Annotated in this window: 94 protein-coding genes and 5 pseudogenes (2 of these 99 only partly in view); 60 read left to right on the forward strand and 39 right to left on the reverse strand. The window is 64.9% G+C overall.

Translation table 11 applies throughout. The features are described from left to right. From GPL20_RS02980 to GPL20_RS02990, 3 genes are all read left to right on the forward strand, one after another. A protein-coding gene (locus GPL20_RS02980; protein WP_157327598.1) for a flavin-containing monooxygenase crosses the window boundary here: on the forward strand, positions 1–639 show its 3' end. 855 nt of this gene lie to the left of the window's left edge; only the last 639 of its 1,494 coding nucleotides appear in the window; its start codon lies off the left edge, out of view; the stop codon is at positions 637–639. A 103-nt stretch (positions 640–742) separates the two neighbouring features. Then, positions 743–1,813 carry a hypothetical protein gene (locus GPL20_RS02985; RefSeq protein WP_157327600.1) on the forward strand — a complete coding sequence of 357 codons (1,071 nt, stop codon included), beginning with the start codon at positions 743–745 and terminating at the stop codon, positions 1,811–1,813. Positions 1,814–1,908: 95 nt separating this feature from the next. After that, positions 1,909–2,892, forward strand: coding sequence for an NAD-dependent epimerase/dehydratase family protein (locus GPL20_RS02990; RefSeq protein WP_157327601.1), 984 nt, complete (start codon positions 1,909–1,911; stop codon positions 2,890–2,892). On the opposite strand, the gene GPL20_RS02995 is transcribed toward GPL20_RS02990, so the two are convergent. The 3 genes and pseudogenes from GPL20_RS02995 to GPL20_RS03005 all read right to left on the reverse strand — a co-directional run. Continuing rightward, on the reverse strand, positions 2,889–4,232 hold the full coding sequence (locus GPL20_RS02995) for a cytochrome-c peroxidase (protein ID WP_157327603.1): 1,344 nt from the start codon (positions 4,230–4,232) through the stop codon (positions 2,889–2,891). The genes GPL20_RS02990 and GPL20_RS02995 overlap by 4 nt on opposite strands. Positions 4,233–4,244: 12 nt before the next feature. Further along, complete coding sequence (locus tag GPL20_RS03000) at positions 4,245–5,981, reverse strand: phospholipase C (RefSeq protein ID WP_157327605.1); 1,737 nt, start codon at positions 5,979–5,981, stop codon at positions 4,245–4,247. Positions 5,982–6,162: 181 nt separating this feature from the next. Beyond that, a pseudogene (locus GPL20_RS03005) lies at positions 6,163–6,396 on the reverse strand (amino acid ABC transporter substrate-binding protein); the annotation flags it as partial. Between the two features lie 212 nt (positions 6,397–6,608). Here GPL20_RS03005 and GPL20_RS03010 point away from each other — a divergent pair. The 8 genes from GPL20_RS03010 to GPL20_RS03045 all read left to right on the forward strand — a co-directional run bounded on the left by GPL20_RS03010 (position 6,609) and on the right by GPL20_RS03045 (position 21,301). Beyond that, positions 6,609–7,802 carry an efflux RND transporter periplasmic adaptor subunit gene (locus tag GPL20_RS03010; protein ID WP_167532866.1) on the forward strand — a complete coding sequence of 398 codons (1,194 nt, stop codon included), beginning with the start codon at positions 6,609–6,611 and terminating at the stop codon, positions 7,800–7,802. Between the two features lie 11 nt (positions 7,803–7,813). Beyond that, complete coding sequence (locus tag GPL20_RS03015; protein WP_157327607.1) at positions 7,814–10,972, forward strand: efflux RND transporter permease subunit; 3,159 nt, start codon at positions 7,814–7,816, stop codon at positions 10,970–10,972. A gap of 197 nt (positions 10,973–11,169) precedes the next feature. After that, complete coding sequence (locus tag GPL20_RS03020) at positions 11,170–13,353, forward strand: type I secretion system permease/ATPase (RefSeq protein ID WP_157327609.1); 2,184 nt, start codon at positions 11,170–11,172, stop codon at positions 13,351–13,353. Then, positions 13,350–14,708 carry an HlyD family type I secretion periplasmic adaptor subunit gene (locus GPL20_RS03025; protein ID WP_157327611.1) on the forward strand — a complete coding sequence of 453 codons (1,359 nt, stop codon included), beginning with the start codon at positions 13,350–13,352 and terminating at the stop codon, positions 14,706–14,708. The genes GPL20_RS03020 and GPL20_RS03025 overlap by 4 nt, the downstream gene beginning before the upstream one ends. 159 nt (positions 14,709–14,867) lie before the next feature. Continuing rightward, the gene (locus GPL20_RS03030; RefSeq protein ID WP_157327612.1) at positions 14,868–16,016 is read left to right on the forward strand and encodes a hypothetical protein; all 1,149 of its coding nucleotides are present in this window, start codon (positions 14,868–14,870) and stop codon (positions 16,014–16,016) included. Positions 16,017–16,240: 224 nt separating this feature from the next. Continuing rightward, the gene (locus tag GPL20_RS03035) at positions 16,241–17,020 is read left to right on the forward strand and encodes a DUF4261 domain-containing protein (RefSeq protein ID WP_157327614.1); all 780 of its coding nucleotides are present in this window, start codon (positions 16,241–16,243) and stop codon (positions 17,018–17,020) included. Between the two features lie 13 nt (positions 17,021–17,033). After that, positions 17,034–17,777, forward strand: a complete 744-nt coding sequence (locus GPL20_RS03040; RefSeq protein WP_157327616.1) for an imm11 family protein — start codon at positions 17,034–17,036, stop codon at positions 17,775–17,777. Positions 17,778–17,779: 2 nt separating this feature from the next. Next, positions 17,780–21,301, forward strand: a complete 3,522-nt coding sequence (locus GPL20_RS03045; protein WP_157327618.1) for an AHH domain-containing protein — start codon at positions 17,780–17,782, stop codon at positions 21,299–21,301. 27 nt (positions 21,302–21,328) lie between these two features. On the opposite strand, the gene GPL20_RS03050 is transcribed toward GPL20_RS03045, so the two are convergent. Together GPL20_RS03050 and GPL20_RS03055 are read right to left on the reverse strand one after the other, a co-directional pair. Further along, positions 21,329–23,596: a cation:proton antiporter domain-containing protein gene (locus tag GPL20_RS03050; RefSeq protein ID WP_157327620.1), complete on the reverse strand. Its 2,268-nt coding sequence runs from the start codon at positions 23,594–23,596 to the stop codon at positions 21,329–21,331. Positions 23,597–24,089: 493 nt separating this feature from the next. Then, positions 24,090–25,262, reverse strand: a complete 1,173-nt coding sequence (locus tag GPL20_RS03055; RefSeq protein ID WP_157327622.1) for an MFS transporter — start codon at positions 25,260–25,262, stop codon at positions 24,090–24,092. A 59-nt stretch (positions 25,263–25,321) separates the two neighbouring features. On the opposite strand from GPL20_RS03055, the gene GPL20_RS03060 reads away from it, so the two are divergent. Both GPL20_RS03060 and GPL20_RS03065 read left to right on the forward strand, forming a co-directional pair. After that, positions 25,322–26,122, forward strand: coding sequence for an AraC family transcriptional regulator (locus GPL20_RS03060; RefSeq protein ID WP_167532867.1), 801 nt, complete (start codon positions 25,322–25,324; stop codon positions 26,120–26,122). A gap of 321 nt (positions 26,123–26,443) precedes the next feature. Next, positions 26,444–27,796: a malonyl-CoA decarboxylase gene (locus GPL20_RS03065; RefSeq protein WP_157327625.1), complete on the forward strand. Its 1,353-nt coding sequence runs from the start codon at positions 26,444–26,446 to the stop codon at positions 27,794–27,796. A gap of 194 nt (positions 27,797–27,990) precedes the next feature. Here the strand turns inward: GPL20_RS03065 and tarD are convergent, their stop codons facing one another. The 5 genes from tarD to GPL20_RS03090 all read right to left on the reverse strand — a co-directional run bounded on the left by tarD (position 27,991) and on the right by GPL20_RS03090 (position 31,902). Further along, positions 27,991–29,160, reverse strand: a complete 1,170-nt coding sequence (tarD, locus tag GPL20_RS03070; protein ID WP_157327627.1) for a D(-)-tartrate dehydratase — start codon at positions 29,158–29,160, stop codon at positions 27,991–27,993. Positions 29,161–29,296: 136 nt separating this feature from the next. Next, positions 29,297–29,539: a DUF3297 family protein gene (locus GPL20_RS03075; protein WP_157327629.1), complete on the reverse strand. Its 243-nt coding sequence runs from the start codon at positions 29,537–29,539 to the stop codon at positions 29,297–29,299. An 11-nt stretch (positions 29,540–29,550) separates the two neighbouring features. Further along, entirely contained in the window at positions 29,551–30,027 is a 477-nt protein-coding gene (locus GPL20_RS03080) for a glutathione peroxidase (RefSeq protein WP_157327631.1), read from the reverse strand. Positions 30,028–30,029: 2 nt separating this feature from the next. After that, positions 30,030–31,430 (reverse strand): amidase family protein, encoded by a 1,401-nt coding sequence (locus tag GPL20_RS03085; protein ID WP_157327633.1) that lies wholly within the window; start codon positions 31,428–31,430, stop codon positions 30,030–30,032. 214 nt (positions 31,431–31,644) lie between these two features. Beyond that, positions 31,645–31,902, reverse strand: coding sequence for a DUF6894 family protein (locus GPL20_RS03090; RefSeq protein ID WP_028177529.1), 258 nt, complete (start codon positions 31,900–31,902; stop codon positions 31,645–31,647). Between the two features lie 261 nt (positions 31,903–32,163). On the opposite strand from GPL20_RS03090, the gene pqqA reads away from it, so the two are divergent. The 10 genes from pqqA to GPL20_RS03140 all read left to right on the forward strand — a co-directional run bounded on the left by pqqA (position 32,164) and on the right by GPL20_RS03140 (position 42,461). Then, positions 32,164–32,244 (forward strand): pyrroloquinoline quinone precursor peptide PqqA, encoded by an 81-nt coding sequence (gene pqqA / locus GPL20_RS03095; protein ID WP_007595659.1) that lies wholly within the window; start codon positions 32,164–32,166, stop codon positions 32,242–32,244. 130 nt (positions 32,245–32,374) lie between these two features. After that, positions 32,375–33,304, forward strand: coding sequence for a pyrroloquinoline quinone biosynthesis protein PqqB (gene pqqB, locus GPL20_RS03100; RefSeq protein ID WP_157327635.1), 930 nt, complete (start codon positions 32,375–32,377; stop codon positions 33,302–33,304). After that, positions 33,301–34,080 carry a pyrroloquinoline-quinone synthase PqqC gene (gene pqqC / locus GPL20_RS03105; protein ID WP_254125608.1) on the forward strand — a complete coding sequence of 260 codons (780 nt, stop codon included), beginning with the start codon at positions 33,301–33,303 and terminating at the stop codon, positions 34,078–34,080. The genes pqqB and pqqC overlap by 4 nt, the downstream gene beginning before the upstream one ends. 24 nt (positions 34,081–34,104) lie before the next feature. Beyond that, a complete protein-coding gene (gene pqqD, locus GPL20_RS03110) occupies positions 34,105–34,416 on the forward strand; it encodes a pyrroloquinoline quinone biosynthesis peptide chaperone PqqD (RefSeq protein ID WP_157327637.1) in 312 nt (103 codons plus the stop codon). Then, the gene (gene pqqE, locus GPL20_RS03115) at positions 34,413–35,612 is read left to right on the forward strand and encodes a pyrroloquinoline quinone biosynthesis protein PqqE (RefSeq protein ID WP_157327639.1); all 1,200 of its coding nucleotides are present in this window, start codon (positions 34,413–34,415) and stop codon (positions 35,610–35,612) included. Before pqqD ends, pqqE begins: the two co-directional genes overlap by 4 nt. Next, positions 35,602–36,588 carry a prolyl aminopeptidase gene (gene pip / locus GPL20_RS03120; RefSeq protein ID WP_157327641.1) on the forward strand — a complete coding sequence of 329 codons (987 nt, stop codon included), beginning with the start codon at positions 35,602–35,604 and terminating at the stop codon, positions 36,586–36,588. Before pqqE ends, pip begins: the two co-directional genes overlap by 11 nt. A 158-nt stretch (positions 36,589–36,746) precedes the next feature. Beyond that, positions 36,747–37,424 carry a DUF4286 family protein gene (locus GPL20_RS03125; RefSeq protein ID WP_157327642.1) on the forward strand — a complete coding sequence of 226 codons (678 nt, stop codon included), beginning with the start codon at positions 36,747–36,749 and terminating at the stop codon, positions 37,422–37,424. 237 nt (positions 37,425–37,661) lie between these two features. Then, a complete protein-coding gene (locus tag GPL20_RS03130; RefSeq protein WP_157327644.1) occupies positions 37,662–39,461 on the forward strand; it encodes an FAD-dependent oxidoreductase in 1,800 nt (599 codons plus the stop codon). Next, entirely contained in the window at positions 39,431–41,278 is a 1,848-nt protein-coding gene (locus tag GPL20_RS03135) for a 2-oxoacid:acceptor oxidoreductase subunit alpha (protein WP_157327646.1), read from the forward strand. Before GPL20_RS03130 ends, GPL20_RS03135 begins: the two co-directional genes overlap by 31 nt. 127 nt (positions 41,279–41,405) lie before the next feature. After that, positions 41,406–42,461 carry a 2-oxoacid:ferredoxin oxidoreductase subunit beta gene (locus GPL20_RS03140; RefSeq protein WP_157327648.1) on the forward strand — a complete coding sequence of 352 codons (1,056 nt, stop codon included), beginning with the start codon at positions 41,406–41,408 and terminating at the stop codon, positions 42,459–42,461. Here GPL20_RS03140 and GPL20_RS03145 read toward each other — a convergent pair whose 3' ends face one another. From GPL20_RS03145 to GPL20_RS03155, 3 genes are all read right to left on the reverse strand, one after another. Further along, on the reverse strand, positions 42,462–42,911 hold the full coding sequence (locus GPL20_RS03145; RefSeq protein WP_157327650.1) for a DUF4399 domain-containing protein: 450 nt from the start codon (positions 42,909–42,911) through the stop codon (positions 42,462–42,464). 116 nt (positions 42,912–43,027) lie between these two features. Continuing rightward, positions 43,028–44,590, reverse strand: a complete 1,563-nt coding sequence (locus GPL20_RS03150; RefSeq protein ID WP_157327652.1) for an SUMF1/EgtB/PvdO family nonheme iron enzyme — start codon at positions 44,588–44,590, stop codon at positions 43,028–43,030. Positions 44,591–44,895: 305 nt separating this feature from the next. Then, a complete protein-coding gene (locus GPL20_RS03155) occupies positions 44,896–45,468 on the reverse strand; it encodes an STM3941 family protein (RefSeq protein ID WP_157327654.1) in 573 nt (190 codons plus the stop codon). Between the two features lie 159 nt (positions 45,469–45,627). Between GPL20_RS03155 and GPL20_RS03160 the strand changes: the two are divergent. The 5 genes and pseudogenes from GPL20_RS03160 to GPL20_RS03180 form a co-directional block, all read left to right on the forward strand. Further along, a pseudogene (locus GPL20_RS03160) lies at positions 45,628–46,041 on the forward strand (DsrE family protein); the annotation flags it as partial. A gap of 223 nt (positions 46,042–46,264) precedes the next feature. Next, positions 46,265–46,588, forward strand: a complete 324-nt coding sequence (locus tag GPL20_RS03165) for an ArsR/SmtB family transcription factor (RefSeq protein ID WP_157327656.1) — start codon at positions 46,265–46,267, stop codon at positions 46,586–46,588. Then, the gene (locus tag GPL20_RS03170) at positions 46,585–47,016 is read left to right on the forward strand and encodes an SRPBCC family protein (RefSeq protein ID WP_157327658.1); all 432 of its coding nucleotides are present in this window, start codon (positions 46,585–46,587) and stop codon (positions 47,014–47,016) included. Before GPL20_RS03165 ends, GPL20_RS03170 begins: the two co-directional genes overlap by 4 nt. 38 nt (positions 47,017–47,054) lie before the next feature. Continuing rightward, the gene (locus GPL20_RS03175) at positions 47,055–47,279 is read left to right on the forward strand and encodes a hypothetical protein (RefSeq protein ID WP_212432198.1); all 225 of its coding nucleotides are present in this window, start codon (positions 47,055–47,057) and stop codon (positions 47,277–47,279) included. Then, positions 47,276–47,723, forward strand: a pseudogene (locus GPL20_RS03180) (DUF1801 domain-containing protein). Before GPL20_RS03175 ends, GPL20_RS03180 begins: the two are co-directional and overlap by 4 nt. Positions 47,724–47,946: 223 nt before the next feature. Here GPL20_RS03180 and GPL20_RS03185 read toward each other — a convergent pair. The 4 genes from GPL20_RS03185 to GPL20_RS40090 form a co-directional block, all read right to left on the reverse strand. After that, the gene (locus tag GPL20_RS03185) at positions 47,947–49,482 is read right to left on the reverse strand and encodes a SpoVR family protein (protein ID WP_157327662.1); all 1,536 of its coding nucleotides are present in this window, start codon (positions 49,480–49,482) and stop codon (positions 47,947–47,949) included. After that, positions 49,479–50,756: a YeaH/YhbH family protein gene (locus GPL20_RS03190; RefSeq protein ID WP_254125613.1), complete on the reverse strand. Its 1,278-nt coding sequence runs from the start codon at positions 50,754–50,756 to the stop codon at positions 49,479–49,481. Before GPL20_RS03190 ends, GPL20_RS03185 begins: the two co-directional genes overlap by 4 nt. A 19-nt stretch (positions 50,757–50,775) precedes the next feature. Continuing rightward, positions 50,776–52,719 (reverse strand): PrkA family serine protein kinase, encoded by a 1,944-nt coding sequence (locus GPL20_RS03195; RefSeq protein ID WP_157327663.1) that lies wholly within the window; start codon positions 52,717–52,719, stop codon positions 50,776–50,778. A 173-nt stretch (positions 52,720–52,892) separates the two neighbouring features. Continuing rightward, positions 52,893–53,459: a hypothetical protein gene (locus GPL20_RS40090; RefSeq protein ID WP_309143227.1), complete on the reverse strand. Its 567-nt coding sequence runs from the start codon at positions 53,457–53,459 to the stop codon at positions 52,893–52,895. Between the two features lie 454 nt (positions 53,460–53,913). Here GPL20_RS40090 and GPL20_RS03205 point away from each other — a divergent pair, with 454 nt between their 5' ends. From GPL20_RS03205 to GPL20_RS03230, 6 genes are read left to right on the forward strand one after another with little or no spacing between them, the layout of a single operon-like run. Next, a complete protein-coding gene (locus GPL20_RS03205) occupies positions 53,914–56,763 on the forward strand; it encodes a bifunctional transaldolase/phosoglucose isomerase (RefSeq protein ID WP_157327665.1) in 2,850 nt (949 codons plus the stop codon). Between the two features lie 13 nt (positions 56,764–56,776). Then, entirely contained in the window at positions 56,777–57,775 is a 999-nt protein-coding gene (gnd, locus tag GPL20_RS03210; RefSeq protein WP_157327667.1) for a phosphogluconate dehydrogenase (NAD(+)-dependent, decarboxylating), read from the forward strand. A gap of 21 nt (positions 57,776–57,796) precedes the next feature. Then, on the forward strand, positions 57,797–59,308 hold the full coding sequence (gene zwf / locus GPL20_RS03215) for a glucose-6-phosphate dehydrogenase (protein ID WP_254125604.1): 1,512 nt from the start codon (positions 57,797–57,799) through the stop codon (positions 59,306–59,308). Next, on the forward strand, positions 59,308–60,057 hold the full coding sequence (gene pgl, locus GPL20_RS03220) for a 6-phosphogluconolactonase (RefSeq protein ID WP_157327669.1): 750 nt from the start codon (positions 59,308–59,310) through the stop codon (positions 60,055–60,057). Before zwf ends, pgl begins: the two co-directional genes overlap by 1 nt. Then, complete coding sequence (locus GPL20_RS03225) at positions 60,044–60,574, forward strand: gluconokinase (RefSeq protein ID WP_254125601.1); 531 nt, start codon at positions 60,044–60,046, stop codon at positions 60,572–60,574. The genes pgl and GPL20_RS03225 overlap by 14 nt, the downstream gene beginning before the upstream one ends. Positions 60,575–60,617: 43 nt before the next feature. After that, on the forward strand, positions 60,618–61,430 hold the full coding sequence (locus GPL20_RS03230) for an HAD family hydrolase (RefSeq protein ID WP_157327671.1): 813 nt from the start codon (positions 60,618–60,620) through the stop codon (positions 61,428–61,430). Positions 61,431–61,659: 229 nt separating this feature from the next. Here the strand turns inward: GPL20_RS03230 and GPL20_RS03235 are convergent, their stop codons facing one another. Continuing rightward, on the reverse strand, positions 61,660–63,459 hold the full coding sequence (locus GPL20_RS03235; RefSeq protein WP_157327674.1) for a glycoside hydrolase family 15 protein: 1,800 nt from the start codon (positions 63,457–63,459) through the stop codon (positions 61,660–61,662). A 31-nt stretch (positions 63,460–63,490) separates the two neighbouring features. Continuing rightward, entirely contained in the window at positions 63,491–65,452 is a 1,962-nt protein-coding gene (gene malQ, locus GPL20_RS03240; RefSeq protein ID WP_157327676.1) for a 4-alpha-glucanotransferase, read from the reverse strand. A 204-nt stretch (positions 65,453–65,656) separates the two neighbouring features. Between malQ and GPL20_RS03245 the strand changes: the two genes are divergently transcribed. Genes GPL20_RS03245 through treY form a run of 6 tightly spaced genes read left to right on the forward strand, consistent with a single transcriptional unit; the run spans position 65,657 to position 79,666 of the window. Beyond that, a complete protein-coding gene (locus GPL20_RS03245; protein ID WP_254125599.1) occupies positions 65,657–67,603 on the forward strand; it encodes a maltotransferase domain-containing protein in 1,947 nt (648 codons plus the stop codon). A gap of 11 nt (positions 67,604–67,614) precedes the next feature. Then, entirely contained in the window at positions 67,615–70,905 is a 3,291-nt protein-coding gene (gene treS, locus GPL20_RS03250) for a maltose alpha-D-glucosyltransferase (protein WP_157327680.1), read from the forward strand. Next, positions 70,898–73,045 (forward strand): 1,4-alpha-glucan branching protein GlgB, encoded by a 2,148-nt coding sequence (gene glgB, locus GPL20_RS03255; protein WP_157327682.1) that lies wholly within the window; start codon positions 70,898–70,900, stop codon positions 73,043–73,045. Before treS ends, glgB begins: the two co-directional genes overlap by 8 nt. A 3-nt stretch (positions 73,046–73,048) precedes the next feature. Continuing rightward, the gene (gene glgX, locus GPL20_RS03260) at positions 73,049–75,127 is read left to right on the forward strand and encodes a glycogen debranching protein GlgX (protein ID WP_157327684.1); all 2,079 of its coding nucleotides are present in this window, start codon (positions 73,049–73,051) and stop codon (positions 75,125–75,127) included. Further along, on the forward strand, positions 75,124–76,878 hold the full coding sequence (gene treZ, locus GPL20_RS03265) for a malto-oligosyltrehalose trehalohydrolase (protein WP_157327686.1): 1,755 nt from the start codon (positions 75,124–75,126) through the stop codon (positions 76,876–76,878). Before glgX ends, treZ begins: the two co-directional genes overlap by 4 nt. A 1-nt stretch (position 76,879) precedes the next feature. Further along, positions 76,880–79,666, forward strand: a complete 2,787-nt coding sequence (gene treY / locus GPL20_RS03270) for a malto-oligosyltrehalose synthase (protein WP_157327688.1) — start codon at positions 76,880–76,882, stop codon at positions 79,664–79,666. A 103-nt stretch (positions 79,667–79,769) separates the two neighbouring features. Here treY and GPL20_RS03280 read toward each other — a convergent pair whose 3' ends face one another. Further along, on the reverse strand, positions 79,770–80,087 hold the full coding sequence (locus tag GPL20_RS03280; protein ID WP_157327693.1) for a polyhydroxyalkanoic acid system family protein: 318 nt from the start codon (positions 80,085–80,087) through the stop codon (positions 79,770–79,772). 177 nt (positions 80,088–80,264) lie between these two features. On the opposite strand from GPL20_RS03280, the gene GPL20_RS03285 reads away from it, so the two are divergent. Continuing rightward, positions 80,265–80,429: a DUF3309 family protein gene (locus GPL20_RS03285; RefSeq protein ID WP_157327695.1), complete on the forward strand. Its 165-nt coding sequence runs from the start codon at positions 80,265–80,267 to the stop codon at positions 80,427–80,429. A gap of 126 nt (positions 80,430–80,555) precedes the next feature. Here the strand turns inward: GPL20_RS03285 and ligD are convergent, their stop codons facing one another. Continuing rightward, the gene (gene ligD / locus GPL20_RS03290) at positions 80,556–83,228 is read right to left on the reverse strand and encodes a DNA ligase D (RefSeq protein WP_254125597.1); all 2,673 of its coding nucleotides are present in this window, start codon (positions 83,226–83,228) and stop codon (positions 80,556–80,558) included. A 115-nt stretch (positions 83,229–83,343) separates the two neighbouring features. On the opposite strand from ligD, the gene ku reads away from it, so the two are divergent. Next, positions 83,344–84,228 carry a non-homologous end joining protein Ku gene (gene ku, locus GPL20_RS03295; RefSeq protein ID WP_157327696.1) on the forward strand — a complete coding sequence of 295 codons (885 nt, stop codon included), beginning with the start codon at positions 83,344–83,346 and terminating at the stop codon, positions 84,226–84,228. A gap of 178 nt (positions 84,229–84,406) precedes the next feature. On the opposite strand, the gene GPL20_RS03300 is transcribed toward ku, so the two are convergent. The 7 genes from GPL20_RS03300 to GPL20_RS03330 form a co-directional block, all read right to left on the reverse strand. Beyond that, positions 84,407–85,096, reverse strand: a complete 690-nt coding sequence (locus GPL20_RS03300) for a response regulator transcription factor (RefSeq protein WP_157327697.1) — start codon at positions 85,094–85,096, stop codon at positions 84,407–84,409. Continuing rightward, complete coding sequence (locus tag GPL20_RS03305) at positions 85,093–87,816, reverse strand: sensor histidine kinase (RefSeq protein WP_157327698.1); 2,724 nt, start codon at positions 87,814–87,816, stop codon at positions 85,093–85,095. Before GPL20_RS03305 ends, GPL20_RS03300 begins: the two co-directional genes overlap by 4 nt. A 40-nt stretch (positions 87,817–87,856) precedes the next feature. Further along, the gene (locus GPL20_RS03310) at positions 87,857–88,462 is read right to left on the reverse strand and encodes a K(+)-transporting ATPase subunit C (RefSeq protein ID WP_157327699.1); all 606 of its coding nucleotides are present in this window, start codon (positions 88,460–88,462) and stop codon (positions 87,857–87,859) included. Between the two features lie 109 nt (positions 88,463–88,571). After that, complete coding sequence (kdpB, locus tag GPL20_RS03315) at positions 88,572–90,686, reverse strand: potassium-transporting ATPase subunit KdpB (protein WP_157327700.1); 2,115 nt, start codon at positions 90,684–90,686, stop codon at positions 88,572–88,574. 65 nt (positions 90,687–90,751) lie between these two features. Beyond that, positions 90,752–92,455 (reverse strand): potassium-transporting ATPase subunit KdpA, encoded by a 1,704-nt coding sequence (gene kdpA, locus GPL20_RS03320; protein ID WP_157327701.1) that lies wholly within the window; start codon positions 92,453–92,455, stop codon positions 90,752–90,754. A gap of 112 nt (positions 92,456–92,567) precedes the next feature. Beyond that, positions 92,568–92,657: a K(+)-transporting ATPase subunit F gene (locus tag GPL20_RS03325; protein WP_042340291.1), complete on the reverse strand. Its 90-nt coding sequence runs from the start codon at positions 92,655–92,657 to the stop codon at positions 92,568–92,570. An 11-nt stretch (positions 92,658–92,668) separates the two neighbouring features. After that, positions 92,669–92,806, reverse strand: coding sequence for a hypothetical protein (locus GPL20_RS03330; protein ID WP_157327703.1), 138 nt, complete (start codon positions 92,804–92,806; stop codon positions 92,669–92,671). Between the two features lie 467 nt (positions 92,807–93,273). Between GPL20_RS03330 and GPL20_RS03335 the strand changes: the two genes are divergently transcribed. From GPL20_RS03335 to dapA, 4 genes are all read left to right on the forward strand, one after another. Then, positions 93,274–93,741, forward strand: a complete 468-nt coding sequence (locus tag GPL20_RS03335; RefSeq protein ID WP_157327705.1) for a hypothetical protein — start codon at positions 93,274–93,276, stop codon at positions 93,739–93,741. 40 nt (positions 93,742–93,781) lie between these two features. Beyond that, on the forward strand, positions 93,782–94,033 hold the full coding sequence (locus GPL20_RS03340) for a hypothetical protein (RefSeq protein ID WP_157327707.1): 252 nt from the start codon (positions 93,782–93,784) through the stop codon (positions 94,031–94,033). Between the two features lie 150 nt (positions 94,034–94,183). Then, a complete protein-coding gene (locus tag GPL20_RS03345; RefSeq protein ID WP_254126328.1) occupies positions 94,184–94,438 on the forward strand; it encodes a hypothetical protein in 255 nt (84 codons plus the stop codon). 24 nt (positions 94,439–94,462) lie between these two features. Further along, the gene (gene dapA, locus GPL20_RS03350; protein ID WP_157327710.1) at positions 94,463–95,380 is read left to right on the forward strand and encodes a 4-hydroxy-tetrahydrodipicolinate synthase; all 918 of its coding nucleotides are present in this window, start codon (positions 94,463–94,465) and stop codon (positions 95,378–95,380) included. 45 nt (positions 95,381–95,425) lie between these two features. On the opposite strand, the gene GPL20_RS38655 is transcribed toward dapA, so the two are convergent. Continuing rightward, complete coding sequence (locus tag GPL20_RS38655; RefSeq protein ID WP_167532868.1) at positions 95,426–95,707, reverse strand: hypothetical protein; 282 nt, start codon at positions 95,705–95,707, stop codon at positions 95,426–95,428. A gap of 199 nt (positions 95,708–95,906) precedes the next feature. On the opposite strand from GPL20_RS38655, the gene GPL20_RS03360 reads away from it, so the two are divergent. From GPL20_RS03360 to GPL20_RS39915, 3 genes are all read left to right on the forward strand, one after another. Then, positions 95,907–96,098: a hypothetical protein gene (locus GPL20_RS03360; RefSeq protein WP_157327714.1), complete on the forward strand. Its 192-nt coding sequence runs from the start codon at positions 95,907–95,909 to the stop codon at positions 96,096–96,098. 14 nt (positions 96,099–96,112) lie between these two features. Beyond that, positions 96,113–96,499 (forward strand): hypothetical protein, encoded by a 387-nt coding sequence (locus tag GPL20_RS03365; RefSeq protein WP_157327715.1) that lies wholly within the window; start codon positions 96,113–96,115, stop codon positions 96,497–96,499. Positions 96,500–96,589: 90 nt separating this feature from the next. Next, the gene (locus tag GPL20_RS39915) at positions 96,590–96,718 is read left to right on the forward strand and encodes a hypothetical protein (protein WP_256557483.1); all 129 of its coding nucleotides are present in this window, start codon (positions 96,590–96,592) and stop codon (positions 96,716–96,718) included. Here the strand turns inward: GPL20_RS39915 and GPL20_RS03370 are convergent. After that, positions 96,715–97,305 (reverse strand): TetR/AcrR family transcriptional regulator, encoded by a 591-nt coding sequence (locus tag GPL20_RS03370; RefSeq protein WP_157327716.1) that lies wholly within the window; start codon positions 97,303–97,305, stop codon positions 96,715–96,717. The genes GPL20_RS39915 and GPL20_RS03370 overlap by 4 nt on opposite strands. A gap of 85 nt (positions 97,306–97,390) precedes the next feature. On the opposite strand from GPL20_RS03370, the gene GPL20_RS03375 reads away from it, so the two are divergent. The 3 genes from GPL20_RS03375 (at position 97,391) to GPL20_RS03385 (ending at position 100,441) form a co-directional block, all read left to right on the forward strand. After that, on the forward strand, positions 97,391–98,131 hold the full coding sequence (locus tag GPL20_RS03375) for a crotonase/enoyl-CoA hydratase family protein (protein ID WP_157327717.1): 741 nt from the start codon (positions 97,391–97,393) through the stop codon (positions 98,129–98,131). A gap of 69 nt (positions 98,132–98,200) precedes the next feature. After that, on the forward strand, positions 98,201–98,836 hold the full coding sequence (gene upp / locus GPL20_RS03380) for a uracil phosphoribosyltransferase (RefSeq protein WP_157327718.1): 636 nt from the start codon (positions 98,201–98,203) through the stop codon (positions 98,834–98,836). Between the two features lie 33 nt (positions 98,837–98,869). Further along, positions 98,870–100,441: an AMP-binding protein gene (locus tag GPL20_RS03385; protein ID WP_157327719.1), complete on the forward strand. Its 1,572-nt coding sequence runs from the start codon at positions 98,870–98,872 to the stop codon at positions 100,439–100,441. A 6-nt stretch (positions 100,442–100,447) separates the two neighbouring features. Here GPL20_RS03385 and GPL20_RS03390 read toward each other — a convergent pair. Further along, positions 100,448–101,059 (reverse strand): annotated as a pseudogene (locus GPL20_RS03390) (flagellin); the annotation flags it as partial. Between GPL20_RS03390 and GPL20_RS38660 the strand changes: the two are divergent. The 3 genes from GPL20_RS38660 to GPL20_RS03400 all read left to right on the forward strand — a co-directional run bounded on the left by GPL20_RS38660 (position 101,022) and on the right by GPL20_RS03400 (position 102,159). Continuing rightward, positions 101,022–101,306: a hypothetical protein gene (locus GPL20_RS38660; RefSeq protein WP_167532861.1), complete on the forward strand. Its 285-nt coding sequence runs from the start codon at positions 101,022–101,024 to the stop codon at positions 101,304–101,306. The pseudogene GPL20_RS03390 and the gene GPL20_RS38660 sit on opposite strands and share 38 nt — an antisense overlap. Next, entirely contained in the window at positions 101,225–101,617 is a 393-nt protein-coding gene (locus GPL20_RS03395) for a hypothetical protein (protein ID WP_157327721.1), read from the forward strand. The genes GPL20_RS38660 and GPL20_RS03395 overlap by 82 nt, the downstream gene beginning before the upstream one ends. Before the next feature lie 164 nt (positions 101,618–101,781). Beyond that, positions 101,782–102,159: a hypothetical protein gene (locus GPL20_RS03400; protein WP_246250081.1), complete on the forward strand. Its 378-nt coding sequence runs from the start codon at positions 101,782–101,784 to the stop codon at positions 102,157–102,159. Between the two features lie 5 nt (positions 102,160–102,164). Here the strand turns inward: GPL20_RS03400 and GPL20_RS03405 are convergent, their stop codons facing one another. Genes GPL20_RS03405 through GPL20_RS03425 form a run of 5 tightly spaced genes read right to left on the reverse strand, consistent with a single transcriptional unit; the run spans position 102,165 to position 107,574 of the window. Continuing rightward, positions 102,165–103,403 carry an acetyl-CoA hydrolase/transferase family protein gene (locus GPL20_RS03405; RefSeq protein WP_157327723.1) on the reverse strand — a complete coding sequence of 413 codons (1,239 nt, stop codon included), beginning with the start codon at positions 103,401–103,403 and terminating at the stop codon, positions 102,165–102,167. A 45-nt stretch (positions 103,404–103,448) separates the two neighbouring features. Beyond that, positions 103,449–104,615 carry an acyl-CoA dehydrogenase family protein gene (locus GPL20_RS03410; protein WP_157327725.1) on the reverse strand — a complete coding sequence of 389 codons (1,167 nt, stop codon included), beginning with the start codon at positions 104,613–104,615 and terminating at the stop codon, positions 103,449–103,451. Between the two features lie 38 nt (positions 104,616–104,653). After that, complete coding sequence (locus GPL20_RS03415; protein ID WP_157327727.1) at positions 104,654–105,943, reverse strand: TRAP transporter large permease; 1,290 nt, start codon at positions 105,941–105,943, stop codon at positions 104,654–104,656. An 11-nt stretch (positions 105,944–105,954) separates the two neighbouring features. Further along, positions 105,955–106,509, reverse strand: a complete 555-nt coding sequence (locus GPL20_RS03420; protein WP_157327729.1) for a TRAP transporter small permease — start codon at positions 106,507–106,509, stop codon at positions 105,955–105,957. A 36-nt stretch (positions 106,510–106,545) separates the two neighbouring features. Then, positions 106,546–107,574 (reverse strand): TRAP transporter substrate-binding protein, encoded by a 1,029-nt coding sequence (locus tag GPL20_RS03425; RefSeq protein WP_167532869.1) that lies wholly within the window; start codon positions 107,572–107,574, stop codon positions 106,546–106,548. Between the two features lie 216 nt (positions 107,575–107,790). Here GPL20_RS03425 and GPL20_RS03430 point away from each other — a divergent pair, with 216 nt between their 5' ends. The 4 genes and pseudogenes from GPL20_RS03430 to GPL20_RS03445 all read left to right on the forward strand — a co-directional run bounded on the left by GPL20_RS03430 (position 107,791) and on the right by GPL20_RS03445 (position 111,104). After that, positions 107,791–108,993 (forward strand): CaiB/BaiF CoA transferase family protein, encoded by a 1,203-nt coding sequence (locus tag GPL20_RS03430; RefSeq protein WP_167532870.1) that lies wholly within the window; start codon positions 107,791–107,793, stop codon positions 108,991–108,993. A gap of 27 nt (positions 108,994–109,020) precedes the next feature. Beyond that, positions 109,021–109,488: pseudogene (locus GPL20_RS03435) on the forward strand (MaoC family dehydratase); the annotation flags it as partial. Beyond that, positions 109,488–110,339: an HpcH/HpaI aldolase/citrate lyase family protein gene (locus GPL20_RS03440; protein ID WP_167532871.1), complete on the forward strand. Its 852-nt coding sequence runs from the start codon at positions 109,488–109,490 to the stop codon at positions 110,337–110,339. The pseudogene GPL20_RS03435 and the gene GPL20_RS03440, both read left to right, overlap by 1 nt. Before the next feature lie 21 nt (positions 110,340–110,360). Beyond that, a complete protein-coding gene (locus GPL20_RS03445; protein ID WP_157327738.1) occupies positions 110,361–111,104 on the forward strand; it encodes an IclR family transcriptional regulator in 744 nt (247 codons plus the stop codon). Positions 111,105–111,114: 10 nt separating this feature from the next. Here GPL20_RS03445 and GPL20_RS03450 read toward each other — a convergent pair whose 3' ends face one another. Together GPL20_RS03450 and GPL20_RS03455 are read right to left on the reverse strand one after the other, a co-directional pair. Then, positions 111,115–111,531: a hypothetical protein gene (locus GPL20_RS03450; RefSeq protein WP_157327740.1), complete on the reverse strand. Its 417-nt coding sequence runs from the start codon at positions 111,529–111,531 to the stop codon at positions 111,115–111,117. A 150-nt stretch (positions 111,532–111,681) separates the two neighbouring features. Further along, positions 111,682–112,479, reverse strand: coding sequence for a fumarylacetoacetate hydrolase family protein (locus tag GPL20_RS03455; RefSeq protein WP_157327742.1), 798 nt, complete (start codon positions 112,477–112,479; stop codon positions 111,682–111,684). 274 nt (positions 112,480–112,753) lie between these two features. On the opposite strand from GPL20_RS03455, the gene GPL20_RS03460 reads away from it, so the two are divergent. Then, positions 112,754–114,250, forward strand: a complete 1,497-nt coding sequence (locus GPL20_RS03460; RefSeq protein WP_167532872.1) for a glycosyl hydrolase family 79 N-terminal domain-containing protein — start codon at positions 112,754–112,756, stop codon at positions 114,248–114,250. On the opposite strand, the gene GPL20_RS03465 is transcribed toward GPL20_RS03460, so the two are convergent. Further along, positions 114,239–115,343: the 3' portion of an MFS transporter gene (locus GPL20_RS03465; RefSeq protein WP_157327746.1), read on the reverse strand. 197 nt of this gene lie beyond the right edge of the window; only the last 1,105 of its 1,302 coding nucleotides appear in the window; the start codon falls outside the window, past its right edge; its stop codon occupies positions 114,239–114,241. The two genes, GPL20_RS03460 and GPL20_RS03465, sit on opposite strands and share 12 nt — an antisense overlap.

The following is a 115,343-nucleotide window of genomic DNA, read 5'->3' on the forward strand; positions in this document are numbered from 1 at the left end:
CGGATCGAGGACGGCGTCAACTGCTCGGTGCCGATCGCCACACCGGATTTCTATCCGATGCTCGCCGACGGCCGCATCAAGGCGGTGTTCGGCACGTTCGATCACTATGAGGGCGACACCATCGTGATGAGCGGCGGCGAGCGCATCAGCGCCGATGTCGCGGTGCTCGCGATCGGCTACAAGCTCGGCGTGCCGTTCCTGCCTGCGGCTTATCAGGAGAAGCTGGTCGATGCCGACGGGCAGTACCGGCTCTATCGCCTGATCGCCAATCCCGACCTGCCGGAACTCGGCTTCGTCGGCTTCAACTCGTCGTTCTGCACCGTGCTCTGCGCCGATCTCGCGGCGAACTGGCTGGTGCGCTATGCCGACGGCCAGCTCGCGAACCAGCCGACGGCGCGGCAGATGCGCGACAACATCGAGATGATGCTGCACTTCAAGCGCGTCGAACGGCCGGCCGCAGGCGTCTATGGCGGCCTGTGCGTCGCGCCCTATCACTACCGTCATTTCGACGAGCTGATGGCCGACATCGGTACCAGGCAGAGGAAGCGCAGCGGGCCTGCAGGCCACTTCCAGCCGCCGGACGCCGATGCCTATGCGACGTTCCTGGCTTCCGCGCCGGAGTACCGCGTGACGGCGTGAAGGCTGGCAAATTGCCGCCGTCACGAACTCGCGGCTCGCCAGCCTGCGCTGTAATGCCTACGCTTCCCGGCGCCGCCGAATCGATCGGCCCCGGGAGCCTGCGATGGAACCAAGACGTCATGCCGCCGCTTTCATCGCGGCGCTTGCCCTGCTTCTCGCGACACCAGCCCTGGGACAAGGTGCGCTCACGACCCGGCAATCGGATGCGGTTGCGGCCTACGATCGCGCGCTCGGCGACTTCAAATCCATCCTGGCCGAGCGGCGCCGCCAGATCGAGGCGAAGCAGCCGCTACCGAATCTGCCGGGACAGGCGCTCTATCTGGCACGCGTCGCCGTCATCAGCACCTACAAGGATCTCACGGACGCCATTCCCTCCAGAATCGGAAAGCCCAACAAGTTCGAAATTCCCCCGGCCTATTTCGATGCCGCCATCGAACCGCTGATCGACGAATATGCCGGGCTGTTCGAGATCATGGAGGCGCCGCCCGCGGGGGCGCAGAACTCCGCTACGCCGTTCAAGGACGTGGTCGATCTCGCCGTTGCGATTGCGCGCGCCAAGGGCCTTTCGTCAGCGCAGGCAGACATCGCCGGCCGTATCAGCCTCGGGCTGTTCTTTGCGGAGACCAACGGCAAGCAGAATGTCCGCAATGCGCGCTCGAACACTTATATGGGCAGCTTCCAGACCGGCCCGTCCGAAGACCGCAACGGCCGCAGGAAATGGGAGACCATCAAGGGAGAGATCGCGGCGATCGATCCGGGGCTGAGTGCGCGCGACGACAAGGAAGAGGCCCGGGCCCGCGGCACCGATCACCGCTTCAATCACTGGACCAACGTGCGCGACGGCCTGATGAATGCGCATGCGGATCTGTTCCGGGATATCCCGGGAATCGTGAAGACGCTGCCCGACCCGATCGACCAGATGAAGCTGTTCGAGCTGATCCAGATCGTTCCCACCCCGACCAAGTCCGCGCTCAAGTCCGGCGATCTCCTGAACTACAGGGTATCCAGTCCCACGATCATGAAGCACTTGCGCAACAACAGCATCTTCGCATTCGGACAGGCCGACCGGGCGCGCAGCTCGGCCAGCTTCCGCGAGATCCTCGCCGCGATGTGGCTGTTCAACCGGAAGTTCGAGCGCGCCATGGCAAAATATGCGGAGATCAAGCCGCGCTGAGGAATGCGGGTTGCAACTGCTACTGGACGTCGTAGGCTCGCCCTCTCACTCCCTCGTCATCGGGAAGGAAGCGCCACGATGTCATCGGCCATCTCATGCGCCTGCTAATCCTTGGCGGCAGCCAGTTTCTCGGGCGCGCGATCGCCACCCATGGCTGCGCGGCCGGGCACGACGTGACCTGCGCAGCCCGCGGCCTCGCGGGACCGATCGCGGCAGGTGCCCGTTTCGTGATGGTCGACCGCGACACCGTTGACGGACTTGCGCCGCTCGCGGGCGGGACGTTCGATGCCGTGGTCGATGTCTCGCGCCATCCCGGTCAGGTCCGCCGCGCGGCGGCGGCGCTGAAGCGACCGGGCGTGCACTGGACCTTCGTCTCGACCGTCAGCGTCTATGCGGACAACCGCACGCCCGGTCAGCGCGCCGACACGGCATCGCTGCGCGAGCCCGTGACGGAGGATATCGAGCAGAGCACCGACGCCATCTATGGCGCCGCCAAGGTCGCCTGCGAACAGGCGGTCGGCAACGACGCCTTCATCTGCCGGGCTGGCCTGATCGTCGGGCCGGAGGACCCGACCGGACGGTTCTCGTACTGGCCGGTGCGACTGGCGCGCGGCAGCGAAGTGCTGGCGCCGGGATCGCCCGATGACGCCGTCCAGTTCATCGACGTGCGCGATCTCGCGCAATGGATCGTGCATGCCGCGGAGGTCGGCCTGACCGGCATCTATGACGGGATCGGCCCCGTTCGCACGCGCGGCGAATTTCTGGCCGAGTGCGCGTCCGCGCTGAACCCGTCGTGCAAATTCACCTGGATCGATCGCACCTTCCTCGAAGCGCACGACATCAGGCGCTGGGCCGGCCCGCGGTCGCTGCCGATGTGGCTGCCCCTGCCCGACTTCGCCGGCTTCATGACACGCGACACTTCGCCTGCGCGCGAGGCCGGGCTGACCTCGCGGCCGCCAGCGGTCACCGCGCGCGATACGCGCAGCTGGCTCCGCCGCAGCAACGGACCTGTCGTCGGACTGACAGAGGATGAGGAAAAGGCGGTGCTCGCCGCATGGCACGCGGGCAAGGTGGGCTAGTTCTCCGGCTTGTAGCCATCCGTCAGCGTCTTCAGGAACGCGATGATGTCGGCTTCGTCCTGTGCCGTCATCGCCGGCTTGTCGCCGGGGTGCCGGTCGAACGGCGGATCGGTGACGTCGATATTGGCGTGGTACTTCGCTGGAAGATCATCGTATTTCAGCACCGTGCCATCGGCGGCGCGCGGAAACACTTTCTCCGGATTGGTGTCGCGGAAATTGTAGAAGTCGAGCACCTGATCGAGGCTGCGGAAGACGCCGTTGTGGAAGAAGGCGTGGCGAGTCGCCGTGTTGCGCAGCGTCGGCGTCAGGAACATGCCGCAATATTGCGTCTGCTCGGGGATGTCGGTGCGATGCGGGCCGCAGACGCCGAGATCGAAATGGTCGGGATCGCGATTGCCGGAGAGCGCGGCATTGCGCGGCGCGCCGAGCGCCTCGTATTGATGGTCGGTGAACAGCGGCGGCAGGCCGTCGCGGGTCGGCGCCGAGGTGTGGCATCCCGCGCAATTGGCCTTGTCCGGATCGTTGAAGACTTGCAGGCCGCGCAGCTCGCTCTCGGACAGCCGCGCCTTGCCTTCGAGCCAGTAGTCGTACTTGCTGGTGTAGGGATGGAAGCTCGGCTCCTCCACCTGGTAACGCGCCACGGCGAACATCGCCTCCGCGATCAGGAGCCGCCGATTCCTGAGCACACCGGCGCCGAACAATTCGACGAAGCGCTGCACATAGGGCGCGCGGCGCAGCTTGTCCGCGACGATCTCGGCGCTGCCGCCATCCATCTCGTTGGGATCGAGCAGCGGAAACAGCGCCTGGTCCTGGAGCGTGTCGGCGCGGCCGTCCCAGAACAGGCCGCCCTGCGGCACGATGTTCGCCGACGCGCCACCGCCGCCCGCGGTCTTCGTCGTGCGCGCCGCCTGCTGGCCGAGTGCGGCCATCTGCGCGAGATCGATGACGTTGTCGTCATCGCCCTTGTCGGGACCGATGCTGAAATTCGGGTGACGATCGAGATAGGTCAGCGACGGCACCGCGCGGGCGCCTTGCCGCGACAGCGTCGCGCCGCCGAGCATCACCGGCCCGTCATTGGGCGGGCCGTAAGCGTGATCCGGGCTGTGACAGGACGCGCAGGACAGCGCGCCGGACGACGACAGCGAGGCGTCGTAGAAGATCTCCTTGCCGAGCTGCGCCATCGCCGACAGGGGAGCGACCGGCGCGCGCATCAGACGAACCGGATTCGGATTCACCCCCGCCTGGCTCGTTTGCGCAAGTCCTTGCGTCTCCGCCGCAAAGACGGCGCCGGCCAGAACAAGAAGGCCGGCGCCGAGGAGCCACATGGTGCGGCTGGTCATAGGACGAGGCACCTAGTGGTGGTGATGCTCGTCCGGCGGGCTGGTGATCACCGTGCCGGAGGTCGGATCGAGGAACAGGGCATCCGTCCGGAAGTCATGGCTGTGATCCTGATCGAAGTCGAACAGGTCGACAATCGATCCGGCGCTGGCGTCGAACGAGCCGCCGCCGATGCGCTGGCCGCGCAGCCAGTTGTCCTCGATGAACCGCACCACGGAAGCCTGCGAGATGTAGGTGTGGCTGACGAAGTTGGTCTTGGCGTAGGGCGAAACCACGATGAAGGGAATGCGCGTGCCCGGACCGCAGCGGCCGTTCACCGGCTTGCCGGAGAGGCCCTTCGGCGCGGGCTGCTTGTCGGCGCCGAGGCCGCAGAGACCCGAACCGTTGACCTGATCGGCGGTCGGATCATAGGAGGCATTCTTCGGGGCGACGTATTGGTGGTCGTACCAGCCGTCGGAATCGTCATAGGTGATGATGACGGCGGTCTCGCGCCACTCGGGCTGCTTCTGGAGGAAGTTGATCAGCTCGATATTGCCGGCCTGCTCGTCGAGCGGATCGGAGTTGCCGGCATGACCGTCCTGGAAGGCCGGCATCTTGATGTAGGAGACGGCCGGGAAATTGCCGGCCTTCACCGCGGCGTAGAAGTCGTCGAGATCGTAGCCGTGGTTGGCCGGATCGACCTTGCCGTCCAGCGCATAGGTGTGGCCGATCGCATGGACCGAGCTCGGCCGCGCATGGGTCGGGTTCGCGGTCGACTTGTAATATTGGAACCAGGCGTGGTGCGGGATGTAGTCCACGATGGTGCCGTTGACGTTGCTGGAGAAGGTGCTGCGCCCGCAGCCCGTGGTGCCGTTGGCATTCTTCAGCGTCAGGTCGAAGCCGCCCATGAAGCTGCCCCAGCTGATGTGCTCGTCGTTGAGCAGATCGCCGATGTTCTTGCCGTCCATCAGGATCGTGCTCGTCGTGCTCGAGCAAGGATCGTTTCCCGGATCGGTATCGCCGATCAGCGTCAGGCCGCCCTGGCCGTCGGCGATCGAGGATGACGTGCCGACGATGTTCTGCACGCCGTTGGTCTGGCCGGAGATCACCTCGAGCATGCCCGGCGTCGACGGACCGAAGGTGTCGGTCCAGGCATTGTCGCTCATGGCAAAGTGCTGCGCATAATTCCACATGGCGGTGACGGTGTTGCCGTCGAAATAGCCCATCACCTGCCCGTTGGTGCCGAACGCGCCGGCGCCGCCCGCGGTGCCGCGGCCGGTGAACTTCGGGAACAGGTCTTCCTTGCCGTTGTCGACGGCCTGCTGCTCGGGCGTGTAGCTGTGGTTCTGCGAGCGCGTGTTGGCCTGGGTGCGGTCGAGGCGGAACGGATCCGTCGCGCCGCTGCCGTTGGCCGGATTGTCGTTGGGGTTGTCGACCAGCAGGTTGGCCGTGACGAGATTGTTGACCTTCGGCGTATGCGGCTTCGGAACGAAGGGAAGCGAGCCCGACGGATTGGCCGCGTTCGGATAAGTCGCGAAGTAATGATCGAACGAACGGTTCTCGTTGAAGACGATCACGAGGTGCTTGATCGGCGTCTCGGTGTGGATGTCATGCGGATGACGGTGATGATCGCGGCCATTGTCATGATCATGGCCTTGGCCCTGGCCGTGATCGCGGTCCCGGCCGAAATCGTCCGCGAGGACGGGAATGCTGCACGCAAGTGCCGTCGCGGCCGCGAAAAACGCAGCCGTCGTCAGAAGTCTGGATGTCATTGTTGTGTTGCCCCGAAGGATTGACGCCGACCTTCGGGACCATAGCGGCGCGCGATGACAACCCTGTGTCAGTTTGACGCACGACAATTTGCGCAGTTGCTCAGACTAAATTTGTCATCCGGCGAACGGGACGGCGCGGCTCCGCCACGAGACGGTGATGCAAGCCGGGGATTCGACAACACTACTCCGTCCGGATCGGCGCGTCCTTCAGGCCGTTATTGTCATAGGCCTTGCGCAACGTGCCGTTCGTCCTCGCGTCCGTCATGAACGTCGTGACGAACGCCAGCGCCTGGCTGCGACCGAGCGGGACGGCGACCGCCGTCACCGTCTTCTTGAACGTCTCGTCCAGCACACGCGTGCCGGGAATCTTCTGCGCCATCTTGTTGAGCTGGTCACGCGACAGCGCGAAGGCATCGGGCATGTCGGCACTCACTTCAGTCACACGGCCTTCGAGACAACTCTGCTCGATCGTGCGCGCGGTGAAAAGCCATGTGTCATGACAAACCTGTCAAAGGGCACGCCGCCGTTTGCAGTGCAAGGACCTTGACTGCCATGGCTATGGTGTTCCACGGCCGGCCATTTGTTGGTAGCCTGCCGCACCGACAGACAGCAATCGGGGGCCACCGAATGACCTGCGCGAATCCCGCATCTCCCGCACGCCACAACACAGCGCGGAGACATATCGGGCAGGCGCTGGCCGCCGCAGCGGCCGTGGTCGCGCTCGCCGGCTGCGAGGACAAGAACACCTTCGTGGCGCCACCGCCGCCGAAGGTGGAGGTGGCGCCGCCCGTACAGCGACCGGTGACGCGCTATGTCGAGGCGACCGGCAACACCGCGCCGATCAAGAGCGTCGATCTCGTCGCGCGCGTGCAGGGTTTTCTGCAATCGATCGACTATCAGGATGGCACCTTCGTCAAGCAGGGCACCCAGCTGTTCACGATCGAGCCGGAGACCTACAAGCTTAAGGTCGAGCAGGCGAAGGCCGCGGAGGTCGGCGCGCAGGCCACGGTCAAGCAGGCCGAAGCCGACTACAAGCGGCAGGTCGAGCTCGTGCAGCGCCAGGCGGTCTCGCAGTCCACCCTCGACACCTCGACATCGACCCGCGACAACGCCCAGGCCAGTCTCCAGCAGGCCCAGGTCAATACCAGGCTCGCGGAGGTCAATTACGGCTACACCAAGGTCAGCGCGCCGTTCGACGGCATCGTCAGCGCGCACATGGTCTCGATCGGCGAGCTCGTCGGCGTCTCCTCCCCGACCCAGCTCGCAACCATCGTCGCGATGGACCCGATCTGGGTGAACTTCACGGTCAACGAGCAGGATGTCCTGCGCATTCGCGCCGAAGCGGCCCGCCGCGGGCTGACCGTCACCGACCTCAAACAATTGCCGATCCAGGTGGGCCTCCAGACCGAGACCGGCTATCCGCATGAGGGCCACCTCGACTACGTCTCGCCGACCCTCAATACATCGACGGGCACGCTCGCGGTGCGCGGCGTCGTGCCCAACGACAAGCGGGTGCTGCTGCCCGGCTATTTCGTCCGCGTCCGCGTGCCCTTCACCCAGGAGAAGGACGCCCTCCTCGTCCCCGACACCGCGCTCGGCAGCGATCAGGGCGGCCGCTATCTCCTCGTGGCCAACGGTGACAACATCGTCGAACAGCGCAAGGTGCAGATCGGCCCGACCGACAACGGCCTGCGCGTGATCGAAAGCGGCCTGAAGCCGGACGACCGCGTCGTGATCGCAGGGCTGCTGCGCGTGATCCCGGGCCAGAAGATCGACCCGCAGGTGACGAAGATCGGCCAGCCGCAGGCGTCTGCCAAGTAGGAGCGCCGGCCATGATCTCAAAGTTCTTCATCGAGCGGCCGGTCCTCTCGAACGTCATCGCGCTCCTGATGATCCTGATCGGCGGTGTGGCGCTGTTCAACCTCGCGGTCGCGCAATATCCGGACGTGGTGCCGCCGACGGTGCAGGTCACCACGCGCTATCCCGGCGCCAGCGCCAAGACCGTGATCGACACCGTTGCGCTGCCGATCGAGCAGCAGGTCAACGGCGTCGAGGACATGCTCTACATGCAGTCCTACAGCGGCTCCGACGGCACCTATACGTTGACGGTGACCTTCAAGATCGGCACCGACCTCAACTTCGCGCAGGTGCTGGTGCAGAACCGCGTCTCCAGCGCGCTGGCGCAACTGCCTCAGGCCGTGCAGAACCAGGGCGTCACCGTGCAGAAGCGGTCGACCTCGATCCTCCTGTTCGTGACGCTGACCTCACCGGACTCCAGGTACGACAGCCTTTACCTGAGCAACTACGCCACCATCAACATCCGCGACGAGCTCTCGCGCCTGCCCGGCGTCGGCAACGTCACCGTGTTCGGTGCCGGCCAGTATTCGATGCGGGTCTGGCTCGATCCGAACAAGCTGCAAGTGCGTGGCCTCGTGCCGCAGGACGTCATCAACGCGATCCAGCAGCAGAGCCAGCAGGTCTCGGCTGGCCAGGTCGGCGCGCCGCCGACGCCGCCGGGACAGGCGTTCCAGTACACGCTCAACGTCAACGGAAGGCTCGACGACACCACCCAGTTCGAGGACATCATCGTCAAATCGGGTACCAGCGGCGACGTCACGCGGGTGCGCGACGTCGGCTGGGTTGAGCTCGGAGCGCAGACCTACAGCCAGATCTTCTCGCTCAACAAGCAGCCGGCCACCGGCATCGGCGTATTCCAGTCGCCCGGCGCCAACGCGCTCCAGGTCGAGCAGGCCGTCGAGAAGAAGATGGCGGAGCTGGCCAAGCGCTTCCCCGAGGGCATCAGGTACGACACGCCGTTCGACACCACCAAGTTCGTGGAAGCCTCGGTGCACGAGGTCTACATGACGCTGATCGAGGCCGGCCTGCTGGTGCTGGTCGTGATCTTTGTTTTCCTGCAGGACTGGCGCGCGATGCTGGTGCCGGCAACGACCGTGCCGGTGACCATCATCGGCGCGTTCGCGGCGATGGCGGCACTCGGCTTCACCATCAACATGTCGACGCTGTTCGCGATCGTGCTCGCGATCGGCATCGTCGTCGACGACGCCATTGTCGTGGTCGAAGGCGCGGCCCACAACATCGAGCAGGGCATGAACGGCCACGACGCCGCGATCAGGGCGATGGACCAGCTGTTCGCGCCGATCGTCGGCATCACCCTAGTGCTGATCTCGGTGTTCCTGCCGGCATCGTTCCTTGCAGGACTCACGGGCCGCATCTATTCGCAATTCGCGCTGGTGATCGCGGCGACCGCGCTTCTCTCCGCCATCAACGCGGCGACGCTGAAGCCGACGCAATGCGCGCTCTGGCTGCGGCCGGCGGTGCCGCCGGAGCAGCGCAACTTCTTCTATCGCGGCTTCAACGCCGTCTATAACCGGCTCGAACGCGGCTACGCGCGGCTGATCGGCTTCCTGGTCAGGCACGCCACGGTTTCGGTCGCGGTCGCGCTGGTGCTGATCGGGATCGGCGGCTACGGCCTGTCGCGGGTGCCGACCGGCTTCCTGCCGATCGAGGACCAGGGCTATCTGATCGCCGCGGTGCAGCTGCCCGACGGCGCCGCGCTGGAGCGGACCCAGACCGTGCTCGACCGAGCGAGCGAGCTCATCAAGGAGACGCCGGGCGTCCAGCAGGTGATCACGATTGCCGGCATCTCCGCGCTCGACAACAGCGCCAGCCTTGCCAATGCCGGCGTCGCCTACATCATCCTGAAGGACTGGGAGGCCCGCAAGGGGCCCGGCGAGGATTTGCGCTCGCTGGTGTACGGGCTGAACGACAAGCTCGCGACCATCATGGAGGCGCGCAGCTTGGTGCTGCCGCCGCCGCCGATCCAGGGCATCGGCAACGCCGCCGGCTTCTCGATGCAGATCGAGCTGCGCGACGGCAACAGCGATTTCGCCAAGCTCCAGGCCATCACCGGCGCGATGGTCAGCAACGGCCAGAGCCAGAGCGCGCTGCAACGCGTGCAGTCCTCGTTCCGCTCATCTGTGCCGCAGTTCAACGTCGAGATCGACCGCATCAAGACACAGACGCTGCACGTGACGACCGACCAGGTGTTCGCGGCGCTGTCGACCTATCTCGGCTCGTCCTATGTCAACCAGTTCAACAAGTTCGGCCGCGTGTTCCAGGTCTATACCCAGGCCGATCCCGCATTCCGCGTCACCGAACGCGACATCGCCAACATGATGGTGCGCAACTCGAACGGCGACATGATCCCGATCGGCACCGTCGCCAAGATCACGCCGGCGACCGGCCCGTCACTGATCAGCCTCTACAATCTCTATCCGTCCTCGACCGTGATCGGCCTGCCGGCACAGGGCTATTCGTCCGGCCAGTCGCTGAAGCTGATGGAGGAGATCGCGGACAAGACGCTGCCTCCGGGCACCGGCTATGAATGGACCGCGATGTCCTATCAGGAGAAGGCCGTCTCCAACCAGATCTACTGGGTGTTCGGCCTCGCCATGCTGCTGGTCTATCTCGTGCTCGCCGGCCAGTATGAGAGCTGGTACGCGCCGATCTCGGTGATCCTCGCGGTGCCGCTGTCGCTGATCGGACCGATGCTGATCCTCAACGGCCTGAAGATCGACAACAACCTCTATTGCCAGATCGGCCTGATCCTCCTGATCGCGCTGTCGGCCAAGAACGCCATCCTGATCGTCGAGGTCGGCCTCGAGCTGCACGGCCGCGACGGCAAGCCGATCGTGGAAGCCGCGATCGAGGCAGCGCGCGCCCGCTTCCGTCCGATCCTGATGACCTCGTTCGCCTTCATCCTCGGCGTGGTGCCGCTGGTGCTGGCCACCGGCGCCGGCGCCAGCGCACGCAAGTCGATCGGCATCACCGTGTTCTCGGGCATGCTGGCCTCGACCTGCCTCGCAGTGCTGTTCGTGCCGGCGTTCTTCGTGGTGGTGCAACGCTTCGAGAACTGGCGCGCGTCGAAGAAGACGCCGAAGGCGCAGCCGGCCGCGGAGGTGAAGGCTTAGCCAAGCCTGGGATATGCCGAAACCGATTGCGTTCATCGGACAAGGACTTGCAGTGCGCCGAACAGGCTCCGCGGCGCTCTCGAACAAATAAGTGTCACAATCGCGCCGCGTGCGTCGATGAAAAATTCGTCCGGAGGGTGAACCGGAATGCTCCGAGCGCGTTGAAGGGGCTTCCGTGCGCCGATTCTGGAGCGCTGATGTCTGACCCAGCCAGCCTTGCCGAAGCCGCCGACTTCTCCAAGCCGGTGATCGACACCGGCATCATCGCGCTGGCCATCCTTGCCGCGGTTCACGAAAAGCCCATCGATGTCGAGCAGACCCGGCGCGAGTTCGTCGAGCCCGGGGCGTTCGCCAACCGCGATGATCTGCTGAGAGCGGCGAAGGCCGAAGGGTTCAAGGCGCGTTACATCACGACCGATTTTACCCGGCTCGCGCGCTCACCGCTGCCGGCGATCGCCGAAGCGGTGGATGGCGGCTTCTTCATTCTGGCGCGGGTCGATCCGGACGGCGTGCTGGTGCAGGAAGTCGGCCGGCCGCCGGCGCGTTGGAGCGAGGCGGAGCTGGCGTCGCGCTGGAGCGGCGGGCTTATCGTCGTCACCTTGCGCGAAGCCGCCGACGGCGGGTTTGCCCGTTTCGGCATGACCTGGTTCCTGCCGGTGATCGTCCGCTTCAGGCGGGTGTTCGGCGAGGTGCTGCTGGTCTCGCTGTTCATGCAGATCGCCGCGCTGGCAACGCCGCTGTTCTTCCAGGTCATCATCGACAAGGTGCTGGTCCACAAGGGCGTCAGCACCCTGACCGTGGTGATGATGGCGCTGGCCGGGCTGGCCGTGCTGGAAATCACGCTCAGCGGCATCCGCACCTATCTGTTCGCCCATACCACGAGCAGGATCGATGCCATTCTCGGCGCCAAGCTGTTTCGACATCTGGTCGGCCTGCCGATCGCCTATTTCGAATCCCGTCCGGTGGGCCAGACGGTGGCGCGGGTCCGCGAGCTCGAGAACATCCGCCAGTTCCTGACCAGCTCCGGACTGATGCTGATCATCGATATCGTCTTCACCGTGGTGTTCTTCGCGGTGATGGCGCTGATCGCGCCCATGCTCACCTTGATCCCGTTCGCCGCCATCCCGCTCTACATCCTGGTCTCGATCGTGGTGACGCCGATCCTCAAGGCACGGATTCAGGAGCGCTTTGCGCGTGGGGCGCAGAACCAGTCGCTGCTGGTCGAGATGCTGACCGGGATGGAGACCGTGAAGGCGATGGCGATCGAAACCCAGGCGCGGCGCCGCTGGGAGCGTCAGCTCGCGGGCTATATCACCGCCTCGTTCCGCACCGTCAGTCTCGGCACCGTGGGCTCGCAGAGCGTGGCGCTGATCAACAGGCTGTCGATGGCGTTGATCCTGTGGCTCGGCGCTTCGGCCGTGATGGACGGCAGCCTGACGATCGGCCAGCTCGTCGCCTTCAACATGCTGGCGGGCCAGGTCAGCCAGCCGATCATCCGGCTCGCGCAGATGTGGCAGGATTTCCAGCAATTCCGCATTTCGATCGAGCGGCTCGGCGACATCATCGATACGCCGGCCGAGACGGTACGCGCCAGCGTCCGTCACGATCTGCCGCCGCTGCGCGGCGACATCCGGTTCGAGCACGTCGTGTTCCGCTACCGGCCGGCGACGCCGGCGGCGCTCGAGGATGTCTCGCTCAGGGTCTCGCCGGGCGAAGTGATCGGCGTGGTCGGCCGCTCGGGCTCCGGCAAGTCGACGCTGATGAAGCTGGTGCAGCGCTTCCACATCCCCGAGGCCGGCAAGGTACTGGTCGACGGTGTCGACGTGGCGCTGATCGATCCGGCGTGGCTGCGGCGCCAGATCGGCGTGGTGCTTCAGGAGAACGTGCTGTTCAATCGGACCGTGCGCGAGAACATCGCGCTTGCCAATCCGGCGATGTCGCTGGAGCGGGTGATCCAGGTCGCCAAGCTCGCCGGCGCGCATGATTTCATCCTCGAGCTTCCGCATGCCTACGACACCGTGCTGGAGGAGCGCGGCGCCAATCTGTCCGGTGGGCAGCGCCAGCGCGTGGCGATCGCCCGCGCGCTCGCCACCGACCCGCGCATCCTGGTGTTCGACGAAGCGACCTCGGCGCTCGACTACGAGAGCGAGCGCATCATCCAGGCCAACATGCGCGCGATGTGCCGCGGTCGCACCGTCCTCATCGTCGCGCACCGGCTGTCGGCGGTGCGTCACGCCGACCGCATCGTGGTGATGGATCGGGGCCGCTGCGTCGAGCAGGGCTCTCACGAGGAGCTGCTGCGACAGGGCGGCTTCTATGCCGGGCTGGTCCGTCAGGCCGCGTCGGATCGTGGCGACGAACAGGGAGGGCAAGCCGCGTGAAATTGCAGTGGCTCGTGCGCCGACTGGAGCGGCCGGCGCGCCGTGACGCGCTGGAGCGCGCCTTCCTGCCGGCGGCGCTGGAGATCGTCGAGACGCCGCCGTCGCCGACCTGGCGCGTCACGGGTCTGGTGATCGTCGGGTTTCTCGCCGGCTCGCTGTTCTGGGCGGGACTGAGTCACATGGACATCATTGCGGTGGCCGAGGGCAAATTCGTTCCGGTCGGTCAGGTCAAGGTCGTGCAGCCGCTGGAAACCGCAGTGGTCAAGGCCATCCATGTCGAGGAAGGGTCCCACGTCCGTCTCGGCGACACGTTGATCGAACTGGACCCCACCGACACCTCCGCAAATCTCGGCAGCCTGCGCTACGATCGCAGCCAGGCGCTGCTCGATGCCGAAGCCGCACGCATCCTGCTGGCGGGTCGCGGCGTCGACGGGTTTACCGCGCCCGAGGGCGCGAACCCGGTGCTCGCCGCGGCGGTGCAGGACCAGACCCGCGAGGAGCTCGCCCGCTTCGACGCCGCGATGGCGGCGATCGATGCGCAGCGCCTGCAGCGCGAGGCGGCGATCCGCTCCGCGCGCGCGCAGCAGGATGTGCTGGCGGAGGTCATTCCGCTGCTCACCGAGCGCTATGAGGCGCTCAAGGGATTGTTCGAGCGCGGCAACGGCCCGAAGCCGCCGGTTCTCGCCGTGCAGCAGGAATTGACCGAGAAGAAGGGCAATCTGATCAGCCTGCAGCAGCAGGAACAGCAGGGGCAGGCCGACATCGTCGCGTTGCAGGCCACTGCGCGCGGCACCCTCACCCAATTCCGCGCCGGCGCATCCGATCGCCGCCTCAAGGCGCTGCAACGCGCGACCCAACTGGAGCAGCAGATCGCCAAGGAGGAGATGCGGGACGAGCGTCGGCGCCTGGTCTCACCGGTCAGCGGCACGGTGCAGGAGCTCAAGACCCATACGGTCGGTGCGGTGGTCACGACCGCGGACAAGCTGATGGTCGTGGTGCCGGACGGCACGCCCTTGATCATCGAGGCCTATGTCGAGAACCGCGACATCGGATTCGTTCGCGAGGGACAGGCAGCGGCCGTGAAGATCGACGCCTATCCGTTCACGCGCTACGGCACGGTGGAGGCGAAGCTCGATCAGGTTGGCAAGGACGCAGTGGAGGAGAACGGCAAGGGCCTGCGGTTTCCAGCGCGACTCGTTCCCGCCAGCATGGAGATTCCGATCAATGGCGAATTGCGTCCTCTGATGCCGGGCATGAGTGCAGCGGTGGAGATCAAGACCGGGCGACGCACGGTGCTCGATTTCGTACTGGCACCGATCAAGGAGACGTTGCATGGCGCCGGCCAGGAACGCTGAATCGAATGCGCTCGGCGATCAGGAACCGCGATCAGATCATGGCTTCCATGCAGACATGATTTTCACGAAACTGCCCTTCATTCCCCGCGTTCGTGAGCCAAGACGCTGGGATCATCAGATGGCGCGAAGGGCTGGCAAGCGGCGGTGGGAGAAATGCAAATGGATGAAGTGAGCGAAAGTTCAAACACTTCCGCGCCCGAGACTTCCGCGATGGAGGTGCGACTTGCTCCAGCCGGCCAGTTGCAACTCTCATCGCAACAAGGCGTGTCGAGCGACCGCGACCCGTTTGATGACAGAATCTTGACGGCTTCATCCACCGACGGTGGGCGTGCCTTGCGCTTAAAAGACGACGGCGGTGCCAGCACGACTGCCTTGGACGCCGCGACGCCGACCGAGCTGCGCATGGCGAGTGATGCTGTGTCGACACTTGGCAGCGCCCAGGATCAGGGCTTGTCGATCACCGACTCCTCGGTTTCGCATCTTGGCGACGTGCTTCAGTCGGATCCGGTCGCCGCGCCAGTCTTCAGCGACTCGCGTGCGCCCCGACAAACGTCGCCCTCTCTTGCTGACCGCTCCATGGCGGCGAATGACGTATTGGAGCCGCCTGCGCCACCCTGGCAAGATTCCGGTGCGGGTGCGCATCGCGCGTCGTCGCGCGGTGCCGACCTGGGTCATGATGCAGGATCGACCGGGACGTCCAACCAATCACAACATGCGGGTCATCCGACATCTCCGGCGCTCGACGTTCTGCCGCTGGACGACATCCTTGATCCAGCCCAGCATCATTCCGCGAGCGATCACCACAACGTGCCCGCGAATGACGATGCGAAGCCTGCGCACGCCGATGCATCGAAGATCGACGTGACGTCCAAGCCCTCTGGCAACGCCGGTCACATCAACGCCAGTCACAACGACACCACAACAAGCTCCGGCACGAGCGGGCTGGCTTCCGATGATGCTGCGACCGATCAGGCCCAGGCGCCGCCGCCATCCTCCGGCGAGCTGGTCGAGGCCGGCGCCAAAGCGATCCTGCTCGCAACGGACGAATCGCCGAACCGGATCGGGCCACATGCGAGCGCGGCCGATGTCGCGCTCGGCGCTGCGCCAGACCACGTCCATTCTTCTGCCCATGCAACCACGGCGTTCAGCCCGGGCGTCATCGGCGCGCGCGATCAGCTCGCCTCGGCCATCGCGACGGCGACACCGGAGGCCGCAGCCATCACCACGTTGCCGTCCGCTCAGATGACCGGCGCTGTGATCCCGTCGCTTGGCGGCGACATGCACGCGTTACAGAAACATGCAGCCTGACGCATGATCCCGAACGACGGAGGCGATTTCTCGAAGGACGCGTTCAAACAATAGATCGAGCGGGATTTCAAACATAAGCCATCCCGCTCGCGCCAAGATTAGGCTCAACCCCGGCCATCGTTCGTGGCATAACCGGCCGGGGGGCTGCAAACCGCAAGGACAAGCGGTTTGAGATCGCAAGACTCCCGGCAATTCCCGACACGGGAAACATGAGGGACGTGGATATGATGGATCGTCATCTGGCCTTCGCTCTGTTCGAGCGGCCTGTCGTTCTCGATCTCGCGGCGATCGTCGATGTCCTGCGCAAGCGACATCCCGGAATCGAGATTGACCTGCCCGGAGCGGCGCCGGGAGCGGCAGCGCCCGTGATCCGCTGCGCCGGCATGAACGTCATGCTGATGGTCATGCCGATGCCGGTCCCGCGCGAGAGCTGGGACCTGGCCGGCCGGCGCGCCGTCGCGACCTGGCCGACGGCGCTCGAGGTGCTTGGCAAGCATGCTGCCCACGTCGTCGTATCGACAGTCGGGCGGGCCGAGACGGCCGCACAGCAGCTCCAGGCGGCGCGCGCCGTCACCGTCGTGACCGGCGGTCTGATTGCGACCATTCCGGCCGCGGCGATTTTGTGGGACGGGCTCGTCGTCCATCCGGCTGAGCGCTGGGAGCAGCTCTCGCGCGAGGCCTTCGCCGGCTACCCCCGCATTCCGTTTCCGCTGTGGGTCAGTATTCATCCTTTCCGCGACGGTCAAACCATCGGCGCGATCACGTTCGGCCTGACGCCGTTTGCCGGCCGCGAGGTCGAGTTCGAAGGCGAGGGCGCCGATCCGAACGAAATCGTGCGCAAGGTCGCGGGACTCATCGTCTACGTGCTCGAACATGGTGCCGTGCTGCGCGACGGCGACACGCTTGGCGCCGGCGAGTCCGATCGCATCCGGATCCACCACGTTGTCTCGCGCCGTGTCCAGGGGTTGCCGGTGCTGCAGGCCACTGTGCCCGCCGCGGCCTAGGAGAAGATCAGCGATGGCGAAGGCACCGCGACGGGTTTACGAAATCACCCCAGCCTGGCCGTTCGGCACGCCGGTGGTGGTGGAGGTGGCCGGTTGGAACGTGGCACTGACGGCGTCGGTCGGCTTCGAGGATGTCGAGCGCTGGTACGACAAGCCGCTCCCGACCGAAGCACGCCTGCATTCAAAACCACGCAAGCAGATTCCGGAGTTGATTCTGACCGGTGCCCGGACGCCGGTGGTCAGCGCCGGAATGAAATCCGTGCTCGAGCAAGTCGCTCCCGGCGAGAGCGAATTTCGGCCTTTCACTCTGCAATGGGAGGACGGCACGGCGGTGCCGGGGGAATGGCACTTATGCAATCTCCTTAAGCGCATCGACTGTTTCGACTACGCCGCGATGGGAATGCAGCCGCCGGATCCGAAAGAAGTCGAGAAAACGCTGCATCAAAAGCGCAGCGACCCGATGAGCGCCGAGGAATACTGGCTGCGCGAGGGCTACATCAATCAGATGCTGGGCCCGAAGTACGTCGACCTCGCGACCATAGATGACGCGCAGATCTGGCGCCCGAGGTGGCATCCCGCATCGATCTTCGTCACCGATAATCTACTGGCCGCACTCAAACGCGCCAAGATTCGCGGATTGCAGGCGGAACGGCTCGGCACCCGCGAAGAGCCACTGCCGACGCTGGCAGAGATCCGTGAGAAAGCGCTGTCGAGACGCCTCAAACCTAAAGAACCGTCCACCAAAACGGAGGCCTGATCATGCCCAAATCCGTGCGTGGCTTTACTGGTCTGCTTGACATCCCCACCGACTATCAGGCCCATCACCGGATTCCGCTGCAATTGTCCGAAGATCCGTTTCTGAAGCAACTCGGTGGGGCGGTCGATTTGCACGACTTCAGCACCAACGGTGTTGCGCTGCCCCGCGAGGTGGCGACCGCCTTGGCTGCGGGCCAGACCCCGCATCTCGGCTCGCATCCGGCTTACACCGATTTCATCCAGTCCCTCATCGACACTGCGACGTCGAAATACGATATCAACACGCCTCTAACGCCCGCGGAAACCACTGAGCTCGGCGGCCGTGTCAATTCGATTCAGGCCTATTCGCGGTTGGCGCTGTCCGGCCTGCTTCCGGATTCGGCCGCCACGCCGGGGGGACGCGTGCCGTTGAATGCCCGCGATCCGATGATCTTATCGGGTGACCCGGCAGAAGTCAGGACGTATTTCGACCAGCTGCGAGGGGATCTGCGGAGCCAGGGCTTTACGACACCGGAGAGTCTCGATCGGCTTGTTGATTTTCCGCGTTACGAACTGCTCAACCAGGCGAATGCGTTCGACCCGAATCTGACCGCGGCGCAACGAAGCGATCTCGTGCGCAATGTCGATGACGTCCGCGCCTCGCTCGATGCCGGCGGGCGGACTGATCTCACCAGCGCTCTGAACGACGCCGGCCGCAGTCGCTACACGCTGGGCGGGGCGACACAATCCAGCGGCCCAGCAAGTCCGCAAGCCGGTGCCAGTCCGGAGCTGTTGCAAGGAGTCGAGAACGCGACCGGGCGATCCTTCGCCACGGGACTGAGCGCCCCGGAAGGCCTTGCCGCGCCGGAGAGCTTTGGAAGGATCGGATCGTCGGAGCTTGCGCCGCTCGACACCGTGACGCCGCGCGACGTGGCGACGCTGCCGCAGACCGAGCAGCCTTCGCTGGTGCCGGACACGGCGCCCAGCATCCGTGACAACGCCACCATTCCAGCCATCCAGGACAATCCCGTTATCCAGGACAATCCCATTGTCCAGGACAACCAGGCGCCGCTACGGAATACGACCACGGAATTGCCGGAGACGCGCGCCCCCGGCATCACCGAGGTGCCGAAGATTGGTTCGGCATTGCCGGAGATCACTGCGCCTTCGGAGCCTCTGTCGACCACGCCGGCAGTGCGCGACAGCGCACCCGGCATCACGGAGGTGCCCGAGCTTGGCTCGGCACTGCCCGAGACCCCCGCGCCTTTGGAGCTCTCGCCGACCCCCTCGCCGGCGCGCGAAAGCGCGACCGTCCCCGACCTGACGAGGGCGCCGGCGTCCGAGCTTCCGGCCGAAATCAATGGCGCCGCAACCGGACGGTTCACGCCGAATTTCGTGGGCGTGATCGGCCAATCGCCGACCGCGTCGAAGATCTTCACCGGCGCCGGCGTCCTTGGCGCGGTAGGCCTTGCCGCCGACGCCGGGATCACCGGTTACAACGCCTATCAAATGTACGATCAGGGGGACACGCTGGGCGCGGGCCATGAGGTCGCCGGGTTCGGCGGCCGCCTGGGCGGCTCGCTGACCGGTGCTTATCTGCTTGGTGAAGCCGGAGCCTTGGGCGGACCATGGGGCGCGCTCGGTGGGGCGATCGTCGGCGGCATCGGCGGCGCCATCCTCGGCGACAAGGGCATCAAGTCGCTGTACGACAGCCTCACCGGCTATCAGCCACCGGCGGCCGCCGCCGAGCCGACGCCGGCTTGGCCGGACCAGTTCGCCGCCGAGTTCGATCTGAGCAATGGCGGCGGGCCGTTCAGCGATCCGATGACCGGCTTCCAGGTGGAGAGCCAGGCCGACTACGACGCGCGGCGGCAGGCCTATGTCGATTCCAAGATGGCGGATCAGCAGACCCAGGCTCAGCAGATGATGGATTCGCTGAGGCTGATGCCGGGCGTCGACCCGAACGCACTGCCTGCCGATCCCACGGCGAGCCCACTTCCCGCGGCGCCCGCATCGGACACGCCGCTCGACACGCCCGCCAATACCGGCTCGTTCCTTGCGCCCTTGAGCGCCGATCCAGCCGACATTGACGGGCTCACCCCCACCGACATTGGTTTTGACAGTCATCTCGACAGCGCGACTCCGGCCGCGCCCGATGCACCGCTGTCGCTGGACACGACCGGCCTGTCATTCGACGGCGGTTTGATCACCGGGAGCGACCCCGGCCTTGGTTCTTTGGACACCAGTCTGAATTCCAGTCTTGGTCTGAATTCGAGTCTTGGCCTGAGCTCCGGCCTCGATACCGGATTGACGTCGGACTCGAATAGCGGCGCCACTCTCGGTTTGGACTCGGGACTGGATAGCAACCTCAATACCGGGCTGGACAGCGGCCTCAACTGGGGTGTCAGCAGCGGCTTCAATACGGGCCTGGACAGCAGCTTCAATTCCGGTCTCGACAGCAGCCTCAACACCGGGCTGGACAGCGGCCTCAACTGGGGTATCAGCAGCGGCTTCAATACGGACCTCGACAGCAGCTTCAACTCGGGTCTCGACAGCAGCTTCAATTCCGGTCTCGACAGCAGCTTCAACTCCGGCCTCGACAGCAGCTTCAACTCGGGCCTCGACAGCAGCTTCAACTCGGGCCTCGACAGCAGTTTCAACTCGAGTCTCGACAGCAGCTTCAACTCGGGCCTCGACAGCAGTTTCAACTCGAGTCTCGACAGCAGTTTCAATTCTGGCCTGGACAGCAGCTTCAATTCGGGTCTCGACAGCAGCTTCGGTTCGAGCCTGGACAGCGGTCTCGGTTCTTCATCGGGGTTCAGCGATTTCGGCGACAGCAGCTTCGGCGGCGACTCGTTCAGCAGTGGCTCGTTCGGCGGCGACATGGGGCCGGTGGTGCTCGACCTCGCGGACCAGGGCATTCGGATCACCGACCTCGGCGATTCCCGCGCCGCGTTCGATGCGGACGACAACGGCGTGCCGAACCGGATCGCCTGGACGACGCCTGACGAGGGCCTGCTCGCATTCGACGCCAACGGTTCGGGAACCGTCGACCAGACCAGCGAACTGGCATTGCAGCAGTGGACGCCCGGCGCCCAGACCGACCTCCAGGGCCTCGGCATCTTCGACACCAATCATGACGGCGCGCTCGACGCGCCCGATCAGGACTTCGGCCGCTTCGGTGTATGGCGCGACGGCAACAGCAATGGCGTCAGCGATCCCGGCGAGCTCAATTCGCTGGTCGAAGCCGGCGTGAGCGCGATCTCGCTCTCGTCCGACGGCATGCAGAGCCATCTGCCGGACGGCTCGACGATCTACGGTCAGGGCTCGTTTACCCGCACCGACGGCAGCAGCGGCCGGTTGGCCGACGTGGCCCTCGCCTACGCGCCCGACATCAATGCGGCGCGCGATCAGCTTGTCGGGGCGATGGCTGTCGGACCCAGCGGGTCAGCCGGAGCGACGGCGCCGATGTCGCCTCCGGCCGCGGTGGTCGGGCCGATGCTCGGAGCCGACATCGTGTCGCCGCTTCATGCAAGACCGGCGTAGCGCCTCGCGTCTTGAGCGCATCACGAACTAGGCACTCTCGGTGGACGTCTGACGGGCCTCGCCGCTCGACACCAGCAGCACCGAGACCTTCGACTGCCTGAGCATGGCATTGGCGACGCCGCCGAAGGAAAGATGGTCGGCCTGGATCCGGTCGACGCCCATGACCACGAGATCGACATCGGTGGTGTCGATCTCACGCAGGATCGCCGCCTCGGGTGCCCGATTGACGCGCAAGGTCGTGGTGATGTCCACCTCGTAGCGGGCGGCGAGATCGCTGGCGTCCTTGAGGATGCCCGTCTCCTGGCTCAGTCCGCGGGACGTGCCGCGTTGCGCGCCCTTGTCGCGCGTCGTCGCGACATAGATCACCCGGAGCGAGCCTGATCCGGCCTGCGCCAGCGCCACCGCGACCTCGGCGCCGCGCTTGGAGACGCCGCTCCCCGAGACCGGAACCAGGATGTTGAACGCGTCGGGCATCGGCTGCTTCAGGTGCTTGCCCTTGGCCGACACGATCGCGAGCGGTCCTTCGAACTTCGCGGCGATGTCCTCGATCTTCCGATCGAAACGGTCCTTGGCGGCAGCGACCTTGTCGATGCCGACGACGAGGAGATCAAAACCCTTGCGCGCTTCGTCGGCAATGGTCTCGCCGAGCTCCGCACGCCCGGTCCGGCTGACGACATCGACGCTACCGGCCTCGCCGTCGCCGGTGGCTGAGACGGTTTCGGCGGCCTTCTTCACCACGGCTTCGTGGCTCTCCTCCTCGTCGCGGCCCTTGTCCTGCTTCCTGGCGCGCTCGCCGATGTGCAGCACCGTGATCGGCAGGCCGCGCGTGCCGGCGATCAAGCCCGCGACATGGGCGGCGAAGGTGGCGTTGACGCTTTCGTCCACCGCCAGCAATGGACGTTCGAGGTTGGCGACGAAGCCGCGCCTCTCGTACTCCTCGCGCTCCAGCCGCTCTTTCTCCTCGCTGTTCATCGGCAGCTTGGCCAGCGCCGCGCGCAGCATCGGCGGCATCGCCATCGTGGTCACGATCGCCATGGTCACGATCATGGTGAACAGGTTCTGGCTGAGCACGCCGATGGAGAGGCCGATCGTGGCGATGATCACCTCGGTCGAGCCGCGCGCGTTCATGCCGCTTGCGAGTGCGAGCGACTCCCGATAATTCAGGCCGCCCACGGTGCCGCCGACGAAGGCGCCGCCGAACTTGCCGATGCTGGCGATCACGACGAGCAGGCCCGTGAGCATCAGCAGCTCGGGATCGCGGAGCACCGAGAGATCGGCGCTGAGGCCCGCGAGGCCGAAGAACACCGGCATGAAGAAGCTCGAGATCAGGCCGCGCAGGCGCTCATCGATCTGCCGGGTCAGGATCGGGGACTCCCCGACCAGGATGCCGGCGACGAAGGCTCCGAGCACGGTGTGGACGCCGATCAGGTGCGTGATCAGCGCCATCGTACTCATCAGCAGCAGGATCACGGTGATGACGGGCGCGGTGCTGACGAGGGTGTCGTTGGCCCAGCGGATCAGCTGGAACACCAGCCGCCGGCCGATGGTGAAGCTGACGGCGAGGAAGGCCAGCGTGCCCAGCACGGCTTTCGCCACCGAGGCGATGTCCAGCGTGCCGTGCGAGGCCAGGCTGAAGATCACCGCAATGATGATCCAGCCGATGGTGTCGTCGATCACGGCGGTCGCGACGATGATCTGCCCGACATTGCGGCGCATGAAGTTCATCTCACGCACGACGACGGCGACGATCTTCACCGAGGAGATCGACAGCGCCGTGCCCATGAACACGGAGGCCACGAGGCGCTCTTGCGGATTCGGCAGCAGCGCATCGGGGAGGAACTGGCCGAGCGCGAAGCCGCAGGCAAAGGGCACGACGATGCCGGCGATCGAGATCGCAATCGCCGCCTTGCCGACCCTCCTGACCAGCTTGAGGTCGGTCTCCATGCCGGTCAGCAGCAACAGCAGCAGGATGCCGAACTGGGCGATGCCGTCGATCATCGCCTTCTGCTCCGCTGTCTTGGGGAAGATCGCGTGCTGCGCCTCCGGCCAGATCCAGCCGAACAGCGACGGGCCGAGGATGATGCCGGCGAGCAATTCGCCGATCACCGAGGGCTGGCCGATGCGCTGCATGACCTCGCCGAGGCCGCGGCCGACCGCGATCAGCAACACGATCTGCGCCACCAGCAGGAATTCGGACGGACCTGCGGATTTGCCGCCCTCGGCACTCGCCGCAATGGTGGTGAGGACTAGCGCCGCGGGGACAAGGCCGACCGGTCGGAGCAGGCTCCACTGCATGCGGGTGTCATTCCCCCTTCATCTGCGCCGGCAACGCCGGGACGACAGGGATAGAACCCGCGGGAGGCGGTGCGAGTTCCCGCCTCTCGCGGCCGGGCTTGGGAGTGCTTCAACAAGAAAATGCGAAAACAACCCCATGCACAGTAGAGATGGGGTTGAAAAAGCTCGATAAATTTCGGACTTGCCGAAACGGCTTGCTCCGTCGGGCAAAACACCGGCATAATGGGATGATGGTGGCTTAGCGATTGAGGGATTTGCGCGAGGCGCCTCCTCATCCCCGTCATTGCCGCCTTCTCCGTCATTGCGAGCGTAGCGAAGCAATCCAGAATCCCTCCGCGGAAAGATTCTGGATTGCTTCGTCGCTACGCTCCTCGCAATGACGAGCGGAGAGATTCAGGCCTCGTGCCCCGGACGCGGAGGCAGCGCGTAGCCCGGATGGAGCGCAGCGAAATCCGGGCTACGGGACCGGGACACGCGGCGCGAGACGGCGGCCTCACGCCGCCTGTGGTGTCCTGATCTCACGCGGCAGGATCAGCGCCGCTGCGATCGCCAGCAGGCAGAGCGCGGCGAAGGCGTGCAGCATGGTGACGAAGCCGCCCTGCTCGTAGAGCCAGGCAACCAGGCCGACCGAGGCGCCGGCCGCGGTGAAGCCGACGAAATAGCGCACCGCATAGGCGCGCGAGCGCCATTCCTCGGTGGTGTATTTGCCGACCATGGCGTCGTTGACCGTGACCTGCCCGAACGCACCCATGACGATGCCGATCGAGACCACGATCAGCGGCAGATTGGACAGGCTCGCGGCCAGATACAGGAACGGCGCCAACATGAAGGACAGCGGCAGCGCCACCGTCTTCAGCGCGTAGCGGTCGAGCAGCCGGCCGATCGTGTATTGCGTCATCGCGCCGAACACGTAGACGCCGGCCGCGATGATGCCGAGCAATGCCGGGCTCTTGGTGAGATCGGCGAGCCGCTCCGCGAACAGTTTTGGCAGCGCCACGGTGACGGCATTGAAGGTCGTCGAGATCGCGATCACGACGATCAGCAGCGACAGGATCACGCGCCACATGTCCTGCTTGGCGACGCGCGCCTGCGCCGCCGCCTGCTTGCTTCCCTTGCGGTCCTCATGCACCACCGTCATGGCAAAGGCGACGCCGATCAGGACCGTGACCACGCCGGGAACGATGAAGGCAAAGCGCCAGCCGAGATACTGGCCGATCACGCCGGTGACCAGCGCCGACGAGGCGACGCCGAGATTGCCCCAGACGCCGTTCAGTCCCATCTCGCGGCCGAGCTTGTCCGCATACGACACGATCATGGCGGTGCCGACGGGATGATAGATCGAGGCGAAAATGCCGATCGCGAGCAGCGCCGCGCCGAGCTGCGCCGGGGTCTGCACGAAGCCGACCGAGATCATGGAAAGGCCGATGCCGACGAAGAAGATCAGCATCATGTGGCGACGGCTCCAGCGGTCGCCCAACCATCCGGTGAGCAGCGAGCCTGCTCCGAAGGCAACGAAGCCCGGCGTCGCATAAGGCAAGAGTTCCGAATAGGCCATGCCGAGCGCCGGCCCCATGATGATGACGGCGGCGGCGAAGATCAGCATCGAATAATGGTCGATGAAGTGGCCTGCATTGACGAAACTGATGACCCGGCTGGGGCTGTTCATTCGAATCCTCTCCTGCTCCGAAATGAGTTATATGTCGTGGGCATGACGGGATGCTGCCAATGACTGTCGTCGAAACGCCAATCCTCCGGGAGGTCCGGGGCAACCACCGCTCGACTGCGGGCGTGCATCTGGTCGCCCGCGACTACCCCAAGGGCCTGCGGATCGATCCGCACCTGCACCGCGAGGCGCAGCTGATCTATGCGGCCAAGGGCACGATGCAGGTGACGACGCCCGGGGGACGCTGGCTGGTGCCGCCGGACCGCGCGGTCTGGGTGCCGGCCGGACTCCAGCACGCCATCGACCTGCTCGCCGACATCGAGATGCGCACGCTCTATTTCGACCTGTCCTGGCTGAAGCGCGAGCAGCGTTATGAGGGGCTGACCAAGGAATTCGTGGTGCGGGTGTCGCCGCTGCTCAACCAGGCGATCCTCGCGCTGTTCGACGCGCGCAATACCGAGGAGCGCACCGAGCTCCTGGTTCGCCTGGTGATGCTGGAATTGCACCAGGCCGAGGATTCCGCGACCTTCGTGCCGCTGCCGCACGAAGTGCGCTGCCGGCGCGCCGCGATGATCGTGCTCGACAATCCCACCGGCCTGCACGACATCGACACGCTGGCGCGCGCGGTTGGAGCCTCTGCGCGGACATTGTCGCGGCTGTTCTCGACCGAGACGCAGCTGAGCTTCAAGAGCTGGTGCCAGCGCGCCCGCATCGCATCCGCGATCCAGCGGCTGTCGACGGATGCCAATGTCTCGGTGAAGCAGCTCGCGACCCAGCTCGGCTATGCCAGCGTGCCGGCGTTTTCGGCGGCGTTCCGTCAGGTCACCGGGCGGACGCCGACGGAGTTTGCGCGGAAATCATGAGGCTGTCACGGCCCGCCGCCTCACACTCGGTGTCGTTGCCCGCGAAGGCGGGCAATCCAGTATTCCACCAGCGGTCATGATAGAACCGATGGGCCGCGGCGTACTGGATGCCCCGCTTACGCGGAGCATGACACCGTGTTTGGGGTGTGCACGCCGCCACCTCACGGTTGCAGAGAACGACGCCCCCTCCGGACATGACGGCATTCTTGGAACGCACGGCCCAACTAAAGTTGCCGCATTCCTCCGCTTGATTGTGATCGGCTTCCGCCTAAATCCTGTGTAAGCTTGCGCAGCGCACAACCCCGGACTCGAAAAGCCCAGATGGCCAACGCCTTCTTCTCCGACCTGCTCGCCACCATCTCCGAGCGCGGCCGCACGCTGCTTCGCCGCGGCGACGGCTCGGACACCAAACACGACGCTGACGGGCTGATCGAGCTCTGCAGCGCGCTGCTGTCGGGCCGGGGCGAAGCTTCCGGCACAGCCATGGCGCGCGAAGTGCTCGATCTCTACCAGGACCTGGATGCGTCCGGACGCCGGGCCTTCTTCGAGGCGCTGGTGCGCGATTTCGGTCCCGATCGGGAACGGCTCACCAAGGCGATCGAGAAGTGGCGTGCCAAGCCCAGCGACGAGGACGCCAGCAGCCTGCATTTCGCCTCCGAGCCGCGGCGGCAGGAGCTGATCCGCCGTCTCAACCGCGCGCCCGGCGGCACCGGCGACCTCGTCAACATGCGCGCCGATCTGCTCGGCATGATGAACGGACACACCGATCTTGCCGCGCTCGATCGCGACGTCACTCATCTGCTCTCGTCGTGGTTCAACAGGGGGTTTCTCGTGCTGCGCAGGATCGACTGGTCGACCCCGGCCAACATCCTCGAAAAGATCATCCGTTACGAAGCCGTGCACGAGATCTCCGATTGGGATGACCTGCGCCGCCGCATCGATCCGGTCGACCGCCGCTGCTACGCCTTCTTCCATCCCGCCATGGTCGACGAGCCCCTGATCTTCGTCGAGGTGGCGCTGACCGAGACCATTCCCGGCGCCATCGCGCCGCTGCTTGCGGTCGACCGCCAGCACCTGCCGATCGCACGCGCGCGCACCGCGGTGTTCTATTCGATCTCCAACACCCAGCGCGGCCTGGGCGGCATCTCCTTCGGCAGCTTCCTGATCAAGCAGGTGGTGGAAGAGCTGCGCCGCGAGACGCCGAAGCTCGACACCTTCGTGACGTTGTCGCCGGTGCCCGGCTTCATGCAATGGGTGAAGCAGGACAAGGACCTGCCGCTGTCGGACGAGGACCGCGAGCTGCTGAAGCGTCTCGACGATCCCAAATGGTTCGAAAACCCCGAGACGACCACGCTGCTACGCGGCCTGATCGAGCCGCTGGCGGCGCACTACTTCCTCAAGGCGCGCACGCCGAAGGGCAAGCTGATCGATTCCGTCGCCCGCTTCCATCTCGGCAACGGCGCAAGGCTCGAGCGCATCAACTGGCTCGGAGACCTCTCGCCGAAGGGACTGCGCGAGTCGGCCGGCGTAATGGTCAACTACCTCTACCGCCTCGACGACATCGAGAAGAATCACGAGGCCTACGCCAACGACGGCGAGGTCGTGGCCTCGAGCGCGGTGAAGAAGCTGCTCAAGGGCGAAGGACGACGGCTGCTGGATATGCGGTTGTCGTAACGACAAACTCAACTGTCGTCCCGGACAAGCGTAGCGCTGATCCGGGACCCATAACCACAGGGAAACGTGGTTACGGGGATTCGGAGTTACCGGCTCGCGCCATAACTTCTCCCTGTGGTTATGGATCCCCGCTTTCGCGGGGACGACACCGAGTTGTTGGAGGCGTCGTCGTATCCCAAAGGCCCCAGCCGCCCCTACTCCGCCAGCGCCTTCATCTCCTTGTAGAGATCCGACTTGCCTTCGAAGCCGATGCCTGACAGCTCCGGCATGGTGATGTGGCCGTTCTCGACGCGCACGCCATCGGGGAAGCCGCCGTAGGGCTGGAACAGGTCGGGGTAACTCTCATTGCCGCCGAGGCCCAAGCCCGCTGCGATGTTGAGGGACATCTGGTGGCCACCGTGGGGAATGCAGCGGCTCGGCGACCAGCCGTAGGTCTTCAGCACCTCCAGCGTGCGCTGGTATTCGCACAGGCCATAGGACAGCGCGCAGTCGAATTGCAGCCAGTCGCGATCGGGGCGCATGCCGCCGTAGCGGATCAAATTGCGGGCGTCCTGGTGGCTGAACAGGTTTTCGCCGGTGGCCATCGGGCCGGGATAGAATTCGGCGAGCGCCGCCTGCAGCGCGTAGTCGAGGGGATCGCCGACCTCCTCGTACCAGAACAGCGGATAATCGCGCAGCATCTTGGCGTAAGCGATACCGGTCTCGAGGTTGAAGCGGCCGTTGGCATCGACGGCCAGTTGCGCGTCCTTGCCGATCTCCTTCAGCACCGCCTCGATGCGGGTGCGGTCTTCCTCGATCGGCGCGCCGCCGATCTTCATCTTGACGACGTTGTAGCCGCGGTCGAGATAGCCGCGCATCTCGCCGCGCAGCATCGAGAGATCCTTGCCGGGATAATAATAGCCGCCGGCGGCGTAGACGAAGACGCGCGGATTGGCGGTCACGCCGTGTCGCTCGGCCAGCAGGCGGAACAGCGGTTGACCTGCGATCTTCGCCACCGCGTCCCACACCGCCATGTCGATGGTGCCGACCGCGACCGAGCGCTCGCCATGGCCGCCGGGCTTCTCGTTGGTCATCATCGCGGCCCAGACCTTGTCGGGGTCGAGATTGTCGCCGGCCGCATTCACGAGCGACTTCGGATCGGCCTCGAGGATGCGCGAGGCAAAGCGCTCGCGGATCAGGCCGCCCTGCCCGTAACGGCCGTTGGAGTTGAAGCCGTAGCCGACGACGCGCCTGCCGTCGCGCACGACGTCGGTGACGACGGCAACGAGGCTCGTCGTCATTTTCGTGAAGTCGATATAGGCGTTGCGGATCGGCGAGGAGATCGGTTTCGTGATCTCGCGGACGTCGACGATGCGGACGGACATGGGGGTGGCTTTCGATCTGTTAGTACGTCATTCCGGGATGGTCCGAAGGACCAGACCTCAGGTGCGCAATTGCGCACCGGGGAATCTCGAGATTCCGGGTTCTCGCTTCGCGAGCCCCGGAATGACGGCTTCGCCGTCACTTCTTATCCCTGAAGTACGGCTCCACGGAACCGTGCACCTTGATGGTCAGCGGGTTGCCGTAGCGGTCCTTGGCGTTCCCTGCGGTGACGCGGACCCAGCCTTCGCTGATGCAGTATTCCTCGACATTGGTCTTCTCGATGCCCTTGAAGCGGATGCCGACGTCGCGCGCCAGGATGTCCGCGTTGTAATAGGGGCTGTTCGGATCGACCGACAGGCGGTCCGGAAATTCGTCGCTCATGATTGTCTCGCTCACAACAGGGTTTCGATTTGATTCCGCAATCCTTCCGGCCGTGCGGTCGGCGCGTAGCGCGCGACCACCTTGCCGGCACGGTCCACCAGGAATTTGGTGAAATTCCATTTGATGGAGGCGCCCAACAGGCCGGATTGCTGGCGCTTCAGGTACTCATACAGGGGATGCGCGTTGGCGCCGTTGACGTCGATCTTCTCGAACAGGGGAAACGTGACGTCGTAATGGGTCGAGCAGAATTCCTGGATCTCGCTCGCCTGCCCCGGCTCCTGCGCGCCGAACTGGTTGCAGGGAAAGCCGAGCACGGCGAAGCCGCGCGGCGAGAGATCGCGATAGAGATCCTCAAGGCCCCGATATTGCGGCGTGAAGCCGCATTTGCTCGCGGTGTTGACGATCAGCAGCACCTGCCCCTCGAAACGGCGCATCGGCACTTCGTCGCCGGCAAGCGAGTTGGCCTTGAAGTCGTAGATCGCGGTCATCGTTAGCCCACGGGATCGATCGGCGACGGCGGCACGCCGCCCGCCTCGATCGCCTCGCCTGCAAGCAGGCAGAGATCCTCGCGATAGCGGCCCGACACGATATGCACACCGACGGGCGCCTTGCCGACGAGACCGGTAGAGACCACGAGGCCCGGCAGTCCCATGAAGGGAATCGCGATCTGCGGCAGCTGCGCTTCCCAGACGCGCTTGAAGGAGTCGTCGTCCTTGCGGTCGAGATGATCGGGGAACGGCAGCTCGCCCGAGACCGGCGTCAGCAGCACCGCGTACTTCTCGAAGAACAGCATCCAATCGCGGGTCAGGGTGGCGCGGCGGGTCAATGCCTTGGCGTAGTTCGCCTGGTCCATTGGCGTGACGCTGGCGCGGTTGCCGCGCAGGCATGCCAGCGCGCCGGGATCGCCCTCGCGCTCGGCCATCTCGAGCTGCGCCTCGTAGCCGTCGCCGAGCCAAAGCTTGATCTGCCACTCGACGGCTTCACGCATCGGCGGCGTATTCTCGATCACATCGACAGTCCACCCCGCCCGCTCCAGCCGCTTGCCGGCATCGCTCACCGCCGCCTTCACTTCCGGCGCAGTCGCAAGACCGTCCGGATTGAGGCAGAGCGCGGCGCGCTTTGGCCTCGCCGGGCCTTGCAGCGGCACCGGCACGAACCAGGGATCGCGGATGTCGCGGGCCGACATCGCTTCGAGCGAAATCCGCAAGTCATTGACCGTTCGCGCCAAGGGGCCCGAGACCGCCATGATCTGCGGGCCGATCGGACGCTCCGGCAGCGCCGGGTTGAAGGCGGGGATGCGGCCGAGCGTCGGACGCAGGCCGTGCACGCCGCAGGCATAGGCGGGATAGCGGATCGAGCCGGCGATGTCGGTGCCATGGGCGATGTGGCCGATGCCGGCCGCGACCGCAGAACCGGCACCGCCGGACGAGCCGCCCGGAGTCAGCGCCGCATCGCGCGGGTTCCTGGTGTCGCCATGAATGAGATTGGTGGTGAACCAGCGATAGGAGAAGGCCGGACAATTGGTGCGGCCGAGCAGGATGGCGCCGGCCTTGCGGAAATTGGCGACAACCGGATTGTCCTCGCGCGCGATCAGGTCGCGCTGGAGCTTGAGGCCGTTGGTGGTGGCAAAGCCTTCCTGATCGACATTGGCCTTGATGGTGACGGGAACCCCAGCCAGCACGCCGGGATCCTCGCCCCGCGCGATGACGGCATCGACGGCGTCAGCCTGCTTGAGCACGTCCTCCGGCCGATGGTCGATCACGGCGTTGAGCTGGGGATTGACCGCATCGAGCCGGGCGAGGCCGGCCTTGGCCGCCTCCTTGGCGGACACTTTCCTGGATTTGACGAGGGTGGCGAGGTCGGCGGCCGACAGGCGCCAGAGATCTTGCATGGCTTGCTCCGTATGACCGGCGTGTTTTAGCGCCGGGAACGCGGCAAAGCCATGCGGATTTCGCAGAGGCGAAGGGCGGGTTTAGTGCGGGTGGGGCCGCCTCATTCTCCGTCATTGCGAGCGCAGCGAAGCAATCCAGACTGTCTCCGCGGAGGTGGTCTGGATTGCTTCGTCGCAAGGGCTCCTCGCAATGACGGGGAGAGAGCGGGGGCCCCTAATGCCGCGTCGCCGACTGGTCCGGGATGTCCAGCAGCGCCTCGGTGAAAGGAAACTCCAGGACGATCTCCCCGTCATCGTCGGTCACCTCGATGACGGCCTCGAGCAGCGCCGGCTGGGCCCCCTCCGACTTCACCACCTCCAGGATCATCTGGCGGGCGACCTCCCAGGCACGATCGGGATTGCGCAGGTCCTCGCCGTCAGGATCCACGATCAACTCGTCGCCGATACGGGTGTTGAAGAAATATCTGGGCATGCCTGATCCAATGGGGTCGCCTGGCGTCGATTGGAAGCCGTTTTATACTCACAACTGGTTTATCCCGACAGGGAGCACGACCTATCGGCGGATTTCGTTACCTCATTCGCTCATCTTTGCGGCCGCAATGCGCTCTCTTTGCGATGCAACAATTCCGTCAACCTACGACTTAGGTCGGGAAAATTTCACTGGCGAACTTTTCCGCCGGCATTAATTTAACCGTGGGCGGAGACGTCCGAATTCGCGAAAATGGAGAGCCAAATGGCCTGGAAAGCCCCGAAGATCGTCGAAGTGCCCTGCGGCATGGAAATCAACATGTATGTGAGCGCCACCCGCAAGTGAGCGGTTGGTGAGTTCGCGTTCGGCGCAGGTGGATCTTTCGGTCACGATACGTTTCCGGAGGACATGTTCCTTGTCGGCATCCGTGTCGGCCTGAGGTCCACCTCGCAGCGTTCCCTCCAGGAGACGGATCATGCTTCGCGTCGTCGTCCTGGGCGCCGGGGCCGGCGGCGGAGTCCCGCAATGGAATTGCGGGTGCGAGGGCTGCCGGGCGGCCCGTGAAAGCGGTCATGAGCTTCAGAGAACCCAGGCCTCGGTTGCCTTCAGCGGCGACGGCGAGCACTGGTTCCTGATCAACGCGTCCCCGGACCTTCGCCAGCAATTGAATGCCACGCCGCAGCTGCACCCCAAGGCCGGGGCGCTACGCCATACGCCGATTGCGGGCGTGATCCTGACGAACGGCGAAGTGGATGCGGTCGCGGGCCTGTTGTCGATGCGCGAGGGCTCGCCCTTCACCATCTATGCACATGACAAGGTGCTGGCGATCCTGAAGGCCAACAGCATCTTCAACGTGCTGAACGAGAAGAACGTGCGGCGTCAGCCGATGGCTATCCACGAGCCGTTCGAGCCGCGACTGCCGGATGGCGCGCGTTCAGGGATCGAGGTGCTGCCGTTCGCGGTACCGGGCAAGTCGGCCTGGTATCTGGAGGGCAAGGCGCATCCGGGCGGCGAGACCGGCGACGGCGATACGCTGGGCCTCAAGATCACCGACAAGTCGACCGGCAAGAGCTTCTATTTCATCGCCGCCTGCGCCGAGATCACCGAGGCGCTCAAGGCCGAGATCGATGGCGCGGCGCTGGTGTTCTTCGACGGCACGGTGTGGCAGGACGACGAGATGATCAGGTGCGGCCTCGGCCACAAGACCGGCAAGAGCATGGGCCATGTCGCGATGTCCGGCGACGACGGCGCGATCGCGCGGCTGGCCGACCTCACTATCGACAGGAAGATGTTTCTGCATATCAATAACTCGAATCCGGCGCTGCTGCCCGGCTCAAGCGAGCGGAGGACCGCCGAGCAGGCGGGCTGGCAGATACCGGCGGATGGAACGGAGATCGTGTTGTGAATGCCGCGTCACTGACTGGAATGACCGCGCTCTCGATCGGCAAGGACATCAAGCTCACTAGCGCCGAGGAGCTGGAGGCGACGCTGCGCCACATCGGGGCGACGCGCTATCACAGCCTGCATCCGTTCCATAGACTGCTGCACGGCGGCAAGCTGAACAAGGGCCAGGTGCAGGCCTGGGCGCTGAACCGCTACTATTACCAGAGCACGATCCCGATCAAGGACGCGGTGGTGATCTCGCGCTTCCGCGACCGCGCCACGCGCCTGGAATGGCGCCACCGCATCGAGGACCATGACGGCGACGTCGGTTCCGAGGGCGGCATCGAGCGCTGGCTGAAGCTGACCGAGGGCCTCGGGCTCGACACCGCCTATGTGGAATCGACCGAGGGCATCCTGCCGGCGACGCGGTTCGCGGTGGAGGCTTACGTGCACTACTGCCGCGAGAAGAGCCCGCTGGAGGCGATCGCGTCCTCGCTCACAGAACTGTTCGCGCCGAACCTGCACGAGGAGCGCATCTCCGGCATGCTGGAGCACTACGACTTCGTCAATCCTGACATCATGAGCTACTTCAAGCGGCGGCTGGCGCAGGCGCCGCGCGATGCCGGCTTTGCGCTCGACTATGTCAAGGCGCATGCCACGACGCCGGAGCAGCGCGCGCAGGTGTGCAACGCGCTGATCTTCAAGACCAACGTGCTGTGGGTGCAGCTCGACGCGCTCCAGCACGCCTATGTCGAAGGCAACATTCCGCCGGGCGCGTTCGTGCCCAAGGCGACTTAAAAGGCGAGCTGAAGAGGAACAGTCATGGCCGGGCCGCGGAACATCAGCGTCAGCGAGGCAAGCCGCCCCGTGCTGCCGCGGCATGCCAAGCTGAAATATGATGAAACACGACAGGTCTGGGTGATCCTGGCGCCGGAACGGGTGCTGGCGCCCGACGAGATCGCGGTCGAGGTCTTGCAGCTCTGCAACGGCGAGCGCAATGTCGGCGACGTCGCCGATCAGCTGGCTGCCAAATATGCCGCTCCGCGCGAGGCGATTTTGGCGGACGTCGTCGTCATGCTCCAGGATCTCGCCGACAAGGGCTTTCTCACGGAGGCCCGGGAGAAGACGTCATGAGCGATGTGCTCGGCAATCCCACTATCCCGCCTGACGTTAGCGACAGCCTCGCGGTGCTGGAGAAGCAGCGCTCGACGGCGGAGACGTTCGGCATTCCGCTGGCGGTGCTGCTCGAGATCACCCATCGCTGCCCGCTGCAATGTCCCTACTGCTCCAACCCGGTCGAGCTCGACCGTTCGGCCAAGGAGCTGACCACCGAGGAATGGAAGAAGGTCCTGAGCGAGCTCGCCGAGATCGGCGTGCTCCAGGTGCACTTCTCCGGCGGTGAGCCGACCGCGCGCAAGGACCTCGTCGAGCTGGTCAAGCATGCCAGCGACGCCGGCCTCTACACCAACCTCATCACCTCGGCCGTGCTGCTGACGCGCGAGCGGCTGAGCCAGCTTGCGGACGCCGGGCTCTGCCACGTGCAGATCAGCTTCCAGGGCGTCGAAGAGGGCCTCGCCGATCGCGTCGCCGGCTACAGGAACGGACACCGCAAGAAGCTCGAAGTCGCCAAGTGGACGCGCGAGCTCGATCTGCCGCTCACCGTGAACGCGGTGATGCATCGGCAGAACTTGCACCAGCTGCCCGACATCATCCAGATGGCGGTCGATCTCGACGCCGACCGGCTCGAGGTCGCCAATGTGCAATATTACGGCTGGGCGCTGAAGAACCGCGCCGCGCTGATGCCGACGGTCGCGCAGCTCGACGAGTGCACCCGCCTCGTCGAGGAGGCGCGCGAGCGGCTGAAGGGCACGCTCGCGATCGACTATGTCGTTCCCGATTATTACGCGCTGCGGCCGAAGAAGTGCATGGGTGGCTGGGGCCGGCAGTTCTTCAACATCTCGCCCGCCGGCAAGGTGCTGCCCTGCCACGCCGCCGAGAGCATCACCGGGCTCGACTTCGAGTCGGTGCGCTCCAACCATTCGATCGCCTGGATCTGGCAGAACTCCGACGCCTTCAACCGCTATCGCGGCACCGGCTGGATGAAGGAGCCGTGCAAAACCTGCGAGTTCCGCGAGATCGACTTCGGCGGCTGCCGCTGCCAGGCCTTTGCGCTGACAGGCGACGCCGCCAACACCGATCCGGCCTGCGCGCTGTCGCCGCTGCACGAGACCATCTTCAAGCAGGCCGAGCGCGAGGCCGAGGGCGAGACCAACCGCTTCCTCTATCGCAATTTCTCCGGCGGCACTCTGGAATCCGAGAATGGGACCTGACGCCGACGCGGCCAGCTCGGTCAAACGTACCGATCCCTTTGCGCCGCTGACCTCCGACATGCTCGACGTCGGCGACGGCCACGAGCTCTACGTCGAGAGCGTCGGCCGCGCCGACGGTATTCCAGCGGTCTATCTGCATGGCGGCCCCGGCAGCGGCTGCCAGCCCGACCATCGCCGGCTGTTCGATCCCGACCGCTTCTGCGCCGTGCTGTTCGACCAGCGCGGCTGCGGCCGCAGCCGGCCGAAGGGATCGCGCGAGCACAACACGACGGCGCACCTGATCGCGGACATGGAGAAGATCCGCGAGAAATTCGGTTTCGACCGCTGGATGCTGGTAGGCGGCTCCTGGGGCGCCACGCTGGCGCTGGCCTATGCGGAGGCACATCCCGAGCGCGTCTCCGGCATTGCGCTGCGCGCAACCTTCCTGGGCACACGGGCCGAAGTGGAGATGGCCTTCACCTCGCGCCTGTCGCAATTCTATCCTGCCCTCGCCGAGGATTTTCTGAGCGTGCTGCCGCCCGAAGAGCGGGCGCAACCGGTGGACGCCTATTATCGCCGCATCCTCGATGCCGAGCCGGCCGTGCACGGCCCCGCCGCGCGGGCCTGGCATGACACCGAGCGCACATTGTCCGAGCACAAGCCCGCCAAGACTAGGCTGGACCTGGCGTCGCTGAACGTCTGGCGCACGCTGCCGGCGACGCCGTTCGTGGAGGCGCATTATTTCCGCAACAACTCCTTCATGAGCGAGAGCCAGTTGTTGCGGAACGCCGATCGCCTCGCCGGCATTCCCGGCATCATCGTCCAGGGCCGCTATGATCTGTTGTGCCCTCCTGAAACATCGCAGGCGCTCGCGAAAGTTTGGCCGGGTTCCGAGATTCGTATCGTGGAAGAGGCCGGACATTCGCTCTATGATACCGGCGTGAGGGACGCGGTCATGAGGTCAATCGCGGACCTTGCTTCGAAAGCCGCGCGATAAGGACCTCCCCCCTCATCCTGAGGAGTGCTCCCAAAGAGCGCGTCTCGAAGGATAGAGGCCGAGACGCAAAGAGCCGGGCCTTTCATGGTTCGAGACGCGCGAAAGACGCGCTCCTCACCCTGAGGGTCCAGGGTCTGCATGGGAAGGACAACAAGAAAATGCCGCTCGCCGGGAAAGGCATGCTGCTGACGTCGATGAATATCGACGCGGCCGATGAAGCTGATTTCAACCGCTGGTACGATCGCGAGCATCTGGAAGAGCGCGTCGCCATCGACGGCTTCCTGGAGGCGCGGCGCTATGTCGCGCATGCCGCCAATCCCAAATATCTCTGCCTGTATTCGACCGCGACGCTCGACGTGCTCGGCAGCCCGGCCTACCGGGCGCGGCTCGCGAGCCCGACCGACTGGTCGCGGCAGAGCATGGCGCGCTTCAAGGACATGCTCCGCGTGGTCGCGCGCATCACCGTCAGCAACGGCAGCGGGCGCGGGGCCGCGCTTGGCGTGGTGCGGCTGCGGCCGACGCCCGACAAGGCCGCACCATGGCGTGATGCGCTGCACGACAAGCTGGTGCCGGCAACGCGCGACGGCGTCATCTCCATGCATCTGCTGGAGAGCGAGCCGGAATTGTCGGGCGCCACGGCTGAAATTCCGGCGTCGCGCAATGACGGTGCGCGCGACTGGTTCGTGCTGATCGACGGCACGCATGTCGGCGCGGTCTCGGCCGTGATCGCCGAGCGCTTCACCGGCCCTGCTGCATCGCCGTTGCCGCCGCCGGTTTCCGTCGGCACCTACAGCCTGATGTGGGATCTCGCCAAGAGTGATATCGCGCGCGGCTGACGCACCTCATATGCAGCGCAACATGCTGCAGCGCCGCATCTTTCGCGCGGCGTCAATGCCGTGCGCGCGTGGCTCCCATGAAAGCAGGTGATCGCGCAAATTTGCCGTTGTGCTTCGGAACGGTTCTAATAAGCTAACCCAATGACGTCATTCAGAAACCAGATCGAAGCGCATTAAGCGCTCGCCAAGCTCAAGAAAAGGCCGCGGGGTCTTTGGGCCTGCGCGGACAGGGTAGGAATGAAACCGACCGATATCGCGGCCCCCGACTACTTTCACAAAGTGGTCGATTGCCAGTGGGCCTGTCCTGCGCACACCCCGGTTCCCGAATACATCCGTCTGATCGCACAAGGCCGCTACAGCGACGCCTACATGATCAATTGGAAGTCGAACGTGTTTCCCGGAATCCTGGGACGCACCTGCGATCGTCCATGCGAGCCGGCGTGTCGCCGCGGGCGCGTCGAGGAAACTCCGGTGGCGATCTGCCGCCTGAAGCGCGTCGCGGCCGACTTCAAAGATGACATCAAGCAGCGGCTGCCGCGGCCCTCGCCGAAGAACGGCAAGCGTGTTGCCCTGATCGGCGGCGGCCCCGCTTCGCTGACGGTGGCGCGCGATCTCGCGCCGCTCGGCTATCACTGCACCGTGTTCGATGCCGATCCGGAAGCCGGCGGCATGATGCGCACGCAGATCCCGAAATTCCGCCTGCCCAATTCGGTCATCGACGAGGAGACCGGCTACATCCTCGATCTCGGCGTCGAGTTCAAGGGTGGGCATCGCATCGACAGCATGAAGTCGCTGCTCGCGGAGAAATATGACGCGATCTTCGTCGGCTCCGGCGCGCCGCGCGGCCGCGAGCTCGACATCCCCGGCCGGAAAGAGGCCGCCGCCAATATCCATATCGGCATCGAGTGGCTGGCCAACGTGTCGTTCGGCCATACCGACAAGATCGGCAAGCGCGTCATCGTGCTCGGCGGTGGCAACACCGCGATGGATTGCTGCCGCACCGCGCGCCGGCTCGGCGGCGAGAAAGTCACGGTGGTCGTGCGTTCCGGCTTCGAGGAGATGAAGGCCTCGCCCTGGGAGAAGGAAGACGCGATCCACGAGGATATCCCGATCCTCAACTACATGGTGCCGGTGGCATTCAAGCATGTCGCCGGCAAGCTCATCGGCGTCACCTTCCAGCACGTCAAAGCCGAATACGACGCAAAAGGCCGCCGCAATCTGGTGCCTTCGGGCGATCCCGATCAGACGATTCCCTGCGACGACGTGCTGGTCGCCGTCGGCCAGGAGAACGCCTTCCCCTGGATCGAGCAGGATTGCGGCATCGAGTTCGACAAATGGCACATGCCCAAGGTCGACCCAACGACGTTCGTCTCGACCAATCCAAAAGTGTTCTTCGGCGGCGACGCCGCGTTCGGTCCGAAGAACATCATCTGGGCGGTCGCGCACGGCCATGACGCCGCGCTGTCGATCCACAGGCTGCTCTCGGGCGAGGACGTCAGCGAGCGGCCGCTGCCGGAGGTGCATGTCACCTCGCAGAAGATGGGCATCCACGAATGGAGCTATGACAACGACATCTCCAACGACAAGCGCTTCAAGGTGCCGCACCGCGACAAGGTGATCGCGCTGAAGGACATCCGCACCGAGGTCGAGCTCGGTTACGACGTCAAGCTGGCCCTCGGCGAGGCCCATCGCTGCCTGAACTGCGACGTGCAGACCGTGTTCTCGACCTCGCTCTGCATCGAATGCGATGCCTGCGCCGACATCTGCCCGATGGATTGCATCACCTTCACCGATAATGGCGAGGAAAACGATCTGCGCCAGCGCCTGAAGGCGCCCTCGCCGCGTCCGGACCAGGACCTCTACGTCTCCTCCGATCTCAAGACCGGGCGCGTGATGGTGAAGGACGAGGACGTCTGCCTGCATTGCGGGCTGTGCGCCGAGCGCTGTCCCACCGGCGCCTGGGACATGCAGAAATACTTCATCGAGATGACCCACGCAGGTTCAGCATGCCCGACAAAAAGCCGATCAGCAGCGTAAACGACTTCGTCGTCCGTTTCGCCAACGTCAACGGCTCGGGCTCGGCCAGCGCCAACGAGATGTTCGCGCGCGCGATCCTGCGCCATGGCGTGCCGGTCTCCCCGCGCAACATCTTCCCCTCCAACATCCAGGGCCTGCCGACCTGGTACGAGGTGCGGGTGACCGAGGACGGCCATCTCGGCGCGCGCGGCGGCGTCGACATGATGGTGGCGATGAACCCGCAGACCTGGGACAAGGACGTCGGCGGCATCGAGCCGGGCGGCTACCTGTTCTACGATTCCACCAAACCGATGCCGTCGACGAAATTCCGCGACGACATCACCGTGATCGGCGTGCCGCTCACCGCGATCACCAACTCGACCTATACCGACCCGCGCCAGCGCCAGCTGTTCAAGAACATCATCTATCTCGGCGCGCTCAGTGCGCTGCTCGACATGGACCCGAAGCTGATCGAGCAGCTGATCGGCGAGCAGTACAAGGGCAAGGAGAAGCTGCTCTCCTCCAACGTCCATGCGCTGCATCTCGGCCGCGACTGGGCGCTCCAGAACCTGAAATGCCCGATCGGGCTGCGGGTGAGGAAATCCGACAAGGTCGGCGACCGCATCTTCATCGAGGGCAACAGCGCCGCCGCGCTCGGTGCCGTCTATGGCGGCGCCACTGTGTGCGCCTGGTATCCGATCACGCCGTCCTCGTCGGTGGCGGAGGCCTTCACCGCCCATTGCAAGAAGTACCGGCACGACCCTGAAACGGGCAAGGCCAAATACGCCATCGTTCAGGGCGAGGACGAGCTGGCTTCGATCGGCATCGTCATTGGCGCCTCCTGGAACGGCGCCCGCGCGTTCACGGCGACCTCCGGCCCCGGCATCTCGCTGATGACGGAGTTCATCGGCCTCTCATACTTCGCCGAGATCCCGGCCGTGATCATGAACATCCAGCGCGCCGGCCCGTCCACGGGCATGCCGACCCGCACGCAGCAGTGCGACATCATCGCCTGCGCCTACGCCTCGCACGGCGACACCAAGCATGTGCTGCTGTTCCCCGAAGATCCGGCCGAAGCCTTCGAGTTCGCGGCCGCCGCGTTCGACCTCGCCGAGCGGCTCCAGACCACGATCTTCCTGATGCTCGACCTCGACATCGGCATGAACCACCGCCTCTGCCGTCCGCTGAAGTGGGACGATGCACGGCAGTACGACCGCGGCAAGGTGATGACCACGGAGATGCTGGAGGAAGGCCGCGATTTCGGCCGCTATCTCGACGTCGACGGCGATGGCATCCCCTACCGCACCTATCCCGGCACGCATCCGACCAAGGGCTCCTATTTCACCCGCGGCACGTCGCGTGATCGCTATGCGCGCTATTCCGAGGAAGGCTCGGTCTATGCCGACAACATGCAGCGCCTCGTGCGCAAGTTCGAGACCGCGCAGGACCTCGTGCCGCGGCCGCTCCAGGCCAATGCGGAACGGCCGACCAAATACGGCGTGATCTATTTCGGCTCGACCTCGCCCGCGATGGACGAGGCGATCGGCCTCCTGGAAGCGCGCGGCCATCAGCTCGACCGCTTGCGCATCCGCGCCTTCCCGTTCCACTCCAGCGTCGCAAGCTTCCTCGCCGAGCACGATTTCGTCTACGTGGTCGAGCAGAACCGCGACGCCCAGCTCCGCCAGCTCATCGTCAACGAGAACGGCATCGATCCGGTGCGGCTCGTGCCGATCGTGCATTATGACGGCACGCCGATCACCGCCCGTTTCATCGCGAAAGCCATTGGCGACCACCAGGATCACCTCAAGGTGACCCCGCTCCGCAAGGCCGTGTCATGAACCGCGCTGCACTCTCTCCGTCATGCCCGGGCTTGACCCGGGCATCCACGCCTCTCTTCTCTCCGGCCAAGACGTGGATGGCCGGGTCAAGCCCGGCCATGACGGGCCCGGAATCGCAGGTGCTGTCATGACCTACATCGCAAAGCCGAAATTTCATCATCCCGGGCTGAAGAAGAACGAGCTCGGCTACACCCATCGCGATTACGAGGGCAAGATCTCGACGCTGTGCGCCGGCTGCGGCCACGATTCGATCACGGCCTCGATCATCGAGGCCTGCTACGAGCTCTCGATCGAGCCACACCGGGTGGCGAAGATCTCCGGCATCGGCTGCTCGTCGAAGACGCCCGACTATTTCCTCGGCAATTCGCACGGCTTCAACTCCGTGCACGGCCGCATGCCCAGCGTGCTGACCGGCGCCAACCTCGCCAACCGCGATTTGATCTATCTCGGCGTCTCCGGCGACGGCGATTCCGCCTCGATCGGTTTCGGCCAGTTCGCGCATTCGATCCGGCGCGGCGTCAACATGACCTATATCGTCGAGAACAACGGCGTCTACGGCCTGACCAAGGGCCAGTTCTCGGCGACCGCCGACCGCGGCTCGAAGTCCAAGAAGGGCGTGACCAACACCGACAACGCCATCGACCTCGTCGCGATCGCGCTACAGCTCGGCGCCACCTTCGTCGCGCGCAGCTTCTCCGGCGACAAGACCCAGCTCGTGCCGCTGATCGCGGCCGCCATCCGTCACAAGGGCGCATCGTTCATCGACGTCATCAGCCCCTGCATCGCCTTCAACAATCACGCCGGCTCGACCAAGAGTTTTGATTATGTCCGCGAACACAACGACGCCGTGAACCGGCTCGACGTGCTGGTCGGCCGCGATCCCATTGCCGTCGACTACGCGCCGGGCACGGTGCAGCTGGTCGAGCAGCACGACGGCAGCAGGATCGCGCTGCGCAAGATCGACGCGGACTACGATCCGCATGACCGGCTGGGGGCCCAGACCTTCCTCGCGAAGCACGCCGCCAAGGGCCAGATCGTCACCGGCCTGCTCTATGTCGACCCCGACGCGGAAGACCTGCACGAGCATCTCAACACGGTCGAGACGCCGCTCAACACACTGGAAGCGGATACGCTGTGCCCGGGCTCGGCGGTGCTGGACAAGATCAACGCCAGCCTGCGGTGATCATCTATTCCGCGCTGTAGCCGGCGACCTGACGCGGATCGTGATCTTCTCCGACACGACGGGCGGTTCGAACAGATAGTGCTTCGCATCGCCGAGCACCAGCTGGAGCGTGTGCGTCCCTGGCGGAAGGTCGAGCATGGTTTCGGTCTGCCCCGCCCCGAAATGCAGATGCGACTTGTCCTGCGGGATCGGTTCCTTCGGATCGATGGGGTCGTTGACGTCGACCAGCAAATGATGATGACCGGCATTCTGGTAGTCGTCGCCGGCATGCGTCACGCCCATGTTGCGCAAACCGAACCGGACCCAGAATGCACCGCGAACCTTCTGCCCGTCACGCGGGGTGATGAAATAGAGCTTGGCATCCTTCGGCGCGGTCTTGCCCTGCGAGTAGGCTGCGCCCGAGAACAATGCGATCGCGGCCGCCAGCGCGGCACAGCAAATGATTTTCATCAAGCCTACTCCAGAACCTAAGGCATGATCCGGAAAAGTGCGCAGCGGTTTTCCGAAAAGATCATGCTCAAACAACAACCTGAAGCGCGATGACGATTCATCCCAATCTCATCGCGCTAAGGACTGAGTGCGACGCGGAATCCATGCGTGGGGTAGCGGACATTGGTGTCGTAACCATCGCGGTTGGACGGACGCACATATCTCGAATCGTTCTTCCAGGAGCCGGAGCGCAGGACGTGCGAGGGGCAGTCGCCAGCGATCCATGCCGAGCCGTCAGCCGGCGCGCCCTGATACGTCCTGTGCCAGCAGTCCGCGACCCACTGATCGACGCCGCCTCCCATATCGTAGAGCCCGAACGGATTTGGCTTGAAGCTGCCGACCTTCGCGGGCTGCTCGGCCGCAAGATCACCGCAGTCCTTGCACCCGGCCATGCCCGGCTGGAGCTTGTCGCCCCACCAATATTTGGTTTGCGATCCGCCGCGCGCCGCATATTCCCATTCGGCTTCGCTCGGAAGCCGGTAGGACTTCTTCGTCGCCTGCGCCAGCCAGGCGGCATATTGCTGCGCGTCGGTCCAGCTCACATTGCTGACGGGGGCATCGTCCTTGCCGCTGGCGGTGAAGCTGCACGCCTTTGCAGCCGCGCATTCGTTCCATTCCTGCACCGTCACCGGATATTTGCCGATCGAGAACGGCTTGATCGAGACCTGGTGGACGGGACGTTCGGTCGGATCATCATTGCTTCCCATCGCGAAACTGCCGCCGCGAATGGCGATCATCTCGGGTTCGCGGACCGCAATCACCGACGGACTGGGTGCCGGAGACGGCGACGGTGAAGACGCCTGCGTGGGAGACGGTTGCGGCGTCTGCGTCGCCGCTTCGCGCGGCGAAGGCTGCGGGCTCGGCGACGCGGCCGGAGAAACGATCGGAGAAGGGGCCGGAGAAACTGTCGGAGAAGCAGACGGCGCGGCGGCCTGCTCGCCCACCTTGCCGGGCGGCTGCGACAGCAGATACCAGAGCACGCCGGCGGCCATCACCAGCAGCGTGATGCCCAGGAAGAAGATCAAGGCATTCTCGCGCCGGCTGCGCGTCCGGCCGACCGCATCGGCGTCCGGCAGCACGCGATAGACTCGCACCGGATCGGTGATGTTCTTGACCTTGCGGTCTCCGAGCGATTCATAGCCGCACACCACCTTGTGCTTGATCTGCTCGTAGATCGCGCCGGAGATGTAGACCTGACCGGGCTCGGCTATGCCCTCGATGCGCGTGGCTATGTTGACGCCGTCGCCGTAGATATCGTCCGGCTCGACGATGACGTCACCGAGATTGACGCCGATCCGGTATTCGATCCGGGAATGCTTCGGAAGCGAGGCGTTGCGGCCGATGAGGTTCTGCTGGATGACGATGCTGCATCGAACGGCCTCGACGGGACTGTCGAAAATCGCGATGAAGCCATCGCCCGTCGTCTTCACCAGACTTCCATGGTGCTCGATGATGCTGGGGGTGATGAGATCCCGTTCAATCCGCTTGACGCGGGTATGCGTGCCCTCCTCATCAGCCTGCATCAAGCGGCTGTAGGACGCGATGTCGCCAACAATGATCGCCGCGAGACGACGCGGCATCGGGCCATGTGGAGGCGGCCCATCCTGATTTCCGGATCTGAAGTTGCGAATTTCGCCCATTGCGGGGGGACTCCACAAACTTGCAAGGCAGCCCCAGCTTACGACCGCCGAAGGCGGTCGTCTGTGAAGGCTATCACATTGATGATCCGAGACAATGTCGCGAAAATCGCCGGCATCGAGTTCCGAAGGATCAAGGCGCTGCACCGATTGAACCTTCTCGACCCCCTCTGTGACTAAGGCCCGGCGTGAAACCGCAGGTCCGAGTCCACCCGCGATGATCCGCACGAGCGACTTACGAAAGTCGAACGCGGTGCGCCTCGTCCGCGCCTAACAGACAGCAGTTCTGCCCTGCTGCACATCGCCCTCTAACTGACAGGCTCAGGCTCCGGCATGGAACGGCCCTGATCGGCCGATCGTCCGGCACCCCAATATTGCTTGCAGGTCTCAAGCAATGTTTCGGTGTCCATGGTGAGGCCGCCGGCGTTGACGATCACACCGTCGGCGCCAAGCGCCTTGTTCATCAGCGACAAGGCGCGCATCAGAAGTCCTCCCGAGAATCGCTCGGCGACAAGGGGATCGACCTTGAGAACCACGAACTTCTGCGCGCGCTGCTCCCATAGCAATATCTTCCGCACTGAGCTCCAGGCGATGGTCTCGTCGGCGAGCCTCGTGTCGCGAATGCCGACGCGGCTGATGAAGACCACCGGCTGCCCGGCGGACACCAGCCTCCAGAGCATCCTGCAGGTGGCAAGACCGAAAAACACCGCGCCGATATAGCAGAGGGCGACCTCGAACGTGGTGACGCCCCTGCCTTCCTGCCAGCTGAATGCGAGCGCAGCGCAAAGCAGCGTCAGCAGCAGGCCGGCGCCGAAAAACATCAGCAGCCGTCCCTTGGAGTAGCTGATCGTCATGTTGGGCAGGTTCTGACTTACGGACATGTTTGACCGCCACCAGCTTTGCAACAACCTGGGTTTACTCAACGGCGCTCCTCGCGAAGTGTTAAGGTTGGAACCTTGCGCGAGGCTCCCCGCAGGCGTGGGGCACAAGACGGCTTGAACGCGACGCGCTGGGGGCGCGACTAACGGCCGAGCGGCCCGCTCCATGTCCTCGGCTGGGCCTGCCATGGCTCACGCGTTCGGTGCGAAGCTGCGCCATCGAACAAGCTCAAGGTGGTCTACCATCTCAGCGACGCCAAGAAGGTCAACTTCGTGCTCGGCAGCATCCAGAACCACATCGACGGCGTCGGCGGTCCGGAGCATGTGACGATCGCGCTGGTGATCCACGGACCGGCGCTGAAGGCGTTTCACCGGGCGCACGCCAATCCCGACATCAGCAAACGCGTCGGGGATTTCTCCAAGGACGGCGTCGAGCTCGCTGCCTGCGGCAACACGATGAAGGCGCAGAACGTCACGCTCACAGATCTCCTGCCGGGTTTCGCCAACGCGGAGAGAGGCGGCGTGGTCCGTTTGGCGAAGCTCCAGGCGCAAGGCTATCTCTATCTGCGGCCGTAGCGTTGCCGCGAACCGTCGCCGCCACATCCTCCGTCATTGCGAGGAGCCCTTGCGACGAAGCAATCCTGTGCTGTCTCCGAGGAGAGATTCTGGATTGCTTCGCTACGCTCGCAATGACGGCGGAGCGCATTGCGCGAGCGAGAGCCATATCCTCCAATCGCGCTTGACTTACCCATAACCCTACAGTTATGAATTAACCCATAACTTCCCAGTTATGGATCTCATGTCCGCCGCTACAGATCTCCTGTTCAGGACCCTCGCCGATCCCACCCGCCGGGCGATCTTCGAGCGGCTGTGCCGCGAGGGGGAGCAGACCGTCGGGGCACTGACGGCGCGCTCCGGCGTTTCCCAGCCGGCGGTCTCGAAACATCTCGGCGCCTTGAAGCAGGCCGGCCTCGTGCGCGACCGCCATGAGGGACGCCAGACCCATTACAGCGCACAGCCCGGTGCGCTCAATCCGCTGATCGACTGGACCAGCCAGATGGCCGGGTTCTGGCAAAACCGGCTCGATGCACTCGATGATCTCCTGAAGAGGATGGACCAATGACCGAAGCTTCCGCCGAGACCCGCTCCGTCGTCATCGAACGCGAATTTGCCTTTCCCGCGGAACGGATCTGGCGCGCGCTGACGCAGCCGCATCTGATCGAGGAATGGCTGATGAAGAACGACTTCAAGCCGACCGTCGGCCACAAGTTCAACCTTCGCGGCGAATGGGGCGGCGTGCTGGACTGCGAGGTGCTCACCATCGAGCCGCAGAAGACACTCGCCTACACCTGGAATTTCTCGCATGAGGACGCCGCGTTCGACTTGCGGAGCGTCGTGACATTCACGCTCACGCCGACGAACGCGGGCACGCATCTGCGCGTCGAGCAGGCGGGCTTCAGCCCGACGCAGAAGCAGGCCTATGGCGGCGCGCATGCCGGCTGGAAGCAGTTCTTCGCCAAGCTGGACGAGTTGCTGGCGCGGGCCGATTGAGCGCGACCAGAGGCATCCTACCGATCATTTGAGAGGAGATTCCGTTGAACATCTGGATTCGACAAATCCATCGCTGGCTATCCATTGCCTTCACCCTCGCCGTCATCGCGAACATCGTCGCCATGACCATGCAGCTCCAGGCCGTCTGGATCGGCCTGCTCGCGCTCGTCCCCCTCATCCCGCTGCTGATCACCGGCCTGTACCTGTTTGCACTGCCCTATGTCGGCGGGCGCAGCGGCGCGCGGAGCGAGGCGAGATCATGAAGAAGGCGACGACCGCGACGAAGAGCGCGGCCAAGGACACCACGAACGCAGGTTCAGCCTCCAGGCTGATCGACGGCAGGATCAAGGAGCTCGGCGACTGGCGCGGCGAGATGCTGGGGCGGATTCGCGCCCTGATCAAGGAGGCCGATCCCGCTGTGGTCGAGGAATGGAAATGGCGCGGCGTTCCCGTGTGGGAGCACGACGGCATCATCTGCACCGGCGAGACCTACAAGGCCGTGGTGAAGCTGACGTTTGCCAGGGGCGCGGCGCTCGATGATCCGGCGGGGCTGTTCAATTCCAGCCTCGACGGCAACGTGCGGCGTGCGATCGATATCCGCGCAGGCGAGAAGGTCAACGAGAAGGCGTTGAAGGGCGTTGATCCGCGCGGCCGTGGAGCTGAATGCGTCGAAAGCCAGGAAGACGGCCAAGAAGCGGTCGGCGTAGAGAACTTTAACTCGATGCAAAGTCTCGGTGGCCGCCAGAGCAAGCGCCTCGTCCTTCGAGACGACCGCTTCCAGCGGTCTCCTCAGGATGAGGCTAAGCAGCATCTTTCAGTGCGGCCGCGCACTCCGTCCTCATCCTGAGGGCCCGCCGACGGCGGGCGTCTCGAAGGATGGACTGCAGGCGAGCTATCCGCCACGTTGATGCTGTAGAGCTGACGGCGGCCTCAGGCCGCCGCCGGGATCGGACGCGGGCTCACGATATATTCGCGCAAGACCTTGTCGTTGGCATCCACCTCGATCAGCGCGACGTCATAGGTCCAGAGATCGGCGAGATGCTGCAGCACGCGCTTGGCGTCGGTCTCGTTGAGCTGAGAGCTCTTGATGACGTGGTGATGCAGGATCAGCCGGCGGTCGCCGGACAGATCGACGTCGACCACCTCGATATTGGCGTCGATGAAGCCGACATCGTGCTGCCGCGCCAGCTCGCGCCGGACGCGGCGGAAGCCGCGCTCGTCGTGGATAGCATCGACCCGGATGCCGGCGCGCTCCTCGGGATCGTCGTGCAGATGGAACATGCGGAAGTGGCGCATCAATTTGGGACTCAAGAACTGGCCGATGAAACTCTCGTCGCGGTAATTGGCCCAGACGTCGCGCAGCACGCCCATCACGTCGCCCTTGCCGGCGATGTCCGGGAACCACTCGCGATCCTCGTCCTCCGCTTTGGTGACGATGCGCTCGATGTCCTGCATCACGGCGAAGCCGAGCGCATAGGGATTGAAGCCTGAGAAGCGCGGATCGTCGAATTCGGGCTGGAACACCACGTTGGTGTGCGATCCCAGGAATTCGAGGAAGTTGCCGTCGGTGATGCGGCCCTGCTGGTGCAGCTTGGTCATGATGCGATAGTGGACGTAGGTCGCCGTCCCCTCGTTCATGACCTTGGTCTGGCTCTGCGGATAGAAATATTGCGCGATGTGGCGGACGATGCGGAGCAGCTCGCGCTGCCAGGGCGCCAGCCGCGGCGCGCTCTTCTCCAGGAAGTAGAGCAGGTTTTCCTGCGGCAGGCCGAGCAGCTTGCGGCGGCGCTCGATGCTGAGCGCGGACCGGCTCTTGGCGGCGCCTTTCGGCACCGTGCGCCAGAGATCGTTGAAGACTTCCTCCTCGTGCTGGCGGCGGCGCCCTGCCCGCTTCTCCTCGGCACGCAGGTCGAGCTTCTTCTTGCCGGGATAGCGGTCGATGCCGTGCGACATCAGCGCGTGCGCGGCGTCCAGGGTGCGCTCGACCTCGACGCGGCCGTAGCGCTCCTCGCAGGTCGCGACATAATTCTTGGCGAAGTCGAGATAATCCAGGATGCCATCGGCATCGGTCCACTGCTTGAACAGATAATTGTTCTTGAAGAAGTGGTTGTGGCCGAAGGCGGCGTGCGCGATCACCAGGGTCTGCATCGTCGCCGTGTTCTCCTCCATCAGGTAGGAGATGCAGGGCGAGGAATTGATCACGATCTCATAGGCGAGCCCCATCAGGCCCTTGCGATAGGACGCCTCGTGGAACGCGAAATGCTTGCCGAACGACCAGTGCTTGTAGAACAGCGGCATGCCGACCGACGAGTAGGCATCCAGCATCTGCTCGGCAGTGATCACCTCGATCTGGTTCGGATAGACGTCGAGCCCGAGATCCTTCAGCGCCACCTCCTCGCAGGCATCGGTGATGCGCTGCAAGGTGTGGAAGTCCCAGTCCGCGCCTTCGAACAAGCGTTCCGTCATGGAGCGGCCTTCTCCTGAGTGGTTTCGCGGCGCTGGAACAGGTCGTGGAACACCGGGAAGATCTCGCTGCGCTCCGAGACCTTGCGCATCGAAAGCGATGCGCCGCTGCTGCGCAGGCGCTCATAGAGGGTCCAGAGCGAGGAGTCGGAAAGATCGAAGGCGCTGCCGCCGGACTCGCCGACCTCGAGATAGGCAAAGAACTGGCAGACCGGCAGGATCTTGTCGGTCAGCAGCATGCCCGTGAGCTCGCCGTCGGAATAGGAATTGTCGCCGTCGGAGGCCTGTGCCGCGTAGATGTTCCAGTCCGCCGGATTGAAGCGCTCGCGCACGATCTCGTGCATCGCCTGGAGCGCGCTGGAGACCAGCGTGCCGCCCGAGGCCGGGCCGTAGAAGAAGGTCTGCTCGTCGACCTCCTCGGCGCGGTCGGTGTGGCGGATGAAGACGATCTCGACGTGCTTGTAGCGCCGCTTCAGGAACACGTAGAGCAGCATGTAGAAGCGCTTGGCCAGATCCTTCATGTGCTCGGACATCGAACCGGAAACGTCCATCAGGCAGAACATCACGGCCTGCGCCACCGGCCGCGGCACCGTCTCGAAGCGCCGGTAGCGGATGTCGAGCGGATCGATGTAGGGGATCCGCTTGGCCTTGGACCTCAGCTTCTCCAGCTTGGAGATGAGCTCGGCCCGCTTGGCCTCGTCGCTGCATTCGGCAATCTCGGCTTCCAGCTCTTCCATCTCGTCCTTGCGGGGACGCCGCAGCGCGATGCGGCGTGCCAGGGCAAGCTGAACCGTTCGACTGATCGAGATGTTCGCGGGCGAACCGGTCATCGTGTAGCCGGCCCGTTGAAAGCCTTCGCTCTCGGTGTCGGCCATCTTGCGCTTGGCAAGATCGGGCAGCTCGAGATCGTCGAGGAACAGGTCGACGAACTCGTCGCGGCTCAGGACGAAGCGGAAGGCGTCCTCGCTGTCGCCCTCGCCCGGACCTGAATCCTTGGCGCTGCCCTGGCCGGACCGCTGGAGGTAGTCGCCCTCGATGAACTTCTTGTTCCCGGGCAGCACCATGTCGCGCGTTCCGCCTTCACGGCGGAACCGCGGCTCATGCATGCCGTCGAGCGGGATCGTGACCTCGCCACCCTCCAGGACGTCCTTGATATCGCGTTCCTGCGAGGTCTTCTTGACGGCGCCCTGCACCAGGGACTTGGCCCGACGCAAGAACCGCTGACGGTTCTCAAGACTCTTGCCGCCTGGATTCAGGCGCCTGTCAATAATGTGAATGGCCACTTTCTCATCCGCCTCAACCGGCCTGCTTTACCCGCATGTACCACTCGACGAGCCGGCGAACCTGACGCTCGGTGTAGCCGCGCTCCACCATGCGTGCGACGAACTCGCCGTGCTTCTTCTCCGTCTCGCCGTCCTTCTTGGATCCGAACGAGATCACCGGGAGCAGGTCCTCGACCTGCGAGAATATCCGCTTTTCGATCACATCGCGAATCTTCTCGTAGCTGGTCCAGGTCGGATTCTTGCCGGCATTCTGTGCTCTCGCCCTCAACGAGAACTTGACGACCTCGTTGCGGAAATCCTTCGGGTTGGCGATGCCGGCCGGTTTCTCGATCTTGGTCAGCTCCTGGTTCAAGAGATCGCGATCGAGGAGTTGTCCGGTGTCGGGATCCTTGAAATCCTGGTCCTCGATCCATGCATCGGCATAATCCACGTAGCGGTCGAACAGGTTCTGGCCGTAATCGGAGTAGGATTCGAGATAGGCCTTCTGGATCTCGTTGCCGATGAACTCGGCGTAACGCGGCGCAAGTTCGGCCTTGATGAATTCGAGGTAGCGCTTTTCGGTTTCCTCGGGCAGCTGCTCGCGGCGGATGGCCTGTTCCAGCGCGTACATCAGGTGCACGGCGTCGGCGGCCACCTCCTGCGGATCGTGGTTGAAGGTCGCGGCCAGGATCTTGAAGGCGAAACGCGTGGACACGCCGTCCATGCCTTCATCGACGCCGGCGGCATCGCGGTATTCCTGGACGCTGCGCGCCTTGGGATCGGATTCCTTCAGGCTTTCGCCATCATAAACCCGCATCTTGGCAAAAACCGTGGAATTTTCGTGTTTGCGCAGACGCGACATCACCGAGAACCTGGCCATCGTCTCCAGCGTCGCCGGCGCGCAGGGCGCAGAGGCGAGTTCGGAGCCCTGGATCAGCTTTTCGTAGATTTTCTGCTCTTCGGTGAACCGCAGGACATAGGGCACCTTGATCACGCAGACGCGATCGATAAAGGCTTCGTTGTTCTTGTTGGACTTGAAGCTCTGCCACTCCGCCTCGTTGGAGTGAGCGAGGATGATACCACCGAAAGGAATCGCGCCGATATTCTCGGTGCCGATATAGTTGCCTTCCTGCGTCGCAGTGAGCAGCGGATGCAGCATCTTGATCGGCGCCTTGAACATCTCGACGAATTCGAGGATGCCCTGATTGGAGCGGTTGAGACCGCCCGAATAGCTGTAGGCGTCAGGATCGTTCTGCGCGTAGGTCTCGAGCTTGCGGATGTCGACCTTACCGACCAGCGACGAGATGTCCTGGTTGTTTTCGTCACCCGGCTCGGTCTTGGAGATCGCGATCTGGCGCAGCCGCGACGGCGAGACCTTGGCGACGCGGAATTGCGAGATGTCGCCGCCGAAGGATTCGAGCCGCTTGAAGCACCACGGGCTCATCAGGCCGGTGAGGCGGCGGCGCGGAATGCCGTATTTCTCTTCCAGCATCGGCCCGAGCTGGTCGGGATCGAACAGGCTGAGCGGGCTCTCGAATACGGGCGAGAGTTCATCGCCGGCCTTCAGCACGTAGATGGGATGCACTTCCATCAGCGACTTTAGCCGCTCGGCGAGCGAGGATTTGCCGCCGCCGACCGGGCCGAGCAGGTAGAGAATCTGCTTGCGCTCTTCGAGGCCCTGCGCGGCGTGACGGAAGAAACCAACGATGCGCTCGATGGTTTCCTCCATGCCGTAGAAGCCGGCGAAGGCCGGATAGGTGCGGATCGTGCGGTTCAAAAAAATACGGCCAAGGCGTGGGTCCTTGGCCGTGTCAATCGTCTGAGGGTCACCGATCGCCGCTAGTAGTCGTTCGGCCGCGTTCGCGTATTTCATGGGATCGCTTCGACACGATTCCAGATATTCCGCCATCGACATGTCGTGCTGGCTTCTCGCCTCGAACGACCGAGCGAAAGCGTTGAATAGAGAATCGTTGTACATGATCCCTCTCCGCGTGAGTTCCGCTACAAGCTGAAACGAAAGCAGTTACCGGACCGTTCCTCAGGCCGTTTCGAATCAGCGTGAGCACATGACGATCATTGGACACCCTGGCGCCATCTCGACGCAACGCACAACGTAGGCATTCGGGTGAGTTACAAACAGGCACCTGCCTGTTATTTATGCGAATCTATACCCGTATTCGCTAATTTCCAGCAAATGTCGCCTCGCCGCAACATCCGGGCGTTACCGGGGATCGTCCATCCGGCAGCGCAGCATAGGCGCTGGCCCGCGGCAGCTTTATGACGCTTGTGCGGCCAAGGCTGCTGTACAGCCAGGGCTTGCTGTACAGCCAAGGCTTGCTGTACAGCCAAGGCTTGCGCACCGTGATCGCCATCTCGCCGCAATGCGGTGCATGAATTGCTGGCAGCATGACAGTCACGGCATGCGCGCAGCAATGTATCGAAATCGGTCGCCAGACCGTCGGGGCGAATGACGATGCGGTTGTCCCGCACGCCGCGGGACATCGCCGGGATGCCGGAGAGCTGCCGCAGCAAGGCCGGCGTCGGCGTCAGCGCGATCAACCTGTGCCCGCGGCGCTCTTCGGTCGACTCCCAGAGGAGAAATTCATTTCCGATCCGGAGATCGCGAATGCCGTAGGCGGTAACGATCACCGCCGTTCGGCGGGAAGCATCCAGATCAGCAGAGCGGCCGAACGCCGCGGCGCCGGCATAGCCGATCATCGCAGTGTGGTCGCCAAGCCCGTCCCATCAATCGAAAGCCAAGCTTGCACTGAGCAGGGTCATCACAAAGCCCGCCGCGACCAGCAACTGCGCCTGCGTTGCGCATTGGCCGATTTCGAGATCGTGGGGACGTCGATGACCGCGGCCGGCACGACCGATTGCGGACTGTCGACGATTGCATGCGCAGGACCGTCACGATGTGCGTGCAAAAGGGCCAACCCACCGCAGGTTGACGTTACGCAATGAGACTGCGGCTGAGCCACACCGGCCAATGATCTTTTTACGCAACACGGCCGCTTCCGCAGGGATCGCCATGATCGCGACGGAGTTACACTGAGAGTATGACGCCCAAACCCTTGATTGGTTCCCTCCCGGGAGCATGTAGGCTAGAGGATAGCGCGTCAGGACCGGCGCGGAAACCCCTCGCCCGCAGGCTTGGAGATAAATAAGCATCATGAATCCCGTCAAAGAACTGGAAAAGCACGGTCAAGCCGTCTGGCTGGACTTCCTGGCCCGCGGCTTCATCGCCAAGGGCGACCTGAAGCGGCTGATCGAGACGGACGGCGTCAAGGGCGTCACCTCCAATCCGTCGATCTTCGAGAAGGCGATCGGCAGCTCGGACGAATACGACGCGCCCATCGGCAAGGCGCTGAAGCGCGGCGACCGGACCGTGGCCGACCTGTTCGAGGCCGTCGCGGTCGAGGACATCCAGAATGCCGCCGACGTGCTGCGCCCGGTCTATGACCGCCTCAAGGGCGGCGACGGCTATGTCAGCCTGGAGGTCTCGCCGTATCTGGCGATGGACACCGCCGGCACGGTCGCCGAGGCGCGGCGGCTCTGGAAGGACGTCGATCGCAAGAACCTGATGGTGAAGGTGCCGGCGACGCCGGAGGGCCTGCCGGCGATCGAACAGCTGATCGGGGGCGGCATCAGCATCAACATCACACTGTTGTTCTCCAGGGACGTCTATCTCCAGGTCGCCGAAGCCTATCTCGCGGGTCTGGAGACATACGTCGCAGGCGGCGGCGATCCGTCGCATGTGGCGAGCGTGGCGAGCTTCTTCGTCAGCCGGATCGACACCATGGTCGACAAGCAACTCGACGAGAGGATCGCCCGCGCCAACGATCCGAGCGAGAAGGAGCGGCTCGCCGCGCTCAAGGGCAAGATCGCGATCGCCAATGCCAAGCTCGCCTATCAGGACTACAAACGCCTGTTTTCGGGGCCACGCTGGGAGAAGCTCGCCGCCAAGGGCGCCAAGCCGCAGCGCATGCTGTGGGCGTCCACCGGCACCAAGAACAAGGACTACAGCGACGTCCTCTACGTCGAGGAACTGATCGGTCCCAACACCATCAACACCGTACCGCCGGCAACGCTGGACGCGTTCCGCGACCACGGCAAGCCGCGCGACAGCCTGGAAGAGAATATCGAGGACGCCCGCCGCGTGCTCGAGGAGCTGGAGCGCTCCGGCATTTCGCTCGATGCCATCACCGAAGAGCTGGTCAAGGATGGCGTCAAACAGTTCGCCGATGCCGCCGACAAGCTCTATGGCGCCGTCGCCCACAAGCGCGCGACCGTGCTCGGGCCCGCGATCGACCGCCAGCTTCTCTCGCTCGGCGACGGTCTCGGCAAGGCGGTGGCGAAGAGCACCGAGGAATGGCGCGCGTCGGCCAAGATCCGCAGGCTGTGGCAGCGCGACAAGTCGGTCTGGACCGGCACCGACGAGGACAAATGGCTCGGCTGGCTCGACAGCGCGGCCAAGGCCGACGTCGCCGACTATGAGGACTATGCGGGCCGCGTGAAGGGCCAGAAATTCTCCGATGCCGTCGTGCTCGGCATGGGGGGATCAAGCCTCGGGCCCGAGGTGCTCGCCGAGACCTTTGGGAAAAAGCCAGGCTTCCCGAAGCTGCACGTGCTGGATTCCACCGATCCGGCGCAGGTGCGGGCGATGGAAGCCAGGATCGATATCGCCAACACCGTGTTCATCGTCTCCAGCAAGTCCGGCGGCACCACCGAGCCGAACGCGATGAAGGACTATTTCCACGAGCGCGTCGCGCAGGCGGTCGGACCGAAGGTGAAGACCGGCCATCGCTTCATCGCGGTGACCGATCCCGGCTCGTCGCTGGAGAAGGCGGCCAAGAGCCTCGACTACGCCCGCATCTTCCACGGCGAGCCCACCATCGGCGGGCGCTATTCGGTGCTCTCGCCGTTCGGCCTGGTGCCGGCGGCAACCGCCGGCATCGACGTCAAGACCTTCGTCAAGCATGCGCTGGCGATGGCCCGCTCCTGCGGGCCGGACGTGCCGCCAAGCGAAAACCCCGGCGTGCAGCTCGGGCTTGCCATGGGCCTTGCCGCGCTCGAAGGCCGCGACAAGGTGACGATCCTGTCGTCGAAGAAGATCGCCGATTTCGGCGCCTGGGCCGAGCAGCTCATCGCGGAATCCACCGGCAAGGAAGGCAAGGGGCTGATCCCGATCGAGGGCGAGCCGCTGGGCGAACCCGCGCTCTACGGCAACGACCGCTTCTTCATCGACATCCGCACCGAAGGCGAAGCGGACGCCGCCCATGACTCCAAGCTTGCCGCGATCGAGGCGGCCGGCCATCCCGTGGTGCGCGTCGTCATGAAGTCGATCGACCATCTCGGCCAGGAGTTCTTCCGCTTCGAGATGGCGACCGCGGTCGCAGGCAGCATTCTCGGCATCAACCCGTTCGACCAGCCGGACGTGGAAGCGGCCAAGATCAAGACCCGCGAGCTCACCGCGTCGTTCGAGAGGACCGGCGCGCTGCCGGAAGAGCAGCCGGTGGTCAGCACGGACGAAGCCGATCTCTACACCGACGAAGCCAACGCCACGGCGCTCCGCGCCGCCGGCGCCAATGGCGACCTCACCTCCTGGCTGAAGGCGCATCTCTCCCGCTCCAACCACGGCGACTATGTCGCCCTGCTCGGCTACATCGCGCGCGACAAGGCCACGATCGACGCGCTCCAGGCGATGCGGTTAGAGGTGCGTGAGAAGCGGCATGTCGCGACCTGCGCAGAATTCGGACCGCGCTTCCTGCACTCCACCGGACAGGCCTACAAGGGCGGGCCCGACAGCGGCGTGTTCCTCCAGATCACCGCCGACGATGCCAAGGATCTTGCCGTGCCGGGCCAGAAGGCGAGCTTCGGCGTGATCAAGGCGGCGCAGGCGCGCGGCGATTTCGACGTGCTCACCGAACGCGGCCGGCGCGCACTCCGCGTCCACCTGAAGGGTGGGCTCAAGAAAGGTCTCGCGGCGCTCAATGCCGCGCTCAACGACGCACTGAACTAAGGGAATCTCTCACATGCAACTCGGCATGATCGGCCTCGGCCGGATGGGCGGCAACATCGTTCGCCGGCTGATGCGCCAGGGACATTCGACCGTGGTCTACGACAAGGACGCCAAGGCCGTCGCGGGCCTGGCCGCAGACGGCGCCACAGGCTCGGCGACGCTCGAAGAGTTCATCTCGAAACTCGAGCGGCCGCGCACCGCCTGGGTGATGCTGCCGGCCGGCCGCATCACCGAGACCACGATCGACACGATCGCGGGTGTGATGCAGGCGGGCGACGTCATCATCGACGGTGGCAACACCTTCTGGCAGGACGACGTTCGCCGCGGCAAGGCGCTGAAGGCGCGCGGCATCCACTATGTCGACGTCGGCACCTCAGGCGGCGTCTGGGGGCTAGACCGCGGCTATTGCATGATGATCGGCGGCGAGAAGCAGGTGGTCGACCGGCTCGATCCGATCTTCGCCGCGCTCGCACCCGGTGCCGGCGACATTCCGCGCACGGAAGGGCGCGAAGGCCGCGATCCCCGCATCGAACAGGGCTACATTCATGCCGGCCCGGTCGGCGCCGGCCACTTCGTCAAGATGATCCACAACGGCATCGAATACGGCCTGATGCAGGCCTATGCCGAAGGTTTCGACATCCTCAAGAACGCCAACATCGAGGCGCTGCCTGCCGATCATCGCTACGATCTCGATCTCGCCGACATCGCCGAAGTATGGCGGCGCGGCAGCGTGATCCCATCCTGGCTGCTCGACCTCACCTCGACGGCGCTCGCCGAAAGCCCGGCGCTGTCGGAATATTCCGGGTTCGTGGAAGATTCCGGCGAAGGGCGGTGGACCGTGAACGCAGCGATCGACGAAGCCGTACCGGCCGAAGTCCTGACTGCTGCGCTCTACACACGTTTCCGTTCCCGCAAGGAACACACATTCGCCGAAAAAATTCTCTCCGCGATGCGCGCAGGGTTCGGCGGCCACAAGGAGCCGAAGCAGCCGGGCGCTTCGAAATCCAAGTAACAAAACGAAGGCCAATCGTTCGTGACACAAGACCCGCAAGCAAAGCGCAAGCCGGAAAATTGCGCCTTCGTCATCTTCGGCGTGACCGGAGACCTGACTCATCGGCTGGTGATGCCGTCACTCTACAATCTCGCCGCCGAGCACCTGCTGCCGGAAAAGTTCTGCGTCGTCGGCGTGGCCCGCAAGGGCCAGTCGGACGACGAGTTGCGCAACAGCCTGATGAAGGGGCTCCGCCAGTTCGCGACGCGGCCAGTGGACGACGACGTCGCCACGAGGCTGCTGCAATGCCTGACCTTCGTCGAGGCCGATCCGAAGGACCCACCCTCGTTCGACCGCCTGCGCGAGCATCTGGACTCGCTCGAATGCGCGCAGGAGACCGGCGGCAACCGGCTGTTCTACCTCGCGACCCCGCCGGCCGCATTCGCGCCGACCGCGCGCGAGCTCGGCCGCACCGGCATGATGAAGGAGAACGGCGCCTGGCGGCGGCTGGTGATCGAAAAGCCGTTCGGCACCGACCTTGCCTCCGCGCGCGCGCTGAACGCCGAGCTCCTGAAGATCATGGAAGAGCACCAGATCTACCGGATCGATCACTATCTCGGCAAGGAGACGGTGCAGAACATCCTGGTGCTGCGCTTCGCCAATGGCATGTTCGAGCCGATCTGGAACCGCAACCACATCGACCACATCCAGATCACGGTGGAGGAGAAGCTCGGCGTCGGCCATCGCGGTGGCTTCTACGACGCCACCGGCGCGCTGCGCGACATGGTGCCGAACCATCTGTTCCAGCTGATGTCGCTGGTGGCGATGGAGCCGCCGGCGCGGTTCGACGCGCATTCCGTGCGTTCCGAGAAGGCCGACGTGCTCACGTCGATCCAGCAGCCAAGCCGGGAAGAAGCACTCAAGAATTCGGTCCGCGCGCAATATCTCGCGGGGCGCATCGGCGGCGACGAGATTCCCGACTATCGCAAGACCGAAGACGTCAAGTCCGGCAGCACCACCGAGACCTATGTCGCGCTGAAGCTGATGATCGACAATTGGCGATGGGCCGGCGTGCCGTTCTATTTGCGGACCGGCAAGGCGCTGGCGCACAAGCGCACCGAGGTCGCGATCAAGTTCAAGCAGGCGCCGCTGTCGATGTTCACGGGCACGGCGGTCGATCGTCTCTCGCAGAATTTCCTGACCATCGGCATCGCGCCGACCGAAACCATCGAGCTCCAGTTCAACGCCAAGATTCCGGGACCAAGCGTCACCATCGACGGCGTCGAGATGAAGTTCCGCTACGGCGACTATTTCCGGGCCGATCCCTCAACCGGCTACGAGACGCTGATCTACGACTGCATGATCGGCGACAACATCCTGTTCCAGCGCGCCGACGGCGTCGAGGCCGGATGGCAGGCGGTGCAGCCGTTCCTGGACGCCTGGAAAAGCGCAGGCACCAACGGCATCGAGACCTATGAAGCCGGCAGCGACGGTCCGGCCTGCGCCGACGAGTTGCTCCGGCGCGACGGGCGAAGCTGGCGGAAGTACTCGTGATGTCGGCGGCCGACCAGCCGAAGCTGATCGTCGCGGCTGACGCGGAGGCCCTGGCGCAGGCCGCGGCCGAACGGGTGATGGCGCGGATCGCCGCCAACCGCTCGCGCATCGCGATCTGCCTGACCGGCGGCTCCAGCCCGAAGAAGCTCTATCAATTGCTCGGCAGCGATGTCTGGTACGAAAAAATCCCGTGGGATCGCGTACACTGGTTCATCGGCGACGAGCGCTTCGTCGGCGAAAGCGATCCCCTCAACAACATGGCGGTCGCGCGCGCGACCTTCCTCGATCGCAGTGCGCCCTCCGGCCACATCCACCCGATCCCGACGATGGTTGAAAACCCCGAGCGCAGCGCCGAGGCCTATGCGCGCGAGCTGCAAGCCTTCTACGGCTCCGACCGGCTCGATCCGTCGCGGCCGCTGTTCGACATGGTCTTGATGGGTGCGGGCCCGGACGGCCACACCGCCTCGCTCTTCCCGGGTTACCCCGAAATCGAGGAGACCGGACGCTGGGTTGTCGGCGTCCCCAAGGCCAATGTCGCGCCCTTCGTGCCGCGGGTGTCGCTCACCCTGCCCGTGCTGGCGTCCTGCCGCGAAATGCTGTTCGAGATTGCCGGGCACGACAAGCAGCCGATCTTGACGCGCCTCCTCAATGGCGAGAATCTGCCGGCGTTACGCGCGCGCTCGAAGGGTGAGACCGTCTGGCTGGTCGACCAGGCCGCGCTTCCGGAGGGAATTCGTGGCGGGCGTTGAAGCACCTTGTGCATTGATCGTGATGGGCGTGTCGGGCTCGGGCAAGAGTACGGTTGCGAACGCGCTCGGCGAGCGGCTCGGCTGGCGCTTCGAGGACGGCGACAGCTTTCATCCGGCCAGCAATGTCGAGAAGATGCAGGCGGGTCATCCCCTCACGGACGAGGATCGCTGGCCCTGGCTCAACGCCATCGCCGACGAGATCGAGCGGGTCTGCAAGCACGGCGAACACGTCATCATCGCCTGCTCGGCGCTGAAGCACATCTATCGCGACGTGCTGCTGCGCGGACGCGACGACGTCCGCTTCGTTTTCCTGAGGGGCACGAAGGAGCTGATCGCCGAGCGGCTTGCACGTCGCAAGGGTCATTTCATGCCGCCCGAGCTGTTGACGAGCCAGTTCAACACGCTGGAGCCGCCGGAAGCGGGCGAGCACGTCATCACCGTCTCGATCGACGAATCCGTCGAGGCGATCGTGGACGGCGTGGTGCGGCAGTTGAAACTGGGCGGGGCGCAGCGCTGAGGCCAAGAACCTGAACAAGAAACCTGAACCTTAAGGTCCTGCCATGACGAAGATCTCACTGGTCGTCTCCGACGTCGACGGCACGCTCCTGACCAAGGACAAGACGCTGACCGAGCGCGCGAGGTCCGCGGTGCAGCGGCTGCACCAGGCCGGCATCGGTTTCACCATCACCTCCAGCCGCCCCGCGATCGGCATGCGCTTCCTGATCGAGCCGCTGGCGTTGTGGCTGCCGGTCGGCCCGTTCAACGGCTCCTCGATCGTCGATCCCGAGATGAAGCCGGTCGAGCAGCACCTGATCCCCGCCGGCGCCGCCGAGCGCTCCCTGAAGATCCTCCGCGAGTTCGGCGTCGACATCTGGCTTTTCACCACCGACAAATGGCTGATCGACAACCCCAGCGGCAAATACGTCGCGCACGAGCGGCACACGATCCGCTCCGACCCGACCATCGTCACTGATTTTTCGCCGTATCTCGCGAGCGCCTGCAAGATCGTCGGCGCCAGCGCCGATGCTGCGGGCCTCGAGCGCTGCGAGAAGGCGATGCAGGAGGCGCTCGGCAGCGAGGCGACCGCGGTGCGCTCGCAGACCTATTATCTCGACATCACGCCGCCCGGCTTCGACAAGGGCACCTTCGTGCAGGCGATGGCCAAGCGGCTCGACATTTCCACCGATGCGGTCGCCACCATCGGCGACATGCAGAACGACCTTGCGATGTTCCGCGTCAGCGGCGTGTCGATCGCCATGGGCAATGCAACCGATAACGTCAAGGATCAGGCCACCCACGTCACCGCGAGCAACGAGCAGGACGGTTTTGCCGAGGCGATGGAGATGATTTTGAAGCTAAACGGGGTCGGCTGAGGTTCGATAGCCTCAACACCGTCGCATTTGGGAAGAACTTGGCGATGAGCGTGCCTGCGGCCATCCTTCGAGACGCCCGCCTACGGCGGGCCCTCAGGATGAGGTCGCGTTTCGCGGCGAAATTATCAAACCCTCATGGTGAGGAGCCCGCCAAAGCGGGCGTCTCGAACCATTGAGGCCGAGCTCGTCCGGCAGCCTCTCTGAACTAACCGCAGCATCTGGTCCACTCTTACTTCGACCGCTGCACCGCCGGCTTTTCGCTCTCCTGCCTGGCCGCCGACAGATTGTGCGCGGTGTTGATCAGCGCGATGTGGGTCAGCGCCTGCGGGAAATTGCCGGTCTGGCGCCGGGCGCCTGAATCATATTCCTCGGCCAGCAGCCCGACGTCGTTGGCGATGCCGACCACGCGGTCGAGCAGCACTTGCGCCTTGTCGAGATTCCCGGCCAAGACATGCGCATCGGCCAGCCACAGGCTGCACGCCAGGAACGCGCCTTCGATCGGCTGCTTCGCCTCGGAGACTTCGCGCGGATCGTGCCGGAGCACAAAGCCGTCGCGTATCATATGCTTTTCAACCGCCGCGATGGTGCCGCGGATGCGCGGGTCTTCCGCCGGCAGGAAGCCGACGGCCGGCAGCAGCAGCACGCTGGCATCGAGCAGCTTCGAGCCATAGGATTCGACGAAAGCATTCTCCTCCGCGTCAAATCCCTTGTTGCAGACGTCACGATGGATGGCTTCGCGCAGGGCGCGCCAATGCAGCACCGGCGCCTTGAAGCCGAAAGTCTCGGCGCTCTTGATGCCGCGGTCGAAGGCGACCCAGGTCATGACCTTGGAGAAGACGTAGTGCCTGGGCTCTCCGCGCCGCTCCCAGATGCCGTGATCGGGCCGGTCCCAGACTTCGGCGAGATGGTTGAGGACGCTGCATTCCAGCGCCCAGCTTTCTTCGTCGAGCTTCAGCTTGGCCATCCGCGATTGATGGAATGCATCGATCAGCTCGCCGTAGACGTCGAGCTGGAGCTGCGCATGCGCGGCATTGCCGATGCGCACCGGCTGCGCGCCCTCATAGCCGCCGAGCCAGCCCGCCTCCCATTCCAGGAGCCGCCGCTGGCCCCAGATGCCGTACATGATCTGCATGTTCGAGGGCGAACCGGCCGCCGCACGCAGGAGCCAATTGTGCCAGGCCAGCGCTTCCTCGGTGTAGCCCGAGTTCATCAGCGCCAGCAGCGTGAAGGTGGCATCGCGCAGCCAGCAGAAGCGATAGTCCCAATTCCTGGCACCACCGAGCTTTTCCGGCAATGACGTGGTTGGTGCCGCGACGATGCCGCCGGTCGGAGCAAAGGTCAGCGCCTTCAGCGTGATCAGCGAGCGCACGATGAGGTCGTGATACTCACCGTCACGGATGCAATGGATGCACCAGTCCTGCCAGAATTTCTCGGTCTCCTGAAGCGCAAGCTCCGGGTCGATGGGCTTGGGCGGCTCGATATGCGAAGGGCCGTAGGTCAGCACGAACGGCACGGTCTCGCCCGCCCTCACCTCGAAGTCGGAAACCGTGGTCAGATCCTCGCCGCGGGTCTCGACGGGCGTGCGCAGCACGGTCATGTCCTGGCCGGCGATTGCCATCAGGGAATGGTCGATCCGTCGCACCCAGGGGATGTCGACGCCGAAGCCGAAGCGGATGACGAGTTCCATCCGCATCTTCACGGTCCCGCTGACACCGCGCACCAGCCTCACGATGTCGGACGCCTGGCCGCGCGGGGGCATGAAGTCGATCAGCGCGACGGTGCCGCTCTTCGTCTCCAAGCGCGTTTCGAGTATGAGGGTATCGCCGAGATAGCGGCGCGATGTCTTCGTGACATCCTCGCTCGGCGCGATCAGCCAACGGCCGTTCCCGTGGGTGCCGAGGATCGCGGCAAAGCAGGCATCGGAATCGAAGGCCGGCCAGCATAGCCAGTCGATCGAGCCGTTGCGCCCGACGAGCGCAGCGGTCTCGCAATCGCCGATCAGCGCATAGTCCTCGATCCTCTGAGACAATGTTTTCCGAGCCCGAGAAATATCCGGCGCGTCAAGTCCCGCCGGTCAACGAACGTTCCCGCGTCGCGGCCTTCAAAGCGGCAAGATCAACCTTCGAAGCAATCTCGTCAAGCACGACGGGCAGCCGCTGCCGCCAGTTCGGATGCTCGTCGATTGTGCCGGGAATGTTGGGCTGGTCGATCACGCCGAGCAGATCCTCCAGTGACACCGCGAGCAGCCGCGACGGCGTGCGCGACAGGAAGGCGAGCACCGAATAGAGATCGTTGGCTCCGATGCCGTTCTGGCGCAATATCTCGTCGAGCATGCCGAGCGCATCCCAGCGCGCCTGCTCGCTTTCGCCGGGATCGATCCCGAGCGAAATCTTCATCTTGAGGTCGCTGAAGGAGCGCCAGCCGGCATAGGTCGACAGGTCGTGGGTGTTCAGCGTGACGAGCGCATTGGGCCGGTAGTGGTCGACGTTGCGGAAATGGCCGGCATCGTCGCGCTCGAACATCATGACGAGATAGGACCAGATGCCGAAATCCTGCATGGTCTCGCGGAAACCTTCCGGCACGGTGCCGAGATCCTCGCCGATCACGATGCATTTATGGGTGGCGCTCTCGCGTGCCACGGCTGCCAGCAGCGCTTCGAACGGCATCTGAACATAGGCGCCGTTGTCGGGCTTGAAACCGCGCGGCACCAGATAAAGCCGCTTCAAGCCCAGCACGTGATCGAGCCTGATGGCGCCGGCATGGCGCATCGAGGCTGCGAGCATGTCGGCGAACGGCACGAATGACTGGGCCTCCAGGCCGCCGGCATTGAAGCCGGCAAGGCCCCAGTCCTGGCCGACGGTATTGAGCACGTCGGGCGGCGCGCCGACGGCGAGATGGCGGGAAATCGCCATCTGCTCGTTCCAGGCATCGAAACCGTTGGACTGCACACCGACGGCGACGTCGAGATAGAGTCCGACGCGCATGCCGAGCTGGCTGGCAAGCTCCTTGGCGGCATGCAGCTGGCTGTCCGCCGTCCATTGCACGAACTCGACGAATTCGACCTCGCGCCTGTCGGGGCCGTTGCGCAGCGCGGCGCATTTCGTCTCGTCAGGCTGCTGCCATTCCGCCGGCCATTCCCACCAAGGTTTGGCGAAGCGATGGCGCAGCACCTCGAAGCAGGCAAAGCGGGACAGCAGCGGCGCGCGGGCGGCGCGGAACGCGTCGAATGCCTTGCGGCGCGCCTCGCTTGCGCTTGTCACGAAACTGTTGAAGGCGGCGCGCAGGGCCAGCCATTTCAACGCCGCCATGTCGGCATAGGGGACACGATCGCCTTCGCGCAGCCGCGCTGCGGTCGCGGCGGCGTCGGAGACGAGGTCAGCGGAAAATTCCGGGATCGCCTCGACGTCGATATAGAGCGGATTGAGAAACAGCCGGCTGTTCGGCGAATAGGGGCTGCAATCGGCCGGCTGATCGTCGAACAGCACGTGCAGCGGATTGAGCCCGACGCCGTCGGCGCCCAGCTGCCTGGCGAGCCGGACCAGGTCGGCAAGGTCGGTGAAGTCGCCGATACCCCAATTGCGGTTCGAACGAACGCTGTAGAGCTGCACGGCGAGCAGCCAGCCACGGTCGAAGTCGCCGCCGAAGGCGCGCTCGGGCGCCACGATCATCGGCACCTCTTCCGTCACACCTTCGGCATCGGTCAGTGTCAAACGGTGATAGCCGAGGGGCAGGCCGGCCGGCCAGGCGATCACGGGCTCGCGCGTCTCGCCTTGCCCGATCAATGTGCCGTTTGCGGCCAATTTCCATTGCAGCGGCGGCGCGCCGACGGCCGCCAATTCCGTCCGCGGATGTCCTAAGGCGCGGACCACGACCGGCCCGCCGACAAAGCGGTAAACCCGCTTCTCCGGCAGGGCATCGAGGATGGATTTGAGGGCCCCGGGATCGGTGACCCGCAGCTTTCCCAGGGCATCGATGAATTCGGATTGAACGCCCTTGATCCGGGCTTGAGCTAAAAGATCCATTCGGCACGCAGCTTGCAGGCCAGTCTTTGGCCGGGGGCATTGATTTTAACGAGGCGGTGGAAGACGTTAGTCAGCCTTAACTCGCAAACCGCGCTGGCTGTTCCCGAGGGAACTAATGACACAGAACCGGCTTTCTATATAGGTACCAAGCGTGGGTTCCCGACAAGGGAAACGGGCTCCTGCTTTCTTGTCAATGGCATCACCGTGAACAAGACAATTCAAACTGTCGAAAGTGCCGCAGCCGGCAGCGCTTTCCTCATCGAAGACGTCTATCCCTTGATCGACGGCGGCCGCTTCGCCGTGAAGCGGATTGCGGGCGAACGGGTCGAGGTCTGGGCCGACGTCTACCGCGATGGCGATGCCGTGATCGGGGCTGCGCTGCTCTGGCGCCGCGAGCAGGATCGCGAATGGCAGCGCGAGCCGATGACTCATCGCGGCAATGACCGCTGGTCCGGCGCGTTCGTCCCGACCGAGGCCGGCCAACACAGCTACGCCATCGAAGCCTGGACCGACGAATTCGCCACCTGGTCGCATGGGGTCGCACGCAAGCAACGCAGCGGCGCGGACGTGACGCTCGACGCGATCGAGGGCGCCGGCCTGCTGACCAAGGCGCATGGCGCGCGGCCGAACGCCGCGGCGGTCATCATCAAACAGTGCGAGGATTATCTTCAGACCGGCGAGGTCGCCCCGCTGCTGGCAACCGAGCTTGGCGAGGCCATGGCCGAGAGCCAGTCGCGGCCCGATCTCACCCGCTCGCCCTCGTTCCCGCTGACCATCGACCGGGACAAGGCGCGCTTTGGCGCCTGGTACCAGATGATGCCGCGCAGCCAAGGCCAGATCCCCGGCCAGCACGGCACGCTTCGCGATTGCATCGCGCGCGTGCCCGACATCGCCGCGATGGGTTTTGACGTGCTCTACTTCACGCCGGTCCACCCGATCGGCAACACCCGCCGCAAGGGCCGCAACAACGCGCCGGTGGCAACCGAGGGCGACCCCGGCTCGCCCTATGCGATCGGCGCCGCCGAGGGCGGGCACGATGCGCTGCACCCGGAGCTCGGCACGATCGAGGATTTCCGCGCGCTGGTCGCAACCTGCCTCGAATACGGCCTCGAGCTCGCGCTCGACTTCGCCGTGCAGTGCTCGCCGGACCACCCCTGGCTGACGCAGCATCCGGAATGGTTCAAGTGGCGGCCGGACCGCTCGGTGCGGACCGCGGACGGCCCCTATTCGGACATCGTCATCCCCGATTTCGCCTCCGTCGACAGGGCCGGGCTGTGGAACGCGTTCCGCGATGCCATGCTGTTCTGGATCGACCATGGCGTCACCATCTTTGCCATCGACAATCACGACACCGCGCCGCTTCCGTTCTGGGAGTGGCTGATCCGCGACATCCGCCGCCGGCATCCCGAGGTGATCCTGTTCTCCAAGACATTCGCACGACCGAAGCTGATGAAGGGCCTCGCCAAGCTCGGCTTTGCGCAGTCGTTCACCTATTTCCCCTGGCGGACCTCGCGGTGGGAGCTGGAGCAATATCTCGGCGAGCTGACGCGCTATCCCGAGCGCGATTTCTATCGCCCGAACCTGTTCGTCAACACAGTCGACCTGCTGCCCTATCACCTCCAGAGCGGCGAGCCTTGGGCGTTCAAGTCGCGCGTCGCGCTGGCCGCGACGCTGTCGGGCAGTTACGGTATCTACAGCGGCTTCGAGCTCCTGGAGCACGCAGCCATTCCCGGCCGCGAAGAATATCTCGATTCCGAAAAGTACCAGATCAGGCAGCGCGACTTGGACAAGCCCGGCAACATCAAGCTCTACATCGCTGCGCTCAACCGCATCCGCAACGACAACGCGGCGCTCCAGCGGACGGCGAACCTGCGCTTCCTCGGCATCGAGGATGGCGAGACCATCGCCTTCGCCAAGGAGGCGACCGATCCGGCCAACACTGTCGTCGTCGCGATTGCGCTCTCGCGCCACGCGCGCGAATTCTGGCTGCCGCTCGGCGATCTCACGGTTGACGCCGGCGGGCAGCGACACCACGTGACGGCACTCGAAAACCTCCTCACTGGCGAACAGTCCCGCATCGAATGGGGCGGGATCAGGTTGCGTATCGATCCCGACCGCGATCCGGCCCTCCTGTTCCGCTGCCTGGCGTAAGGGGGCACGCCATGAATGTTTTGTCTTCCGTCGACACCAAGAAGGCCGAGGCTGCCGAGAACGTGGATGAACTCTGGTACAAGGACGCCATCATCTACCAGCTTCACGTCAAGGCCTTTGCCGACAGCAATCAGGACGGCATCGGAGACTTCACGGGGCTGACCGAGAAGCTGCCTTATCTCCAGGACCTCGGCGTCACCGCGCTGTGGCTGCTGCCGTTCTATCCCTCGCCTGGGCGCGACGACGGCTACGACATCGCCGATTACGGCGCGGTCAATCCCGATTTCGGGACGATGAAGGACTTCAAGCGCTTCATCCAGGAGGCGCAGCGGCGCGGGCTGCGCGTCATCACCGAGCTCGTCGTCAACCACACCTCCGACCAGCACAAATGGTTCAAGCGCGCGCGCCGCAGCCATCCGGGGTCGAGCGCCCGCAACTGGTATGTCTGGAGCGACACCGACCAGAAATACCAGGGCACGCGGATCATCTTCACCGACACCGAGAAGTCCAACTGGACCTGGGATCCGGAGGCAGGCGCCTTCTACTGGCACCGCTTCTTCTCGCACCAGCCGGACCTCAATTTCGACAATCCGCGCGTGGTCAGCGCCCTCATCCAGGTGATGAAGCGCTGGTTAGATGCCGGCGTCGACGGCTTCCGGCTGGACGCCATTCCCTATCTCTGCGAGCGCGAGGGCACCTCGAACGAGAACCTTCCCGAGACGCACGCCATCATCAAGCGGCTGCGCCAGGAACTCGACGCCTATTCCAAGGGCAAGCTGCTGCTGGCGGAGGCCAATCAATGGCCGGAGGACGTGCAGGAATATTTCGGCCGTGGCGACGAGTGCCACATGGCCTACCATTTCCCGCTGATGCCCCGCATCTACATGGCGATCGCGCAGGAGGATCGCTTCCCGATCACCGACATCCTGCGCCAGACGCCGGACATCCCGGCGAGCTGCCAATGGGCACTGTTCCTGCGCAACCATGACGAGCTGACGCTGGAGATGGTCACCGACGTCGAGCGCGACTATCTCTGGACCACCTACGCCAACGATCCCCGCGCGCGCATCAATGTCGGCATCCGCCGGCGCCTCGCGCCGCTGATGGACAATGACCGGCGCAAGATCGAGCTGATGAACTCGCTCCTGCTGTCGTTCCCGGGCACGCCGATCATCTATTACGGCGACGAGATCGGCATGGGCGACAACATCTATCTCGGCGACCGCAACGGCGTGCGCACGCCGATGCAGTGGAGCCCCGACCGCAATGGCGGCTTCTCCCGCTGCGACCCGGCCCGCCTCTACGCGCCGCTGATCATGGATCCGGTCTACGGCTACGAATCCGTCAACGTCGAGGCGCAGTCGCGCAGCCTGTCCTCGCTGCTCAGCGCCACCAAGCGGCTGATCTCGGTGCGCAAGTCGACGCTCGCCTTCGGCCGCGGCACCATGACCTTCATCCGCCCGGCCAACCGCGCCGTACTGGCCTATGTCCGGCAGTATCGCGACGAGGTGATCCTCTGCGTCGCCAATCTGTCGCGCGCAGCGCAGGCAACCGAGCTCGATCTCTCGCCCTGGAAGGACCGCATCCCGCAGGAGATGCTCGGCCGCACGCGTTTCCCCGCGATCGGCGAACTTCCCTACATGATCACGCTGGGGCCGTACGGATTCTACTGGTTCCAGCTGCTGGAGCGCGACAAGTCCGAGCCGGTGACGCCGCGCGCGGTGCCGGAGTTCGAGACGCTGGTGGTGCCGGTGAATTCGAACTGGGTGTCGCTCGCCCGCGAGCGCGGCGTGTTCGAGCGCGACGTGCTGCCGGGATTCCTGTCGCGGACGCGGTGGTATCCCGAGCACAATGTTAAGCACATCAAGACCACGCTGACCTCGGCGGTGCCGTTCTGCGACATCGGCGACAACAGGCCCTGGATCGCGTTCTTCGAGACGACCCAGCGGGACGTTGCGACGCGCTACGTGCTGCCGATGCAGATCGAGTGGGTGCGCTTCGACCGCGAGCGCTTCAACCCGAAGGCGCTGGCCGCCGTGCGCCAGGGCGCGCGCGAAGGCACACTGCTCGATGTTGCGACCGACCAGATCTTCATCGGCCTGTTCCTGCGCAATCTGTCGCAGAACCTGGTGGTGGAAGAGAACAATCTGCGGCTGGAATTCAAGGCAACCAGCCGGTTTGCCGATTACACCATCAAGGAGCCCGAACGCATCCGAGCGATCGAGCAGTCGAACAGCACCGCGCTGGTCGACAACAAATATGTCGCCAAGCTCTATCGTCGGCTCGAAAGCGGCATCAGCCCCGAGATCGAGATCGGCCACTATCTCACGGAAGTCGCGCGTTTTGCCAATATGCCGGCGCTGCTCGGCAGCGTCGAGCTGGTCGAGGGCGATCAACGCAGCGTGCTCGGCCTGCTGCATGCCTATGTCGAGAACCAGGGCGACGGCTGGTCGGTGACAACCGGTTATCTCGATCGCTATATCGACGAGCAGCGCCTGTCGACGGGTGAAACGCCCCGCGAAACCCAGGAGCAGGCGCCGTATCTGCACTTCATCACGCAGATCGGCCGGCGGCTCGGCGAGCTGCACGTAGCCCTGGCCGCGGCAACGTCCGACAATCTCGCCCCGGAGCCGATCGGCTCCGAGCAGATCAAGCACCTCGTATCTGACCTCAAGACGCGTGCCGAGCGGCTGCTCGAACGGCTGGCCGAGAGCCGCGACGGCCTGCGCGAGGCGGACCGGCCGCTGATCGATCAGCTCACGGCGGCGCGGGCGTCCCTGTCCGACCGGCTGAATGCGCTATTGCCTTCCAGGATCGGCGGGCTGAACATCCGTCATCATGGCGACTTCCGCCTCGGGCAAACCCTGATCGTGAAGGACGATATCTTCATCATCGACTTCGACGGCGATCCGCGTCTGCGGCTGGCCGACAAGCGGCGCAAGGCGCCGGCCGCGCGCGACGTCGCCGGCCTGATCCGCTCGATCGAGCTGTCGGTGACCGCGGCGCTCAACCGGGCGCTCTCGGGCACCTCCGACGAGCAGGACCGGCTGACGGCCGCGCTCGGCGAATGGCGCGAGCGCGCCACCGCAACATTCCTGTCCGCCTATCGCGAAGCCATGACCGACCGGCGGCTGTGGCCGGAGGATCCGCGTTCTGCGGAAGGCCTGTTGAAGTTCTTCCTGCTTGACCGAGCGTTCAACGAAGTAGAGTACGAGCTGTCCCACCGGCCTGAGGGGCTCCATGCGCCGCTGACCGGGCTGCTTCGCATTCTGTCCAATACCGAGAGCGAAGCCCATGCCTAAACTGCCTGCCGAGGCCTACGCCATCATCGAGGGCCGCCACTCCGACCCCTTCCATTATCTCGGGCTGCATCCCGAGGGCGGCAGGAGCGTGGTGCGCGCATTTCTGCCCGAGGCCTCCGACGTCGAAGCGGTCGGCGAGCATGGCGAGGTCGCCCCACTCGATCGCGTCCACGATGCAGGCCTCTTCATCGGCGCGCTGCCCAACGGCTCGAAGCACTACCAGCTGCGCGCGAAGTTCGGCGGCAACATCGTCGAGTTCGAGGACGCCTATCGCTTCCCGCCGATCCTGACCGATTTCGATCTGTATCTGCTCGGCGAAGGCACCCACCAGCGCCTCTACGACAAGCTCGGCGCGCATCCGATGAAACTCGAAGGCGTCGACGGCATCGGCTTCGTGGTGCTGGCGCCGAACGCGCGGCGTGTCTCCGTGGTCGGCGACTTCAATTTCTGGGACCCGCGGCGTCATCCGATGCGGGTGCGCGGCGTCGGCTATTGGGAATTGTTCATCCCACATGCAAAGCCGGGTAACCACTACAAGTTCGACATCGTCGGCCCGCACGGCCATCAGCTGCCGCTGAAATCCGATCCGCTGGCCTTCGCCAGCGAGGTGCGGCCGAAGACCGCCTCCATCGTGTTCGACGAAGCCCATCTGCCGCGGCCACGCCCGGCGCCCGACGGCATCAACGCGCTGTCGGCGCCGATGTCGATCTACGAGGTTCATCTCGGCTCGTGGCGACGCAAGAACGGCAATGAATGGCTGACCTATCGCGAGCTTGCCGAGCAGCTGCCGGCTTACGCCCGCGACATGGGCTTCACCCATCTCGAATTCCTGCCGGTTAGCGAGCATCCGTTCGACGGCTCATGGGGCTACCAGCCGACCGGCCTCTATGCCCCAACCAGCCGCTTCGGGAGCCCTGAGGATTTTGCCGCGCTGATCGATGCCTGCCACCGCGAAGGCATCGGCGTACTGCTCGACTGGGTGCCCGGCCATTTCCCGGACGATCCGCACGGCCTCGGCAGTTTCGACGGCACGGCGCTCTACGAGCACGCCAACCCGCTCCAGGGCCGCCATCTCGACTGGGGCACGCTGATCTACAATTACGGCCGCACCGAAGTGACGAACTTCCTGGTGTCGAACGCGCTGTTCTGGATGGAGCGCTATGCGATCGACGGGCTGCGCGTCGATGCGGTGGCATCCATGCTCTATCTCGATTACAGCCGGCCGCCGGGGGCCTGGATTCCGAACCAGTATGGCGGTCGGGAAAACATCGAAGCCATCAACTTCCTGCGCCGCTTCAACACGGAAGTCTTCGCCCGCTTCCCGCAGGCCACCACGGCCGCCGAAGAGTCCACCGCCTGGCCGCAGGTCTCGCGTCCGGTCGAATTCGGCGGGCTCGGCTTCGGCTACAAGTGGAACATGGGCTGGATGCACGACACGCTGAACTACATCAGCAAGGATCCGATCCACCGCAAGTACCATCACGGTGAGATCCTGTTCGGCCTGCACTACGCGTTCTCGGAGAACTTCATCCTGCCGCTGTCGCATGACGAGGTCGTCCACGGCAAGCGATCGATCCTCGGCCGCATGCCCGGCGACGAGTGGCAGCGCTTCGCGAATTTGCGCGCCTATTACAGCTTCATGTTCGGCCATCCCGGCAAGAAGTTGCTGTTCATGGGCGCGGAGATCGCCCAGAGCCGCGAATGGAATCACGACGAGTCGCTCGACTGGCACCTGCTCCAATACAACTACCATTCCGGCATCCAGGCGCTGATCCGCGACCTCAACCGGCTCTATCGGGCGGTGCCGGCGCTGCACCAGATGGATTGCGACCAGGCCGGTTTCGAATGGCTGATCACGGACGATGCCAACCGCAATGTCTTTGCCTGGCTGCGGAAGGGATTCGACGAGCACGCGCGGTGCCTGGTGATCATCAATTTCTCTCCCAACGTCTATCGCAACTATCGCGTTCGCGTACCCTTCGCCGGCAAGTGGAAAGAGGTGTTCAATTCGGACTCCGCCCATTATGGCGGCAGCAATGTCGGGAACATCGGCGAGGTCCATGCCGTTGACGTCAAGACGCCCGAGCTTCGTCTCACCATTCCGCCGCTCGCCGCGATCTTCCTCGTTCCGGAAAGCTGACCCATGCGCCTGACTGCCGGATCGTCCGCACGCCTTGGCGCAAGCTGGGACGGACGCGGCACCAATTTCGCGCTGTTCTCCGCCAACGCGAAGAAGGTCGAGCTCTGCCTGTTCGACATGCAAGGCCGCCGCGAGCTCGAGCGCATCGAACTGCCGGAACGAACCGAGGATGTCTGGCACGGCTATCTCAACGACGTCTCGCCCGGCCAGCTCTATGGCTATCGCGTGCACGGCCCCTATGAGCCCGAGCACGGCCACCGCTTCAATGCCAACAAGCTGCTGCTCGACCCCTATGCCAAGCGCCTCGCCGGGCGGCTGGTCTGGAGCGACGCGCACTTCGCCTACCGCACCGGCTCGCCGCGCGAGGACCTGTCATTCGACCGGCGCGACAACGCGCGCGGCATGCCCAAGGCCGTCGTCGTCGACGAGACCTTCAACTGGGGCCGGCGCGAGATCCGCCCCAACATCCCCTGGGAAGACACCATCATCTACGAGGCTCACGTCAAGGGCCTGACGCAGAAGCGCGACGACGTTCCGCCGAACCTGCGCGGCACCTATGGCGGCCTGTCCTCGCCGGCGATGATCGAGCATCTGAAGAGGCTCGGCGTCACCACGATCGAACTTCTCCCGATCCACAGCTTCGTCGACGACCGCATCCTGGTGGAAAAGAAGCTCGCCAATTACTGGGGTTACAACACGCTGTCCTTCTTCGCGCCGGAGCCGCGCTACGCCCAGGACAACGCGCTCGATTCCTTCCGCACCACGGTCGCGCGGCTGCACGATGCCGGCATCGAGGTGATGCTCGACGTCGTCTACAACCACACCGCCGAGGGCAACCATCTCGGCCCGACGCTGTGCTATCGCGGCATCGACAACGCTTCCTATTACTGGCTGAACCGCGAGAATCCGCGCTATTACGACGACTTCACCGGCTGTGGCTCGTCGGTGAACATCGCCCATCCGCGCGTACTCCAGATGGTGATGGATTCCTTGCGCTACTGGGTCGAGGTCTGCCACGTCGACGGCTTCCGTTTCGACCTCGCGACCACGCTCGCGCGTGGGCCCAACGGCTTTGATCGCGGCATCTCGTTCCTGACCGCGGTCCGGCAGGATCCGGTGCTGGCGACCGTCAAGCTCGTGGCGGAGCCATGGGACCTCGGGCTCGGCGGCTATCAGGTCGGCGCCTTTCCGTCGCAATGGTCGGAATGGAACGATCGTTACCGCAGCGCCATGCGCCGCTACTGGAGCGGTGAAGGCAGCCTGATCGGCGACATCTCCAGCCGCATGACGGCGTCATCCGACCTGTTCAATCATGACGGACGGCGGCCGCGCGCCAGCATCAATCACATCACCGTGCATGACGGCTTCACGCTCGCCGACCTCTTCAGCTACAACGAGAAGCACAACGAGGCCAACGGCGAGGACAATCGCGACGGCTCCAACGACAACCACAGCAACAATTGCGGCGTCGAGGGTCCGACCGACGATCCCAAGATCCTCGGCCTGCGCCGGCAGCTTCGCAAGAACGTGCTGGCCTGCCTGATGCTGGCGCAAGGCGTCCCGCTGATCCTCGCCGGCGACGAGGTCGGCAATTCGCAATCCGGCAACAACAATGCCTATTGCCAGGACAACGAGGTCGGCTGGATCGGATGGGACAATCTCGGCAAGGAGGACGACGACATGGTCGATTTCGTCGCCCATCTCGCCGACATCCGCCGCCGGTTCTCGCAGCTCCGCAGCCATCGCTGGCTCGATGGCCGTCCCAAGGACGGCATCTCCTACGGCGCGCTGTGGCTGACGCCCGCCGGCGACGAGATGACGGAGAACGACTGGAAATTCCCGGAGGGACGGTTTCTCTCCTATGTGATGGGGCCGATGGAACCGGGCAGCGCCGCGATCTTTATCGTTCTGAACGCCGCCCCCGAAGAGATCGCATTCAAATTGCCCCAGATGACCGAATACAAGAGCTGGCAGCAGATCCTGAACACGACCGAGGCCAGGCTGAACACGATCGACTTCCCGCCCGGAAGCGACAGCAAGGCGCCGCCGCGGTCCGTGCTCGCTTTTGCGGGGGCGCCATGAGGCCATCCTTCGGGGCGAGGCCGAACAAGGAAGGCGTGTCGTTCCGGCTGTGGGCGCCCGGCGCGCGCCGTGTCGATCTCCTGCTCGAGCGAAGACACGCGATGCAGCGCCGTCGGGATGGCTGGTACGTGGCCGACATTACCGGCCTGCCCGCCGGCAGTGTCTACAAATTCAGGATCGACGACGAGATCGACGTGCCCGATCCGGCCTCGGCTTTCCAGCCCGAGGATGTGTTCGGTCCGAGCGAGGTGATCGATCACGATGCCTTCGCGTGGCGCGCGCGCGATTGGCGCGGCCGTCCCTGGGAAGAGACGGTGCTCGTCGAAACCCATGTCGGCACCTTCACGCGGGAGGGCACCTACCGCGCCATGATCGACAAGCTCGACCATCTCACAGCGACCGGCATCACCGCGCTGGAATTGATGCCGCTTGCCGATTTCGCCGGCCGGCGCGGCTGGGGCTATGACGGCGTGCTCTGGTATGCGCCCGACAGCGCCTATGGCCGGCCCGAAGCGCTGAAGACGCTGATCGACGAAGCGCATCTGCGCGGGCTGATGGTGTTTCTCGACGTCGTCTACAATCATTTCGGGCCCGAGGGAAACTATCTCGGCCGCTATGCGCCGACCTTCTTCACCGATGCGCACACGCCCTGGGGCAGCGCGATCGATTATCGCGTGCCGCAAGTGCGCGCCTTCGCGGTCGAGAACGCGCTGTCCTGGCTCACCGACTATCGCTTCGACGGTCTGAGGCTCGATGCAGCCAACCACATCATGGCGATCCCCGGCGAGCAGTCGATGCTGCAAGATCTCAGCGTTGCCGCCGGCGAGCTCGCCAAGGCGACGGGACGGCACATCCATCTCGTGCTGGAGAACGGCGACAATCGCGCCAGCCTGCTCGATGCCGCGCAGGAGCCGCCGAACGGCAAATATCGCGGACAGTGGAACGACGATTATCATCACGTCTGGCACGTGATGCTGACCGGCGAACTCGCCGGCTATTACGCCGACTACCAGACGCCGCGCATGGATCTCGCGCGCGCGCTCGCATCGGGCTTCGTCTACCAGGGCGAAATCTCCGAGTTCTGGGGCAAGAAGCCGCGCGGCGAGCCGAGCGGCGCGCTGCCGCCGGCGACCTTCGTCAACTTCCTGCAAAACCACGACCAGATCGGCAACCGTGCGCTGGGCGACCGGCTCGAGAGCCTGGCATCGCCCAGACAGATCGAGGCCGCGCTCGCGGTCACCCTGCTCGCCCCGATGGTGCCGATGCTATTTCAGGGCGAGGAATGGGGCTCCACAGTGCCCTTCCCGTTCTTCTGTGATTTCCAGGGTGGGCTGGCCGACGCCGTGCGCAACGGCCGCAAGCAGGAATATGCCTGGGCCTACGAGAAATACGGCGACGAGGTGCCCGATCCGCTCGATCCGGCAACGCTGCAATCGGCCGTGCTCGACTGGACCGGCCGCACACCCGCACAGGAGACGCGCCTCGCACTGGTGCGAGAGCTGCTCGCGCTCCGCGGCAAGGAGATCATGCCGCGACTGAAGGGCGCGACCTTCGGCCATGCCGAGGCGGCCGACAACGGCCTGCTCACCGCGCATTGGCGCATGGGCGATGGCATGGCGCTGCGCCTGACCGCCAATCTGTCGGACCACGACATCACGCATTCCAATGTCAACGCGGGCACGCCGATCTGGGGCGGCGCGGCCGGCGAGCGGCTTCCGCCCTGGTCGGTGGTCTGGCGTCTCGGAGGTTGACATGCCTCCTGCCATTCCGCTCGCGACCTACCGGCTCCAGCTCACCGCGGATTTCGACTTCGACAAGGCCGCCGCGGTCGTTCCTTACCTCAAGGCGCTGGGGATCACCCATCTCTACGCCTCCCCCGTGATGAAGGCCCGCAAGGGCTCGACGCATGGCTACGACACCGTCGATCACAGCCAGCTTAGCCCCGAGCTCGGTGGCGAGGCCGGCTTCGCGCGGCTGAGCGAGGCGCTGACCAAGCACGATCTCGGCCTCATCATCGATTTCGTTCCGAACCATGTCGGTGTGCATTTCGCCGACAATCCCTGGTGGCTCGACGTGCTGGAATGGGGCCAGGCTTCGCCGCACGCGGTGTCCTTCGACATCGACTGGGATCAACTGGCCTACCGCGCCCGCGGCGGCGTGCTGCTGCCAATTCTCGGCTCGTCCTACGGCGAGGCGCTGGAGCGCGGCGACATCGAGCTGCGCTACGATCCGGACGAGGGAAGCCTTTCCGCCTGGTATTTCGAGCACCGCCTTCCGATCGCGCCGGAACGCTATGGCGAAGTGCTGCGCATGGCCGTCAAGGAGGCGGACGCGGCCGAAACGGAGCCCGGCCAGCGCCTGCTCGCGCTCGCGGCACGCTACACCGGGCTGCGCCGCCCGAACCGCAGGGAAGCGCCCGCCTTCAAGGCAGAGCTCAAGGACATCGCGGGCGCTGCCGACATCATCGCGCGCGGCCTCACCGCCTATCGCGCCGCCAAGGACCGCTCCACGCCAACGCTGGCGCTGCATCATCTGCTCGAACGCCAGCACTACAAGCTCGGCCACTGGCGGCTTGCCTCCAGCGACATCAACTACCGCCGCTTCTTCGACGTCAACGGGCTCGCAGGGCTGCGCGTCGAGGATCCCGGCACGTTTGCCGCCACGCACCGATTGGTCAAGCAACTCATCGCCGACGGCAGGCTGCAAGGCATCCGTCTGGATCACATCGACGGCCTGCGCGATCCCGCGCAATATTGCCAGCGGCTGCGCCGGCTAGTGCGCGACGCGCAAGGCAACACCAAGCCGTTCTATACGGTGATCGAGAAGATCCTGTGCGAGCACGAACGTCTGCCGCACTTCGCCGGCGTCCAGGGCACGACCGGATATGAATGGATGAACGTCATCATCCAGGTTCTGGTCGACGCGAAGGGACTGGCGGCGCTGGACGAGACCTGGCGGCAGATCAGCAACCGCTCGCCGCGGCTTTCGCCTTACGTCAAGGACGCCAAGCGGCGCGTTCTGGAGACGCTGCTCACCAGCGAATTCACCGTGCTGACGCGCCTGCTCGCGCGCATCGCCAACGGGCATTATTCGACCCGCGATTTCTCCGCCGACAGCCTGCGGCAGGCGCTCGAACTCTATGTACTGCATTTCCCGGTCTACCGCACGTATCTCACGACAAGCGCGCCAGCCGCGCATGATCGCAAGCTGATCGAGGAGACCATCGCGCACGCCCGCGCGGAATGGTTCGCCGCGGACGAAGGCATTTTCGACTTCCTGCGCGACGCGCTGACGATGGACCTGCTCAAGCCCGGCCGTCCGCCGCACAGCGTGCCGCGCGTGCGCCGCTTTGCGCTGAAGGTGCAGCAATTCACCGGCCCGATGATGGCAAAGTCGCTGGAGGACACCGCCTTCTATCAATTCCACCGGCTGCTCGCCCTGAACGAGGTCGGCGGCGATCCCGCCAGCGCCGGCCTCGCCATTGCCACCTTCCACCAGGCCATGCAGGCCCGTGCCAGGGAATGGCCGCGGGGCATGACGGCGACGGCCACCCACGACACCAAGCGCGGCGAGGACGCCCGCGCGCGCATTGCGGCGCTCAGCGAGATTCCCGGCGAATGGACCAGCGCGGTGGCGCGCTGGAAGGTGTTGAACGCGCCGCATCTCACACTCCAGGGCAATTTCCGCGCGCCGTCTGCGACATTCGAGTACATGCTCTACCAGACCCTGCTCGGGGCCCTGCCGCTCCAGGGGCCGATCGATCCCGATTTCGTCGCACGCATCCAGGCCTATGCCCTCAAGGCCGCGCGGGAGGGCAAGGAGGAGACGAGCTGGCTCAATCCGCATGAAGCGTATGAAAACGGCGTCAAGGACTTCATCGACAGGATCCTCGACCCCGCTCAGTCCGCAGAATTCCTGGACGCGCTGCACACCCTGGCCCGCCGCGTCGCACTGCTCGGCATGTTGAACTCGCTGAGCCAACTCACGCTCAAAGCGACACTGCCCGGCGTGCCAGACATCTATCAAGGCACCGAATTCTGGGACCTGTCGCTGGTCGACCCGGACAACCGCCGCCCCGTGGACTTTGCCATGCTCCGCGCGGCGCTGAGCTCTCTGGACAATCCGAATTGGAACGGCCTGATCACGAGCTGGCCGGACGGCCGGATCAAGCTGGCCTGGGCGCGGCATCTCCTCAAGCTGCGCCATCAGCTTGCCGACGTCTTCGCGCAGGGCGACTATCAGCCGCTGGGGGTAGGTGGCGCGCATGCTGACCATGTCATCGCCTTCGCCCGCCGCCGCGGCCGCGCGGCTGCGATCGTCGTGGTCGGCCGTCACTTCGCGCCGTTCACGCAGGCGGGCCGGGAATGGCCCGCGCTCGAAGCCTTCGATGCAACCGTCGACATCACCGGCTACGCAGCGGCCGGCCTTGCCGGCAACGACCTGCCGCTTGCGCAGGCTTTCCGCGATTTTCCTGCTTCTGTGATCGAGGCCCGCGCAGCAGGCGCGATCAAGCCCGCGCGGCAGCGCCTGCGCGCCTAAAGCATGATCCGGAAAAGTGCGCAGCGGTCTTCCGAAAAGATCATGCTCAAACAACAACCTGAAGCGCGATGACGATTCATCCCAATCTCATCGCGCTTTAAGGCTACTTTTCCCCGTCCTTGGTCAGCAGCAACTGTCCGCGCTTCTTGATCGTGGCCTGGGCCATCTCGGCAAAGCGCTGCAACAGCCACGGCAGCGTCACCTCGACCCGGACGTGATCATCGGCGACGTCGACCTGGCCGCTCGCGATCTGCCCGAGCGCGCGGATGCGGAAATTCATGGTGTCGCCGGTCCAGCGCTCCTCCTCGACCTGCATCACGGGAATGCTGGCGGCTGCGCGGCCAAGCCCGCTCTTGAGCCGCCGCACCGCCTCCTCGCGGCCGAGCCGGTGCGGAATGGAAACGACAAGCGGTGCTGACATGGCCCTGCCCCGTGCTGATCGATCGTCATGTCATGATATCAGCCCAAAACACAAAGGTTCCATGCAACTTGCGCCTCCTGCCGTGTTTCATCGGCGGAACTATACAACCTGCGGCAAGTTGCCTTCGCATAACAAGAAATTTGCAACCCTTTCCAAGAAGGGCTGGAGGAGATTCGCATGTCTATCGGTACGATTATTCTGATCATCTTGGTCATCGCCCTGCTCGGCGGCTTCAGCGGTATCGGCGGCGGGCCGTTCTACGGCACCGGCTATTACGGCGGCGGCGGCCTCGGGCTCCTCATCGTCATCCTGCTGATCCTGCTCCTGATGGGACGGATCTAGCGACGGCCACGATCCCGTAGGGTGGGCAAAGGCGCAGCGCGCCGTGCCCACCTCCTCGGCTCGGAGCGCGCCGGTGGGCACGCTCCGCTTTGCCCACCCTACAAGCGGCGCGCCCGCAACACGCACCTACTTCACCTTCCCCGACAGCTTCTTCATCGCGGCCTTGATCGACGCCGCCGCATCGTCATAGCCGTCCCACGCCTTCGATCGCGACAGAAGGCCCGGCACCGTGCGTATCGTATATCGCTTCGGATCGAGATCGCTCTTCACCTGCGCCCAGGTGACAGGCATTGACACGGTTGCACCCTCACGGGCCCGGGGGGACAGGGACGCAACCGCCGTCGACATGCGGTCGTTGCGCAAATAGTCCAGGAAGATCTTTCCGTTGCGCAGCTTCTTCGACATGTTGAGCAGATAGCGCTCGGGATCGTCATCGGCCATCCATTGGCAGACGCCTTGCGCAAACGCCTTGGCCTCCTTCCAGCTCACCTTGTCGCGCGCGCCGTGGAGCAGTGGCACCACCACGTGGATGCCCTTGCCGCCCGTGGTCTTGCAGAAGCTGTCCATGCCGACATCGGCGAGGCGCTGCCGCATCTCCTTGGCGGCTTCGACGACATCGGCAAACTCGACGTCCGGCGCGGGATCGAGATCGAACACCAGCCGGCCCGGCGTGTCATAGGCATCGGGCGCACAATTCCAGGGATGCAGCTCGACGCCGCCGATCTGCGCCACGGCCGCGAGTCCCTCGACGCGGTCGATCTGCAAGTAGGGCTTGCGGTCGCCGGAAACTTTCGCGAGCTCGAGCAGGTTCGACGTGCCATGCATGGCGTGACGCTGGAAAAACGTTTCACCGCCGATGCCGTCGGGCGCACGCACGATCGAGCAGGGGCGCCCTTTCAGATGCTCGATCATCCACTCTCCGACCGCCTCGAAATAGCGCGCCAGATCGAGCTTCGTCACGCCCTCGCCATCACCGCCATCCGGCCACAGCTCCTTGTCCGGCTTGGAGATGACGACACCCATCACCTCGGCAGTGCCGGCGTCCTTCGACTGCTTGCCGGACTTCGTCCGCGTGCGCTTTCCAGGCGAGGGCTCGGCGAGCTCGGTGTCGACAGGCGTCTCGGCCTCGACCTCCTCGGCAGGCTTGTCCTGCCGCAGGCCCTTGAACGCGGCCTGGCGGATATTGCCGTCGGCGGTGAAGCCGGCGAACTCGATCTCGGCAACGAGCTCCGGTTTCAGCCAGTGCACGTCCCGCGTCTTCTTCGGCGCGTTCTTGCCGCCGAAGGGGCTTTCCTTGGCCGCCATGGCTTTCAGCGACGGCATGATGCGCTTGACCTTGTCCGCGCCAAAGCCGGTGCCGACCATGCCGACGAAGGCAAGATGATCGCCGCGGCGCACGCCGGCCATCAGCGAGCGGAATTTGCCGCTGGTGGTCTTCCAGCCGCCGATCACGACCTCATGGCCGGCGCGGCATTTGGCCTTGGTCCAGCTCTCGGTGCGACCGGAGCGATAGGGCGCATCCAGCTTCTTCGACACCACGCCTTCGAGCTCGAGCTTGCAGGCCGATTGCAGCACGGCATCGCCACCGCTCTCGAAATGCTCGACATAGCGGATCTGGCTCGATTTCCGCTTGCGCGATTCCAGGAGCTCCTTTAGCCGGGCCTTGCGTTCGCCGAGCGGCAGCCGGCGGTAATCCCGGTTCTCCGCGAACAGGAGGTCGAACGCAAAGAAGATCAGCTCGTCGGTCTTGCCATCGGACAACGCAGCCTGAAGCGAGGAGAAGTTCGGCGCGCCGTTGTGGTCGAGCGCGACGATCTCGCCGTCGATCATAACGTCCGGCAGCGCAGCCGCTTCCTTGGCAATGGAGGCAAATTTGTCGGTCCAGTCGAGACCCTTGCGCGTCTTCAACGTCGCCTTGCCGTCCTCGACCCGAAGCTGCACGCGGTAGCCATCGAACTTGATCTCGTGGCACCAGCCCTGGCCGCCCGGCGGCCGCTCGACCGGCGTACAGAGCTGCGGCGCCACGAAGTCCGGCAGCTCCGCGACCTTCTTGGCGGTCGCCGCCGTCGTCGCCTTCTTCCCTGCCTTCCTGGTCTTCAACTCCGTGCGCGGCGCCGGCTTGATCGTACGCCCTTTCGCTTCCTCGACCCGGTTGGACTGCCAGACCGCATCGGCCTTGGCTCTGGCGCCCTTCGCCAGCATGAAGGGCTTCGGCGCACGCCCCTTGCCTTCGGCGATCTGATCCATCGCGCGGCCGGAAGCGACCGATTTGTCCTCGTCGAGAATGTCGTTGTCCGCGCCTTCGCGGACATGTTCGTCGCGGTGCTTGATCAGAAGCCAGTTGGTGCGCTTGCCGCCGGTGCGGTCGCTGCGCATGCGCACCAGCACCCAGCTTCCGTGCAGCTTCTCGCCATGCAGGGTGAACTTCAGATCGCCCTTCTTGAAGCCGGCCTCCGGATCATCCGATTCCCAGGTGCCGCGGTCCCACAGCATCACCGTGCCGCCGCCATATTGCCCTTCCGGAATCGTGCCTTCGAAATCGCCATAGTCGAGCGGATGGTCCTCCACCTCGACAGCCAGCCGCTTGTCGTGGGGATCGAGCGAGGGTCCCTTCGTCACCGCCCAGGACTTGAAGACACCGTCGAACTCGAGCCGGAAGTCATAATGCAGCCGGCTCGCATCATGCTTCTGGATCACGAAGCGCCGCTGCTTCGACGGCGCGACAGCCGCCTCACCGGAGGGCTCCGGCGTCCTGTCGAAATCCCGCTTCTGTCGATAGGTGGAGAGTTTTCGCAGCACGGCCGTCCCGCTTTTCTTGGTGTTGAAAGTCTACACGGCAAAGGTCCCACCCGGAACCAAAACCCGATGCGGCGGTTGGGGTTCCAAAACGCCTTGACAATGCTGGAGAATGGGAATGGCCCCCCGCGCTTATTGGAAGGGAACGTTGAAGCTGTCGCTGGTCAGTTGTCCGGTCGTGCTTTATCCGGCCACTACGGCGGCCGAGAAGACACGGTTTCACATGATCAACCGCGAGACCGGCAACCGGCTCAAGCAGCAGATGATCGATTCCGAGACCGGTGACGTCGTCGAGAGCGATCAGAAAGGCCGCGGCTACGAGCTGCGCAAGGGCAAATATGTCGAGGTCGAACCGGAGGAGCTCGAGGCGGTCCAGATCGAGAGCAATCACGCCATCGACATCGAGAGCTTCGTGCCCCGCGAGGAAATCGACAAGCGCTACCTCAACCACCCCTACTACATTGCCCCGGACGGCAAGGCTGCGATCGACGCCTTTGCCGTCATCCGCGATGCCATGAAGGATGAGGAGCGCGTCGCGCTCGCCAAGATCGTGCTGACCAACCGCGAGCATGTCATGGCGATCGAGCCGCTCGGCAAGGGCCTGCTCGGCACCACGCTGCGCTATCCCTACGAGCTGCGCGACGAGGACCAGTTCTTCGAGGACATCAAGAGCCCGAAGATCACCAAGGACATGGTCGAGCTCGCCGGCCACATCCTGCACACCAAGGCCGCGCATTTCGACCCCTCGGAGTTCAAGGACGAGTATGAGAACGCGCTGAAGGCGCTGGTGAAGCGCAAGGCCAGCGGCAAGACAATCGAGCTGCCCGAGCCCGAGGAGCGGCCGAGCAACGTCGTCAGCCTGATGGACGCGCTGAAACAGAGCCTGAAGGGGCGCGGCAGGAAAAAGACGGCGGCGAAGTCCCATGCGCGCCGAGCGACAGGACGGCAACGCGCCGCCAGGAAGACGCACCGTTCGCCGGCGCGGCATCGCAAGGCGGGCTGATTCACTCCGTCATTGCGAGCGCAGCGAAGCAATCCAGAATCCTACCGCGGAGGGACTCTGGATTGCTTCGCTGCGCTCGCAATGACGATGTGGAAACATGATCGCGCCACAGCCACAGTCGTCACGCCCGGCCATGAGGAGCGTGCTTCATGCAAGCGCTCAGCGCCGCCGCGAGCGCTTAGTCCCCCGCCTTCAGCCGATAGCCGATCCCCGTCTCCGTCAGCACATATTGCGGCCGTTCCGGATCGGCCTCGATCTTCTGGCGAAGCTGGCGGACATAGACGCGCAGATATTGCGCGTCCGTCAGCTCGTCCCAGAGCTCCTTGAGCAGGAAGCGGTGGGTGAGCACCTTGCCGGCATGCTGCACCAGCACGCGCAGAAGATCGTATTCCTTCGGCGACAGCTTTACATCGCGCTCGCCGACCTTGACGATGCGGCGAACGAGATCGACGGAGAGATCGCCGGTGCGGAACACCGGGCGCTCGCCCTTGACCTGGAGCTGGTGGCGCAGCGCTGCGCGCAGGCGGGCCAGAAGCTCATCCATGCCGAAGGGTTTGGTCAGGTAGTCATCGGCGCCAAGATCGAGCGCCTGCACCTTGCCGGCCTCGTCGCCGCGACTCGACAGCACCACGATCGGCACCCCCTCGTTGCGGGCACGGATGGTGCGCAGCAGCTCGTGGCCCTGGATGTCGGGCAGGCCGAGATCGAGGATAATCAGCGCCGGCTCCTCGGCAAGCTTTTCCAGCGCGGTCTTGCCGTTCGACGCCTCCAGGATCTCATAGCCCTGCGTGGTCAGCCCCATCCGCAGCAATTTTCGGATCGGCGGCTCGTCGTCGATGACCAGGACCTTGATCGGGGCAGCACTCATGCGGCGGTATCCAATGCGTGGGGCTGAGCCGGAACCGGCAGACGGATGGTGAGGATCGCGCCACTCCGGTCACTGCGGTTGGCGGCCGAGATCGTCCCTCGCATCGCCTCGACGAAGCCGCGGGAGATGGCAAGTCCGAGCCCGGTGCCGGGTCGGACATGGTCGCCCTTCTGCACGCGATAGAACTTGTCGAACACGCTTTCGACCTCGTCCGGCGGAATGCCGTCGCCTTCGTCGGCGACCTGAAGCACCACATGATCGCTCTCGCGCCGGCTGCGGATCGCGATCGTGGTGTCGGGCGGCGAGTACTTCGCGGCGTTGTCGAGCAGGTTGAACAGCACCTGCTCGAACAGCACGGCGTCGAGCTGGAGCATCGGCAGATCGGCCGCCAGCACCAGCTCCACCTTGTGCGCGGTCAGGATCTTGACCGCCCGCCGGAGCGCACTACCGACGATCTCGCTGAGATCGTGCAGCGCCGTGTTGGGCACGATGGCGCCGGACTCGAGCTTGGTCATGTCGAGCAGATTGGCGATGAAGCGGTTGAGCCGCTCGGACTCGTCGATCACGGTCGCGAGCAGGTCGCGCTTCTCGGTGTCGGAGAGCGCGCCGGCGAGATCGCGCATGGTCGAGGCCGCTCCCAGCACGGAGGCCAGCGGCGTCTTCAGGTCGTGCGAGATCGAGGTCAGGAGCGCCGAGCGCAGCCGCTCGGATTCGACGGTGCGCTTGACCCGGTCCATGTCCTCGACCAGCAGCACGCGCTCGATCGCGAGCGCACCCTGGTCGACCAGCGCATCGAGCAGCCGCCGTTGGTCCGGCGTCAGCAGTGGCCCGGTGCGGTCGTTGTCGATGCCGATCACGCCGATCGGACCGCGCCCCGTGCGCATCGGCAGGAACAGCCGTTTTGCACCCGGCAGCGTGTCGGAGCCGCGCCCCGCAGAGCGATCGTTGCTCCAGGCCCAGTTGGCGGCGGCGAGGTCGGCCTGGTCGAGCTCGTCCTCGGGCGGATAGCCCGACTTCACCGTGAGCAGGCCCTCTTCCGGCAGCAGCAGCACCACGCGGACCTTCAGCATCAGCGCGATCTGGTAGGCGGTTGCCCACAACACGTCGTCGAGCGTGGCGGTGCCGGCGAGCTTGCGGCTGAAGGCATAGAGCTGCTCGTTCATCCTGATCCGACCGATCGCGGCGTCCGCCTGGGTGCGCACGCGCGCGGCGACATTGGAGACGATCATCGCCACCACCATGAACAGCACGAAGGCGGCGACATTGGTCGGGTCGGTGATCGTGAAAGTGTAGATCGGCGGCAGGAAGAAGAAATTATAGGACAGCGACGCCGCGACGGTCGCGAGCAGCGACGGCCACAGGCCGTAGCGGACCGCGACCGCGACCACCGCCGTCAGCAGCACGAGGTCGACGTTCTCGATGCCGAACCGCGGCTGGATCAGCTCCGCGGCGCCGAGGCCGATCAGCACGATCCCGAGCGCCTTCAGATAGGGGAGCGGATTGAACGGTTCCGAGCGCGCGGCGGTCTGCACCGCCGTCTTGGGCGCCGCCTCGCCCGGCAGCTCGTCACCGGCGATGACATGGACCGTGATGTTGCCGGCACGGCGCACCAGGTCATGGACGACGGAGCCGCGTGTCATCTCGAACCAGCGCGAGCGCGTCGACTTGCCGATCACGATCTGGGTGACGTTGTTGCCTTGCGCGAAGTTGACGACGTCGTCGGCGATGCGGCGCCCGACGGCGGGAATCGTCAACGCCTCGCCGCCGAGCGATTCGGCGAGCCGCAGCGTGTCGGCAAGCCGGTCGCGTTCCTCGTCCGAAAGCTGGAGCGAGCGCCGCGTCTCGATCGAAACCGCGGTGAACGGCGCATGCAGCCGATCGGCCAGCCGCTTGGTGTAGCGAACGAGGCCAGCCGCACGCGGATCCTCGCTGACGCAGACGAGGATGCGTTCGCCGGCGGCCCAGGGGCCGGCGATGGCGTTCGCCTGCATGTGGTTGAGGAGCTGCTCGTCGACCCGTTCGGCCGTACGACGGAGCGCGAGCTCGCGCAGCGCCGTCAGATTGCCCGGCGAGAAATAATGCTCCAGTGCCCGCTCGGCCTGCTTCGGCACATAGACCTTGCCTTCCTTCAGCCGCTGGATCAGATCGTCGGGCGTGAGGTCGATCAGCTCGATCGCATCGGCGCGGTCGAACACCGAATCCGGCACGGTCTCGCGCACCCGCACATGGGTGATCTGCGCGACGACGTCGTTCAGGCTCTCGATGTGCTGGATGTTGACGGCGGTGTAGACGTCGATGCCGTGGGAGAGCAGCTCCTCGACGTCGAGATAGCGCTTGGGATGGCGGCTGCCGGCCGCGTTGGTGTGGGCGAGCTCGTCGACCAGGGCAATCTGCGGCCGGCGCGCGATCACGGCATCGAGGTCCATCTCCTCGACGATCTGGCCGCGGTAGTCGAGCCGCTTGCGCGGGACCACGTCGAGCCCACGTACCAGCGCCTCGGTCTCGGCGCGGCCGTGGGTCTCGACGAAGCCGACCACCACGTCAATGCCGGCCTTGCGCTTTGCGTGGGCGCTTTGCAGCATCTCATAGGTCTTGCCGACGCCGGGGGCGGCGCCGACGAAGATCTTCAGCTTGCCGCTCGCGCTTTCCTCCCGGCGCGCCGCTTCCAGCAGCGCCTCGGGCGATGGACGTTGTTCAGGATCACGGCGCTCTCGGACCATCTTGCCAATATAATCACCTGCGCGTCGCGAGCCTAGACCGCTACTTGGCCGCCGCGCGATCGAGCGCGAGATTCAGCGCCAGTACGTTAACGCGGGGTTCGCCAAGCAGGCCGAGCAGACGGCCCTGGGTATTGGCGACGACGAGCTGCTTGAGCTGATCCTCCGACATATGGCGCGCCTTCGCCACGCGCGGCACCTGGAATTGCGCCGCTTCCGGCGAGATGTCGGGATCGAGGCCGCTGGCCGACGTCGTGACCAGATCGACCGGCACCGGCGCGGACGGATTCTCCTCCCTGAGCTTGTCCACATCTTCCTTCAGCCGGTCGGCCAGCGCCTTGCTGGTCGGCCCGAGATTGGAGCCGCCCGAGTTGGCGGCATTGTAGGGCGCCGACACCGTCTTGGTCGAATCATTGGGGTCCGGCGCAACCGTCGCCGAGGGGCGGCCGTGGAAATACTTGTCCTCCTTGAACTCCTGCCCGATCAGGGCGGAGCCGACCACCTTGCCGTCCCTTTCGATCAGGCTGCCCTGCGCCTGCACGGGAAACAACGTGCCGGCGATGGCGGTCATCGCGAGCGGATAGGCAAGGCCCGTGATGGCGGTGAGCGCCAGCAGCAGGACGATGGCGGGACGGATTTCTCTGAACATCTTGGGTCTCCTATTTCTTTCGTCATTGCGAGCGAAGCGAAGCAATCCAGGGTCTTTCCGCGGAGGCAGTCTGGATTGCGTCGTCGCTTCGCTCCTCGCAATGACGGGGTTAGGCCAAATGCAGGGCGGTCACGACGAGGTCGATCGCCTTGATGCCGATGAAGGGAATGACGATACCGCCGAGGCCGTAGATCAAGAGATTGCGCTGGAGCAGCGCGCCGGCACCGACCGCGCGATAGGCGACGCCCTTCAGCGCCAGCGGAATCAGCGCGATGATAACCAGCGCGTTGAAGATGATCGCAGACAGGATGGCGCTCTGTGGGCTCGACAGGTTCATGACGTTGAGCACGTTGAGCTGGGGGTAGAACGCCAGGAACATCGCCGGGATGATCGCAAAATACTTGGCGACGTCGTTGGCGATCGAGAAGGTCGTCAGCGCGCCGCGCGTCATCAAGAGCTGCTTGCCGATCTCGACCACCTCGATCAGCTTGGTCGGGTTGGAATCGAGATCGACCATGTTGCCGGCCTCGCGGGCGGCCTGGGTGCCGGTGTTCATGGCGACACCGACGTCGGCCTGCGCGAGCGCCGGCGCGTCGTTGGTGCCGTCGCCGCACATGGCGACCAGCTTGCCCTTGGCCTGCTCGTCGCGGATCAGCTTGAGCTTGTCCTCGGGGGTCGCCTGCGCCAGGAAGTCGTCGACGCCGGCTTCCGCAGCGATCGCGGCCGCCGTCATCGGGTTGTCGCCGGTGATCATGATGGTGCGGATGCCCATGCGGCGCAGCTCGGCGAAGCGCTCGCGGATGCCGCCCTTGACGATGTCCTTGAGCTGAATGACGCCGAGCAGCTTGCCGTCTCTGGCGACCGCAAGCGGCGTGCCGCCGGCTTTCGAAATCTCATCGGCGATCGTCTGAATCTCACGGCCAATGTCCGAGAGGCCTGCGGGTTGAATGGCACGGGCGGTGTTGCCCGAAGCGACCGCCAGCGGCGCGCCGCCGCCGACATAGTTGAGCATGGCATCGACCGCGCCCTTGCGCACCGACGAGCCGCCGGCATCGACGCCGCTCATGCGGGTCTGCGCCGTGAAGGGGATGAAGGTGGCCCCGAGTTCGGCCATGTCGCGGCCGCGAATGCCGTACTTCTCCTTCGCCAGCACGACGATGGAACGGCCTTCCGGGGTCTCGTCGGCGAGCGAGGCGAGCTGGGCTGCGTCCGCAAGCTCCTGCTCGGTGACGCCACGCACGGGACGGAAGGCGGTCGCCTGCCGGTTGCCGAGCGTGATGGTGCCGGTCTTGTCGAGCAGCAGCGTGTCGACGTCGCCGGCCGCCTCGACAGCGCGGCCCGACATCGCCAGCACGTTGAAACGCACCAGGCGGTCCATGCCGGCGATGCCGATGGCCGACAAGAGCGCGCCGATGGTGGTCGGGATCAGCGTCACGAACAGCGCGACCAGAACGACCACCGAGATCGAGCCGCCGGCATAAACCGCATAGCTCGGAATGGTGACGGTGGCGAATACGAAGATGATGGTGAGGCCGGCCAGCAGAATGTTGAGCGCGATCTCGTTCGGCGTCTTCTGCCGCTCTGCGCCCTCGACCAGCTTGATCATGCGATCGATGAAGGTCGAGCCCTGCGCGGCGGTGATGCGCACGCGGATCCAGTCGGACAGCACCTGCGTGCCGCCGGTCACGGCCGAGCGGTCACCGCCGGACTCGCGGATGACAGGCGCGGATTCGCCGGTGATGGCAGCCTCGTTGACGGAGGCGACGCCCTCGATCACCTCGCCGTCGGAAGGAATGGTGTCGCCCGCCTCGACCAGGACGATGTCACCGACCTTCAGGCTGGTGCCCGGCACGAGCTTGAAATCCTGGCCGGAACCGCTGAGCAGCTTGGCCTGGCTTTCAGTGCGCGTCTTGCGCAGCGATTCGGCCTGCGCCTTGCCGCGGCCTTCGGCCACCGCTTCGGCGAAATTGGCGAACAGCACCGTGAACCAGAGCCAGAGGATGATCTGGAAGGTGAAGCCGAGGCTTTCGCCCCCGGTGACGATGTCACGCAGGAAGATCACGGTGGTGAGCGCGGCCACGACCTCGACCACGAACATCACGGGGTTCTTGACCATCAGCCGCGGGTCGAGCTTGGCGAAGGACGCGCGGATTGCGGGCATCACGATCTTCGGATCGAGCATTGCCGACATCGGCGCGCGTTTTTGCAGTTTCGTCGTATCCATGGAGGTCACTCCAAACAATCAGAAGGCAGTCGATCGGAACGCTTTTCGATCAGAACGCTTTTCGGTCAGAACACCTGGCCGGCATTCATCGCGAGATGCTCGACGATCGGACCGAGCGCGAGCGCCGGGAAGAAGGTCAGGCCGCCGATGATCAGGATCACGCCCACGACCAGGCCGACGAACAGGCCGCCGGTGGTCGGGAAGGTGCCGGCCGAGGGCGGCACGGACTTCTTGCCCGCAAGCGAGCCAGCGATCGCCATCGCCGGGACGATCATGAAGAACCGGCCGACGAACATCGCGCTGGCGAGCGTCAGGTTGTAGAACAGGGTGTTGCCGGTGAGGCCCGCGAAGGCGGAGCCATTGTTGCCGGTCGCCGAGGTGAAGGCGTAGAGCACCTCGGTGAAGCCGTGCGGACCGGCATTCGCCATCGAGGCGACCGCCGCCGGATAGACCACGCCGACCGCGGTCCAGCCGAGATACATCAGCGGCAGCACCAGGATCGCGAGCATCGCCATCTTGACCTCGCGCGCCTCGATCTTCTTGCCGACATATTCCGGCGTGCGGCCGACCATGAGCCCTGCGACGAAGATCGCGAGGATGACGAACAGCAGCATTCCGTAGAGGCCGGCACCGACGCCGCCGATGATGATCTCGCCGAGCTGCATGTTGATCAGCGGGATCATGCCGCCGAGCGCGGTGAAGCTGTCGTGCATGGCATTGACGGCGCCGCAGGACGCCGCGGTCGTGATGACGGCAAACAGCGAGGATGCAACGATGCCGAAGCGCATTTCCTTGCCTTCCATGTTGCCGCCGGCGAGGCCAAGCGCATGCATGGTCGAGGTGCCATTGGCCTCCGCCCAGTAGGTGACGGCGACGCCAGCGACGAACAGCACGCCCATGACGGCGAGGATCGCCCAGCCCTGGCGCTGGTTGCCGACCATGCGGCCGAACACGTTGGTCATGGCCGCACCGATCAGGAAGATCGACAGCATCTGCACGAAATTCGACAGCGCCGTCGGGTTCTCGAAAGGATGGGCGGCGTTGGCGTTGAAGAAGCCTCCGCCGTTGGTGCCGAGCATCTTGATCGCGACCTGCGAGGCAACGGGGCCGACGGCGATCGTCTGCTTCGCGCCCTCGAGCGTGGTGGCCTCGACATAGTCGCCGAGCGTCTGCGGCATGCCCTGCCAGACCAGGAACAGGCAGTAGACGACGCAGATCGGCAGCAGCACGTAAAGCGTGGTGCGGGTGACGTCGACCCAGAAATTGCCGACGGTGCGCACCGAGGCGCGCGAGAAGCCGCGGATCAACGCCACCGCCAGCGCGATGCCGGTCGCTGCCGACAGGAAGTTCTGGTGCGTCAGGCCGAGCATCTGCACGAGATAGGACAGCGTGCTCTCGCCGCCGTAGTTCTGCCAGTTGGTGTTGGTGATGAACGAGATCGCCGTATTGAAGGACAGATCCGGAGCGACAGCGGATTGATCAGCCGGATTGAAGGGCAGCATGGCCTGGAGCCGCATCACGCCGTAGATGATGAGGAAGCCGCCGACATGGAACAGCAGCATGGCGACCGTATAGGTCAGCCAATGCTGCTCGCGCTTCTCGTCGACGCCGGAGATCCAGTAGATGCCGACCTCGATCGGACGCAGCACCGGAGACAGGAAGGTGCGCTCGCCGTTGAACACACGCGTCATGTACCAGCCGAGCGGCTTGGTCAGCGCGACGATGATGGCACAAAAGAGAATGATCTGGAGCCAACCGATCATAGTCATGGAATGAACCCTCTAGGCTTGGTGGCCCGGCGCAGCAGCGGCAGGAACACGGCGAGCAGACACGCGACGAGCGCGGCATCCGCCAGCAGAAGTTTGACAAGGAGCAGCACGGTCAGAACCGCTCCGGCCGGAGCAGCGCGTAGGTGAGGTAGATCAGCAGACCGAGCGAGACGGCGCCGGCGAGCGAATAATCGAAGATCATGGTCCGCTCCATCAAAGCCGTTCGCAGGCGTAGGTGTAGCCGATCGCGAGCGCGAAGAAGACGAAGCCCAGCGCCAGCATCAGAATGTCCATCATGAAATTGCTCCTTCGTTGCGCGACGATATCCGTCGTAACCCGCCTCTGGATCACGACGGACCGCTTGCTGCGCGCGAACGCAACACGTGGCTCCCGGCGGCCAGCCGGAACTTTCACCGCGCTGAAGTGCCATCGCGCGCATAGGTTTTCGAGATGGGGCCTATGGCGAGATTATAGGAATCTCATAAAGGCCCGGATCGTCGTCAGGGAGGCCAGGCGACATTGGCGATGCACGCCTGGCGGTCGTTCCAGACAGGCAGCTCGGCGATGCGATCGATCATCACCCTCGCTGTCGATTGTTACCGGAGGCGATCGCCAAGGTCTTTTCAAAATGCCTGTTTCCATAAGGCCCCGCCTTTCGCGCAAGCGAATGTGCGCCGTCCAGGCCTGCTGCCCCCAGCGTCCATGCACTTATGAAATCCCTATATCTCGCGCCCCGTCCTCGTCTCGCTTTCAAATACCGCTCCAGCCATCTTGGGAATGCCGGCCGACTGACCGACACCAATCCCAGGAGGCCCGACATGACCGCAGCGCTCAGAGCTTACAATCCACTTTCCCTCGGTGAGCAGCTTCGTGGCGAGCGGGCGTCCTCGCGCCAGCTCATGCTGAACGTCATCGCCCAGGCTAGCAGGCGCTTCCCCTCTCTCGGACAGAGCGAACGTAGCGCGCGCATCATGCGCCTGATCGATGCGGAGGCCTGGACCGACGCCGCGCTCGCGCTGATGGAGCTCGAGCTGCCGCTATGGCAGGTCCGCCGGATCGCCTATGACGAAGGCGAGTGGTATTGCGCACTGTCGCGTGAACGCGAACTGCCGGACTGGCTGGATGTCGCCGTCGAGGCCCGCCATGCCGATCTCGCGCTCGCTTTGTTGTCGGCCTTCGCCGAAGTCCAGGCCCAGAACGCGGAGACGCCGCGACCGAGCGTTCCTTCTGTCCGTCCGGTGCCAGACCCGTTCTACGAGCCGATCACCTGCGACAATTTCGGCTAGATCAGCCTGACGGGTTCATACCTTGCCGCAATTCCGGGACATGCCGCGAACGCTCAGCCCGACGCGCGTGCTGGCGCGTTTTGCCGTCCGCCTCGCGCTGCTCGTCGCCTTTGCCGCGTTCGGCAGCATCGGCTTCGGACGAAGCTTCGCCGCACTGCTGTGGATGTCGATCGTCCTGTGCGCCCTCGCCGGTCTCGTCAGACGGGAGCCGCCATTCGGTACTTCGCTCAACCATTGGGACGAAGGCGTCGCATTCGGCGCACTTTTCGCGCTGGTTCACATCGTTCAATGACGTGACCCGAAAGGGCGGCGCACGGCTTTATGGCGCCCCTATGAGATCGCCGCAGGACCGCTCTCGAAATCATATTTGCTTGAAGAGATATTGATCGGACGGCGGCGGGACATGCGTCCGCCGCCCGCGTCAATCGGAAGGAATACGGAAGTGAAACTCGTCGAACCTCCCTCGTGCAGTTCACCCTCGACCATCGTCTTCGTCGGCAGAAACCGTCGCGGACAATGGGTCGCGCAGGAGCAGAACGGACTCTATGGCGGCCTGTTCGTCAGCCGTGCGCAGGCCATCAAATATGCGCTGTTCGAAAACGGCCAGCATCCCGAAACCATCGTCGAACTGTCGCGCGAGATCGAGCTCGACATGGGGAAACGCCCCAACGCGGACCTCTCGCAACGCGCGGCCTGATCCGGCGCCTTCCGGCGAAACACCATGTTCATCCCTCCCTCCGCCTGGTTCACCGGATTCATTCCGGACCTGCCAACACCGTTCGACGCGGCGGACGCAATCGATCTCGGGGCGTTCGCCGCGCTGTGCGAGCGTCACGTCGCGGCCGGCGTTGCCGCGCTCGTGGTCTGCGAGACCGCCGGCGAGGCACCGACGCTCTCGCCGGCCGAGCAAGAGCTCGTCATTCGCGCCGCGGTCGAGGTCGCCCGCGGCCGGGTACGGATCATCGCCGGCGCGGTGTCGAATTCAACGAGCCGCGCCATCGAGCTCGCCCGGCGCGCGGAGGCAGCCGGCGCCGATGCCGTCATGGCGGTGGTACCGGCCTACAACAAGCCGATGCAGGAGGGGATGCTCGCACATTTCCGGGCGATCGCAGGCTCGATCGGCTTGCCGGTGATTCTGCACGACGTTCCCTCCCGCACGCTGCGGCCGCTTGCCGACGAGACTCTCTTACGTCTCGTCGAATCCCGCCAGTTCGTCGGCCTGCGCGATGCCAGCGGCGACACCACCCGTCCGATGCGCCTCGCCTGGCGTTTGCCGGCCGGCTTTCGTTTTCTATCCGGCGACGACACCACGGCGTTCGGCTTCATCGCCAATGGCGGCGACGGGGCGATCTCGGAGGTTGCCAACATCGCGCCGGATCTCTGCCGCACGATCTTCTCACAGGTCCGGCAGGGCCGCGTGCAATCCGCCCGCTACCTGCACAAGCGACTGATCCCGCTCATCGGCTGCCTGTCCAGGGAGAGCCCGGCGGCCCTCAAATATGCCTTGAACATGCTCGGCCTGATGCAGCCAGCCACAAGACTGCCGATCGTGCCGCTCGATGACGCGGCTCGCGCGGAGGTCATCAGGGCGTTTGCCGCAATCGCCGACGAGGAGCTGATCGACAGCGTCGGAGCCTGACGCGTCGTGGGTCCATCCGGATATCGCATGCTTCAGCTGGAAGGATCACACAGGCTGCTGCGGGCCTGGAAGCTGGCGCTGCTGCGCTTTGCGGTGACGCTCGACGATTCCGACAGGCTCAATGTTGCAGCTCTCGCAACCGAGCTCGATCGTCTCAGTGGCAGCGCCCAGGATTCGCTCCACTTCTTCCGGCGAACCAGCACCCACCTCTGCGCGGCGATCAGCGGGCAGCAACAGAACGCGGAAGCGACCCTGAACGACTTCTGCAAGCAGATCGAAGAACCACGGCTGCGGTTCGCCTTTGCGGCTGCGATCGGGATGGCCCATTTGGAACCCGCACCAGCGCGCATCAGACCGAAGCGAAACCCCGATCTTTTCAGAGGTCTTCCGGCGCGAGGATCGGCGTCTTTATGACATTCCTATACGGCGGCCTCGGCGTTCATCTCGCAATCCTACGCAATGATGACGATCATATGAGGCAGGCTGGAGCGGCCGTTGCGCTGCTCCACGGACAAGGACTTCGAAAATGTCGATGCTGACGCAAAGCTTTGACCGGCCCTTCGACGGGACCGATCGCCCGGCGCGAATATCGGAGGCACGCAAGGCCCAGCTCAAGCGCATCGCGCTCCGTGCGCTGGCCGTGCTCACGATGGGCAGTGTGCTCACCGCATTGATCGCGCTGAGGACCGCAATCTATGTCTGGCATCTCCACGCCTGAGCGGGGCCACCATCATGACCTTGCAGATGTGCGAGGAAGCCGCCATGGCCGCAATCGCCCTTCAGGCCGCCCATCGCCGGCCCGAGATCAAGCCGGCGGCTGCGCTCAAACCGCTCGACCCTGATGTCGTGAGCGCCGCCATTCCCGCCTTCTTCATCGGCCGCAACGGCGCCGGCCTCTGGGTCGCGCGCGAAGCGAACGGACGCGTCGGCGGTCTCTTCCTGTTCAAGAGCTCCGCGGTCGATTTCGCCAACCGGCAGAGCGAGCCGACGCGATGCGCACTGGTGTTTCCCGCCGAGTCCTTTGAGCTCGACATCGAGAACCGGGGCAATCCGCTGATCGTGCTGGCGGAGGGGGCCAGGCAGCTGCTGGCACGCGTGGTGGCGAGGCTGCGGACATGATCGAGCTCAAGATCGCCGTCCTCATTGCGCTGATGACGACATTGCTGCTCGGCATGCGCATCGGCGCGGCGCCCAGCCCGGACAAGTAGCATGCTGCTCCTCAAGGGAAATCTCGAGCAAGCGGTCACCACGACCGTCCTGACCATGACGCTGGCCCTGATCTGGGGCGCCGTCCTGACACTCGTGATCACGCTCGTCGCACGCGGGCTCGGGGTCTAGCCCCTCATCGCCCCCGCTTCCGTCTCGATCAGCCGCGCCAATTCCGCCGCCGTGACCGCGATCGGCCGGCCGCTGCGTTCGACGCGCGCCTGAATCAGCGCCCCCTGGAGCGCGGACGTGCAGAGCACGGCCAGCGCCTCCGCCCGTGGCCTGGTAAAGCCGTCCGCGAGCAGCTTGTCGCGCAGCAGCGATATCCGCGCCGAATAGGCTTTGCGGCCGGCTTCGGTAACCGTGCGCTCGCGCGGCGCGAGTTCCAGCAGCACGGTCGTGATCGGGCAGCCATTGCGAAAGCCGGAGGCTTGCATCCACCCCGCCAGCAGCCTTGCATGCGCTTGCAAGAGCTCGCCGGTCGAACCGCATTCATCCGCGAGCTTTGCAATCGTCGCCGCCACCCGGCGGCCCGCCTCCTCGACCGCCGCAACCGCGATCGAGGATTTTCCGTCCGGAAAGTAATGATAGAGCGACCCTTTTGGTGCGCCGCTGACGTCGATGATGTCATTCAGGCCGGTACGGGCAAAGCCCTGACGGCGAAACAGCGTCACCGCGGCGTTGATGATGGGCTGGCGGTGTTTTGGCACGGCCGGCATGCGCTCCCCTCCGGTCAAGAAATTATATTGATTGGTCTATATCAGCCTCCGACAGTCAAGCCGAGACAACGACAGGGAGAGGCAGATGCCAAAGGGCGTGAGCTACGAGTTGAAGGACGGTGTCGCGCAGATCGGGCTCGACGACGGCAAGGTCAACGTGATGTCGACCGCGATGCTGGGCGATATCGGCGCCGCCCTCGACTGCGCCGAGTCGGATGCCGAGATCGTGGTGCTGCGCTCGGCGCGGCCGGGTATCTTCTCCGCCGGCTTCGATCTGAAAATGTTCGCATCGGGCAATGCCGCCGGGAGCCTCGAGATGGTCCGGGCCGGCGCCGAGCTTGCGCTGCGGCTGATGGCGTTTCCGCATCCCACCATCGGCGTGCTGGAGGGCCACGCTTTTCCGATGGGGACGTTCCTGCTGCTCGCCTGCGACGTCAGGCTGGGCGCGCGCGGGCCGCACCGGATGGGCCTGAACGAGGTTGCAATCGGCATCGCACCGCCCAGCTTCGCCATCGAGCTCGCGCGCAGCCGCCTGCATCCGGCCTGGCTCAGCCGCACCGCCACGCTGGGGGAGATGTACGAGCCCGAGGAGGCATTGACGGCAGGCTTCCTCGATCGGGTTGTCGCGCCGGAGGCGATCGACACGACGCTCGAAGGGACCATCGCTGCATTGCGCGCGATGCACAAGCCGTCCCACGCGATCGCGAAGAAGCGGCTGCGCCAGCCGGCCGTGGACGCCATGCGCTTGGCGATCGATCGCGAGCTGACCATGGCTGCCTACGAGGCGAGCAACCGGGCGCGGACGGCGCTCGCGATGCCCGGTTAAGGTCACCTGTCCCGCGGAAAAGGCCGGCCCGATCTGGCGCAGTTTCACGGAACCGTGTAGAGCGGTTTCATGAGCACCAGCAACGTCAATGTCGTCGTCCACCCCCTGGTCCAGCACAAGCTCTCCCTGATGCGGGAGAAGGACCGCTCGACCAAGAGCTTCCGCGAGATCCTGAACGAGATCGGGATGCTGCTCTGCTATGAGGTGACGCGCGACCTGCCGCTGGAGCTGGTCGAGATCGAGACGCCGATCGCGCCGATGCAGGCGCCGAAGATCGCCGGCAAGAAGCTCACGCTGGCGCCGATCCTGCGCGCCGGCGTCGGCTTCCTCGACGGCATGCTGGCGCTGATGCCCTCGGCGCGCATCGCCCATATCGGGCTCTACCGCGACCCCGAGACGTTGCAGGCCGTGGAATATTACTTCAAGGCGCCGCAGGACCTCTCCGACCGCACCGTGATCCTGATGGACCCGATGCTGGCGACCGGCAACTCGGCCTGCGCCGGCGCTTCCCTGCTCAAGGCGCGTGGCGCCCGCGACATCCGCTTCGTCTGCCTCCTGGCCGCGCCGGAGGGCATCGCGCAGTTCCAGAGCGAGCATCCCGACGTACCGGTCTGGACCGCCGCGATCGACGAGCGGCTCAACGACCATGGCTACATCGTGCCGGGCCTGGGCGACGCCGGCGACCGGATGTTCGGCACCAAGTAGACAGCTCTGCGCGAGCGGGTTACTCCGGTTGCCATGAGCGCCAAGGAATTTTCGCTGCAATCGCTGATCGGCACGCCCGCTGGCAATCCCGCCTTTGTGTTCGACGGTGCGCCCATCTCGTGCGCCGAATTCTCAGGAAAGGTCGACCAGGCCGCGGCCTGGCTTGTGGCCCAGGGCATCGGCAAGGGCGACGTCGTCGCGGTCTGGCTGGTCAACCGGATCGAATGGGTCGCGCTGCTGTTCGCCGCCGCGCGGTGTGGTGCGGTGGTCGCCGCCGTCAACACACGCTACCGCAGTGCAGAAGTCGCGCACTTGCTCAGGGTATCCGGCGCCAGGCTGATGGTGGTCGAGGCCGCGTTCCGCTCGATCGACTTTGCGGCCATCCTCGCCGATGTCGCCAAGGACGAGGTTCCTGCGTTGCAGAAGCTCGCCGTGGTCGGTGCGGATGCGCTTTCGGCCCAATGGCCGTGCGTACGCTTCGACGCCTTCGACAGGCCCTACCCGCCGGCGCCGCCAGCACAGGACGACGTCGATCTGCCGGTGCTGCTCTATACGACATCGGGCACGACCAAGGGGCCGAAGCTCGTTGCGCATTCGCAGAGAACATTGGCCACGCACGCCGCCTCCGTCGCCACGGCCCTAAAACTCTCGCCGCAGCGTCACTCGCTGCTGGCCATGCTCCCGTTCTGCGGCACCTTTGGCATGACCAGCCTGCTCGCCTTCATCGCGGCGGGCGCAACCATCCATGGGCTCGACGCCTTCGAAGCCGCGCCGGCGCTGAAGATCCTCGGCGAACACGGAATCACGCACACCTTCGGCTCCGACGAAATGTTCCGCCGCATCCTCGCGCTCACCGATGCACCACGCCCGTTTCCGCATCTCGAAGTCTGCGGCTTTGCCGCGTTCCAGCCCGGCTGGCGCGAGCTTGCCGCGGAGGCCGAGGCGCGCGGCATGCCGCTGTATGGCCTGTACGGTTCGAGCGAGGTGCAGGCGCTGTTCTCGATCGGCCGCAGCAGCGATGCCTTCGCCGATCGCATCGAAGGCGGCGGCTGGCCGATGTCGCCGGACGCGAAAGTCCGCGTCCGCGATGTCGAGAGCGGCGAGCTCGCGGTCAACGGCTTTTCGGGTGAGATCGAGATCAGCGCGCCGTCGCGCTTCCTCGGCTACTTCAACAATCCGGACGCGACGCGCGAAGCGATCACGGCCGACGGGTTCTTCCGCACCGGCGACATCGGCCGGCTACGCGGCGACGGCGCCTTCGTCTACGAGACCCGCGCTGGCGATGCGATGCGGCTCGGCGGCTTCCTGGTTGCGCCCGGCGAGATCGAGGACGAACTCAAGTCGTGCACCGGTGTGGCCGATGCGCAGGTGGTTGCGGTCGACCTGAAGGGTCAGGCACGTTGCGTCGCCTTCGTGATCCCGGCTGGAGAGCCGCCACGGCAGGAGGCGCTGGTCGCACGCCTGCGCGAGCGACTGGCCGGCTACAAGGTCCCGGCGCGAATTTACGTCGTGGACGCCTTCCCCGTCACCGACAGCGCCAACGGCGTCAAGATCCAGCGCGCCAGGCTCCGCACCATGGCCATGGAACGGATCGCCTCCGAATAGGCCCGCCTATTTCAAATAGCTCGCGAGATTGAGGCTCAGGATCTTGGCCAACGCCGAATAGGACGCGGTGAGCTGCGCCTGGTAGGTCGAAAGCTGCGCCGTGATCGCGGCGACGTCGACGCCGGTGAGATCGTTCGACAAGCTCTCGGCGTAGCTCTTGTAGTCGCTCTGGCGGGCGCTCGCGCTCTCGATCGAGGACGCCGCGCTGGACAGCTTGGCCTGCACTGCCGCGGTGTCGTCGAGCGCCGTGCCGGCGAGATCGAGCGCGCTGGAAATGTCCGAGGACGACAGCGAGGTGCTGTTGGCGACGAACTTCAGCACCCGCATCACCTCCTCGAACGCCGGATTGTCGGCGGTCACGCCGTACGACACCGTCTCATCCGAGGCAACGCGCACCGAGGCGATCTTGTCATCCCCGTTGTAGTAGCTGGTGTCGGCCGTGGTGGTGGAGCCGGTGCCGGACGAGAAACTGGTGAGATCGACCGGCGCCGTATCGGTCTTGCCGCCGGCGAAGACATACTGGCCGTCATATTGCGCGTTCATCAGCGAGCCCATCTCCTCCAGCATCTGCTGGGCGGTGGTGATCACCGAATTCGTCTCGGTCGAGCTGCCGGTCGCCTCCTATCCCGCGATCTGGGAGGGCTATCTGCTCGATCAGGCTCGGAGCCTGACGTCGTCGCAGGTGGCGCTCGACACCGTATGGCTGCCGCGATCCTATCACGCGATGAAGGGCGACCTCGGCTCGCCGCGCGCCACCATCCTGCATGACAGCAGACGACGACATTGGACCTCGGTCCCGATCCCGGCTTTGCAGGCATCGTGCGCTCGGCCGGCCGCACCGGCGCCCGCGACGCCTTCATGGTGATGACCTCCACGGCAGACACCGCCAATGGCATCGCCGTCATCCTGCGCGATATCTCCACCAGCGATGCAGGCGCGGTCGCCGCAACGGTGGAAGCCGTGACCGGCGCCTATGCCGCCAATTGCGGCGGCTACGGCCGGCTCGAACTGTCGCTCTGTGCCTGGCAGGACGATGTCGGCGCCGCGCGCGGCGCCGCTGGCCTGGCCCGCTACCGCATCCTGGAGATCGCGCCGGGTCAGCGCATCGCCAATGATTTCTTTGCCGCCCATGCCTCCGACAATGCGGCCATGACCGCGCGCCATCTCTTCCCCTGACGGACATCCCAGATGCTCAAGACCATCATCCTGCTCACCGACACCGTTCAACAGCAGCAGCCACTGGCCAATCTGCTTCGCGAGCACAATGGCGAGCTCGCCTTCTGCTCGGCGCTGCGCGCGTCCGAGATCGACCCGGACGTATTGAGCGAGGCGCGCGCCTGGTGTCCTTTGCCGCCGACGTCGCCGTCTCGGAAAGGTTCCTGCTCCAGCTCGGCTATGGCGCCTACAAGTTCTACGCAGCGCCGGTGCAATATCCCGGCTTGCCGCCGGCACCCGACCAGAGCGATGACGATCCTCGCTGCTACTCCGTGATCGCGCAGTCGATGACGATCTGGCCTGATTTCAAGAAAGTGGTCGGCCTGGAAACCGTGACGATCCCGGACGGCACCATTGCTGCCGAGCGCGAGCGGCTGGTGTTCTCGCGCCTGGCGCATCTGGTCTGGCAGATGTCGGGCATGATTGCCGGCGAGGCGACGGATCTGCCCGGAATCATCGAATCCAGCGAGTACCAGCGTCCGACGCTCGCAATGATGAACTGACGCCGCTAGAAGCGCAGCCGCGCCGACAGCGCGTCGCGGTGCTCCGGCGCAGCAATCGCGATCATGCGGCGCGCACGCTCGGCAAGGCCACAGCCGCGCAGCTCCGCGACCCCAAATTCGGTGACAATGGCGTCGACGTCGGCGCGCGGCGTCGTCACGGTCTCGACCTGAGCGACGATCCGGCTCGCGCCATCGGGCGCCGTCGCCGGCAGCGCGATGATCGCCCTGCCGCCGGTGGACGCGTTGGCGCCGCGCACGAAATCGAGCTGTCCGCCGATCGCTCCGATCGTAACGCCATTCAGCGTCTCGGCGTTCACGCTGCCATCGAGCCCGACCTGAAGCGCCGCGTTGATCGCTGTCAGCCGGTTGATCCGTGCCAGCACGTCTTGGCCGTGCGTGTATGACGTCGGCCGTACCGCGACCGCCCTGTTCTGATGCACGAAGCGGTAGAGCCGTTGCGTGCCGATCACCTGGTTGGTGACCGTGATCCCGGGATCGATGCCCTTCCCCGCATTCGTCACCGCGCCGCGCTCGATGAGGTCGACGACGGCGTCGTTGATCAGACCGGAGTGGATGCCGAGATTGCGTGCGTGGGACAGCGAGGACAGGATCGCGTCCGGAATCCGGCCGACGCCGAACTGGAGGGTGCTGCCGTCGGCGATTAGGTTCGCGGCATGTGCCGCAATGCGCCGCGAGACGTCATCGAGCGGCATTGACGCCAGTTCGACCGGCGGACGGCGAGCCCCCACGCGCAGGTGGATCGGAACATCCTCCGGCCATTCCGCGCCGAACGTAAAGGGCGCATCCGGATTGATCTCGGCAATGACGAGGCGCGCACTGCGCGCGGCATCGATGACATAGTCGTTGGAGAGGCCGGCGCTGAGCCGCCCCTCCAGCTCTGCCAGCTGCACCAGAACGACGTCGGCCTTGCGGCGGCACGCGGCGAAGTCGGCGCAGAAGGCGCTGTAGTTGCTCGGGATCACGTCGAGCCGCCCGCCCCTCGCAAGGCCTCGCGCATTTCCGATCACGCCATAGCTCTGGAACGAGACGTTGGGGGCGTGGCCCGCGGAAAACGTGTCCGAAAAGATCGGCCCGACCATCATGCGGAACGCGGGCAGATGCCCGGCCTGGGACATCAGCGCTTCCGTCAGCGTGACCGGCTCTGCCGTCGCCTGCCCGCACACGACGAGATCGCCTTCCCGGATCACGTTGGAGAAATCGATGGTCGATGGCTCCCCGGGCATTGCAAACTCCGTTGGACGATCCGGAGGCAAGATCAGTCTGACTTCTTAGTACGATTTGGCGAGGCCAAGCACCTTTTCCGCGATGAAGCTGAGCGCGAGCTGCGGGCTGACCGGTGCGATGCGCGGGATCAGGATCTCGCGCAGGTAACGCTCGACGTGGAATTCCTTGGCGTAACCAAAACCGCCATGGGTCATCACCGCCTGCTCGCACGCCGAAAAGCCGGCCTCTCCCGCCAGATATTTCGCGGCATTGGCTGCGGCACCGCAGGGCATGCCCTTGTCGTACTGCCAGGCCGCCGACATCACCATCAGCCAGGCGGCCTCGAGCTCGACCCAGTTCACCGCGAGCGGATGCTGGATGCCCTGGTTCTTGCCGATCGGCCGGTTGAACACCACGCGCGTCTTGGCATACTCGGACGCGCGCGACAGCGCGAGCTTGCCGAGCCCAACGGCCTCCGCGGCGATGAGGATGCGCTCGGGATTCATGCCTTCGAGGATGTATTCGAAGCCGCGGCCCTCCTCGCCGATCCGATCCTCCATCGGAATCTCAAAGTCCTCGAAGAACAGCTCGTTGGAATCGACGATCTTGCGGCCCATCTTCTCGATCTCGTGGACCTTGATCCTGTTGCGGTCGAAATCGGTGTAGAACAGGCTGAGGCCGTGGGTCGGCGAGCGCACCTCCTCCAGCGGCGTGGTGCGTGCCAGCAGCAGGATCTTGTGCGCGACCTGCGCGGTCGAGATCCACACCTTCTGGCCGTTGACGATGTAGCGGTCGTTCTTGGCGACCGCGCGGGTCTTGAGCTGCGTGGTATTGAGGCCGGTATTGGGCTCGGTGACGGCGAAGCACGCCTTCTCGCGGCCCTCGACCATCGGCGGCAGCATGCGCTTGCGCTGCTCCTCGGTGCCGAACACGACGACCGGATTGAGCCCGAACACGTTGATGTGCACCGCGGAGGCGCCGGACATGCCGGCGCCGGATTCCGCGATGGTGCGCATCATGATCGCAGCTTCCGTAATGCCGAGCCCGGAGCCGCCATATTGCTCCGGCACGCAGATGCCGAGCCAACCGGCATCGGCCAGCGCCTTGTGGAAGTCGTGCGGGAAGCCGCCGTCGTGGTCCTTCTTCAGCCAGTAGGCATCGGGAAAGCCTTCGCAGATCTTGGCGATGGCATCGCGAATGGCTTCCTGCTGATCGGTGAGCGCGAAATCCATGTTCTTGATCTCCTTATTGGGAGCCGCCAGCTCCGATCCTAGCGCCCCATCTGCGAGGGCAGCCAGAGGATGATAGACGGAAACGCCACCAGAATTGCGATCGCGATCAGATGGGCGATGAAATGCGGGAAAGTGCCGTGAAACACCTCCGCGACCGGCCGCTTGGCGTAGCGGGCGACGATGAAGCAATTCAGGCCGACCGGCGGCGTGATCATGCCGACTTCGGCCGTGACGATCTTGATGACGCCGAACCAGATCGGATCGAAGCCGAGCGTCTTGATCAACGGCAGCACGATCGGCACCGTCAGCACCAGGATTGCGATCTGGTCCATGAACGAGCCGAGCACGATATAGCCGCACAGGATCAGCGTGATGATGACCCAGCGCGAGGTCTGCAACGAACCGATCCAGGCGACGAGATCCTGCGTGACGTGGGTGAGCGTGAAGAAGTAGCCGAAGATCGAAGCACCGACGAGGATCGTGACGATCATGCAGGTGCCGTGGCAGGCGCTGAGCAGCGCACGGTAGAGCGTGGCCGGCGTCACTCTGCGCTTGGCAACGGCAAGCGCCAGCGCTCCCGCAGCGCCGAGAGCAGAAGCTTCGGTCGGCGTTGCCACGCCGAGATAGATCGTGCCGGTGACAAGCGAGAACAGCAGCGCCATCGGGCCGACCTGCCACAGCAGCGAAAACCGCTCGCGCCAGGAGACCGGCTCGACCCGGGGGGCCCGGGACGGGTCCTGCCAGACCAGGAAATAGATCGTCGCCATGATCGTGGCGGTCACGAGCGCCGCCGGAATGATGCCGCCGATCAGCAGCTGCCCGATATTGACCTCCGCGAGCAGACCGAAGATCACCAGCGCCACGCTGGGCGGGATCAGCATGGCCAGCGTCCCTGAGATCGCAACGACGCCGGCCGCCATCTTGGGCTCATAGCCCTGGCGGATCATCGCCGGCAAGCTGGTTGACGAGAGCGTCGCGGCCGACGCCGTCGAGGTGCCGCAGATCGCACCGAAGCCGGCGCCAGCGAGCGCGGTCGCCATCCCAAGCCCGCCGGGAATGCGGCCGACCCAGGCGGAAGCCGCCTTGAACATGTCGTCGGCGACACCGGACAGCAGGACGAGATCTGCCATCAGCAGGAACATCGGGATGGTGATCAGTTCGTAGGACGACACCGTTGAAAGCGGCGCCGTCTGGAGAATGCCGAACAGCGTGCCGGTGCCGCCAACCATCAAGAGGCCGACCGCCCCGGAAAAGCCCATGGCGAAGCCGACCGGCGTGCCGATCGCCAGCAGGAGAAAAAGCAGTCCAAGCACGAGGATGACTGTCATCGATGCCGCCGTTATTCGAAGGAGTGGGCTTCGCCGGTCTCGCTCACGGGCGGCAAAGGAAAGAGGTCTCGCCCCGAGATGAGGCTGAGGACGTTACCGAGGAGCTGTAGCGCCAGCCGCAGCACGAGCACCCCGCAGCCGAACGGCACCAGCGCAGCCGAGATCCAGGTCGGCCACGCAATGGCGCCGGCAAGCACATCATTCTGTTCGTAATTCTCCAGCGCGCGCTCGAACCCGACCTTGCAGATCAGGATGAAGACGAACAAGCCGGTAAGCGCGGTGACGATCTCCGACAGGCGCCGGCCCGCCGGCGGAAAGCGCGACAGCAGGATGTCCACGCCGACATGCGCGTGCACGCGCAAGGTGTCCGACAGCGTCAGGAAGAACACGCCGGCCAGGAGATAGAGGCCGATCAGGTCGTAGGTGAAGGAGAACGGGCGGTTCAGGACGTAGCGCATGAACACGTCGGCCACCACCAGTGCCATGATCGCGAAGAGAGAGATCGCTGCGATCACCGTCAGCGCACGCTCCAGCGCGCCGAGCACATCCGTTGCCCGCTTGATCATCCCTGGCGTCTCCCTATCCGCTTCGATCCTGCCGTGTTATTTGGCGCCGCCGGCGGCAAGCAGGCCTTCGAATTCCTTGAGCGCTGCGGACGCCTGCTTGCCGCGGCTGTCCAGCCCGGCGGCCCATTCCTGCGCGACGCCCTTGAGCTTTTCCTTCATCTCCGCGCGCGTGGCCTCGGGGAGCGCGGTGAAGCTGATGCCCTCGTCCTTCATCTTCTGCCGTGTGACGTCCAGCTCCTTGTCGACGTCGGCGCATGCCTTCGGCGTGATCGCTTCGGACGCTGCGTCCATCGCCTTCTTCACATCCTCAGGCAATTTGTCCCAGACCGATTGGTTGACCGAGTAGGCGACGATGAAGCTGCCGAAGCTGACGCCGTCGGTCGCGTGCTTGACGAGCTTGTCCAGGCCATAGGCGACGACGCTGTCCAGGGGGAACAGCAGCCCGTCCATGGTGCCGCGCGACAGTGATTCATAGGCATCCGGCGCGGCCATGCGCACCGGCACTGCGCCGAGCGTGCGCACGGTCAGATCCTGCGCGCCGCCGGTGGTGCGCAGCTTCAGGCCCTGCATGTCCTTGATCGTCTCGACCTTCTGCTTGGCGGTCCACACCTGATAGGGCGGCAGCGCCACGGCCATCAACAGCCTGATCTTGTTGGGCGCATATTCGCGGCTCGCCAAAATGCCTTCCCGCGCGGACTTCCAATAGGCGAGCGTGCCCTGGCAACTGGTTTGGAACGCGCCCGGCAATTGCGCGACCTCCGAGAGCGGCATCTTGTCCGAGACGTAGGACGGTCCGACGTAGCCGATGTCGACGACGCCGGACTGGGTCAGCCGCAGCATGTCGGCCGCCTTGCCGATCTGCTGGTTCGGATAATGGGTGAAGGTCACTGCGCCGTTGGTGCGCTTGGCGACGTCATCCATCCACGGCTTGAGCATCAGGCGGACGAGATAGTGGTCGGCGGGAAAGGAGTCGGCGACCTTCAGCTCCAGCGCCTGGGCCGACATCGTGGCGACCGGCAGCGAGAGAGCGAGCGCTACGGCAACCCAGACCAGATTTCTCGTCATTCGATCCTCCCAGACCCGTCCCAAGCCGAAGGCGGCAGCCCGCCTGTTCGTTCGGCCCTCAGTCTACTTCTTGCTTGAGAAAAATGTACATATATGTGAATTTAAATGTCAAGTATATGAACTATGCATAGAGCTATGCGCCTTCTGGGTTACTTGGCGAATTGACAGGCCGAATTCCTAAATCCTAACTCCACGTATATGAACACGCGAGGCCCTATGGGACCGCTTGCCGGCTTCACCATTCTCGACCTGACCTCTGTGCTGATGGGCCCCTACGGCACGCAGGTGCTGGCGGACATGGGCGCCGACGTCATCAAGGTCGAGAGCCCAGAGGGCGACATCGTTCGCCAGATCGGTCCCGGCCGGACGCCCGGAATGGGCGGCATGTTCCTCAATGCCAACCGCGGCAAGCGCAGCATCGCCCTCGACCTCAAGAAGGCGGAAGGTCGCGAAACGCTGCTGCGGCTGGCCAAACACGCCAATGCGCTGGTCTACAATGTGCGCCCGCAGGCGATGGCCCGGCTCGGGCTCGATTACGAGACGCTTGCCGCGATCAATCCCGCCCTCGTCTATGTCGGCGCCTTCGGCTACGGCCAGTCCGGCCCCTATGCCGCAAAGCCCGCATACGACGATCTGATCCAGGGTGCCGCGACGATTCCGACACTGCTGGCGGCGGCCGGCGATGGCACGCCGCGCTACGTTCCCGTCACCATCGCCGACCGCATCGTCGGCCTGATGATGGTCAATGCGCTTCTAGGCGGGCTGATGCACCAACAACGCACGGGTATCGGCCAGCGCATCGACGTGCCGATGTTCGAATCCATGACGGAGTTCGTGCTGGTCGATCATCTCGGCGGTCTCACCTACGATCCGCCGCTCGACCATGGCGGCTACGCCCGCCTGCTCTCGCGCTATCGAAAACCCTACAAGACCAGTGACGGCTACCTCTGCGTCCTCATCTATAACGACAAGCACTGGCGCAGCTTCTTCGAGGCGATCGGGCAACCGCATTTCCTCGATCAGCCGCGCTTTGCCAATCACGCCGCGCGCACCAGGAACATCGACGAGATCTACGAGGAGATCGGCCACATCTTCGCAACGCGCACCTCCGCCGAATGGCGTGAGCTGCTGGAACGCGTGGATATTCCGGTGATGCCAATGCATACGCTGGAGACAATCATGAACGACCCGCATCTCAATGCGGTCGACTTCTTCAGGACGATGGATCATCCCGTGGAAGGCCGCATCCGCCAGATGCGGGTGCCTTCGACCTGGAGCGTGACGCAGCCGGAGCCGGCCGGTCCCGCACCGACGCTGGGCCAGCACGGCCGCGACATTTTGCGCGAGGCCGGTTTCTCGACTGAGGAGATCGAGCAGCTCGCAGAACAAAAAGCAGTTCACCTGGCGGCGCCGCCTTAGGCGAGCGCCGGCCGGAATCGTAACGACAGGGAGGGAACCGCGATGGCCGGACTTTATTTCGAGGACTTTTCCGTGGGCCAGGAGTTCAGGCATCCGCTGACCCGGACCGTCACGGAAATGGACAACACCATGTTCAGCCTGCTGACGCTCAATCCGCAGCCGCTGCATATCGACGCGCATTTCTCCGAAAAGACCGAGTTCGGCCAGCGCATTTTCAACAGCCTTTACACCCTGGGCATCATGATCGGCATGACGGTCTATGATACGACCCTGGGGACAACGGTTGCCAATCTCGGCATGACCGACGTGACTTTTCCGAAGCCGGTCTTCCATGGCGACACGTTGCGGGCGACGACGAAGGTGCTTTCGGTGAGGGAATCCAAATCGCGTCCCAAGGCGGGCATCGTCGAGTTCGAGCACCACGCCTTGAACCAGAACGACGAGATCGTCGGCAAATGCCGCCGCATGGCGTTGATGCACAAGAGGCCGGTCTGATGCGTTCCATGCTGTTCGTGCCGGGCGATTCCCCGCGCAAGTTCGAGAAGGCGAGCGAAGGCAAGGCCGACGCGCTGATCGTCGATCTCGAGGATTCGGTCGTTACCGAGAAGAAAACGGAGGCGCGCGGTCTGACGCTTCAGATGCTGAAGAGCCGTCCCGGCCCGCACCAGCTCTATGTCCGCGTCAACGCGCTGGACACCTGCATGACGCTCGCCGATCTCGCCGCGGTGATGCCGGGCAAGCCCGACGGCATCGTGCTGCCGAAATCCCAAGGCGGCGACGATGTGCGCCAGGTCGCCACCTGGCTCGAAGCGCTCGAGGCGGCAGCCGGTATCACGGTCGGCACGACCCGGATCGTCTGCGTCGCGACGGAGACCGCAAGCTCGATCTTCGGGCTCGGCAGCTACAAGGGCTGCTCCCCTCGCCTCGCCGGCCTGATGTGGGGCGCGGAAGATCTCTCGGCTTCGCTCGGCGCCACCGAAAAGGCATCAGGCGGCGCGTTCCACAGCCCCTATCGCCTCGCACGCGATCTCTGCCTGATGGCAGCGGCCGCGGCCGAGGTCGCGCCGATCGACACGGTCTATACCGACATCGACAACCTGGCGGGCCTCGAGCAGGAAACGCGCGCGGCGCGGCGCGACGGTTTTTCGGCGAAGGCGCTGATCCATCCGAAACATGTCGACATCGTCAACGCGGCCCTCGCGCCGACGGAAGCAGAGCGCAGCTGGGCGGAAAAGGTGATCGCGGCGTTCGCGAGCAATCCCAATTCCGGCACGCTGCGGCTCGACGGCATGATGATCGACAAGCCGCATCTTCGCGCCGCGAAGAAGATCCTCGGCCAGCCCTAGAGCAGGACGCAAAGAACCGCCATGATCGTTCGCCAAGCCGCAAACGTCCTGGAGATCATGGAATTCTTCGCACAGACGAGGAAGCCGGCGACGCTTGCCGAGATCGCGGATCATTTCGGCTGGCCGCGCTCGTCGACCTTCAACCTGCTCGCAACGCTGTCTGAGAAAGGCTACCTCTATGAGCCGCGACCGCGCGCCGGCTTCTATCCGACGCCGCGGTGGCTGGCGATGGCCCGGATGATCTCCGAGGTCGAGCCGCTGCCGGGCTGGACGCACACGCTGATCTCCGATCTCTCCGCCGAGACCGGCGAGACCGCCTCGATCGTCGCCCCGGCTGGCGTGATGGCCGTGTTCATCGACGTCGTCGAGTCCAGCGCCGCGATCCGCTATTTCGCGACCATCGGCCATCGCGTCCCGATCCACGCCACTGCCAGCGGCCGCGCGCTGCTGCTGCAATATTCGCAGGAGGAGCGCGACTCCGTCTATCGCAAGATCGAGTTCAAGCAATACGGCCCGTCGACGCCGATCAGCATCGAGGCGGTGGAAGCGGAGCTGCGCAACTCGATTCAACGCGGCTATTGCCAGAGTTTTGGCGACTACAGCCGCGATCTCGCGGGGGCTGCGATTCCCTTGCCGATCGGCGATCGCCGCCTCTCCGTCGTCGTTGCCGGCCCGGAATTCCGCATCGGCCCGAAGGTCAGCGAGGTGGCCGCGCTGATTGCGCGGACGGTCGATCGGCTGCGGCCGAAGACCACCGCAGCCTAAAGCTAGAGCCTCATTCGAATCCCTGAATGGGCGGCGTCGAAGTCTGCGCCGGCGCCGCAGGAGCAGCCTGGACAGGCTGCACCGCGGGCGCAGCTTGCACCGGCGGATTGCTGGCAGCTCTCATCTGGCCGTTGGCGGCCATCGCGTCGCGTGTGCGCGACGGAGCGCCTGTCGCGGCTGCGCGATACGCCTCGCGGCGCGGCGGCTGCCGGTGTCTCGCCGAGCGCGAATCTCGCGCGCCCCAGGACCGGGCGATGGCAGGTCCGGCGGTGTAACCGACCACCGCGCCCGCGACGGCACCGATCGGACCCAGCACGACCGCGCCTGACACCGCTCCCAGCGCCGCAGCACCGGCGCGCTCCTGCGCGATGGCGCTTGCAGGCACGCTAACCAATATCACGACGGCGGTGATCAGAGCTTTGTTCATCGGAGTGCCTCCCTCACGGGAAATCACTCCTGCTCAAATATGGCCACACGAGGTTCGCTTGCCGGCCAACAAAGGGCAATGGCCAATGGAACCAGGGTCACAGCGCTTCCGCCGCAACCGAGGTTGCACGCTGGCCACTCAGCGCAACTGCTAAACGATCTTGATCGACATGTCCGGGAGGCCTTCGAGCTTGCACAAGAGCACGTCGCCCTTCACCACCGGGCCGACATTCTCCGGCGTACCGGAATAGATGATATCGCCGGCCTTGAGCTCGAACGCTTCCGACAGCTTTGCGATCTGCTCGGCGACGCTCCAGATCATTTTGCTGAGATCGGAGTTCTGCTTGACCGTTCCGTTGATCGCCAGCGAGATCGCGCCCTTCTCGAAATGGCCGGTCTTGCTGGCCGGATGAATTGGACCGAGCACGGCAGCGTGATCAAAACTCTTGCCGATCTCCCAGGGCTTCTTCTCCGCGGCCATGCCGTTCTGGAGATCGCGCCGGGTCATGTCGAGGCCGAGCGCATAGCCATAGACATGGTCGAGCGCCTTGTCGGCCGGGATGTTGGTGCCGCCGGATTTCAGCGCGGCGACCAATTCGACCTCGTGATGATAGTTCTTGGTCAGCGACGGATAGGGGTGATCGGCGATCTCGCCGATCGCGACGTTCTGGATCGCGTCGGTCGGCTTCTGGAAGAAGAACGGCGGCTCGCGGTTCGGGTCCGAGCCGCGCTCGATCGCATGTGCGGCATAGTTGCGCCCGATGCAGTAGATGCGGCGCACCTGGAACACCTGGTTCTCGCCGACGATCGGGATCGTCACCATCGGCACCGCGAACATCGGCTTCGGCCCGGCCTGTGCGGCGGCCGGTGCGACCTCGGCCATCGAAACGGCGGTGGCCGCTGCAGCGGTTGCGAGCAGATCACGTCGCGTGGGTGAGGTCCTTTTCATCACGGGTGCTCCCTTTGCCTTTCCTTGGGCAGCGTCATGCGCGCCGATCCGGCTGATAGTCGATATTTGGTGTGCCAGCAACACTGGTGGACGCGGCCAGCCACATCGGCCTGCGGCGACGGCGAGATGAAATGGAGATAGAATTATCGATAGGGGCAAAGGCGAGGGTTGTCCCTTATGCATTTGGACCTTAGCGCGCATGAAGAAACATCGCACCGCGCATGATGGCCAGGGATCCCGAACGTGCCGGACCGGTCGCGCAGCAGCGGGCGCGATGACGATTGCGCTGCTCACGGCGGCGACCTCATGCGCGGCGCACGCCGGCGACGGGACCATCGCGGCGGCGGAATTGAAGGCGATCGGAGCGATCGAGGCGCGCTTTCAATCCTACAACATCGAGATGGTGGAGGTGACGGGCGGACGGTTCTGGAAGCCCTATCCGCGGACGGCAGGTGCCTTCGACCAGCGGGATCGTTACAGCGCGAGACCGCCGATCGATCTGACCAATGCACGCCTGCGTCTGCTCGCCGCCTCCCTGTCACCGGCCTATCTGCGCGTGAGCGGCACCTGGGCGAATGCGACGTTCTTCGCCGACGCGCCGGGAAGGCCGCCGCCGGGCTTCAACGCCGTGCTCAGCCACGAGCAGTGGCGCGGCGTGGTCGATTTCGCGCGTGCGACTGACGCGGAGATCGTCACCTCCTTTGCGATCAGTCCCGGCAGCCGCGATGCGGATGGCAGGTGGCAACCGGATCAGGCGCAGCACCTGGTCGACGCCACACGCGCGCTGGGCGGCCGCATCGCGGCCGCCGAATTCATGAACGAGCCGACGCTCGCAGCGATCGGCGGTGCACCGGCGGGATACGACGCGACCGCCTATGGCCGCGACTTCAGGATCTTCCACGAATGGATGCGGCGCACCGCGCCGGAGACGCTGATCCTCGGGCCAGGCTCGGTCGGCGATGCGCCATCGCCATCCGGCCCGGGCATCACCACGCGCGACCTGCTTGCTGCCTCCGGCTCCGGCGTCGATCGCTTCTCCTATCACCACTACAACACGATCTCGCCGCGCTGCGGCGGGCGCGATGATCCGGCACAGGCGCTCTCGGAGGAATGGCTGGCGCGCACTGATGCGACACTCAGGATCTACCAGGCTCTGCGCGACACATTCGAACCGGGCAAGCCGATCTGGCTGACCGAGACGGCTGATGCCGCCTGCGGCGGCGGCCGATGGGACCGGACCTTTCTCGACACGTTCCGCTATCTCGACCAGCTCGGACGCCTGGCGAGGGCCGGCGTCCAGGTGGTGATGCACAACACGCTCGCCGCCAGCGACTACGGTCTGCTCGACGAGGCAACGTTCCGGCCGCGGCCGAGCTATTGGGCCGCGCTGCTCTGGCGCCGGCTGATGGGAACGATCGTGCTCGATGCAGGCAGGGCTGCTCCGCACGATCTCCATCTCTATGCACATTGCCATCGGGCCATGGGAGGTGCGGTATCGCTGCTCGCGATCAACACGTCGCGCCGCGCATCGCACGCGCTGACGCTATCGGATTCCGCCGACCGGTACACACTGCACGCGGCGCGGCTCCAGGGCCCGACCGTGCAGCTGAACGGCAAGACGCTCGCGCTCACCGCCGATGGCAGGCTGCCCCGGCTCGGGGCACGCGCAACGCCGGCGGGCGCGATCCGGCTCGCGCCAGCGACGATCACCTTCCTGGTGTTTCCGAACGCCGCAAATCCCGCCTGCTTGGCACGACGCTCAGGACTTTAGCGAGTCCCGCGCCGTCTCCGGCGCCATCAGCGTTGCGATGATCGTGACGATAGACAGCGCGATGATGTAGACCGACACTGCCCAGTACGAGCCGGCCCATGCGAGCAGCGCGGCCGCAATCAGCGGCGAGAAGCCGCCGCTCAGCGCCGCCGCGACGTTGGCGCCGAGCGAAGCACCGCTGTAGCGCACCTGGGTGCGGAACAATTCCGGCATGAACGCGGCCTTCGGTCCGAACAGCAGCGCATGGGTCAGCGTCATCGTGACGACGAGCGCGAGCGTGATCAGCGCCGGCTCCCTGGTGTCGAGGAACCAGAACAGCGGAAACGCCAGCGCCACCGAGAACACGCCGCCGGCCAGATACAGCGCCTTGCGACCGAAGATGTCCGAGAGCCAGCCGGCGAGCGGCAGCGTCGCGAACTCGACGATCGCGGCATAGACCACAGCATCGAGGATCACCTGGCGGGGCAGGCCGAGCTTGGTCGTGGCGTAGACCACGGTGAAGACGGTGAGGAGATAAGCGAGCCCGACCTCCGAGACCGTGATGCCGATCGCAAGCAGGAAGCTGCGCCAGTCGCGGCGCAGCACTTCCCATACCGGCTGTGCCAGCACCTCTTTCCGCTCGACCACCTCCTTGAAGTGCGGCGTCTCCGCGAGCTTGAGCCGGACGATGAAGCCGACGCCGACCAGCAGAATGCTGATCAGGAACGGCACGCGCCAGCCCCAGCTCAGGAAGTCCGCTTCGGGCAGTTTCGTCATGAGACCGAAGATGCCGGTCGAGGCGGCGACGCCGACGGGGAAGCCCACCTGCACCAGGCTGCCGTAAAAGCCGCGGCGGTTGCCGGCATGCTCGATCACCATCACCACCGCGCCGCTCCACTCGCCGCCGAGGCCGATGCCCTGGACGAAGCGGAGGCACACGAGCAGGATCGGCGCCCAGACGCCGATCTGGCTGTAGGTCGGCAGGCAGCCGATCAGGAAGGTGCCGAGCCCCATCGCGATCATGGTCGCGACCAGCATGGTCTTGCGCCCGAGCCGGTCGCCATAATGCCCGATGATCGCGCCGCCGATCGGGCGCGCGACGAAGCCGACCGCA

The sequence above is a fragment of the Bradyrhizobium cajani genome, from assembly GCF_009759665.1.
GTDB lineage: Bacteria > Pseudomonadota > Alphaproteobacteria > Rhizobiales > Xanthobacteraceae > Bradyrhizobium > Bradyrhizobium cajani.

What these genes read in the sequence shown, in the direction of transcription:
- GPL20_RS03415 (WP_157327727.1), bottom strand. Translation starts at nt 105,943, where the DNA reads ATGACAGTCATCCTCGTGCTTGGACTGCTTTTTCTCCTGCTGGCGATC.
- GPL20_RS03365 (WP_157327715.1), top strand. Translation starts at nt 96,113, where the DNA reads ATGACCTTGCAGATGTGCGAGGAAGCCGCCATGGCCGCAATCGCCCTT.
- GPL20_RS03185 (WP_157327662.1), bottom strand. Translation starts at nt 49,482, where the DNA reads ATGACGGAACGCTTGTTCGAAGGCGCGGACTGGGACTTCCACACCTTG.
- GPL20_RS03310 (WP_157327699.1), bottom strand. Translation starts at nt 88,462, where the DNA reads ATGTTCAGAGAAATCCGTCCCGCCATCGTCCTGCTGCTGGCGCTCACC.
- GPL20_RS03075 (WP_157327629.1), bottom strand. Translation starts at nt 29,539, where the DNA reads ATGAGCGACGAATTTCCGGACCGCCTGTCGGTCGATCCGAACAGCCCC.
- GPL20_RS03285 (WP_157327695.1), top strand. Translation starts at nt 80,265, where the DNA reads ATGTCTATCGGTACGATTATTCTGATCATCTTGGTCATCGCCCTGCTC.
- treZ (WP_157327686.1), top strand. Translation starts at nt 75,124, where the DNA reads ATGAGGCCATCCTTCGGGGCGAGGCCGAACAAGGAAGGCGTGTCGTTC.
- glgX (WP_157327684.1), top strand. Translation starts at nt 73,049, where the DNA reads ATGCGCCTGACTGCCGGATCGTCCGCACGCCTTGGCGCAAGCTGGGAC.
- ku (WP_157327696.1), top strand. Translation starts at nt 83,344, where the DNA reads ATGGCCCCCCGCGCTTATTGGAAGGGAACGTTGAAGCTGTCGCTGGTC.
- GPL20_RS03060 (WP_167532867.1), top strand. Translation starts at nt 25,322, where the DNA reads ATGACTGTCGTCGAAACGCCAATCCTCCGGGAGGTCCGGGGCAACCAC.
- malQ (WP_157327676.1), bottom strand. Translation starts at nt 65,452, where the DNA reads ATGGATCTTTTAGCTCAAGCCCGGATCAAGGGCGTTCAATCCGAATTC.
- GPL20_RS03065 (WP_157327625.1), top strand. Translation starts at nt 26,444, where the DNA reads ATGGCCAACGCCTTCTTCTCCGACCTGCTCGCCACCATCTCCGAGCGC.
- pqqA (WP_007595659.1), top strand. Translation starts at nt 32,164, where the DNA reads ATGGCCTGGAAAGCCCCGAAGATCGTCGAAGTGCCCTGCGGCATGGAA.
- GPL20_RS38655 (WP_167532868.1), bottom strand. Translation starts at nt 95,707, where the DNA reads ATGGGCCATCCCGATCGCAGCCGCAAAGGCGAACCGCAGCCGTGGTTC.
- GPL20_RS03085 (WP_157327633.1), bottom strand. Translation starts at nt 31,430, where the DNA reads ATGCAAGATCTCTGGCGCCTGTCGGCCGCCGACCTCGCCACCCTCGTC.
- GPL20_RS03135 (WP_157327646.1), top strand. Translation starts at nt 39,431, where the DNA reads ATGCCCGACAAAAAGCCGATCAGCAGCGTAAACGACTTCGTCGTCCGT.
- GPL20_RS03455 (WP_157327742.1), bottom strand. Translation starts at nt 112,479, where the DNA reads ATGAAAAGGACCTCACCCACGCGACGTGATCTGCTCGCAACCGCTGCA.
- GPL20_RS03300 (WP_157327697.1), bottom strand. Translation starts at nt 85,096, where the DNA reads ATGAGTGCTGCCCCGATCAAGGTCCTGGTCATCGACGACGAGCCGCCG.
- GPL20_RS03305 (WP_157327698.1), bottom strand. Translation starts at nt 87,816, where the DNA reads ATGGTCCGAGAGCGCCGTGATCCTGAACAACGTCCATCGCCCGAGGCG.
- GPL20_RS02985 (WP_157327600.1), top strand. Translation starts at nt 743, where the DNA reads ATGGAACCAAGACGTCATGCCGCCGCTTTCATCGCGGCGCTTGCCCTG.
- GPL20_RS03080 (WP_157327631.1), bottom strand. Translation starts at nt 30,027, where the DNA reads ATGACCGCGATCTACGACTTCAAGGCCAACTCGCTTGCCGGCGACGAA.
- GPL20_RS03425 (WP_167532869.1), bottom strand. Translation starts at nt 107,574, where the DNA reads ATGACGAGAAATCTGGTCTGGGTTGCCGTAGCGCTCGCTCTCTCGCTG.
- GPL20_RS39915 (WP_256557483.1), top strand. Translation starts at nt 96,590, where the DNA reads ATGCTGCTCCTCAAGGGAAATCTCGAGCAAGCGGTCACCACGACCGTC.
- GPL20_RS03450 (WP_157327740.1), bottom strand. Translation starts at nt 111,531, where the DNA reads ATGAACAAAGCTCTGATCACCGCCGTCGTGATATTGGTTAGCGTGCCT.
- GPL20_RS03230 (WP_157327671.1), top strand. Translation starts at nt 60,618, where the DNA reads ATGACGAAGATCTCACTGGTCGTCTCCGACGTCGACGGCACGCTCCTG.
- GPL20_RS03000 (WP_157327605.1), bottom strand. Translation starts at nt 5,981, where the DNA reads ATGACATCCAGACTTCTGACGACGGCTGCGTTTTTCGCGGCCGCGACG.
- GPL20_RS03125 (WP_157327642.1), top strand. Translation starts at nt 36,747, where the DNA reads ATGCCGCTCGCCGGGAAAGGCATGCTGCTGACGTCGATGAATATCGAC.
- GPL20_RS03370 (WP_157327716.1), bottom strand. Translation starts at nt 97,305, where the DNA reads ATGCCGGCCGTGCCAAAACACCGCCAGCCCATCATCAACGCCGCGGTG.
- GPL20_RS03420 (WP_157327729.1), bottom strand. Translation starts at nt 106,509, where the DNA reads ATGATCAAGCGGGCAACGGATGTGCTCGGCGCGCTGGAGCGTGCGCTG.
- GPL20_RS03010 (WP_167532866.1), top strand. Translation starts at nt 6,609, where the DNA reads ATGACCTGCGCGAATCCCGCATCTCCCGCACGCCACAACACAGCGCGG.
- pqqE (WP_157327639.1), top strand. Translation starts at nt 34,413, where the DNA reads ATGAGCGATGTGCTCGGCAATCCCACTATCCCGCCTGACGTTAGCGAC.
- GPL20_RS02995 (WP_157327603.1), bottom strand. Translation starts at nt 4,232, where the DNA reads ATGACCAGCCGCACCATGTGGCTCCTCGGCGCCGGCCTTCTTGTTCTG.
- GPL20_RS03375 (WP_157327717.1), top strand. Translation starts at nt 97,391, where the DNA reads ATGCCAAAGGGCGTGAGCTACGAGTTGAAGGACGGTGTCGCGCAGATC.
- tarD (WP_157327627.1), bottom strand. Translation starts at nt 29,160, where the DNA reads ATGTCCGTCCGCATCGTCGACGTCCGCGAGATCACGAAACCGATCTCC.
- GPL20_RS03045 (WP_157327618.1), top strand. Translation starts at nt 17,780, where the DNA reads ATGCCCAAATCCGTGCGTGGCTTTACTGGTCTGCTTGACATCCCCACC.
- GPL20_RS03090 (WP_028177529.1), bottom strand. Translation starts at nt 31,902, where the DNA reads ATGCCCAGATATTTCTTCAACACCCGTATCGGCGACGAGTTGATCGTG.
- glgB (WP_157327682.1), top strand. Translation starts at nt 70,898, where the DNA reads ATGCCTAAACTGCCTGCCGAGGCCTACGCCATCATCGAGGGCCGCCAC.
- GPL20_RS02990 (WP_157327601.1), top strand. Translation starts at nt 1,909, where the DNA reads ATGCGCCTGCTAATCCTTGGCGGCAGCCAGTTTCTCGGGCGCGCGATC.
- GPL20_RS03445 (WP_157327738.1), top strand. Translation starts at nt 110,361, where the DNA reads ATGATCGTTCGCCAAGCCGCAAACGTCCTGGAGATCATGGAATTCTTC.
- GPL20_RS03035 (WP_157327614.1), top strand. Translation starts at nt 16,241, where the DNA reads ATGATGGATCGTCATCTGGCCTTCGCTCTGTTCGAGCGGCCTGTCGTT.
- GPL20_RS03340 (WP_157327707.1), top strand. Translation starts at nt 93,782, where the DNA reads ATGCCGCGAACGCTCAGCCCGACGCGCGTGCTGGCGCGTTTTGCCGTC.
- GPL20_RS03280 (WP_157327693.1), bottom strand. Translation starts at nt 80,087, where the DNA reads ATGTCAGCACCGCTTGTCGTTTCCATTCCGCACCGGCTCGGCCGCGAG.
- GPL20_RS03055 (WP_157327622.1), bottom strand. Translation starts at nt 25,262, where the DNA reads ATGAACAGCCCCAGCCGGGTCATCAGTTTCGTCAATGCAGGCCACTTC.
- pip (WP_157327641.1), top strand. Translation starts at nt 35,602, where the DNA reads ATGGGACCTGACGCCGACGCGGCCAGCTCGGTCAAACGTACCGATCCC.
- GPL20_RS03145 (WP_157327650.1), bottom strand. Translation starts at nt 42,911, where the DNA reads ATGAAAATCATTTGCTGTGCCGCGCTGGCGGCCGCGATCGCATTGTTC.
- kdpA (WP_157327701.1), bottom strand. Translation starts at nt 92,455, where the DNA reads ATGACTATGATCGGTTGGCTCCAGATCATTCTCTTTTGTGCCATCATC.
- dapA (WP_157327710.1), top strand. Translation starts at nt 94,463, where the DNA reads ATGTTCATCCCTCCCTCCGCCTGGTTCACCGGATTCATTCCGGACCTG.
- GPL20_RS03130 (WP_157327644.1), top strand. Translation starts at nt 37,662, where the DNA reads ATGAAACCGACCGATATCGCGGCCCCCGACTACTTTCACAAAGTGGTC.
- pgl (WP_157327669.1), top strand. Translation starts at nt 59,308, where the DNA reads ATGTCGGCGGCCGACCAGCCGAAGCTGATCGTCGCGGCTGACGCGGAG.
- GPL20_RS03040 (WP_157327616.1), top strand. Translation starts at nt 17,034, where the DNA reads ATGGCGAAGGCACCGCGACGGGTTTACGAAATCACCCCAGCCTGGCCG.
- GPL20_RS03385 (WP_157327719.1), top strand. Translation starts at nt 98,870, where the DNA reads ATGAGCGCCAAGGAATTTTCGCTGCAATCGCTGATCGGCACGCCCGCT.
- GPL20_RS03030 (WP_157327612.1), top strand. Translation starts at nt 14,868, where the DNA reads ATGGATGAAGTGAGCGAAAGTTCAAACACTTCCGCGCCCGAGACTTCC.
- GPL20_RS03050 (WP_157327620.1), bottom strand. Translation starts at nt 23,596, where the DNA reads ATGCAGTGGAGCCTGCTCCGACCGGTCGGCCTTGTCCCCGCGGCGCTA.
- GPL20_RS03440 (WP_167532871.1), top strand. Translation starts at nt 109,488, where the DNA reads ATGCGTTCCATGCTGTTCGTGCCGGGCGATTCCCCGCGCAAGTTCGAG.
- pqqB (WP_157327635.1), top strand. Translation starts at nt 32,375, where the DNA reads ATGCTTCGCGTCGTCGTCCTGGGCGCCGGGGCCGGCGGCGGAGTCCCG.
- GPL20_RS03150 (WP_157327652.1), bottom strand. Translation starts at nt 44,590, where the DNA reads ATGGGCGAAATTCGCAACTTCAGATCCGGAAATCAGGATGGGCCGCCT.
- GPL20_RS03015 (WP_157327607.1), top strand. Translation starts at nt 7,814, where the DNA reads ATGATCTCAAAGTTCTTCATCGAGCGGCCGGTCCTCTCGAACGTCATC.
- GPL20_RS40090 (WP_309143227.1), bottom strand. Translation starts at nt 53,459, where the DNA reads ATGATCGGCTATGCCGGCGCCGCGGCGTTCGGCCGCTCTGCTGATCTG.
- kdpB (WP_157327700.1), bottom strand. Translation starts at nt 90,686, where the DNA reads ATGGATACGACGAAACTGCAAAAACGCGCGCCGATGTCGGCAATGCTC.
- GPL20_RS03335 (WP_157327705.1), top strand. Translation starts at nt 93,274, where the DNA reads ATGACCGCAGCGCTCAGAGCTTACAATCCACTTTCCCTCGGTGAGCAG.
- GPL20_RS03205 (WP_157327665.1), top strand. Translation starts at nt 53,914, where the DNA reads ATGAATCCCGTCAAAGAACTGGAAAAGCACGGTCAAGCCGTCTGGCTG.
- GPL20_RS03140 (WP_157327648.1), top strand. Translation starts at nt 41,406, where the DNA reads ATGACCTACATCGCAAAGCCGAAATTTCATCATCCCGGGCTGAAGAAG.
- GPL20_RS03195 (WP_157327663.1), bottom strand. Translation starts at nt 52,719, where the DNA reads ATGTACAACGATTCTCTATTCAACGCTTTCGCTCGGTCGTTCGAGGCG.
- upp (WP_157327718.1), top strand. Translation starts at nt 98,201, where the DNA reads ATGAGCACCAGCAACGTCAATGTCGTCGTCCACCCCCTGGTCCAGCAC.
- treS (WP_157327680.1), top strand. Translation starts at nt 67,615, where the DNA reads ATGAATGTTTTGTCTTCCGTCGACACCAAGAAGGCCGAGGCTGCCGAG.
- GPL20_RS03165 (WP_157327656.1), top strand. Translation starts at nt 46,265, where the DNA reads ATGTCCGCCGCTACAGATCTCCTGTTCAGGACCCTCGCCGATCCCACC.
- GPL20_RS03170 (WP_157327658.1), top strand. Translation starts at nt 46,585, where the DNA reads ATGACCGAAGCTTCCGCCGAGACCCGCTCCGTCGTCATCGAACGCGAA.
- GPL20_RS03020 (WP_157327609.1), top strand. Translation starts at nt 11,170, where the DNA reads ATGTCTGACCCAGCCAGCCTTGCCGAAGCCGCCGACTTCTCCAAGCCG.
- GPL20_RS03325 (WP_042340291.1), bottom strand. Translation starts at nt 92,657, where the DNA reads ATGATCTTCGATTATTCGCTCGCCGGCGCCGTCTCGCTCGGTCTGCTG.
- treY (WP_157327688.1), top strand. Translation starts at nt 76,880, where the DNA reads ATGCCTCCTGCCATTCCGCTCGCGACCTACCGGCTCCAGCTCACCGCG.
- gnd (WP_157327667.1), top strand. Translation starts at nt 56,777, where the DNA reads ATGCAACTCGGCATGATCGGCCTCGGCCGGATGGGCGGCAACATCGTT.
- GPL20_RS03460 (WP_167532872.1), top strand. Translation starts at nt 112,754, where the DNA reads ATGACGATTGCGCTGCTCACGGCGGCGACCTCATGCGCGGCGCACGCC.
- GPL20_RS03360 (WP_157327714.1), top strand. Translation starts at nt 95,907, where the DNA reads ATGTCGATGCTGACGCAAAGCTTTGACCGGCCCTTCGACGGGACCGAT.
- GPL20_RS03155 (WP_157327654.1), bottom strand. Translation starts at nt 45,468, where the DNA reads ATGTCCGTAAGTCAGAACCTGCCCAACATGACGATCAGCTACTCCAAG.
- pqqD (WP_157327637.1), top strand. Translation starts at nt 34,105, where the DNA reads ATGGCCGGGCCGCGGAACATCAGCGTCAGCGAGGCAAGCCGCCCCGTG.
- GPL20_RS03405 (WP_157327723.1), bottom strand. Translation starts at nt 103,403, where the DNA reads ATGCCCGGGGAGCCATCGACCATCGATTTCTCCAACGTGATCCGGGAA.
- GPL20_RS03410 (WP_157327725.1), bottom strand. Translation starts at nt 104,615, where the DNA reads ATGGATTTCGCGCTCACCGATCAGCAGGAAGCCATTCGCGATGCCATC.
- GPL20_RS03430 (WP_167532870.1), top strand. Translation starts at nt 107,791, where the DNA reads ATGGGACCGCTTGCCGGCTTCACCATTCTCGACCTGACCTCTGTGCTG.